Genomic DNA, 115343 nt, shown 5'->3' with positions numbered 1-115343 from the left:
GAGTCCGACCCACTCCATCTGATCCAGATTGACCAGTGACCAGTCCTCGAAGCTGAGATAGATAACGGACAAGACGGGATAGAAGAAAAAGACGGCAAAGAGGAGGAGCGCTGGCCCCATATACAGATACGGGCGGATCATACCCGCCAGGTCACGTTTGGCCACCGGCTCGGCTTGCGCTTTGCCAGTGTTCGCCACCTCCTGCGAGACCGCAAGCTTGCTCATCAGACCACCCCTCCTGCCAACGAATGGTTACGAGCCAGTCCTTCCAGCCGCCCAACACGATTTCCGCTGAGTTTATCAAATACATAGATGTGTGGTAGCGGAATCGTAACCTTCACATTCGCTCCATTTTCCACCAGCTTCTCGGTATCTGCCTTTACGACGATCCGTCCTTTGTCCGTTTCGATGTAATAAAGGGTTTCAAAACCGAGGATCTCCCGTGAGACAACCGCCCCGGACAGTGACCACTCCTCCTCGGAATGCACCGGGGAAACGGCAGCCGGTGTAATCGTTGCCTTTTCCGGACGGAAGCCCCACAGATGATTTGGCTGTTCGGCAGGGAGAACATTCATGGCCGGAGAGCCGATAAATTGAGCGACAAACAGATTCGCCGGCTCTTGATACAGCTCTATGGGCGCTGCCACCTGCATGATCTCACCCTCGTTCATGACGACGATCTGATCGCCCATGGTCATCGCTTCTACCTGATCATGCGTCACGTAGATAAAGGTCGTCCCCAATTGCTTATGTAAGCTGGTCAGCTCTACTCGCATCTGGTTGCGAAGCTTGGCGTCCAGATTGGAGAGCGGTTCGTCCATCAAAAACACCTGTGGCTTCTTCACCATGGCGCGGGCCAGGGCGACCCGTTGCCGTTGTCCGCCGGAGAGCTGCGATGGCTTACGCTTCAGATACGGGGTCAGCCCAACAATCTCGGCGAACTCCTCGACCAGTGCCAAGCAATCCTTTTTGGAGTAGCCACGATTGCGCAGACCATAAGCGATGTTGTCATAGACACTCATCGTCGGGTAAAGGGCGTAATTTTGAAACACCATCGCCACATCCCGTTTGCCCGGAGCCAGATGGTTGACCGACTGGCTGCCGATCCATATCTCGCCCTCGTTCACGTTTTCCAGACCAGCGATCATTCGCAGCGTAGTCGACTTCCCACAGCCAGACGGTCCCACAAGCACGGTAAAAGAGCCGTCGGGAATGAGCAAATCCAGTTCTTTTACCACCTGTTGGTTGTTGTAGGTCTTGCTAACTTGCTTTAACACGACTTGAGCCATCTACTCCCACTACCTCCCCGTTAACTTGACAGTCACAATCTCTTGCACAAAATCTTGAAAATTAGCAAATCGGCAGTCAGGTTCAGCATCCGCCCAAACCTGTGTACCGTACCACTCCAGAATGGCGCACCTTACCCCTGCTGCCCGCGCCGCCAACAAGTCGTACTGGGTATCACCAATCAACAACGCATCCTCGGCAGACAGCTGAAGAGTCTCTAACGCCTTATGTAAAGGCTCCGGCGAAGGCTTGCCGCTCGACACATCATCTACGCAGACAACACAGTCGAAATAGTCGAGAATACCAGCAGATTGCAGTCCCGATAGAGCAAATTCCCTCTGCTTATTGGTGACAATCCCCAGCTTCATTCCCGTATCTCGCAGTGTTGACAACCCCTCCTGGACAAAAGGAAACAGCTGGGATTGCTGATAATTCTGCTCCCGCACGTTTGCATAGTACGTTTGCAAAACCTCTTCATGATTGAACCCGACAGCGGCTTCAGCGAGAAAATCATCGAACGACTCGCCAAAGCGACTGATCAGCTCCGTTTGCGTAAAACGTCCGGGCGCATAGTGCTCCGCCGTTCGAAAAACAGCGTCGATGACCGCATCACGGGTATCTAGCAGGGTTCCGTCCAAATCAAATAACAGACATCTGTACATCAACCAAACTCTCCTTCCACAACTGGTGGCTGCCCACCGACACAGCTATTGCTCCATGTTGCAGTGCTTTCACCATCTGTTCCCGCTTGGTGATCAAGCCTCCTGCGATGATGGGCACCTGAAGTTCTCGGCAGTATTCTTCGATGTATTCCGGGATTAGCGCTGGCATGATTTCAACAGCGTCCGGCTGCGTCTCTTGCACGGACTCAAGCCCGGACTTCACCGCGTCGCTGTCCACTAGAAACAAGCGCTGAATGGTTAACAGCTCGTATTTTTTCGCCAGCTTGATCAGCGTATTGCGTGTGGTCACAATCCCGTCAGGCTTCACATGCTGGGCGAGAAAAGCCAGACCTTCCCGGTCGTAACTGATGCCTCCAATCCGCTCCAGATGCAAGAACACGGGGCGGGAGTGCCCTCTAAAAAAATCAACATAGTTCTTGATGACCCGGATGTTCCCGATCGAAAGAACCACCGCCCCCACTTGTGCCTCCGCAGCCTTTTCTAAATATTTTGGCTCTTTGACGGACGCGATCAGCCTGTGCTCTGTTAGCCCCTTTAAAAAATCTGCCTTATTCAAAGATCAAAACTCCCTTCTAAAAACAAAAAACTCGACCTAAAATCTCCAGGCAATCTCAATACAAGACCTCGAAATTTCGTCGGGTTTCTCCATGACTCCAACCAAACTAGCATTCACTTGTCAATTGAAATGATAACGTGCAAGCATTAAGCAAGTGTTAATCCTATGTAAAAATTGGAATTGTTTTGGTAAAGAAAGGATGACATCTGATCAACTCACCTTAAAAAGGCCCGCCCAGTCATCTACATGACGCAGGGCGAGCCTCTTTATTGTATTAGCTGTGTGTTATTGAATAATCTCCACGTGAAAGCCTTTTTTCTTCAGTTGATCCAGCGTCATGTCTTTGACGACAAAATGTGCTGCCCCAACGACGACAAATGAAGTGGATGAACCTTCTTTTTCCAACAGCTTCGCAAGCTTATCCGCCATATTTTTGTCCCGTTCTCCAAGCAATCGCTTGGCTGTTTCGCTTTGGACAAATTGCTGATTGGCGCTGAACGATTGAGAGAAGGTGCTCACATCGCCTTTGGCCCACAGCTGCTGCCACTGTTTGAATGCGTCAGCTCCTTCATTCTTGACAGTACTCGGGTTCAACACGGAGTCTAGCGCTTGGTTTAATTCTTTTTCTTGTTCTGTGGCAGGAACGCTGTTGAGCAGATCCCCTTGAAACTTAACACCTTCCAGCTCCTGAACCGGTTTCTCATTGAGCATAGCCTTCTGGATAAAGTACAGATCAACGCCCATGTTTGCCGCTTGTGTCAGATCTTCCGACTCTTCCATCAGTGAACTCATGGACAGATTGTTGGATACGACCCAAGGCTTATAGGGATCAAACGCACCCTTCGGAATTCCAAGCTTGTCAGTAACCTTCTGCAATTTCTCGTAGGTTTCTTGGGAGATGTGATTTTTCAGCGTCGTTCCATCGTTGTAAGTCGTTAATTTCGTAAAATACTCAAGTTCGGTTTTATCTTTGGAAAGTAGATTTGCCTCCACCCAAAGACTATCTGATGCGTTAAATGCGTCTTTGATGTTCTTTTTCATCGGATACATCAACGAATTCCCCAAGTGGATTGATCCTAGCAGATAGAGCGTGTTACCACCGTTCGTAACCTTCCAGAAAAACCCTTTCGCTCCTGCTCCAGCTGTATCATAGGTATAGTCGACGAGTCTGCTTGCCAGTACGACAGCTTGTTCGACCGTGCAAGGCTGGTCGAGATCAAGTCCGCTTGCAGTGCCGTTCACGATCTTTTTCTTTTGCAAGAAGTTGATGGGATCATATTTATCGATTTCGAAGGCTTCCGGCAGCTTATACTGAGCCAGCACACCGTACAGCGACTTTAGCACCGCTTCTCTCGTAAGCTCCGTAGTATCCGCAGGCAAGGAGAATGTCCCTGTTTTGCTTAGTCCGATCGCATCCAGCTTTGTCGACGTGGCTTCCAGCAGTGACTTAAGCTTGTCTACGGTAATCTGTTTCTGGAAGTCATCGCCCTTATACCAGCTCATCGGGTAGATTCCGTATTTTTCGCCTTCATGAAGAGTTTGAATTGACCACTGGCTAATTTGAGGCGCTTTTATCGGAGCTTCATTCGCTTGAACCGGTAAGATACTTCCTAGTAAAGTCATGATACCAAGCAACCCTGAGGCTAAGCCGCGTTTCAGCCTTCCCCATTTACTGAACATCATATTTTCTCCTCCAAAAGTAGGGTTATATTTTGTAAAACATTGCTAATTATATCGTATATTACGTATATTTAACAAGTTTTAGAAATATTGAACCCCTTCGTAATCAGAGCTTTGATTCTTCTGATCTATCACTAAAAAACACTAGAATTCATATTAATTTTCCAAGAAAATGAAGTTAAGTTTTCTATTATTCCGATACGGAGCGGATGCTATGTTAAACATTTTTCTCTCATTGATCCTAAACATCATCCTGGGAGTTGTTGGAGTTGTTGGTTTTGTTGCTTTAATTGTAGTATCCCTTAAATATTTTGTATTAGGACCGCCAACCCCCTTATGGTGTTCCCGCAAGTACAGAACTCAAACTATTCCTCTATTTTCTCGTGTATCTGCTTATTTTTATCCTCTGTAACTTTCCGCTATCCAAGAAATTCCTCTACGGAAAATTGATCTATTATATTTTTAGCGGTCTCGTCGTCTATTGTACGTTTCTTGTACTTCGCGATAGATAATACCCTCTATTTCCCCTTCTAAAAGAGATCCATTAAGCCGTTGTTATTTTGGCGTAGAGGATAAAAAACAGGGTCAGTTCCCCTATGATCACGATGCTTGAAGCGACCATGTTCCAATCCATAATAAAAAAGGCGGCTAACATGCCTAAAAATAAACTCAAATGATACATTTTCAAACGATTCTGTTCATGCCTGTATCGGTGAAAGACAAAAGCAGTCGCAAGGAAATAAAGCAACACAGAGCCAAAAACAAAATAGAGGATGAATGAATAATCGACGTCACTCAAGCATAATAGGTTGATCGATGCGGCAATCATACTTAACGACATGAGAATAAACAGGTGGCCGTAAATGATCGTCTGTCCTGCTGTTTGGATCGACTTGTTTACCTTTTTTTCTATCGTATCGAAATACTGCCACCACATCGAAATAATCAGGACGAATGATATAATGGCGTAAGTGATTAAACTCCAATCCCCTTCTTGTGGGTGTAAAACAGTTAGGGTGCTGACAACAGATTCTCCGAACAGGATTAAGGTCAATGAAGCAAATCGTTCGAGTAAATGAGCTGTATTTGTCGGAGCCTTCACCAAATACTTACGACCGAAAATTGGCACAATGATGTCAACGATAATGCCTGCATATAACACAGCGTATCGGATCCACGAATCAAAAAAGAGTGAAAAAGATGAAAGAATGACACCAATCCAAAAATAAGTTCCCAGGTATCGAGCTGCTTTTCTTCTATATCCTTCTTGTGAATGTTGTACAACAAGATATTGGATCGCGGTCAGTACTCTTAGACCGATATAGCCAATAAAAAAAGGGTGATAATAACGATCAAAATCAACCGATAAGCTGGCCGTCATAATCAGGACAAAAAACATTTGCAGAATCGCAAATATTCGTTGATGCAATAAGTCTTGGCCGAACCGATTATGAAACAATGTTTGCCCAACCCAAGCCCACCAAATTGGGATGAAAATTAAGACAAACTTCTCTAGATATTCCAGAGGAACAATTCCCTTCTCCACATGAAGCAAAATACGAGTCGTAGTCGCAACAGCCGCCACAATGAGCAAATCATAAAAAAGCTCCAACCACGTAACTTTCTTTTCCTCCATTTCTGGCCCCTCTCCTATCACCAAAAGATCAGTTGTTGAAAAAAGCAATGTAAATGGGGTTCCATCATAACACATAAAAGCCAGTTTTCACCACGCTGGAGGTGTAAACCGGCCTTTACTCCAAATTAAAATCCTAACAACACTTGACATTAGTAAGTAACTAACGGTATTATACTTACATAAAGTAAGTTAATAACACAAACTAAAGTAAACTACGATGATAAGGAGAAGGTTAACATGATAAACATTTATCCAGCTGAATCACGTTTTACAGCCAATCACGGGTGGTTAAAATCCTCACACAGCTTTTCATTCGCCGAATATTATGATCCGAACAACATGAGCTTTGGCCCGCTTCGGGTACTGAATGATGATTTTGTGGCTCCAGGACAAGGGTTTGGTGCTCATCCTCACCGGGATATGGAGATCGTCTCGATTGTTTTAAAAGGTGAACTGAAGCATCAAGATAATACGGGCGGTTCGGAAATCGTTCGACCTGGAGAAATCCAACGAATGACCGCGGGAACTGGGGTCATTCACTCCGAATATAATCCTTCCTCGACTGAAGAGGTCAACTTTTTACAAATCTGGTTTCTGCCAGAAAAGAGCGGGTTAACGCCATCTTATGAGCAAACAGCCTATGACCAAAAAGCCTTAAAAAATCAATTGCTTCCTGTCGTTTCGAATCGTACTCAGACTGAAAATATAGCGTACATCAGCCAAGATTTGACGCTGTATCTGTCGGAATTAGATGAGAAGAACTCTCTTGCCTTTCACCAGGAGAAGGATCGCAAAATCTTTTTGTTTGTGATTGAAGGTGAACTTACTTTAAATGGGCAAACCAAGTTAAAAAAGCGTGATTCCGCGAGAATTACGGACGTGACTGATTTGAAGATAGAGGCCAATTCCAACTCGAAATTCATGTTGATTGATTTGCCCTAAATTTATTACGCGCGGGTTTCCCTGACGAACTAGCCAGAGTTCTCTTTAGAGAAAGGATGATAACGCTATGTCTATCCGTATTTATTCCATTGATCAACAGGTAGCTGGACAATTTGACGAGGGTAAACTCGTAGAGCAAAAGCCTATCGGATTTCCGGGTGAGGGATCCGCAGTCGATCGAGTAGGAACGCTATTTTATTGGGCGTGGTTTCAGGCAAAAGACGATGCTTATCTTCCCCCGCACCCTCATCGTGGATTCGAAATCATTTCATATCTCTTAAAAGGTGAAGTACACCATCAGGATTCTCTTGGAAATGAGCGCTCCCTTAAGGCCGGGGGTTTACAGGTTATGCAAACAGGCAGCGGGGTTCAACACTCCGAAAAATATGAAAAAGGTACTTCCGGATTCCAGATTTGGTTTGAACCCTTTATGGGAGAGGCTCACTACGCCACACCAACCTATGCGGATTACGCGGCTGATGTCATTCCGGTTGCCGAAAAAGATGGCGTAACGGTTAAAAGCATACTGGGCGGCCATTCTCCCGTTCAACTGGTGGCCGACTCCCTAATGTGGGATGTTCATATCTCTGCCGGACAAAAGTATGAACTTACGATTCCTAACGGATATTCAGTCGCTGGGCTTGTGGTTGAAGGGCAATCGAATTGGCGTTTTGACAATGAAACAAGAAGTGTAGTCGCGCAAGAGTTTGTGGTATGTGATGCAAATGTGCCTAGCTCTTTAGAAATCGAAGCAAGCGCCAATGGAGATACACGTTTGATCCTGATTCAAGTTCCAAGCGCTCTCCCTTATCCTTCTTATAAAGAAGTGAAGATCAGAGCTAAAGTTTCGAAAACTCACCAAGCCGATGAATGACATGGCACGTACAGGCAATCCCCTTGTAAAAAAGATCAACCACCATGTTCTCGTTAGGGGCATGATTCGCTTCATCAGCATTGGCGTATGGAACCATCACGGACGGAACCCCAAGAATTTGGGTCCAGACATAATCAGGCAGGCTGCCCCCTACACCCGGCACAAGAAGCGGTTCCTGCGAATACGCATCTAATACCGCCTGCACCACCACTTTTACGATCTCAAGATCAGCTGGGGTTCTGGATGGTTTCATATCGCCCTGGTGTATGACCTCAATATCGGGAGCATGCTTTTTCACATGGGCGCAAAACTTTTCAAAAATGTCGTCTGGTTCCTGATCCACAACAAGCCGGATATCCATCTTTACACTTGCTTTTGCGGGAATAATCGTCTTAGAGCCCTCTCCTCCATAACCGCTATGAAAGCCGCAAATATTAAAGGTTGGCTCCATCGCCAGCAAACGATAAAAGGTTTCCGCATCCGCTTCCAAATCAGGGTATCCGACCTGCCGGATCATCTCCTCCCGGTCAAAAGGCAGCTTGCGGAACAATTCGATCTCGAACGCAGAAGGCTCACGTATCTGATCATAAAACCCCTCGATCAGTACCCTACCTTGCTCATCACGCATCGTTCGAAGCAGGTCGATTAGTTTCCATGCCGGATTCGGGGCAATGTTGCCCATATTCCCCGAGTGGTTATCCCACTTGGCTCCATGCGCAACCAGCTCGACACCCAGAATTCCCCTGACCCCGAGCTCCACAGAAGGGGTTCCGCTGCTATGCATTGGCCCGTCGGACGTGTAAACGAGATCACACGCGAGTAGTTCCTTGTTGTCGGTAACGAACGAGGAGAGATTCATGCTGCCGCTCTCTTCCTCGCCCTCAAACACCATCTTTACATTGACAGGCAATTCACCATAGCTGTCGAGATAAGTTTTGATCGCCAGCACTTGCGCCATCAGCTGTCCTTTATTGTCGCCTACACCGCGGCAATAGATCCTGCCGTCCCGAATGGTGGGTTCAAATGGAGGAGACAGCCATTCCTCGATTGGATCAGGCGGTTGCACATCATAATGTCCATAAATCAGTACGGTAAAATCGTTCTCCTCCCGCATGATTTCACCATAAACAACGGGATAGCCGGCTGTTTCAATCAGTCGCACATGGATGCCGCACTCCTCCATCATATCCTTCAACAGTTCTGCGCACTCTCGAATCCCGATGTTCATGGTACTGATGCTTTTTTGTTTCAACAAGGTAAACAATTGTTGCAGATACTGCTCTTTTCTCTGTTCGATCAGGTGCTCCACCTTCGTTAAACTCACATCTATCTCCTCTTCCATTGTTTGATCCCTTTCCTCTTTTAGCTATAGAGATGGCATGCGATACCATGGTCGTTTCCAACCTGTTGCATTAGTGGTCGCACTTGTTTACAGATATCCATCACTTGGGGACATCTGGTGGAGAAGGCACACCCCTGCGGCGGATTCGCTGGCGAAGGCACATCTCCTTGCAAAATCATTCGTTCCTTCCTCATTCGCGGATCAGCTACCGGTATGGCACAGAGAAGGGTTTGGGTATATGGATGCAATGGATTGGCATACAGCGCTTCCGTCGAACCCATTTCAGCCATTCTCCCCAGATACATGACACCCACTCGATTGCAGATATGGCGGACAACACCCAGATCATGGGAAATGAACAGGTAGGTTAACTGAAACTTTTCTTGCAAATCCTGCATGAGATTCAAAATCTGCGACTGAATCGAAACATCCAAAGCGGAAACCGGTTCATCCGCAACCACCAACTTCGGATTGAGGACAAGCGCGCGGGCTATGCCAATTCGTTGCCGTTGACCCCCAGAAAACTCGTGGGCATATCTGTTGATGTATGAGTGGTTTAAGCCGCATGCATCCATAATCTGCAGAATCCGCTCATCCCGTTCCTTGGCATCGCCAATTTTGTGCGCTTTAAGCGGTTCGGCCAGAATGTCTTTTACCGTGAGCCTTGGATTTAAGGATGAATAGGGATCTTGAAAAACCATTTGAAAATTCTTGCGTTGATTTCTCATTTCTGTGGCAGATAAAGAAGACATCGGTATTCCTGCAAAATTCACTTCGCCTGACGTCGGTTTGACCAATTGCATAATCGCCCTGCCTGTCGTGGATTTGCCGCATCCCGATTCCCCTACCAATCCAAGCGTTTCCCCCGGCTTGATGTCAAACGTGATATCATCAACGGCTTTCACGATCGTCTTTGATTTTTGGAACATCCCACTCTTACCAGGAAAATACACTTTCATCTCTTTGACTTCCAACAATGTTTCGACCAAGCTGCTCCCCCCCATTTACGCAAATAGCCAACAACGACAACCATGTTTCTCTTCAATCTGGATGAGCTTAGGGTCATCTTCCCAACAGCGATCGAACGCATGTTCACATCTGCCCGCAAATCTACATCCCCGATTAATCGTTCCTGCTGGTGGCACTTGCCCCTTGATTGAATACAAGCGGCTTTTCTTTTCCTCGGCGGAAGGTATCGATTGAAGCAGACCATTTGTGTAGGGATGCTTGGGATTATGGAATAAAGTGTCTACATCAGCCTCTTCCACGATCTCACCCGAATACATCACAATGACCCGATCACACATCTCCGCAACCACACCTAGATCATGCGTGATCAACAGGATGGCGGTCTTTTCCTTTTTCTGAAGGTTCCTCATCAGATCCAAGATTTGCAATTGAATCGTTACATCAAGTGCGGTTGTGGGCTCATCGGCAATCAGCAAATTAGGCTGGCAAGCCATTCCGATTGCAATCATCACCCTTTGCCTCATTCCCCCTGATAGTTCAAAAGGGTAGCTTTGATAGATTTGTTCCGCTCTTGAGATCCCGACTCTCTTAAGCATCTCGATTGAGCTTTTTTTCGCTTCACGCTTGGAGGCATTCGTATGAAGCTGGATAATTTCATCAATTTGTCGACCGATAGTGAATACCGGGTTTAAGGAGGTCATGGGCTCTTGAAAAATCATCGAGATTTCATTCCCGCGCACTTCCCTCATCTGGTCATCTGTCAGTTGAGTCAAATCTTTCCCGTTGTACAAGATTTGCCCTGAGGCAATTCGACCGGGAGGGCTCGGTATCAGCCGCATAATCGATAGCGAGGTAATACTTTTTCCACATCCCGACTCCCCTACAATTCCTAACGTTTCTCCCTCATATATGACAAAGGAAACGCCATTTACCACCGTAACGTCTTCCTGATCCTTTTGAAAATTCACCTTTAGCTGGTTGACTTCTAAAATGGGCTGTCTCATCCTCGTACTCCTAATCCTTAAGTTTGGGGTCCAAGGTGTCCCGCAATCCGTCACCAAGGAGATTAAAGCTTACGACCGTCAAAACAATGGCGATCCCCGGAAAAAAGGTCGGGTAAAAAATGCCCCGGCTGTTATCTTTCGCTGCGCTTAGCATGGCACCCCATTCCGGTGCGGTAATATCTCCGCCCAGACCAAGAAAGCTTAAAGCGGCACCAAGAAGGATCGCAGTACCTATCCGCATGGTCAGGTACACTATCACAACAGGAAACATACCGGGCAAAATATGCCGCACGATAATGACAAAATCCCTGACACCAATTGATTTTGCCGCCTCCACATAGGTCATTTGCTTTAGTGATAACGTACTGCCCCTGACAATGCGAATAAAAATAGGAATTGTAAATACAGCGACTGCGAAAATAATATTAACCATGCCCGCTCCAAGTACCGCAATTACAGCAATCGCAAGAAGAATCCCCGGAAAGGCAAGCAGAATATCTGTAAATCGAGTGATGAGTGAATCAATCCACCTTCCGTAGTAACCGGCGATAAGACCGAGTAAGGTTCCGATTACAGCTCCGAAGCCGACCGATACAAATCCAATGAAGAGTGTTTCTCTCGTTCCGGCCAGAACACGGCTGAAAATATCCCGATTTTGATGATCGGTCCCAAACCAATGTAGCGTAGATGGAGGTTGATGCTTACTGCTGTCTCGCAAGGAAATCTCCGCTTGACTGGGCACTAATTGAATCAATACGGGTTCCTTTATGTCAGTCTCAACTGCAACGGGAAGAACTGAGGTAACCGGACCAAGAGAAACCTTTACTTCCCCAATTCCTTTCGCAAGGGCAGTCATCACGCCCTCTTGATTGACTTGAAGCACTTCGCCATTCAGCGATTGGAATAGCAATTGCGAATCATTTGTTTTCTTCTTTCCCGAAAGAAATCCGTTACCAGCATTTGACTGAGTCGAACTATCGGCTGGAGATGCGGCAATGAACCGGCGTATTTCATCCAAGCCATTCAGCTTCTTACCATTCGACAACAGTGCCTGCACGCCAATTTGAAAGTTATCTCCCTTGTTTATTTTGCTTGAAGGACTACTCAAAAGCAGCTGGGTTAATACCGGAGTAGAATCATCAGCAGAAACTTCCACTTTGATGCGAGTGGAAACATCCCCTTTTGAAATCACGATCGAGGTACTTCCGTGTCCGGTTGGCGTTATGCTGATGTCCTTTCCAGTTTCCTTGACGGAGGTAATGAGACGATTCATGCTTTGTGCGGCTACATCTGAAACAACGCGCTGCGTCCCATCACTCATGATCTCCATGACGCTTACGACACCGGAGGTTTGTTTCGAAAGATCCATTCCCTTTTCAGCATACTGTTCGTTCACAGGCCGATTGGGGTCATACGGAGTGATCCAAGGGCCAATTAGCCCAAGCGTGAAAATCCCGATCAGCATCCAAAAGGCAAATACAGCCGTTCGTTGTTTCTTGAATTTGCCCAGGAATAACTGAAAAGGAGAGCAATCCTTCCTTTCCTTTTGTCGCAGTATCGGGGCTTGCGTCCGACTAGTAGAGGGTTCTTCGTATATCTGGCTTTTCATGCGTTCTGCTCCTCTTGGTTATTCATAGCGAATTTGCGGATTGACCAGGCTGTAACTGACATCAACCAGCAGATTGACAATGAGAAATTGGATCGAAAAGAGTAAAATCAGAGCCTGCATCACAGGGTAATCACGGGAGAGGACGGAATCAATCAGATACGAACCCAGACCCGGCCAAGCAAAAACCTGCTCAACGACAACCGCTCCCCCCAGCAAAAACCCAAACTGAAGCCCTGTCATGGTGATTACGGGTATCAACGCGTTTCTCAGGACATGCGTCCAAATAATGACCGATTCCCGCTGTCCTTTTGCCCGGGCGGTTCGAACAAAATCCTCTTGCAACACCTCAAGCACGCTAGAACGGGTAAATCGGGCAATGATCGCAGCAACCCCGAAGCCCAGAGTGATCGAAGGCAAGATGAGATGCTTCACGCTGCCACTCCCGCTTGTGGGAAACCAACCCAATTGAACGGCAAAAATCTGCATGAGCATGAGCCCAAACCAAAATTCAGGAATGCTGATGATCGTTGTGGTCGAAATGATCCCTACCCGATCCCAAAATGACTTGCGTCTGGCTGCCGAATAGATTCCTACAAGCAATCCAATCACCAACGCCCAAACCATGCTGGCGAAAGTAAGACCCATTGTAAATAAGAAGCGTCTGCCGATTTCTTCAGACACATTCGACTTCGTTTTATAGGAAACACCAAAATCGCCGGCGACGATGTGACTCATGTAGCGTCCATACTGCACGTACAATGGATCGTTGAAACCCATCTTCTCTTTTACTTTTTCATAGGTTGCCTGATCCATCTCCGCCCCGTACATGATGCGAATCGGATCCCCGGGAGTTAAATGGACGAACAAGAAAGAAATGATGGTTACAACAACTAAAATCGGGATCATTCCCAACACTCGCCTCAGAATATATCTAACCAATTTCTACACCTTCTCCTCTAGGACTTCTCTATTTTTTGTAAGCCTGATTGAGGCGGACAGTGTCGAGCGTGACCGATACATCTGATACATTTTTTCGCTTGGCGACCAAGACATCCGGGGTGTATAAGAAAATCCACGGCGCGTCATCCATGATGACCTTTTGCGCTTCGTCATACTTTTGCTGGGACACATTTTTGTCTGTTGCCTTGAGAGCGTCATTCAACAACTGATCCACCTGTTTGTTGATATAGAAGCCGGAATTGTTATAGTTGGGCGGAACTCGGTCGGAAGCAAAGTTCGGTCGCAGCCCCCAATCTGCCTCGGCAGTCCCGGTTCCCCATCGCCCGATAAATAGATCTGTCCCCTGACCGGAATCCAATTTTCCAAACAAGGTACCGCTTTCGTAAGCTTGAACTTCCACCTTGATCCCAATGTTTTGCAACTGCATTTTCACGTTTTCGGCAATCGCGACGAATTCCGTTGTGTTTCGCGTCCACAGCGTTGCCGTAAATCCATTCGGATATCCCGCTTCCGCCAACATTTGTTTCGCCTTGTCCACGTTATATGCATAGCTTGATTGTTTGGTATAGCCTTTGACCAATGGCGATAGCGGTGAATCAGCAACCGTTCCATAACCATCGGCAACCTGACTGATCAATTGTTCCTTGTTCATCGCATAGTTCATGGCTTGACGTACTCGTTTGTCTTTGTATTTATCAAGCTTTGTATTGATTCCTACATAAAGCACATTCAGCGACGGAGCGGAAAACACATCAACGTCCTGACCGGACTCCAACTTTTTCGCATCCAGCGTGGGGAGGCTGGTCACAATGTCGACCTCGCCCGCTTGGAGCATATTCACTCTCGTGCTGGCCTCCGTTACCGGTTTGAACAGGATGGCCGAGAGTTTGGCCTGGTTGTCCTTGTTCCAATACTTATCAAAAGGCACTACCTTCACATACTGCCCATTCTTCCATTCACTGAATTGATAAGGCCCTGTTCCCACCGGGTTACGGTCCAAATTGTACTTGGGATCATCCAACTTCTTTTGCAGCTCCTTCAACGATTTGAAACTGGCTGAAGGATGGGCCATATAAGCAACCATCGCGGAATCCGGTTCTTGGGATGTGATGGTTACGGTATAAGGATCTGTCTCGGTTATTTCCTTGATAAATGCGAAGAAGCTGGCTCGTGCCATTCCATTCTCCTTGTTCCGTACATAATCAAGGTTCTTTTTCACCACATCCGCGTTAAACGGTGTCCCATCGTGAAAAACAACATCCTTGCGTAAATGGAATGTCAAGGAAGTAGCATCCTGGCTAAGCTTGTAATCGGTTGCAAGAACAGGCTCTATCTCCCCGTCATCATTAAGCTTCAGCAAGCCCTCGAACATCGTGGACAGGATGTGAAGCGTATTGCTATCCGTAGAATTCCAAGGATCGAGAGAAGTCGCCTCCGCTTCAAGCGCCACGGTTAACTCTCCCTTTTGTTCGGTTTTGGTTGTCTGTGTCGTTTCTGTGCTTTGCGTTGTGTCCGTTTTAGCTGCCGGCACTTGACCGGGATTGGTGGAACAGCCCGCTATTGTAGCGGCAATCAGCAATAATGTGAACGACGTCGAAACCCACTTTATCCTTTTTCTCAAGCGAAACCTCTCCCCTTTTTACGTATGAATGAATCTGCTCTTCTGTAAAGCACGATCTATGCCAAATAGATCGTCAGCAGTCCACGCTGCTGACGTTGCGTGTTTTGGCTATTTTTCTAGCTTTTATCCATGTTTCTTCGTGCAACCAGGTGACATTTAGTTTACTATTAAGAATATTCGGTTATTTGATTTTGCTAATTCCACCAAATTCACCCAAAACCACCAAAAAGGGAGGACAAATTCGATATGAATGAATTTGTTTTGATAGCTGGTAGTCAAGACACAAGAACAGCGCTGATTAACCAGCTTCAAGATATCATGGATGGTTACGTACGGATCACTAGTTATTCGTCGGAAGAAGAACTCCCTGAAAAAATAAACAATCAACTCGTGATCGTGTCCCATCAGCTCGTGATGGATGAGCCAAAAGTAAAAGAATGCATCGGCACAGACTGCAAAATAATCATCGCGAAACGAATTATCAACTACGAAAATATCGACAAGTTATTATGTTTGCCCGCAGGCACGAACATTCTGTACATCAACGATTCTTGGGAAACCTGTATGGAATCAATTGAATCTCTCAAGAAATTAGGTATTGATCACATCTATTACACAGCGTTCTATCCCGGCATTCAAAATTCTTTAAAAATCGATATCGCCATTACACCCGGTGCTTTGGAATTAATCCCGGAGCACGTTAAAGAAGTGGTAAACATCGGGCCACGTCTGATGGATATTTCCACAATCAATCAAATCCTGGATCACTTCCAGCTGAATGAACCAGGCAATATCATCTCTCAGCGATACTTGCGCAAAATCATCCAATTAGGCAAACGGTTGGCTGATGCCAATCAGAATGCCAATAACCTGAACAAACATCTCAATGAAGTCTTGGACGGCGTAAACGATGGGATTCTCGGCATCAATCAAGACGGATTCATCACCGTGTTTAATGAGGAGTTAGGCCATCTGTTGAACATGACACCCAAACGAGTCATCGGCAGAAAACTTAATGATATCATCGACAATCCCGAGCTGACCCACTTCTTACTTGATCCCTCCCGTGAAGAAGACAGCTGGTTTACCTTTGGTCAGGTCGAGGCCGTTGTTCATCGCTTCCCTCTGAATGGAGACCAATCGATCGTGGCTACATTCAAAAATGCCCGAAAAACGATTGAAATGGAAAAATCACTGCGCATTGAATTAAAAAAGAAAGGATATGTGGCCAAATACACGTTGGGAGACATCATCGGGGACAGCAAAGCCATCACTGACACAAAAGCGATCATGAAAAAGCTTGCAAAAACAGACCTGACGATTCTGATTCAAGGGGAAAGCGGAACGGGCAAAGAGTTGTTCGCCAGTGCCATCCATAACGCTTCCTCGCGTGAAAAGGGGCCATTCCTAGCGGTGAATTTTAGCGCCATTTCGGAAGACTTGATGGAAAGCGAATTATTCGGGTATGAAGACGGAGCCTTTACAGGTGCCAAAAAGGGAGGAAAGGTCGGATTATTTGAGCAAGCGAATGGTGGAACCATTTTTTTGGATGAGATTGGAGACAGCAGTATGAAGCTGCAAGCGAGGTTACTGCGAGTTCTTCAGGAAAAAGAGATCATGCGCATCGGCGGAAGTAAAATCATCCCGATTGATGTCCGGATTATTGCCGCTACCAACAAGAACTTGCTCACAATGATTGAGCAAGGGAAATTCAGAGAAGATTTGTACCACCGTTTGCGGGTGCTTTTTGTTGAACTGCCGGAATTACGGAATCGCATGGATGACATCCCGCTTTTGATCCAGAACTTTATCCGTCAAAGTGGTCGGCCCCACGTCGCCATCTTGCCGGAGGTCGTCCAAAAACTCTGTTCATTCCAGTGGTTCGGAAACGTAAGAGAGTTAAAAAACACGATTGATTATATGCTTGCCGTATGTGAAGATAACACGATTACGCCGGAGGATATTCCAAGCGAAAGCACCTTTCTGCAAAGAAGCGAAACATTTAAAAGCTTACCAAAATTTACTTACGCCGACACCTCTGTTATTCCTGAGGAAGAAGAAGAGTTGTTGCAAATCCTGCAAATCATTCATGCCATATCTGAAAAAGGCGAGACGGCAAACCGTAGAAAAATAACGGAAATGGGCAGCGGCTGTAAACGCCCTCTCACCGAGCAGCAAATCAGAAGTCGATTGGACGTACTGGCAACCCGCGGGTATATTGTAAAAAATCGTGGAAGATTCGGGACAAAATTGACGCAGCTCGGGTTACGAATGCTCCAATGAAAGTGTGGTACCCCCTGTTCACCCGAGTTAGCGTCTATCCCCTACTCTTTTTATAATTTTCTAATGCGTATCGGACTCACCATCAATATGGCGAGCAAAATGGTTACGAAAGTATTGCTATAAAGAAATAACCCCATCCCCGCCATGGTAAGCCCTGCGAAGGTAATGGGTATCCCCATAAAGTACCCGATTGTCGGTTTCGCGTTAAATCTCGCTAATCGCAAGGCTCCCATTGCCGGATACAGAACAAACGCAATCGAGGGTAGGAAAGAATGCGGAGCTAGTATTCGAAAAAGCAAGGCAGGAGCAATTCCGAAACTGACCACATCCGCGAGCGAGTCCAATTCAACTCCCAACTCGCTATTCACTTTTAATTTTCGCGCAATTCTTCCGTCGAATAAGTCGAGAAAAGCGGCTAAAAAGATAAGCAAAGCAGCCATTCGCAAATACCCACTCATCATAAAGGTAATCGAGAATAGACCACATAATAAATTTCCCATTGTAAATAAATTAGGCAACCATTTGACAAGTCTAGAGGACAATCGGAAGTCCACCTTTCCACAACGATAAAGTCCAGGAATTGCATCTTATGTATATTCTCTCTATTATGCACTGGACTATTCTACAATCTGCCACGGCCCTTCTGGTTAATGAATTGAACAACTGGGAAAAGTAAGAAACTACATGATGCCAACATAAATCCTGGAGGTGCAGACGACTTTTATGGAATGGAACTTTTTGTTTCGAGTAGACCACCTGAACGAAAAAGGGGAAGAACGAAACCTGAAGGGGATCATTATAACCGAAGAAAATCAAACACCGACAGTAGAGCAAATTCAAAAGTTCTTATTGAATAGTGGTTATCAGGTTGAATTGCATGATCCTGAAGAATTAATCTTTATGGACCACAATCAGCGTGACCCTATTAAAATTACCATCGTCAAAATGGGAAATGAAATGGAAGAGAAAGTAGAACCGGACAGGGTCATTCGTTCGTTGAGCCAGCAATTTCGAAAGAATTACAACATGTGAAAGTTTTAAAAAAAGCACCCAAAAGGGGTGCATTTTTTTATGTATGGTAGAGGTGGCTTGAGGCCGTTCGAGTCCTCAATCCGCCTTTTCCCCTATTATTTACTTCCTGCAACAATAAACAAATGCCGGCGGTACATTCAACGGGACTAAAGATATGTGCACCTCATTAAAAATGCTCGTTAAATATTTTTTCATCTGAAGCGAATATTGAAATGTAATGAAAACTCCCCCAGGTTTCAAGGACTCTATTACCTGATCGATAATTCGTTCTCGTAGCTCGTTACTAAAGTTTGAAAAAGGTAACCCGGACACAATACAATCCACCTGAGTAAGTCCATGCTCTCTCATAGCCAAAGAAAGAGTCGTTGCGTCTGAATAATAATGGAAGTCCGAAAACTTCTCCTGAAGATGACTTCTCATACCCGGGTCTAATTCAAAAATAAGGGCTTTACTCGTCGGTGATTTCAATTTTTGTATTTGGCTCGTAAAACATCCCAATCCAGCTCCAAGTTCCACAATGGTATCGGAATTATTCCAATCCACATGTTTCATCATTTCGTTCGTAAGATAAATCGAACTGGGGGTAATGCTACCAACTGTTCTTGGAGACTGAACAAATTTATACAAAAACAAAAGCCTTTGGAACAACAACGATCGTGTTAGTTGCATTTACTTTGTAACCCCCTTTTCATACGATATTCGAATTTTATAAGGAGGGTAACAAACTTCGATGAAAATTGGATGAAGGATCGCAAAATGTGTGGTTTTCGTCTACCGTTTTTGGGCAAAAAAAAGACACCCGCGTGTGGTGTCTTTCCCGCTCTTATTTATAGTACGAATCGATGAGCGGAACCATATAGCCCGCATCTTTGTCGACCAGAAGGTTAATCGCAACCGTCTTCACACCGCCAATATCGACGACAATCTCTTTCATTCCTTCTTCCGGAGTAATGGTGCCTACATCTTTCAGCAGCGCATTTTGATCCAGGTCAGAGATTTTAACATCTTTCAAGGTTCCGTCAATTGCGGCGATTTTCAGCACGAGCTTTGAATACTTTTTGTCCGGCGTGAAGAAGAAGGCTGGCCCTCCGCCATCAAGCCGCTAGATTCTGCGACCAGGTTAAGCGACCACATCTCTTTTTCGCAACTGATAGATGACTCCTGCACTAATGACCACCATGTACAACAGATTCATCATGTAAAATACAACACTGGAACCTGCTGTAAGTCCCTCTTGACTCAACACTCCCATTCCAGAGGTTAAGAGCGAATGAGGGAAAAACAAGCTCGCGTGCATCACATACATGCCCAATCCGAAAAACGTGGCACACAAGCCGATTCCAACAGGCGCCGCAAAACTACGGATACGCATGGAGATCGCCAGTTGAAAAACACTGATCGTAATGGCTGCGATCCAGCCGCGAAACAGCCAACCTGGCCATTCTCCCGGAAGTGAAGCCTGCAAACCTACCAGCTTCCCCCCGCAAACATATAGGAAGAAAAAGAAACCTTGCACCATCGCCAGCAGGACGGCTACTACCACCAGTTTGGCTAAGAAAATAGAAGCAACGGATACAGGTGCGGTCATGACCATATTCCAGTTCTTGTTTTGATGCTCCAATCGGCATTGAAACGAACAGATGATGGCAATCAGAATAGGAAAGAAAAACTCCCCATAGAACAGTCCGACCTGCGACCATAAGCTGTACCATTCCTTTTGGAGCGTCCCTTGATTCATGAGGAAATTGGCACAACCAATGAAGACACTCACCAGAGGCAGAATCATCAACACCATCCATAGATGGGAGTGTCGCATTTTTTCCCACTCTGCTAAAATACACTGTTTTAACATCGATATCCCCCTATACTTCCAGTCTGGAAACAAACTTACGTCCAGCCAAAAAAATAGTGATCGCAACGGCCATCAATATTCCTGCCACAGGCAGAGATGCGCTGATCTCCCTTACGAAGAAGTGAATCTTGTCGCTTGTATACTGCTGGGTAATGGGACTTAATCCCGTATAGTAAGACCACACCAAAAATCGCCTTACGGATAAGGGAAACAAATCGCCCACCATGCCGATAAAGCCGCCAAGCATGCCAAGACAGAGCGCAAAAGCCTGATTTTTCACCGCTGTGGATATCCATTGCTGCAAGGCGATGACGACCAAATTGGTTACCGTTGTTCCGACGAGGAATTGAACCAACAGCAAGATGGGGACAGGTTGAAGAAAAGCGTTCATTTTTCCAAAAGCAACAATCGCTACTACTTGGAATATGCAGGCACAAAGCATAAGCACAGACGCGCAACCATACTTGGCTGCATAGAGTTGTCCAGGCTTGACGGAAATGGACAGCAGCAGCTTCCACGTATTTCCCTTGTGCTCCATATCGCAAATGCGGGATACAATAATTGCCGAAAGGATGGGCAAAAACAATCCATTCATCGTGGACAGTAAGGCAATGATCGTCTCCCATCCAGCGTTATCAGGATTGCGGGAAAAGGACATGCTGGCTGCCATAAACGCCCAAGCAAGCTCTACGCAAAGGAACAAAGCGGTCATCAGCCACAAGTGTTTACGGCGCAGTTTATAGAATTCAAGCCGGATCGCTCTCATTACAGACTGTTCCCCTTTCCCGTTATAGCAAGGAAAATGTTCTCCAAGCTCCGCTTATGCTCCTCAATGCGCAGCACATCGATATTAGCTGCAATCAAGCTTCTGTTCATCTGCGCCACCTGTGAATCCGTGAGATTTTCAAATATGAGAGTATCCTCCTCGTGTCTGGCGAAAAATCCTTTTCGAACGAGCACTTCCATTGCCGAGAGGTTGTTCTGCGTCTTGATCACGATTTGGGGTCTGCTTTTGAGCTGCAACTCATCCATGCTTCCTTGAAAAAGCATTTGTCCATGGTTGATAATGCCTACCGAGGTTGCGATCTGCTCGATTTCGGAAAGCAGGTGACTGGACAGCAGGATTGTCATCCCGTAACGCTTCGGCAACGTTTTGATCAGCTCGCGAATCTCTCCGATACCTGCAGGGTCCAGGCCGTTCGTCGGTTCATCCAGAATCAGCAGTTTCGGAAACGCGAGCATGGCCATAGCGATCCCTAATCGCTGCTTCATTCCCAAGGAGTACTGGGCTACTTTTTTATCCTTGTGGTTTTCCAGCCGGACGATTTTCAGTGCCTCCGTTATGTTTTTATTAGGGACATCCCAAAGCTTTTGCACCACACGCATATTCTCCAGCCCTGTTAGATGTCCATAATACGATGGCGATTCAATCAGTGACCCAACCTTGCTTAATACGAATTGGCGGTTTGCTTGAAAGTCCTTCCCAAAGACCTCTACTTGGCCATTCGTGGGCCGGACAAGCCCCAAAATCATTTTCAAGGTAGTCGATTTACCAGCACCGTTAGGACCCAGGAAACCGTAAATCTCCCCTTCGCACACGGATAGATCGACGTCCTTTACACATAAGGCATCTCCGTACCGTTTCGATAGTTTATGGGTAGAAATGATTGGATTCATACATACCTCCGTTGTATTTGACAGGAATCTTTACAACCCAAGTATGGCAAAGCGTTCTTTCATCAACCTGAAAATGACCTTACACCAGCCTTAAATTTGCGAAAAAGACATGTACATCGATGAAAAATCGCTATAGTTAAGATAGGTGATGGGTTATGGAAGAATTAAAAAATAAAAAGCTCCTCATTGTGGATGATGAGCCTGAAATACGGAATATGGTGGATCGATTTCTGCGCAAGGAAGGGTTTATGCGCATTTATCAAGCGTCCAATTGCGGGGAGGCTATAGAGCTTTGCCGTTCGATAATGCCTGACCTTGCTATTCTGGATGTCATGCTGCCGGATGGCGATGGCTTTTCCCTGCTTCAATCATTGCGTCAAATTTCTAACATGCCTGTCCTATTCCTATCTGCGAGAGGGCAAGATGAAGACCGCATCTTGGGGTTGGGGCTTGGGGCGGATGATTACATGGTGAAGCCATTCTTGCCGAGGGAGCTTGTTTTGCGTTTGACGGCTATTTTGCGAAGGGTATATATTCCCCACACGCAGGAAAAACGCCCGGTGTTTCAGTTGGGTACACGCGTCATTGATTTGGAGTCTGGGACCGTCATGAATGGAGACAACGAATCCCCTTTGACAGCAAAGGAGCTTGCCTTACTTTCCAAATTTTACGAAAACCAAAATCGCATTGTAACCAGTGATGCCCTCTGCCAGGCAGCATGGGGCGATGATTATGACGGATATGAAAATACGCTAATGGTACACATCCGCCGTATCCGTGAGAAGATTGAAGCCAATCCCTCTCAACCCGAATATCTTGTAACCGTTCGGGGACTAGGCTACAAGCTCATCGTGAAGGGGGAATAAGGATGGAAGGCACTGTCGGCATCATCAAGCGCTTTGTTAACTCGACCATTCTTATCTCCCTTTCTCTTTTGGTCCTTAATTTTATTGTACTTTCGGTCTGGGTAGGAAACGGGATCAACAACGGTTCCTCTCCCTCCACCGTTGTGCAAAACATTGCTGAGGGATTGCAAGGCACACCAGATTCTTACACTATGGACTCTCGCTCTCAAAGGCTGCTGGAAGAAAATCAGGCGTGGGCGATGCTCATTGACACCAAGGGAAACGTGACATGGAATTTCCATCTACCGACTGAAATCGAGCGAACCTATTCGCTATCAGACGTGGCAAAGTTTTCGCGCAGTTACTTGATGGATTATCCTGTTTTCACCTGGGAGCATCAAGATGGCTTAGTGGTCGTTGGCTATCCAAAAAGCACCTTCGCCAAATATCAGCATGTCCTGCCCGTCGCATGGGTCGAAAACCTGCCCTTGAAGATGTTCTGGCTTTTGGTAGGAAACATTGCCCTGGCCTTAGGTTTGTCACTCTTGATCGGGTCCAAACTGATTCACTCCATTCGTCCGCTGACTCATGGCATACAAGCCCTTGCGGAAGACAAAGCGGTCATGATCGAACCAAAAGGAATATTGGCAAACCTCGCAACAAGCATTAATCACGCGTCAGCACTTTTGCGAAAGAAGAACGATTCCTTGAAAACCAGAGACGAAGCCCGCTTCAACTGGATTGCCGGCATCTCACACGACATACGCACACCGCTTTCCATGGTGCTTGGCTACGCGAGCGATATAGCAGAAAGTGACGAAGTTCCCACAGAGCATAGGCGGCAAGCTGGCGTTATCCGGCAGCAGGCAGAACGTATGCGCTCCTTGGTGAGCGACTTAAATCTCGTCTCCATGCTCGAATACGAGATGCAGCCTCTAGGCAAGAAACCGATACGGCTGGCGGCGGTCGTCAGACAAGCGGCGTCCGACCTGCTGAATAACGGGTTGGATGAGCCATTCGTGATCGATGTAGAAATTTTGGATGAAAGCTCAAAGATCAATGGGGATGAACGACTCCTGCTGCGCGCCATTACCAATCTATTGCAAAACAGCATCGACCATAATCCGGATGGTTGCCACATCCAGGTGCAAACTTCTTTTGATCCAAGTAATCAGGTCTGTCGGATGATCGTATCGGATAACGGGAAAGGGATCCCTCAAAACGAGCTTCCAGATTTGCTTGAACTCCCCTACTCCTCCACAAGAAAGCGTCCCCGCGCTAACGGGCATGGACTAGGATTGCCGATGGCCGCACGAATTGCCAAAGCGCATCATGGATCGTTGGTATTATCAAGTGATGTTGGGAAGGGGTTTTATGTGAAGATGGAGTTGCCTGTTGGAAAACGTGAATGATGGCTCTCTTGTTTGTATGATTATGAGGATTTCATCGACCAAAATACACCACTCAATCGAGTGGTGTTTCTATTATGTATGGTGGAGGCGGGTCGTGGAATTTAAAATCCACAATCCGCCTCGGCAAGTTATATCCACGTTATTAAAACTGTATCAGTTACTCCCTTCTACTCCGGTTTTCACAGACGATTACATTTTCCCAACTGTCTCCTGCGAAAAGCGCTTTTTTATCGCTTTATCATGAGTGCTCTCTCCTGTAAATGCAACGAAAAGACTGACCACAAGCAGAATAAAGTCAAATTCACGCCCGGTCGCATTCGCCTCAATAAAACCAACTGACAACTTTACCTTGAAAAGCACCACAAGTAGAATGCAAGAAAAAATTGCGGAGATATAACGCGTACCGATCCCAAGCATCAGCAGCAGCCCTCCTACTAACTCCACCCCTGTTTGAAGAGGAGCTAATACGCCGGATAACGGAAAACCCTGTTGTGCCATCCAGTCGGCCAGGTTCCCCATCCCCCATGAATATTTGAACATTCCATGTGCAACAAAAATGAACCCTAATGAAATTCGTAAAACAGCATGAGCAATATCTGTTACTCTTCCTTTCACGATCATCTTCTCCCGTCATATTATTTTGTTGCTCAGTCAACATTTGATCAAGCAACAAAATAATACCATGTGATTTGTTGCTTAGTCAACAATTTTGTTCTATAGTAAAACCATGGTGCTTATTTCAAGGAGATGAACCGTTCATGGACAAATTAGCCCCTCAACAATTAGAGGCTTGGCGTACTTTTTTAAAAGCTCATGCCCAAATGATTACTTTGATTGAACAGGACTTGGCTTCTGAAAAAAGAGTCCCCCTTTCAACTTACGATGTATTAATTGCTTTATATGAAGCGCCTGGAAAGCGCCTACGGATTAACGAAATTGGCAAATCCGTTGTTTTGAGCAGGAGCGGCCTAACCCGCTTAGTTGACCGACTTGAAAGAGAGAACCTCATTATTCGAGAAAGGAGTGACACAGACCGGCGAGGTGCCTTCGCCGTCCTGACAAGAGAAGGACAAAAAGAGTTCTTAAAGGCTTGGCCCGTTTATGCAAAAGGGATTCAGGAACATTTCGTTTCGAAAGTAACCACTGAAGAACTTGAAGTATTACGTACCATCTTGCAAAAAATGAGCTTCGACGATGGCGTGCCAGTTGAGGTGAATTAGGAGTATTTTAGAAAATCCAGACTACAAAAGGACCAAAAAACAGCTGTTACAGAGAACACCCTGCGGCAGCTGTTTGTTCAATAATCTTCAAAGTGGAATTTGTGGATCTGATTGGAGGAGACGGTATGTATGGTTGGTGGATTATTCGGTTTCTCCCATTTATCTGAGAAAGAAATGGATAAAGCGGTTGGTATTATGGAAAAAGCATTGAATGAATTTCTAAATTTGAAGTAGATTCTAGCATTCATCTCTTTCGTCTTTGGACTTGCACAATCAAATCCTTTTCTTGCATCCACTGTTGATTCCCCTGCGGATTGAGTTGCCGTTTCCTGCCTCTTCCCCCCTTCAATCTAATCCCAAGCGAATTTTGCTCACCCCAAGGAATAAATCTCTATGAAGTATAGAAAACGAAAATATATCCCAATAAAAGAAATATTTCCTCATTCAGTAAATTCCAAGTCATAGATTTTCAACTATTTGCCATTATTAGGACAATAAATAGGATTGATTATAATGAAATTACCTATTCACCCTGTAAAATTTCAACATAGCATATAAGGGAAAAATTAAAACTTTCTTACGCAAGGTGGTTTTCTTGTGACTGAAAACAGCATTGAAAATCAAATTAAAGGGATGAAAGCAATCGGGAGGGGGGCGTTTCGAATCGTCTATGACCTTGGTGATGGCTACGTTTTGAAAGTTGCTAGATCAAAAAGAGGGATTAAAGTCAACGCGAGAGAAGTAACAATCTATCATTCATCTCCATCTCCAGTAAGAAAACATCTTGCCGAAATTATCGAATACGAGAATGAATATCGTTGGCTGAAAATGAAAAAATATACCCAAAAATTCCCGAAAGATAGAGAATTCAAGCAAAAACTTTACGAACTGGGAGTGGCATTTAAGGAAAATGGAATTATTCCTCTTGATATCTCAAAATTTAAGAGTAACCCAATTTCTCGTAACTTACGCATAGATGAAAATGGGGAGATCGTTGTTATTGATTATGGGAATTTTAAAGTTCGCCAAAAAAATAGTTGATCATACCGTCTGATGTCTCCATCCGAACGTATCCGTATCTGTACCGTTTTCATCAGGCTTGTAGGGCAGCCTGTCGAGTTTATCGGCAGGGATCCTCTGGTTTTTGGAAACGGGTGTGCCCTCCGGCTCAACGTTCCAAATGCTGGAGGATCGCCGCTCCCCTGACTCCCCCATGTACGGTACTAGCCTCCTGTCTGACGCCACTGTAAACTTCGCTTCAATCCTACTTCTTCCCCTCCTCACATGTATGGAGCATGACATTCTCTTTTTTAAATTGTTTTAGAAAATAGAAAAGGAAAACCACTCCCAAACACAGCCCTAGAATACCTTCTGCGTTGATAAACAGTAAATTCCCTTGTACAATTCCTTGCTCATTTTTGTAAATATCGCCAAGTACCGTAGTATTCACTAGATTCCACACTGAGTGAAACAGCAAAACAGGCAGTAAGTTCCCTGATAAGTAATAACAGTAGGAAAAAGCAAAACTGAGCGTAAAAACCACACAAGCTTGGATCGTACATAGTAATAACGGATTACCAATTCCCGTCGTTTTGGCCAAGAAATACACGGCAGGTACATGATACAGAGCCCAAACGATTCCCACTATCATGGTTGCCTTCGTTTTTCCGTATTGCTCTGTGAGTCTAGGCAACAGGAAGCCCCGCCATCCGTACTCTTCTCCCCAAACTGCAAACAAACTTACAAACAGCGTAACGATAATCGTTATGATACTTTTCAAATCCAGCCCTTTTTGTACATGAATCGTTGCTACATTCGTTATATAGGAAATAAAAGCGCAGAGGAAAATAAAGAAAATCGGATACAAAATACCAAATAAAAGTGACTTCATATTCAACCTTTTTTTGAATCGAGCGGGTTTGCTATTGGTGATTTTCATAAAAATGATCGCAATGATTGCCGGGATAAACATAAGAAAGGTAAATGACCGTATTCCAACAGATGGATTGATAAACAGGAGCATGGTTACAAGCCAAGTGGTTAGGAGTACTGTACCTATATAATATCGCGCTTCGTGTTTTTGAAATTCTAGCTTGCTCATCATTTGAGTTCTCTCCGATCCTATCTTTTCATCCAGTTACCACACTATTCTAAAACCTAGAGCTTGACACTTAAAAGAAACGATCGTAATCTTTTCGATATTACTTTCGTCATCATTTCGGATATGACTTTCGTAAACTGTTCCTGTTGCAGCCTAGCATCGTTTACAATAATCTTGTCGTAACACAATAGTTTTTGGATGTGATCAGTGTGAAAAACAGAAATGCGCTCATTATGGTTGTAGCCCTGCGGCTTGCTATTGTCCTGCTTGTGGAAGTCGACATTCTCTCAGGTCACACCCTCTCAAATACGACAAAGCTCCTTTTTGCTGCCGGAATTCTGCTAATCCAAGCAAATGATTACTGGAGACATCGCTATCATCTGCTTAGTAGAAATCGAGGACTTTACTATCTCTCCATGTCTACGAGTATAGTAGGCATTAGTCTATACATGTATCAATTCAACAGTTCTGCAGCGAGTGTTTATTATATTTTTCCTCTAATAGAGCTGTTTTTGACCAGCGGTGTCTTTCCCATGAGCATGTTGGCTTTGCATGTTCTAGTATACGTATGGACATTAACTACTCTCCAGGTCGGATTGGAAGAGGGTCTTTTCACCTACCTTGCCATTCTGCTGGTAGTTTATTTGTTCCGGCAGAACAACTTAGAGAAAGAAAAAGTGCAACAATTAAACTCTCAATTAAAGGAAGCGAATGTTCAACTCCTGACTTATTCGGAGGATTTGAAAGAGATGGCTATCGTTAAGGAACGGACTAGAATTGCTCAGGAGCTTCATGATTCGATTGGGCACGGGCTCGTGTCACTTCGTATGCATCTTGAATTTGCCGAAAATACTCTCTATTCCAGTCCCCTAAAGTCTAAGGAAGCACTGAACAAAGCACAGGGAATCATGCAAAACTCCATGCTCGACCTGCGCAAAGCCGTTGCCATTCTGCATGAGGATATCTGGAATAGCAACATAAGCTTGGAAAAATTACTAAATGAACTTGCACAAAGCATCCAGTTATCTGGGAGAATACAATGTTCACTTATTTTTGATGATCACGTAGAGCAGGCCATTACAAGTATTAAAAAAGGCATTTTCAAAACCGTGCGGGAAGCTATAACCAATGGCGTAAAACATGGCAGTCCCCAAACCTTTCAAATAGAAGTGACAAGATGTGAAAGCATTATACGAGTCGTCGTGAATGACGATGGCACAGGGTGCAGTCACATTCAAAAATCACATGGCCTACGCGGAATAGAAAAACGTATCGAGGAAATAAAAGGCACTGTTCGCTTTCGTTCAGAAAAAAATCGGGGCTTTACGGTACTCGCCGAAATCCCCTACGTCACAAGTGCGGAGAGCTTATAAATGACTGATATCATCATTGTCGATGACCAGACGATTGTACGTGAAGGCTTAAAAATGATCATGAGCCTCTACGAGGATATAAACATCATAGGTGAGGCGGCAAATGGAGAGGAACTTCTCTCTTTGTTACAGATTGCACTTCCTGATGTCATTCTCATGGATATCAGAATGCCTGTGATGGACGGCATTGAAGCTACAAAAGCTGTAAAAGAGAAGTACCCAGATGTGAAAGTGATCATCCTCACGACTTTTGATGAAGATGAGTTTATTTTTGGCTGTCTGAAAAATGGCGCGGATGGCTATATACTCAAAGATTCCAACTCAAAAGAAATTATTAAATCAATCCGAGCCGCATGTGAGGGGAATTTGCTGCTTCCTACGCAAATCACATCAATCATCATTAATGCCCTACCCGAAATAAAAGATGCATCTACTAGTAAACTCTCTGAAAAGAGAGACCTCTCTTCACTTCTGACCCCTAGGGAAATAGAGGTAACCGATCAAATAAAGCTAGGCAAAAGTAATAAAGCAATTAGCGAAGCTCTCTATCTGACAGAAGGCACCATAAAAAATTATGTATCTCGTATACTAGACAAGCTCAATCTGAATAGCCGTACGGAATTGCTTTTATACTTAACAAATGAGAAATGATTCTTTTGCTTTGTAAAACATCCATCGCCCTCGATACATAACAAAAAAAGCACAAAAATGATAACCAAACACAATGAGTAAACCCGCACCATGTAAGGTTTGGTGTGGGTTTTTTTACCTTCACGTAGCAAAACGACTGAACCGATAGGCAAAAAGTGCTTTGGGTTTTTCATCTTTTTTTCCTCATTGCATATTTCCCCAACCTTCTTGTCTGTAGCGGTTTTCTTTATCTTCATATTTTAAGTATTCAGTGTTTATCGCGGATGTATTGTTTGATCATCCTATCACAAAGAAGGCTCAGCTCTCACCTTATTGTTAAAATCAATTATTTCTTCTTAATTGTTGCTCCAGGAACTTCTACATCACCTGGTCCATCAACAGGTTTATATATATCTAAAGGGCTGTCAGGTTTATATTTATATAAAGACTGATATCCTGAGCCATTAATATTACCGTAAACCTCATATGCAGGGACTATTGAATTATAATTAAAACCTCTCCCATCTCCCCCATAGCCCCCTCTACCTAGCCTGATTGATCTTCTTTTCTTTGAGACCAGACTGACGTCTCCGACATTAAAGTAAAATATATAAATCCGCTAACGGCCACACCTGCACATACAAATGATAATGCCGAAAAACTGGATTCTTTTAAAACCTCACTCCCCAGTCCTGCTCCACAGGTCATTCCAAGATACAAAAAACTACTGTTCCATGCCAGGAAAGTCCCTCGATGATTTGGATACATGCTTACTAGCAATGATTGTTGAGCAGGAAAAAATGCATAGGCACTCAAGGCAAATACCGCCAGGAAGATGTACATAAATAACGTTTGATGTATGAACACCCCAATGAAAAGTAAGAGAACAGCCATTACCGCTAAGCTTGCTTTCACAACCCGATGTGCGCCTAGACCATCAGTGATCTTCCCGCCAAACAAGCTCCCTGCTAAAGCCCCCACTCCATATACCATAACAAGAGTAGCAACCTGATAGTCGGTGTATTCATTCACCTGATGGAACCCAACCCCAATATATGTATAAAAACCATAGACCGACATACTCCACAACGCTGTCACTAGAACCGATTTAATCAAGATCGTTCTTTTTACAGATGACGGCGAATTTACTTTGGAAGAGATAATGGGAGGCCAAACAATCTGATTTGCCAAAATCAACATCACACTAGCCGCCGCTAAAATCCAAAAGACCGATTGCCAACCAAATGCATTTCCGAGAAGCGCTCCCACAGGAGCTCCAGTCCAAATGGCCGTTAGCAGTCCAGAATTCACAATTGCAAGTGAAGATGCACGTTTATCTTCGGGTGACGTGTCACCAATTATCGCGTAAATACTTGGAGTTACAGCCGCAACAGATATACCAGCGATTATCCGACTGCACAAAAGCAATACATACGAAGTTGACATAGAGGTACAAACATTAGCAAGCGAAAATAATAGTAATCCGAATATGAGTAATTTTTTTCTCCCCACCTTATCAGACAGCGAACCAAATGCAGGAGAAAAAAATACATACATCACGGAGAAAAGCGAAACCATCCAACCTCCCTCTTCAGGACTTATACGAAAGGCTCCAGTAATTGTTGGTAACAAAGGAGACACAACAAATAAATCAACACCGATAACAAACAATGTAACCCAGCTAATGAGCAACTTGAATGCTAATCTCCTAGAAAACATATTTCTTCCCCTCCTTATATCCATACAATACAGATATGTCTTATCTGAATTTAAATACAAAAATTTTTAACGTTGACGTAGAGCCTCTTGAAACCACGCCTTTGTCTCTTCTTGTCGTTCTTTTGGAATTCTCTCTTGCAGGGTTTCTGTTAGCTCCCGAAGAGTCTTCGCCTTCAAATATTGACGCATCAAATCTTCAGCTTCATCCATAATTTTACGTATTGTACAGGGAGAGTGGCAGAAGTCTGGAACTTCTCCATCCTTGTTCAGAACTGACTTTTGCCTAATTTCTTTACATTGAAAAAGAGGTGCTACTCCCTCTATCGCCTGAATTACATCCCAAAACGAAATATCTTCTGGTCTTTTGGATAGCTCATACCCGCCTTTTGTTCCCAGAACCGATCGTACGATGCCAGCCTTTTTTAATTTCGTAAATATTTTGGACAAATAAGTTTCAGACACACCTTGATACGTGGCCAGCTCTTTCACACCGATACAAACATCTGGTTGACTATTTGTAACTAGGTAGGTCAGGCAGTGAAGTGCGTATTCAACACCGATGCTGTATTGCAATAGGATCACCTCAAATTCAGATATGTATTGTCCTAATTATAGTTATTCTCCGAAAGTGAGTCAATTGTGTGCTTACCTGCTATCTTCTTGGATAAAATGAGAAGGATGAATAACGTTTTTTTAAAAGAGAAAAACCTGACTTCCTAAGGAAATCAGGTCATATTTTTTCTATCAGTAACCTTTTGGACGTTATAAACTGGCCATAATGCTTATTTGAGACTGTCCACGGCATCCTGGATTTCTCGAGCGCTGAGATCCCCGCCTTTTGCCGCTCTAGCTACTGTCACGGCATTTTTCACTGAGTTAAAGTTGCTACCCGATACCCCTTTAATCCCAGCAACAACAAAATTGCGCCAATCAACTCCTGTCCAATAATATGAATTTGTTGCTCCTAAGTTAATAAGATTAATCTGCTGAGGGATCTCATCTACCTCCATATTAAAATAGTCTCCTATTCCCTCACCTCGCATGCCGTATTTGTATTCCATGGCATTCTCCACAAAGGGCACAAAGTCCACTGAGAAGTTATATCCAGACCTTGCAAACGTATTCCCATCAACTAGAGTCCAGTTCGCTCTTCTTGCGGCATCGACAATCGCTTGTATGGCTGCAAGTCTCTTGACGCTGTTTTGTAAAATGTCTGCGTTGCCAAGACCACCCTTCGAGTCGAATATTTGCTGAGCCACTTTATTCTGGCGCATGGAGTCCAATGAAGGATAATCACCCTGATCGATTGACAATGCATTTTCATCAAGCAGCCCCTGGATAACCCCAGCATCCCCTGCCATTCGGTAAACTGCTATCTTGGCTTCGTTCTGGGCAGCCGGGTTCAACGCACCCTGAATTGCCGATACACTCAGAAATTCCGCCTGATGGTCTACAAGTACGGCGGCTACTGTCAGCTTTCCTTGGTCGTCCAGCTCGTTGTAGGCCGTAAGATCCAAACCAATCAGGTTTGCATCAAGCAGATTTTTCATCTCATCCGCACTTGTCGCCATTCTGTAGGAAGCCAGCATCGCTTCGCTGGGAACAGCGTTATTTAGAGCCTCCAGAATGTCGTCAGCTGTTTTAAACGTCGCCTTTTGCCCAAACAACACCTGAGCTACTGCTGTTTTTCCCGTATTGTCAAGCTGATTATACGATGTCAGATCCAACCCTAACTCATTGGCCGCCAACAAACTTTTGATTTCATCGGCATCTTCCGCCAATCTGTAAGCTGCAACTTTCGCTTCGATGGCGACGGCTGCATCGAGTGCACTCTGGATTGCTGATTTGTTCGCAAATGCTGCTTTCCCTCCGTACAATTCAGCGGAAACGTTCGTCTTTCCTGTAGCATCCAAATTCCTATAGGCCACTACATCCAGCCCTAACACATTTTGCTCGGCATCCAGCAAAGCCTTGATGATTGCTGCATTAGCTGCATTTTTATAGGCATCTACTTTTACTTGCTCAATCGCATTAGCCACTAATGAATCCAATGCAGTTTTAATCTTATCCTTGCTAGTGAAGTCGGCTCGCATGTTAAACAGACCGATAGCCACTGATGTCTTGTACCCTGAGTCCAACTGATTGTAGGCCGTTAGGTCCAAAGCTAAATCATTTGCCGTCAACAAGTTTTCTATTTCGTGAGAATCTGGCGCTACCCTGTAGGCACTTATTTTGATTTCATCGTTCACCGCAGCATCCAGTACAGCCTGAATTGCTGCTTTACTTGTGAACGATGCCTTTTGGCTGTTCAGTGTCCCCAAAACGGTTGTCTTGCCTGTGACATCCAAGGCATTATAGCCAAGTACATCCAACCCGAGCTGATTGACTGCTAACAAACCTTCAATAGCTGCTGCATCCGCTGCGCTTCGATAGGCCGCTAGTTTGGCTTCACTGGCAACAGCCGCATCCAGTGCAGCCTGAATTGCTGCTTTGCTTGTGAACCCTGCCTTTTGGCTGTTCAATGTCCCCGAAACGGTTGTCTTGCCTGTGACATCCAAGGCATTATAGCCAAGTACATCCAACCCGAGCTGATTGACTGCTAACAAACCTTCAATAGCTGCTGCATCCGCTGCGCTTCGATAGGCGGCTAGCTTGGCTTCACTGGCAACAGCCGCATCGAGTGCCGTCTGTATGTCTGTTTTTGTTGCAAAAGCAGCCTTTTGCCCCTCCAGCACTCCCGCTACTACTGTCTTGCCAATCGTATCCAACTGGTTGTATGCTGTCAGAGCCAATCCTAATGAATTGGAGCCTAACAAGCCTTTGAATTGATCTGCATCTTGCGCCAATCTGTAAGCCGCCACTTTCGCTTCGCCGGATACAGCTGCGTCGAGTGCACTCTGGATTGCTGATTTGTTCGCAAATGCAGCCTTCCCTCCGTACAATTCAGCGGAAACGTTTGTCTTACCTGTAGCATCCAAATTCCTATAGGCCACTACATCCAGCCCTAACACATTTTGTGCGGCATCCAACAAAGCCTTGATGTCTGCTTCGTTAGCTGCATTTTTATAGGCATCTACTTTTGCCTGCTCGATGACATGTGTCACTGCTGTATCCAATGCATTCTGTATATCTACCTTGCTGGTGAAACCCGTACGCTCGCCAAACAGTTCTGAAGAGACTGCAATCTTGCCCGAAGTATCCAAGTTACCATAGCTTACAGTTGTCAATCCCAGATCATTGGACGCTAGCAAGTCTTCAATTTCTGACGGAGACAAGGCCATTCTGAACGACGCAACCTTGTTTTCAACCGCCACTGCGGCATCGAGTACAGTCTGAATTGCGTTCTTGCTTGTAAATGTTGACTTTTGGCTATTTAGTTTCGCTGCTACAGCTGTCTTACCCGTTGCATCCAGGTTATGATAGCTGGATACGTTCAACCCCAGCTGATTGGCTGCTAGCAAGCCTTCAATAACTGTTGCATTCGCAGCCGTTCGATATAGAGCGACTTGTAAACGTTCTGTAAATACAGCTTCCTCTTCGACTTTATATGCTATTCCATTCTTCAGTCCCGTAATCTCAGTCCCCGCTAACGCTTCCGCAGGAGAGTTTTCCGCTCCTAAGCTTCCGTTTTGTTGCACACCGTAGGTTTTCCCGCCAAATGTCACGACATATTTTACTCCCGCTTGTAAATTAGTGATTTTTCCATTTCCGACTTTCCCTAGGGAATCCACAGCGAGGATGACCAATGTTGGCCCCGTTGGCCCCGGAGGGACTACGACAACCGAATCAGCAAAGCGAATCCCGAACGCTTCTGAAGTAATGTTTTCTGTTGCGCCTTTAATCGCTGATCTTACTATCGTTACGCTGAGATTGCTCCTGCTGTCTGCCGCAGTATGATTCACCGCTGCTCCCGTAAAAGCAATAGTGAGCTGCGTACTGCTGCTTTGTGTCACATTTACTCCCAAACCGACCGGGAGATTATTGACTACAATGTCGGAAGCAGAAGGATGCTCCACAAATTCTCCGTTGCTGATTGAGATCGTTTGCACCATCGAAATACTTCCATCATTGGCAGCCGATTCGCTCAGCATGGAAGTCCCGAGAGTAAGACTGGGAGGAGTGGCAGTCGACTTTACTGAGACGCGAATAGTCGCCCACTTGCCATCGACAGTAGCGGTAATCGTTGTTGTACCGACACCAACAGCCTGTACTTTCCCGTTACGATCGACAGTAGCAACCTCTGTATTGTCCGATTTCCACGACACTTTTTTGCCGGCAACAATCTGATCCTCGCTGTCAGTGGCTATTGCAATGAGCTGCAAATCTGCATGATCTGAATTCAAGGTTAAATCGGTATCAAATGTATGTTGAATCTTCACCTTTTCTACCTTGGCATTTTTTGCAGCAATGAAAAAGGCATCAGCATCCATGGTTGCATCGGCATAGCTTACACCAATAACAACCTTCTGCTTTTTGCTGGCTGCGGCTAACGGTTTAAAGGTAAAACTGGCTGAGCTCGTTGATTCGTTCCAGGTAAACCCGCTCATGACCAACTTTTGTGCTTCTTTCTTATCTACCCACTTCTTAAAGGAGAAGTCACTCAGTTTGGGGGCTTTTTCTGGAGCCTTGGTAAAGGTCACGGTGACTAGCCCATTGGAGGCTGTGATATCCTTAATGGTGGCCGCTCCTTCGGTTACCTTCACTTTTGCTTTTGCGGTCTTTCTCTCGATGGTCGCTGTAATCGTCGCTGTACCCACGCCAACAGCCTTGACCATGCCGTTTTTATCAACTGTCGCTACGCTCTTGTTATCTGATGACCAGGTTGCCTTTTTCCCAGCTAAGATATTCCCGTCTTTATCTTCAGCGATGGCCGTAAGCTGCAAGGATTCGTCCGAATCTGGGGTCAAAACAAAGTCCTTAGAGCCGTTGTAAATCTTTACTTCCGCTATTTTTGCGTTTCGTTCCGCGATGGTAAACACATCAGCAGCTGTCTTCACGTCATTAAAGAGAACGCTAATGGCTACGTTTTGCTTGGCTTTCGTTGCAGCAATGGGTTTGAATGTGACGTGCACGGTGTTCTGTGCCTCATCCCACGTAAAGCTTGTCGCCGATACCGCTTTTTCCCTCTTATCATCTATTTTTAGCAAGAATGTAAAGTTGTCTGCGGTGAGACTGTCTTTCGGATTTCCAGTAAGCTTTACTGTGATGATCCCGTTTGTTGCAGTGACGGACTCTATTTCTACCTGCTCAGTCTTATCGGCGCTTGCCGTCGCAGCAAAGCTTGTCCTGTTTGTAAGTGTACTCATATTCGGCGATGCCAGCGTCTCTGTTGCCATGGTTAAAAAAACACTGGTCGATAATAAAACAGTTAACACTTTTGGGGTCTTACGATGAGCAAAAACCATTGCTTTAATTCACATCCTTACCGATTTTCCGAATCCTTGTCTGGCGCATTCCTCTTCATCTCATGATTGTAAAAGATTAGGGAAGTGAAAAAACCTAACTAAGGTTAGGTTTTTTTAGAAAAATTTAGCCGGCATGGTTTAACATAGCCAAACTAAAAGAAGCATAAGTCTGCCAACTAGGCAAATTTATGCTTCAATTCATATCCGATAACTATATTTTAGTGTATTATACAAAATGATCCAGTTAGTACACTGTTGATTCCCCTAAGAATTGAGTTGCCAACTTATCAGCGGTATGGAAAGTAATATACTCTGTGAAAGTCATTACATTTTTAGTCATAAAAAAAGGCGGGGTTATCCGCCTTTTTAACTGTATGACAAACCACTGTTACTCCCAAGGTGCCGGAACCCGCGGCCTGACGGCGGTCCGGCCGAGAACCTGATCCACATCACCGTCTCTGATCAGTTTTCCCTCTAGCATCACCACCACCCGACTAGCCAAAACAGGAATCTCCGTATAATCGTGGGTAACGAACAGAGCCGTCATCCCCGTTTCCTTCAAAATCTGATTCAGGTCCTCCAAAAGCATGCTCCTGGTGGGATAATCTAGGGCGGAGAAGGGCTCGTCCAGAAAGAGAATCCGCGGTTCGAGAGCCAGTGCCCGGGCCAGGTTGACTCGTTGCGCCTCCCCTCCAGAGAGCTGCAAGGCGGAACGCTGCTCAAGATCAGCAATTCCCAACCTCTTCAGCCACTCTCTCCCCAGCGCTTCCGCCTGAGTCCTGGCCATGCCTCTGATCCTGAGTCCAGTGATAACATTCCCCAGTACTGTGGTATCCATCAGCAAGGGTTCCTGAAACACCACAGCCATCTGACGTCGCAGGGAGAGCAGGTTGTTTTTGCCGGCTGGGGTTCCATAATGGAAGATTTGCCCGCAGCTGGGACGTTGTAGAAGGGCCAATGTCAGAATCAGCGATGTTTTTCCCGTCCCGTTGGGTCCCACCAGGGCGGCTACCTCCCCCTCCTTCAGGGTGAAATGGTCAATGGAGAAGACCTCTTTCTTCCCCCTTCGCAATTGTAGATTGCTAGCTTCGATGGCAGGGATCATTGTGGCTGCCTCCTTCGTTGTTGAAGTAAGGTAAGCACTGCGGTGATCGCTAGAGAGAGGAGCAGTAGGATGACACTGAGAGCGGTGGCCAGCTCTAAACTTCCCTTAGAGACCTCCAGAGAGATGGCAGTGGTTAGCACCCTGGTCTCCCCCTTGATGTTGCCCCCTACCATCATGGAGGCCCCCACTTCGGAAATGACACCCCCGAAGCCGGCAATCACCGCTGCCAGCAACCCTAACCATGCCTCGCGCAGCAACAACCAGAGGTATTGGAGGCGGTTCGCTCCCAACGCCAAGATCTGCAGATGCATCTTCGGATTGATAGACTGGATGGCAGCGATACTGAAGCCTGCCACTAGCGGTGTGGCGATGAGCGCCTGAGCGATCACCATGGCGGTGGGGGTGTAAAGGAGATCCAGATTGCCTAATGGGCCGTAACGGGCGAGACAGAGCCAGGTAATCAGTCCAACCGCCACAGGGGGAAGCCCCATCCCAAGGTTGATCAGGGTAATTACGCCTTTGCGCCCGGGAAAGCGCTTCAAGGCTACCAGAGTACCAAGTGGAACACCTAGCAGCACACTGATCAGGGTAGATGTCCCCGCCACCTGCAGGGTGCGCAAGGTGATCTCCAATACTTCAGAGTCACCGTGCAGCAACAGCTTGACCGCTTCCATCAGTCCCTCTAGAATGGTTCCCATTTGTTCCCGCTCCTGACATGATTGATCATAAAATAACTTTTTCGAATGGTTACTTTTGGATTTCTTCTACGGTCTTGCCGGCATCAGCGAAGAACAGAGGCTCACCGTACTTATCTTTGCCAAAATCGGCGATCAGCTTCTGAGTATCAGGGGCCACTATGAAATCGACAAAGGCTTTGGCTCCATCGTAGTTAACCTTGGAGAACTTGGCCGGGTTTACCGCCATTACATGATAGATATTAAGAAGTGACTTCTCTCCCTGTACCAGACCATCGAGCTTGATGTTTTTCTGCTGAGCCAGATAGGTACCGCGGTCGGTTAAGGTATAAGCTCCTTTTTCAGAGGCCATTTGCAGGGTTTGTCCCATTCCTTGGCCAGACTCCAGATACCAACTTCCCGACGGCTTGATGCCAGCTTGTTTCCAGATATCAAGCTCCTTCTTGTTGGTCCCGGAATCGTCTCCGCGGGAGATGAAGGTTGCCTTAGCATCGGCGATTTTAGTAAAGGCATCTTTGGCTTTCTTTGCACCCTTGATGCCTGCTGGGTCATTGGTCGGTCCGACGATCAAGAAATCGTTGTGCATCACCAGATTGTAATCCACCACTACTTGCTTGTCCACAAGAGGTTTTTCCGATTTCATGGCGTGAACGAGAACCACATCTGCTTCACCCTTTTCAGCCATGGCCAGGGCGTTACCAGTCCCCACCGCTACTACCTTTACCTTATAGCCAGTTTTTTGCTCGAAAATCGGCACCAGGTAGTCAAGCAGCCCGGTGTCCTGGGTGCTGGTAGTTGTGGCCATAATCAAGTTGGGATTCTTGACTGCTTCCTTCTGGACCGTTTCCTTCTGAGCACAGCCCAATAGTCCACCAAGGGAAAGAATCAAGACCAACAGCGTGATAAAAGCAATCTTTTTATTAGGTTTCATATTCTAATTCTCCTGACTGATTTGATTTTAGACGGGGAGCCCTACCCGCCGATAAAGCGCATCTCCACTTTGTTTCGCCGCTTCGTCTCCGTCGCTCGTAGCTCTGAATAGCGGTCTGCTCTATTTGGCCATATATGCGAGATATAGTCTGTAATCTCTTCATCACTGGCCCCTAAACGGAGCAGCTTTCTCAAATCGTGACCATCCTCGCTAAACAAACACGTGTAGATTTTACCATTCGCAGACAAGCGCGCCCGTGTGCAGCTTGAACAAAACGTTTCGGAAACCGAAGTAATAAAGCCAATCTCTGTTCCGCAATCTCGATGGCGATAACGTTGCGCAACATCTCCATAAGCGCGCGGCACTTCTTCTAAAGAATAATGCTCAGCTAATATGGACAAGATCTCGGCTTTGGTCATTACCCGATCGAGATTCCAGTCGTTGCAATTTCCAACATCCATGAACTCGATATAACGTAACTGAATGCTTTCTTTTTTGCAAAACTCCGCCATCGGGACAATTTGATCCGCATTCATGCCTTTTTTCACAACCATATTGATCTTGACGCCCAGACCGGCTTCTTGTGCGCTATAAATCCCCTCAATAATTTCTTGTGGCGAAACGCCGCGTCCATTTATTTCTCCAAAATCAGACTTCAGACTATCCAGACTAATATTGATTCGCTTTAGTCCAGCATCTTTTAAACTTCTTGCAAATTTGGGCAAAAGTAGACCATTTGTGGTCAATGCGATATCTTCCAAATGCTGTATTTCAGCCAACCTGGCGATTAATACAGGCAAGTCTTGTCTGAGTAACGGCTCGCCTCCGGTTAAGCGAATTTTCCTAACGCCTAAAGCCACGAAGATTTGCGCCGCTCTAGTCATTTCTTCAAAATTCAACAGTTCCGACTTCGGCAGAAACGGATAATCGCTTCCAAATTTTTCGGCAGGCATGCAGTATTGACAACGAAAGTTGCACCGGTCGGTCACGGAAATACGCAAATCTTTTAGAGGGCGATGAAGTTCATCAATCATCCTGTTATTTTGTTGCAATACCCAAACACCCCTTGGTTCTTTTCCGTTGCAAACATACATATTTACTTTTGAAGTGCGCTTGCATAATCATCCGGCGTATTGATGTTTGTCCAAAACGGCGGAGAATTGCTCAGCGAGTGCTCGTTGCCGCTAAAATCAATGGTTATTGTATGCAGCCCAGATAGCAATCGCTGGATGCGGTATTGCTTCATCTGCAGCATTTCCTCTACCGTAGCATGGATGTGCTTGGCATAAATGCCGTGAAGCGGATGGAGCATCTCCCCGTCAGCCGGAATGACCACATCCGCCTGCTGCTTTTGCCAAATCGCAAACATATATTGAGCCGCTTGCTCACTTATAAATGGCATGTCGCAACCGACGAGCCATGCTGCCTCATTACGACAATGAGGTAATGCGGCATGGATGCCTCCCAGCGGACCGCACTCCAAATACAGGTCAGGCACGATCTGAATATCACAGTCCGAAGCAAAGGGCGTCCGAGATTGGATAACGGGGCGGATTGCCTCCGGATCATTGGCGACAATGACGATATCGGAGCAAATGCGCTGCATGACAGCCAATTGCCGCTCAAGCAACGGTTTGCCATCAAGCTGCAACAAAGCTTTGTTGCGCCCTCCCATTCGCGTTCCTTTACCTCCTGCCAAAATAACTCCGCTTAGCATATGGCAATCCCCCTCCACTTTACTTCTTCAGGTTGTTTATCGCCTGCGTAATGCCTTGTGCCAATTGCGGCACTTGGGCATCCGTAATCGCGCGCAAATCAAACAGCAACGCGCCATGGCGCGCGCGGCAAACAATGCTTGGCGTACCGAGCCGCAGCGCTTCCTGTAAATTGTTACTGTGCTTGGCTTCGAGCATGACTGCATAAGTAGGCAATAGGACATCCGGCAGCGTTCCCCCACCGATTGGCGCTTCTTCGCGAATCACCGTTCCTTGAATGCCATAGGACTTTAACTCATTCGCGAGCGCAGCCGCACGCTCATAAACAGCTTCCGGGCTGTCTAATATATGCCGCAATGTCGGGATTTGCTTGGCACTTTCAACGCCTTTGGCAAATTGCAAGAGCGTTGCTTCAAGTGCCGCCAGCGTCATTTTATCAACGCGCAGCACTCGGGCCAGCGGATGCTTCTTGAGCTTGTTGATTAGCGACTTCCGGCCGACGATGATGCCCGCCTGGGGCCCGCCCAGCAGCTTATCGCCGCTAAACGACACAATATCCGCGCCCTGCGCGACTACCTCCTGCACCAGCGGTTCTTCGCCAATGCCGTGCTGGCGCAAGTCGTACAGCATGCCGCTGCCTAGGTCCTCATAATAGATGATTTGCTCATGCCGCCTTGCGAGAGCAATCAGCTCGTCTGATTCGACCGTATGCGCAAAACCGACAACCTTGAAATTACTCGTATGCACTTTCATTATCATGCGTGTCTCGTCGCAGATGACACGTTCATAGTCGTAGAGATGCGTTCGATTGGTTGTCCCCACTTCCCGCAAACGCGCGCCGCTTTCATCCATAATAGAAGAAACACGGAAGGAACCGCCAATTTCCACCAACTGGCCACGGGATACAATGACATCTTTGCCCTGTGCAAATGCGTGCAAAATCATATACACGGCGGCTGCATTGTTATTGACCACCATTGCCGCTTCTGCCCCTGTCATTTGCAGCAGCACACGCTCTACGATATCATGGCGCGAGCCGCGTTCGCCTTCGTCGAGCTTGTATTCCAAATTGCTGTATCCGCGCGCTGTCTCCACAACATGCGCAATCGCTGCTTCACTTAAACACGCTCTGCCAAGATTCGTATGCAGCACCGTACCTGTTGCATTGAGCACATGCCGTAGCTGATAGCTATATTGCTTGGCGAGCGTCTCCTTTGCCTTGGCGAATATCGAGCCAATTAACGATTCCTCTGTCAACGGGAGGACCTCAGCACTTGGTGCCGCCTCAGCAAGCAGCGAGCTGCGGATTTGCTGAACCGCAGCGGACACGACATCGGTCAACAGTTCAGCGGAACATTCGTATTCCTGTTGCAACAGTCGAAACTGTTCGTGCCTCTGCAATTGATGAATTGGCGGTAGCAATCTTACACTCATACTCATCGGGAATCCTCCAAAAAAATCGGTTCCGGATGACGAACGATAGCGTAGCCTCCAACATTCTCGACATCGCGTATAAACGCTTCCGATTGTATTTCAGCAAAAAGCGCCTGTCCTTCCTCGCTTTCAAAAAATGACCGGGTCATTACCAAATCATAATTTTCATCGGCAATTGGAATAAAATCCAAATTCATCGCTTGCGCAACAGGATAAATGGCGAGGCCGGTGCTATTAGGCTGGCTGGCTACCTCAGCCGCCACGCTCAAATGCGTATATAATTCGCGTCCGTAACCACGCACCGAATGCGGTGAGAGATTGGATTTTGCAAGCAGCGAGTCAAATAAAATGCGCGTACCCGCGCCTTTTTGCCGGTTAACATACTGGATGTCTTGCGTCACAATATCTTCTATCGTTGCAATTTGCAGGGGATTGCCTTTGGCAACCAGCAAACCTTGTGTCCGCTTCAAAAATGGAATGAGGACAAGATCAGCCCCTTGCCCGTATTTCCGCAAATACGGCAGGTTGTATTCACCCGTATCTGGATCCAGCAGATGAATGCCAGTAAAATGTGTTTCTCCTTTGCGTAACGCCATAATTCCCGCCAAACTGCCTACGTGCGCCGCAATGATTTCGCCGGCACAACCGCTGCGCTTCATATGGTTTGACAACAGATCAATCGTCAAGTCATGGCTTCCCGTAAATAAAATACTCGCCTTAATCTTCTCAACTGGCTTGTACAGTTCCACTTCGACAAAACCGCCCTGCTCATATCCAAGTGTTTCCATCGGGATGATCAGCATTCCGTCAGCGCGCACTAAAGACATCGTAGCGCTTGCAGCGCGCGGCAATGGATTGGCCACAAATTCGCCATTTACATAGCCAATGTTCATACGTACAAATTCTTCCGTTCCCATTGGCGAAACGACGCGGCGTCCCAGTTTGACACGCAACTTCGGACGCTGTTTCTCGGCTACGCCCAAATAGTGACAAATCAACGGATAAATATACCACTCTGCCGTTAAATAGGCTGATACAGGATATCCTGGCAAGCCGACCACCATCGTATCTTGGATTTTTCCAAGGATGACAGGCTTACCCGGCTTCGTGGCCACGCCGTGCGTAAACACCGTGCCGAGTTCACGCAGCAAATGTATCGTATAATCTTCACTGCCTGCTGAAGAGCCTGCGTTGACAATCACGATGTCCGCTTGCTCTACTGCCTGAAGCAGTACCGCCTTGAGTTCCTCATAGTTGTCGGGTACAACAGGATAAGCCGTTGCTGTGCCGCCCCATTCCTGCACCATGTTGCAAATAACGGTGCTGTTCGATTCAATGATTTTGCCTTTTGGCTGAGATGCTGCTTGGTTGGCGGCAATCAATTCATTACCAGTTGGAATCACGATAACCGTTGGCTTTTGTATGACGGAAACCTTAAGGATACCGCTTTCCAGCAAAACGCCCAAATCGAAGGGGCGCAGCGTATGACCACTCGCAAATAACATTTCGCCTTGCGTAATATTTTCGCCAATAGCGCGAATATGCTGCCACGGCGTTGCCGGCTCGATTATTTCCACACGCTGCTCATCTAGCACGTTTACATCTTCAATCATAATGACAGCGTCATACGGGTCATCAATCGGGGCGCCAGTATTGACAAACCGAAAGTCACGATCTATGACCAGCGTAAGCGGCCTGGATTCATGTGCCGCAAACGTATGTTCAGCGCGTACCGCGATGCCATCCATTGCCGAAGCATGAAAAAATGGCGCTGACAGGCAAGCGTACACCGGCTCGGCTGTCACTCGGCCCAGCCCTTCATGAACGTCGACGAGCTCAGTCCGCCTTATAGCACGCCCATTTTGTATAAACTCCATCTTCGCTGTATGACGTGTCTTATTATCCAAATAGACGGTTCGCTCAAATTTCAAACGTATCCTCTCCTGACTTTAACCGAAGTTATTTTAATCGAGGCTATGAAATAGCTGAACGGAAACGATTTCGCCTTGTTTCAGTCCTTCTTTACCTGCGGCTACGGTTATCATGCCGTCGCTATGCAGAAATGTCGAAATCAGCCCCGATTTCCCTAGCACCGGCTCCGCATACCAAACCCCATCAGCGTCCGGGTTCAACTTTACCCGTACATAATCGGTGCGCCCCGTACTCGAAGGCACATTTTTTGTCAGGTGTGCCGTCAAATGCGGCTTTCGTTCCATATCCGCTTCGTTGTACCCTGCCAATTTCGACAAAATGGCGCTGCCAAAGATGCGATAAATCGTAAGCGCTGACGCTGGATGTCCCGGTAGACCTAGCACTGGTTTATTACCGGCCATCGAAATAATGGTTGGTTTGCCCGGCTTGACCGATATTCCGTGAACAAACACTCCCGGTTCTCCAAGCGACTGAATCGCCGAAACGGAAAAGTCTTGCATTCCGACTGAGCTGCCGCCGGATATGACCAGCATATCTACCTGCTGCAGCAATTCAGCCAGACGCGTCTTTAGCGTGTCCGGGTCATCTTGAACAGTACCACCATAAATAAAGGAGAAGCCCCACTGCTGTGTCAAAGCTCCTATCGTAAATCCGTTCATGTCGCGCACTTCACCAACTGCTAATTGTTTCGTAGCAATTGGCATAATTTCATCGCCTGTAGACAAGTAGCCTACAACAGGCTTGCGGCGAACAGGTACATATTCTACTCCAAGCGCAGCCAAAACTCCTATCTCCGGAGCATAGAGCCTAGTTCCGGCTGTTAAAACTACCGAGTGCTCCGCTACATCCTCCCCGCGAAAAATAACATTTTCGTGCGGCGCAACTTGCTTGTATACATTCAGCAATCCGCTAATATTTTCGCAATACTCGATCATCACCATACTGTTTGCGCCTTCCGGAATCATTCCGCCTGTCGGCACATAGATCGCTTCGCCGGGCTTAAGCTGCTGTGTGACGGCTTCGCCCATCTTCACTTCGCCGACAATTTGCAAAAAAACAGGCAACGTCTCAGTTGCCCCGAATGTATCATGAGCCCACACCGCGTACCCGTCCACAGTAGAGCGGCAAAAATTAGGGATATGTTCTCTTGCCACAATATCTTCTGCCAACACGTCATGCAAAGCATGGGACAAATGTTTTTGTTCCACTTGATCAATAGGAACCACTACTTGTTTGATCAGTGAAAGTACCTCGTCCGCCGATTTCACGTTAAAAAACTCCAACGTGGTTTGCCTCCTCAAAACCCTTATTGCTCGCTGCTGTCATTTCCGCCAAACCCGTTGTCTTGCGCAATAATATCAAGATGAATCGTCTGCAAGTCCAATAGATCCGGAATCAACTCGTCAAGCTTTTCGCTTGTTGTGATGATTTTCATATATCCGTTGCATTTTTCGCACGCCAATACCTCATGTTGCTCATCATTTTCCACCTTTAAGACGCGCAAATGCGTATGGTCATCATTGTCGCAATGCGAACACTTGAGACGCTTCTCCTGAAATTGCGAGTAACATCGGGTGCAAGTGACTACTTTCTTATCATTGAAAATCGCCAGGCGAAACGGCTCGCCGCATACTTTGCATGAATGAGGCGCAGCAACATCTGTCAAGCTATCACCAATATGGGCGCTGAAAGCTTGCAAAAACGGTCGAATCCCGTGTTCTGCAATAACATGGACCATTTGCTCACTGGTTCCATACTCTTGCGCTAATTCATGAAAATACGACAAATTGACTGTAAGCGCATTTGCAACAAACGTATCGCTTCCGCCTTCTATTTCCACAAGTTTCTTTATTTTAGAAAAGTCAAGTTCCGCATTCACTTTGTTTTCCTGCAAAAAATCCGTAAGCTCCAACATAAACGTTTGATATTGCTGCGCTGGAATGGACAGTACATTATGCGCAAGCAAAGGTACGTTCGCGTCAATTACTTTTGAAACTAGAGCAGACGCATCAACTTGTTTGCGCCATTTTTGCTGTAAAGCGCAAATGTTCTTCTGAATGTTCTCGTATGCTTGAGATACTACACCGTTCACCATGTTGCGTCCTTCCCTCCTAAGTTTTTCGGAATCAAAAGCAGTTGGGGTTATCTTGGTTTCCAATAAAGGGCACCCAAGACAACCCCCTGCTCGTCTTGATTACGTTTCTCACCAATTATGCCAGTATGTTAGGCGACCACTTTTGGTCGTGCTGCTGGTTCGCGGCACTCTACCTTTGAGCTTTTAACTCATCGTACCAGTTCTCATGGTGGTCTTTTGCGTACTCAATCGGCACTTTACCTGTCGTCATACCCTCCATGGCAATTTTGGAGCCAGGATGGCCGAGACTAAGGAAAATATGGCCGATGATAACCGCACCGCCAATGCCAAAACCGAAATCGTGGAAAAAATACGCCCACTGCACCATTTCACGCGGAAAGGAATCATGAAACCACATAACCGTTCCAGATAGGGTAATAATCGCTAAAGTGAAAATCGTAAGCAGCGAATTTAACTTTTCTCCAGCGTTAAAAAAGTCTTGTTTAGGCATTCCCTTAGAATGACCGCCGAAAAACTCTTTTGGGAAGTGGAGGAAAAACATTAAGTCATGCTTTTTCCATGTAAATGCTTGCTTAATCCAGTGAAAGAAACTTTTTCGATCGGTCACTAGCATATACAAGATCGGCAGCATCAACACTACTGCAAATATGCGATGCACTAACCGTGTATTAGCGGGACCGCCCATTAGCGCAATTACCCAATCAAACCATTCCGAGTACAAGCTTGCGCCAGTTAGCGCTAGAATGAAGTAAGCTGCGGCATTGAGCCAGTGTGCAACAATGACTTGCGTGGAGAAGCGCCGCACCATCTTGCGTTTATTCGGCATGGTCATCATCTCCTTTATTCTTGTAGACTTCTTCGTACTTGCGGTAGGCTTCTTTGTTTGTCGCCTTATTACTAACGTAAGCCGCAAGAACGGCCATGGCTACCCCACCAAACATCAACTTGCCTAACGGTTGCATGTAGTCCTTCCATAAAACGGTAGACGTCGCAACTTTGGGCGTTTCCGGCAAACCGTAAACAGACGGCTTGTCAGCCAGCAAATAAACGGTATTCACGCCGCCAACACCCTCTGGATTGTAAATATTGGCGTTTGGGTAACGATCTTTCACAGCGCTTAGTCGCTTAGAGGCTTGGGACAGCAGTTCATCACGATCGCCAAACTCAAGACAATTCGTGTGGCAAGCTGTAACGCAAGCCGGCTTCAGCCCTTGCTCCAGTCGGTCTGTGCACAGCGTACACTTCTGTGAACGATATTGTTCCCTTCCGTTTTTATCGATGTATGACGTAATTTGAATGACGCCAAACGGACAGTTTTGCACGCAATAATTACAGCCAACGCATTTGTCATGGTCAATGACAACAGAACCAAACTTCGAATGACTGATGGCTTCTTTCGGGCACGCCTTCTCGCAGCCAGCCTCTTTGCAGTGCATACATGAAGCGTGGCGGAACAGCCACTCGAAACCGCCATTTTTAGTTTCTTGTTCCGTGAACGTGATGACGTTCCACGTATTAGCCGTCAGTGATTCGTGAGATTGGTAGCTTCCAGAAAATCGCTCCGGTTCAGCAGGCAAGTCATTCCAGTTTTTGCATGCCACCATACAGGCACGACAGCCATCGCATTTTGTCGTATCGACCAGTTTTACATATTCAGCCATCCGTTACGCCCTCCTTATGTCACATAAAAATGCTTTGAATTCGGGAATAACGGAGGTGGGATCACCGACATATGGCGTTAAACGGTTTGCGCTCGCGCCCGTAGCAATACCCTTAAAGCCGAAGTTCCACGGCATACCAATATGATGGACTTGCTTGCCGTTCACATTGTATGGTCTAAAACGCTTGGTAACAAGCGCATATACTTCAATAGAGCCGCGTGCGGACGAAATAATAATTTTGTCCTTATTGTTGATGCCTTTCTCTTTGGCAAGCTCCTCGCTAATTTCGGCAAACATATGCGGCACAAGCTCAGATAGCCAAGGCTGATTGCGCGTCATCGAGCCGGACTGCCAATGTTCCGACATACGGTACGTTGTAGCGACAATCGGGAATTTGCTGGCATCGCCCCTTGGACTCATCTCTGGAACAGGAACTTTGACAACCGGGTTGAAGTGTGTTTTGGATAATGCATTCGTCACTGGACTTTCAAATGGCTCGTAGTGTTCTGGCAACGGTCCGTCTTTCATATTGGCAAACAAATTACCTACGCCATCTACGGTCATAATAAACGGACTTGTACCGCCTTCGCCATTTGGCGCCGTTTTTTTGCCAAAGTCAGGTACGTCATTGCCTACCCAGGTGCCGGATGTCGCATCCCACCAGATGCCTTTTTTATTGTCTGACCACGGTTTGCCGTTATAGTCAGCTCCTGCGCGATTGTATAACACACGGCGGTTGAGCGGCCATGCATACGACCAGTTCAGGAAGTTGCTCATGCCGGTATCTTTATTGTCACGGGATTTGGCGCGATTTTTGCCTTCCGCCGGATAAAATCCGCTGTAAATCCAGTTTCCGGAAGCTGTTGTGCCGTCATCCTTCAAATTGGCGAACGTTGTAAGCAATTTTCCGGTTGAAAGATCTCTTCCGTTAATTTCCATACATACTTTATCGATATCCGGATGGTCATGATCGCCAAAATCCCAGGTTAACGCCTGAATAAGTTTTGCTTGCGGTGTTTGCTCATTCTCATACGCTTTTTTAATCCGTTTGGCCAACATATGGATGATCTCTAAATCGGCCTTAGATTGACCTTTTGGCTCAATAGCTTTCCAGCGGTATTGCATCCAGCGACCGCTGTTGGATACAGAACCTTCTTTTTCATACGAACCGCACGCAGGCAGGAAAAATACTTCCGTCTGAATGTCCGCCGGATTAGAGCCCGCCTCTTTTTGCCAAAATGCGGCTGTTTCCGTTTCCCAAAGGTCGATTGCTACCATCCAATCCAAATTTTTAAGCGCTGCCTGTTCTTGATTGCTGTTTGGCCCGCCGACAATCGGATTTGTCCCGAATAGCATCATGCCTTTGATTTCTTTTTTCATAACTGCTTCAAAAATGCGCATGTAAGAATAGTCTTTTTTTACAGCTTTAGGGAAATTATGATAACCAAATTCGTTATCGCTCGTGGCATTATTGCCATACATCGCTTTGAACAAGCTGACAAAGAACTTAGGCTTATTTTTAAAGTAACCGCCTTTTGGTGTAACGTCCGCCAGAAAGCTTTTCAGATCCGCGTGTTCTGGCTTTGCATATGGAACGTCCAAATAACCGGTCATGTTGTGGTATAACAGACCAAAGTCAGTCGAACCTTGTACGTTTGATTCACCGCGGAGCGCGTTGACACCGCCGCCCGCAATGCCGATATTGCCCAGCAATAACTGGAGTACCGCGAAAATGCGGACATTTTGCGAACCTACCGTATGCTGTGTTCCGCCCATTGCATACAAAATGGAACCGGATTTGCCGACTTCACTCGTAGCGCAATAGGTTTTGCAAATTTGCTCATAAACTTCTTTGGATGTGCCTGTAATGCCCGTAACTTTATCAATGGTATAACGCGAATAGTGTTGCTTCATCAATTGGTAAACGGTACGCGGGTTTTGCAGCGTCTCGTCCCTTAAGATTTTGCCATCGGCATCCCTTTTGAAGCCCCATTTCGTCACATCATACTTTTGACTTGCAGCATCAAATCCGCTAAACAAGCCCTCGTCAAATTTGTAATCGTCATTGACGATGAATGAAGCATTCGTATATTTAGCGACATATTCTTTATGGATCAAATTGTTTTGCAAAGCGTAGTTAATCATACCGCCAATAAAGGCGATGTCCGTACCTGAACGAAGCTGTCCGTAGATGTTCGCTTTTGAGGAAGTTCTTGTAAAGCGGGGGTCGACGGAAATCAACTTGGCTCCCTTTTCCATTGCTTTCATAATCCATCTAAAGCTGATCGGATGATTTTCAGCAGGATTGGCTCCAATGACCATTAAAGCATCCGAATATTGCAAGTCGTTCCAGTGATTTGTCATCGCACCGCGACCGAATGTAGGCGCCAGACCGGCAACCGTAGAGGAGTGTCATATTCGTGCCTGGTGTTCGAGATAGTTAAGACCCATGCCGCGCATCAGCTTGAAGAGCAAATAGGTTTCTTCATTGTCAAGCGCTGCGCCGCCCAAGCAAGCAATGGCTTCGGTATGGTTGACGGTAATTCCTTTGCTAACGGTTTCAAATGATTCATCGCGTGTTTTCTTTATTTTCTCGACGATGCGCGACATCATCCAATCCCAGTCTTTTTCTACCCACTTGTCGCTGCCAGGAGCTCGATAAAGCGGTTTCGTCACGCGCTTCTCGGTAGTATACACCTGACGCACTGTTGTCCCTTTGCTGCAAAGCGTTCCTTCATTGATAGGATGATCCGGGTCCCCTTGTGTATACACGACATCATTGCCGTCAGAATATACAAGTATGCCGCATCCTACCGAACAATAAGGACAAATCGTTGGAGACGGTTTCAAATTGGCAACTTTAAACTTTCTTGCTTCCGCATAAGCTTGCTTCTGGTCAAAACCAAGATCGGCTACGGCCAAAGTCGCAATTGCGGCACCAGCAACTTTAAGAAAGTCACGTCTGGTCATGCTCATGCTTTTTCTCCTCCTCTTGAAGTATTAGTCGTTTGTTGTTCTCAAAATATCGTCTTGCACTCTTTGCATTGCGGTATAAACGATCGCTCTTTTCCCACGTAAATACCCCACTACTTCGATTTGAAGCACATTTGCTAACTGAATCGCTTGTTTTGTCGCAGCTGTACGCGAACCAACAATGCCTACGCCAAATTTGGCGCATTTGGACAACATTTCATACGAAATACGTCCGGTCGTCAGCAGAATCAAATCCTCAGCCGACAATTGATTTCTGAGCGCATAACCAATTATCTTGTCGACCGCGTTATGGCGCCCGATATCTTCGCGCACGATCATTTCGCCATCTGGAAACACGATGCACGCGCCATGCATACCGCCCGTTTCCAGGTATATTGGTGAATTCTGCGCAAATTGACCTTGCTTCTTAAGCAAGTAGGACAATTTAGCCTGACGGATTGTTTGGATCTTGCGAAATTGCTTCACATCAGTCATCGAAAAAAAGGTAACGCCACGCCCGCAACCGGCCGTATAGTGCGCTTTTTTATTAAAAAATTTTTCAACATCAAATGATGTGAGCAAATGGACATCAATTCGTGAGCGGTCTTTGGCAACAACAATTTGCTTGACATCCGCTGTAGAGTCGATCATCCCTTCCGAATATAAATAGCCGTATGCCCAGTCTTCCAAATCACGATTCGTTAACTGAAACACAGCGACTTCATGTCCGTTTAATCGCAGTACAATCGGATACTCTTCTGGACAACCTCTTTGATTCATAGCACGCACCCCAACCGTAATTATAAGCATTATTTACTAGTGCTAGTATGACGTTTCTCACACGCTATTCATGTGAAATAATTCACAATCATACGAAAAGCTAGCATATCTTTCGATCGACTATCATTTCCACCTTCGACCGTTATCCGTTCTTTCCGTTACTTGCAGTTTGTCGAGTAGCTCTACGAATGGCACAAGATGCTTGCGGGTAATGCCAAACAAGTCTTTGACGACACCCAATTCAAATTGCTGTCCGGTCTGCTTCTGCAACAAAGCGATGGCCTGACGTACCGACGACTGCGCAATGAGATGGATCGGATCGAACACATAGGCCAAACCATTATCTAGCAAATATTGACGATATGCTTGAGCTACCGCCTCCGGCAAACCGAATTCGTCCACATACTCTTGCCATGGCTTTACTTTGATGCCACCCTGCTCCATCGCTGAAAACAACCGCTGCATGCGCACTTCCCACTGTTTGGGCATATGAGGGTGAAATGCTGTGCAGGCAATATACTGCTCTTGTCGGATCGCGTAAACATCGTTATGGGTAAGCGCATATTCGAGGAGTTGCCGCGGATACGCTTGTGAAAATCTCTCCATATATTCCGCTTTGCCAAGCCCGATCAGCATCGGATGATGTTCATGATGCTCGCGCAAGTTGCGTTCCGTCCGCGCGATAACTTCCGCCACGACCTCTTGTGAAGTGAATTTTTGTTTATCTACGGACAATAGATGTCCCGATTGCAGAGTCGCTGCAAATTGTTCTTCGGAAAGCGACGTGCAGAATTGAATATCGTTCTTTGTCATCAGCTTTTGTTCCTCAAGCAGCCGGAGGATCCGTTCCAGCGGCGTACCCGACTGTTTATTTTGCAATAGTTCCATTGTTTTCGGCCCAAAGCGATGTTTTTGCGCGAAAACATCGATAACCCATCCACCGCCGATCGTTTCCACCGGGCTTGACCGACGAATTATAAACCTGTCGCCGCGCCGTGCCACGACAGGTTCCGTCAATCGCAATTGGCACAAAATATTTTCTTCTTCCTGTTCTACTTTCTGGCGGTCAAAAAATACAAGATGCCCCATTACCTCCGACGTCCCTAAGTGGCATTTGACAGGCATCCGTTGTTTGATCGGATAACCGACATTCAAGCAATGCAAAGATACGTCCATTACTTGCGTGACCTTGTAATCAGCGGTGGATACAAGCGCTTGGCCGCGCCGCAACTGGTCTTTATCGACATTACTCAGGTTAATGGCTAGCCGCTGACCGGCGCCGGAAGCAACGACTTGTTTGCCGTGTACCTGCAATTGCCGAGCCTTGGTCGGAATTCCCTCCGGCAATATAAGGAGATCGTCGCCCTGGCGGATTTCGCCTTCGTATACAGTGCCGCGAACTACCGTTCCATGGCCTTTTACCGTGAACACCTGATCAATAGGCATACGGAAAGCGCCATATTCATTGCGCGGCACAGTTTGATCCAATTGCTGCTCAATGGCTTGCTTTAACTCGACAATGCCTGTTTTTTGCAAATTGTTGACGTATACGGTAGGTGCATTGTAAAACACCGTTCCCTCTAATTCGCTGTGAATATCCTCGTAAGCGAGTTCCAGCATCTCGGTATCCACGCGATCGATTTTGCTGATAACAACGATGCCTTTTTTAATGCCGAGCAGCTTGACGATTTCCAGATGTTCTTTCGTTTGCGGCATTACGCCTTCATCAGCGGCAACAACTAATAGAATTAGATCAATTCCGGCAACACCTGCGATCATTTGCCGGATAAAACGCTTGTGACCAGGCACGTCAATGACGGACACCTGCATATCCGGACGGGATAGCGTTAGTGGCGCGAAGCCGAGTTCAATGGAGATTTGGCGCTCCTTTTCTTCTTTCAGTCGATCGGTGTCGACGCCTGTCAGCGCTTTAGTAAGCGATGTTTTTCCATGGTCGATGTGCCCGGCGATGCCAATCGTATAATGCTTCATCTATTTCCTCCAATCTTTCACACAGTGAAAGTAACTCGTAGGCATAAGCTAAACTATATCATTTTATCATTTGAATTTTAAACCATCATCAGGTATGATAGTTTTGGTCGAAATTTGATAGTTTTGGTCGAAGAATATAATGTGGGGTTGGTTGGGGTACTGGTGTCCCCCGCGGTCTTCAAAACCGTCCGAGAGGCGCGTGACGTCTTTGGTGGGTTCGATTCCCATACAATCCCGCCACAACTTTGCTGTAATTTCAAAAAATGAAAAAACCGCTAACTGATAACAAAAGCCCAGACCTCATGAGGTCGGGCTTTTTATTGTGGAAAAAATCAATACTAATAGACCAGTTATTCTCACTTTCTCTTCGATGTATAAATATTTCAAGTTTTGAACCTGACAATAAATTTATTGAATATCCCTTTTCTTCTACCCAGAAACCGTCATTTTTTTCAACATAACTGTAGTTCTTTATCTCCTTTTTATTTGTTAATTTATTCAGTTCATTCTCATAGAAATGAGTAAACTCATGATCATTTATATACGTTGAATAACGAGACGAACATGCATCTTCCTTCCCATGAAATACAGTTCTTTTGGGAAGTGGAATTGATATATTTTTCAAGTCTTCCACGTAACCACATTCATAGACCTTGCTGGGAAAAAGGAGGCTCTTCGTAAAGTCATTAAATTTTGAGTTCCAAAAATAAACCTGAATAAATAATAGAATTGGGAGACTTAAAATGATAAAACTTTTTAATGATGAACTGCCTTTTTTCACCCTAATAGTGACACTTAATATAATCATGCTAACTGTAATAAATACAGAATAAAACATGTATAGTATATTCCCTGTCATAGAGCTGTACATCCTTACACCCATAATTTTAAAACAACACACCCCCTAATTTTTACATTATATTACATAATTAAATCCATCTCTATATCTGAGTTAGTTTCTGATTACTGATCATTAAATCAAAAAAAACACCATTATTCGGTGTTTTTTTGGTGAATTATTACATTTTCTCTGTACGCTCATCAACGACCTATCTTAATTACTGATTCTCCCCAGCACAAAAACAGGCCGTTTTGTCATTTTCAACTCTTCCAAACAGTGTTCCTCTACGGTAACAATCGCACATGTGCTTGGACCTGCCGCTTTCACCAATGGTAAATGCGTATCTTCCCACAATAAGGTCGCTTGATTTCGTTTCAGCAATTCCTCTGTTTCATATCGGATTCCTTTGGAACCAACCGGAACGATTTCATGGACACCCAGAGTAGCCCTAATCTGTCTCATCGTTGGCAAATCGCATATTTCACTATCGTCCAGTTTGACTTCATCTCCGACTTTTGGATAACCGATGCAACAGAGAATATCTCCTACCATGCTTTTATCTGCGATCTCGGTTGCCACTCCTATTACTGTAACTCCTGCACCCGTTTGGAGGGTCGGAAAATTGTCTTCCGTGCTTCCATTTAATACTTCATTCTCGTCTAACTCAATCTGTCTAAGTTCATCAATGATTCCTGCAATGATGCTTCGCCCGGTTGGTTCCATTTCAACAGATAGCGTATTCATGACGCCGAAAGGCTTTGCACCAACAGACAACAGCTCCATCAAAGGTACTCGCACGAGAAATCTGCCGAGCACGTAAGGATCAACTTTAATGATGTCGTTTGGCTTGTTCCCTATGGCTCCGCTTGAATCACAAGCGATAACCAATTCTTTATCCATATAGTCCATTACAGTCAAATCACGAAACCGTCTGATTTTATACATTGATTTTCCCCTTAATCGCTTTGACAATTAAACCAGCCAAAATAAAGTTAACCAATGAGCCAACTGTCAGTGGCACTACCATTAACAGAAAGAAGGCCTTTCCAAAGGCTTCAAACGGGATAAACATAGCTGGAACAATAACGCCGTTTAAAAAAGTACCCAGTATAAGACCAAGAACGAGATTCACTCTCCGACTGATAAACCCTGTAACATAACTAACCCCTGCCATTTGCAATGCGATAAACAAATGGATGGGAATAGTTAGAGGGAACCCTGCATTCAGGGACGTCAGCATATGACCAAAAAAGCCAACAATAGCTCCAGCCAGCGGAGATACCAATATCGCTGCAACAAATGCAGGAAATGAATCCAATGCTACAGTTCCAATAGGGGATGGTATTTTCAACAAACTTCCAACAAACGATAATGCAATAAAGATTGCAAGAATTGAGATCATCTTGATGTTTGAAGAGGATTGATTCATTGTCGTCTCCATTCGATAGTTTAATTTACCAATGAATCAATTATAGTCCTTTTCCGGGGTGAGAACGGGATTTTTTTTAGTGTAATTCCCAGCCTCATTCCCAACATCATCCTATATTTTTCCCGATGTATTTCCTGACCGTTACTCATGAAACGTGAACACTGATGCGATAAGATAATTGACATAGCTTACCGATACAAAGATTTTCCAAAAAGGAGAATGATGAGATGATTAACTTTAGGAAACAATTGATGGGCTTATCCCTTTTGGTGGCAAGTTGTCTTGCGTTCACCGGAATTGTGGATGCCTTTGGCGAAACGCAGGCTGGCATGCAAATGAAGAAGTTCAGCCAGCTAGATACAGTGGCTGCCGTTGTTTCAGCCCCTACTTCTGCTACGAAACCGAAGCCGACACCTGCACCTGCTCCGAAGCCCCTCCCCTCTGCCGGGAAAGTAGAGCCCTACGTTGTGAAAGGCTTTTTACGTACCGCGCAGGGCAAGCCAATTCCAGGAGTTACGATCAATGCGGATAACCAATTGTTCTATGACAGCAACTTAGGAGCGGTGACTGATAAAAATGGATTTTATCGGATCCAATTGCCTCACCTTCCGACGACCTGGATTATGTCTACAAGTTTCTCTCTCCCCTATAACGGCAAGGAGCAAAAGCTTTATTTAAGGTCTGACGTCGATCAACCATTCGCTTCAAGTTCAGGGGCTATTCGTAACTTCACCTTGAAGGGTGTCGTGGGACATATCGAAATCAATCCCGATTTTTGGTCGTTTGACGATAGCTTGCCTCAATTTGAAATGAACGACTTAGAAGTTACACTCACACCTGTCGGCCCATTGTTTGACGGAAGCACGGGTAAAACGATCACAACACGTGCAATGGCACTCCAAACAGGCGGTCACGGAGTAGATAAAATACCGCTCGGCCGGTACAAAATATCCGCTATCTGGAAGCCAGAAGGTCACGCTCCCATGCCTATGCTGATTAAAGTTACAGGTAATGGTAAATTTGCTCAGTCGGTCGAATTTGATTTCTATACTCCATTAGGTGCACCTTCCATCTTTGTAAGCCAGTTTGAAACCAAGCTCGACAGTCAAAACGGACAATAAGTTACAGAGAATGGGCGGGGCAGTCTTGAAAGTCCCTAAAACTAAAGAAGCCGGGGAAACCGTTTCGTTTTTCCCCAGCTTCTTTTTTTCTTATTGGTGCGAGGAAAATATGCCAGGAGGATGCCCGTCACTTTAAACAAGTCATGTGAAACCGTTGCTTTAGATTTTAGATTGCTATTGATTTTACCCTACACAACAAAGAAGCCTCCTGCGAATTTCCTGCAAGAGGTCGGTTGTCTAAAAGACGTTTACACGGCCCACAAATGATCACCTCTGAAGTGGGAATTTTCCTTATAAGAGTTTATGCTCTCGTAGTAGTCAAAGGATACGGCTATCCTGTTTGCAATTGCTTAAGGATAGCCGTTTTGCCTGATTATCAGGGTACTCTGACGGAAATGGTGATCGTTTTACCTTTGTACTTCGCTTTGATCGTAGCTTTGCCTGCGGAAACGGCTGTGATCAGACCGTTCTTTACGATTGCGATGTTTTCGTTCGTTGTTGACCACTCAGCTTCTTCAGTGACGCTTTGTTCACTGCCATCCATCAAAGTGGCGGTAAGCTCAATCTGTTGTTCTTTCCCATTGTCCAGAATGACCTTTTTTTGACTAGCGGTCAGCTTCTTTATTGTCTTTAGATCAAACACTTTCACTTCAACCGTAACGCTTTTGCCACCATAGGTCGCCGTAATCACGGCTGTTCCGGTTCCGACTGCATTAACCTTTCCGTTCTCGCTCACAGTGGCAACCTTTTCGTTATCCGATGACCAGAAAACAGAATTGGTCACGTCTTTCTTTTTCCCATTGGATAAAACTGCCGTTACGCTCAGTTGCATGCTTGCTTTCAATTCTATCTGGACGCTTGGTTTTGGCGTCGTAAGCTCTCGCACGTCAAGCTTGGACACGGTTACCGGAATTTGAACCGTTTTGTCCAGGTAACGGATGGTGATCGTTGCTGTTCCTTCCTTATTCCCAGCGGTGATACGGCCTTCCTTTACAGTGGCGATTTTGGTTGCACTGCTGCTGTATTTGGTTTTTTTGTCTGTGGTGATCTCTTTTGTTTCACCGCTCGTATAGACAGCCATTATATGCAATTGCAACGACTGTTTCGGTTTGAGCACGACATTCTTTTCCGATACTTTTATGCCGGTGACCTCGTCGGCCTTCGACAAGACTGTTACCTGGCAGAGGTCGGTCTTCGTCTGATCTGCGGTGGTGACGGTAATAGTCGCCGTTCCCTCAGTCAGTGGCGTAACGACTCCGTTTTGGTCAACCTGTGCCACTGTCGGATTGCTGCTGCGCCACGTTACTTGCTTGTTGGTTGCATAGTCAGGCATTATAGTAGCGGTTAACGTCTCCGTTGCTCCCCCTGCCGTCAAGGTAACCTCTGATTTGCTCATGGTGACGCTTGTTACCGGATAGTACGACGGCGGAATGTAGGCACCTCGTTTTACGGAGATTGTGTAGAAACTTTTGGTGGCCCCGTCAGCCGCCGTCAGCTCAATCCTAATGGTATTGGTCCCCACGTCGAGATCGACAGTAGACGCGATACCACTGGTGAAAGGGTTGCCGTTGATCGTCATCGCCGACTTTGAATCAGCCAAATCAGCCGTTACATTAATAGAAGTTACACCGTTACCCAAATTGACAGCGTAATTGCTTATGTCTGGTGAGAAAGTAGGAGTGAGTATTCCTTGGCTCACTCGCAAGCTGCTTAATTTCGCAGGCGCTGCTGCGTTCACCACTTGTGTCACTGAAAAGCTTATCGGCGTCATGTTGTCCGCAGTCACGATGACCATCGTCGTATACGTTCCTGCAGACAAGCCTGCTTTCGGCGTCACAGTGAACGTCGTGGATGGGATCGTGTCGTTCAACTTCGTACTTCCTAGTGTCGAAATCGTAAAGTAATTCTTATTCGTTCCGTCAAGTGATACTGCCAGGTTGTTCAGGTCTCCTGTACCCGATCGCGTCAAAGTGACCGCTTTCGTTTGTTGCTCGCCCGCGGAATAACCTGCGGTAAGCTCCTTCAACGTCAGATCGGGCAGGGCTTGGATCATGTAGGTCGGAGCAGGCTGCATCGTAACCGTCACGATAGCGGCCAACTTACTTCCACCGATACTTGCGCTGATCGTCGCAGTACCGGCCGTCGTCGGTGCCGTCAACGTCGCTGTGTAGGTGCCGTCGTTGTTGTCTCTCAAGAGGCCTACAGTCCCCAACGTCGACGTTATCTCGACAGCCTCGCCTCCGCTCCGTAGTGCGTTGCCATTGGCGTCCTTCAGCTTCACGCTCACCGTCGTCTGGCTGGTTCCATCCGCTACAAGGGAGGCGTTACCTGCTTCAACTGTACTGGTCGCTATCGATGCCGCTCCAGGCACGAACTGGACGCTCGTCGTCGACGCTATTGGACTACCGTCGACCGTTGCACTGATCGTTGCGGTGCCTATCGTCGTCGGTGCCGTCAAAGTCGCTGTGTAGGTGCCATTTTGCATGTCCGTTACGGCGCTAATCGTACCCAACGTCGACGTTATCACGACAGTCTCGCCTCCGCTCCGCAGTGCGTTGCCTTGCGCATCCTTCAGCTTCACGCTCACCGTCGTCTGGCTGGCTCCATCCGCTACAAGGGAGGCGCTACCTACTTCAATTGTACTGGTCGCTACCGATGCCGCTCCCGGCACAAACTGGACAGTCGACGTCGACGTTATCACATTGCCGTCGACCGTTGCACTGATCGTTGCGGTGCCTACCGTCGTCGGTGCCGTCAAAGTCGCTGTGTAGGTGCCGTCGTTGTTGTCTCTCACGAGGCCTACAGTCCCCAACGTCGACGTTATCTCGACAGTCTCGCCTCCGTTCCGTAGTGCGTTGCCTTGCGCATCCTTCAGCTTCACGCTCACCGTCGTCTGGCTGGCTCCATCCGCCGCAAGGGAGGCGTTGCCTGCTTCAACTGTACTGGTCGCTATCGATGCCGCTCCCGGCACAAACTGGACGCTCGCCGTCGACGCTATCGCACTTCCGCCGATACTTGCGCTGATCGTTGCGGTGCCTACCGTCGTCGGTGCCGTCAAAGTCGCTGTGTAGGTGCCATTTTGCATGTCCGTTACGGTGCTAATCGTCCCCAACGTCGACGTTATCGCGACCGTCTCGCCTCCGCTCCGTAGTGCGTTGCCATTGGCGTCCTTCAGCTTCACGCTCACCGTCGTCTGGCTGGCTCCATCCGCCGCAAGGGAGGCGCTGCCTACCTCAACTGTACTGGTCGCTGCCGACGGAGCTCCCGGCACGAACTGGACGCTCGCCGTCGACGCTATCGGACTGCCGTCGACCACCGCACTGATCGTCGCAGTGCCTGGCGTCGTCTGCGACGTAAGTGTTGCAGTATAGATCCCATTTCGCTCGTCCGTTACAGCACCAACCGTGCCTAATGTTGACGTGATGGCGACCGCAGCTCCTCCGATTGTCAAAGCGTTGCCTTGCGCATCCTTCAGCTTCACGCTCACCGTCGTCTGGCTGGCTCCATCGGCTGCGAGGGAGGCGCTACCTACCTCAACTGTACTGGTCGCTACCGATGCCGCTCCAGGCACGAACTGGACGCTTGCCGTTGACGCTATTGGACTGCCGTCGACCGTTGCACTGATCGTTGCGGTGCCTACCGTCGTCGGCGCCGTCAACGTTGCTGTGTAGGTGCCGTCATTGTTGTCTGTCACGAGGCCTACAGTCCCCAACGTCGACGTGATGGCGACCGCCTTCCCTCCGGTCGTCAAAGCGTTGCCCTGTGCGTCCTTTAGCTTCACACTGACAGTCGTCTGACTTGCTCCATCGGCTGCGAGACTGGACTGCGCAGGAGAAATCCCACTTTCCTCCAAGGATAGCGAATAATCCGCAACCATATACGTTCTAAAGGAAAAATCATACCCTGGAGCGGCCGATCTTCCCCGTTTATAGGGATCGTTCGCGCTGCCATACCACCCAAAACCGGCACTCGCTCCGCCATTTTCGGTAGAGGCAACCATTCGATACATCGTATTTTTCTTCAAATAAGGCGATGCCCCAGAAAAATCGATCGCTACCCAGCCTGGGCTGTACGACGCCACTTCAGCTGCAGCCAGCGGCGTCCCAAGATCGCCTTCCTTATAGATACTCAACCGTATGGCTCCTGTTGAAGCGTAATAATCGAATATGTTGAGCTCAACCTTATTGAGATTACCGGAAATTGCCGGGGTAAATGTCTGATATCTCGGATAATCTCGGTTAACCAAAACATTTCCGACTGCAACTGCCTGCTCTTGGTCCAAAACAGGTGATTCCGCTGCGGATGCAAATCCGGTAGGCAGCAACCCGACAACCACTGAAAAAAAAAGAATGATTGCAATCCATCGTTGATTTCGCTTCATCTATATCCTCCATTCCCTTTAAACACAGTTAATCACGTGATCGTCGCGCCCTGGTTGAACAACTGCATCTTTAAGTGATTTAAGAATTGTATCAATTCGAATTTAAAAAAGAACCTAACTAAAGTTAAGTTTATGTGCGAAATATTGTAGAGATAGCATTTCTTATGGTTCGAGACGCAGTTGATCGAAAAGGACGGGCTTGCTCTCCAGTTAGACCTCCAGCTTGGAGCGAATTGAATGATAGCAGAATAATGTCCCATCCTCTTCCCAGCCCGACGTAAACGAAGCCGCGTTGACAAGTGTCGCTTCCCTTCCCTTCGAATTATCATTTTGATGATAAAGAGAAACACTGTACGGCAGGAGGAGTTGTCCGCCTTGTAAGGGGGGTAGCATCGAAGAACTTGATCTCTACAACAAAAAACAGTCATCACAGAGGATATCCTGCGACAACTGTTCGCTACGTTCAAGGATTATGTAACATCGAGAAACTTGCCAGAAATCAAGGAATTTATCAGTCACTACGTTGATAAGGTCATCGTCTGCAAGGAACACGTAGATGTTATATTTAAATTCAAATATGTATGGTGGAGGCGGTGCTCCACTGTTGATTCCCCTACGAATAGTGTTGCCGGCTTATAGAAGGTATGGGAAGTGCAATGTTAGGGGTGAAACCCCTCCAACAGCCAAGTCGGAATCTCCATCGGCCTGATTTCGCTTATGTATTGAAAAACAGTTGCTTGGAGTCATAAAACAAAAATGACCAAACGGCACTGCTATAGTCATATGTATTTTTGTTACAATGAAGGTTGAAAGTGGGTGTAATTCAATATGCTGCAACTTCAAAATTTGCATTGGGTTGACCGAGTTATGTTACTCATACGCTCTTTTTGGTTTGTCTTAAGCTTGCTTACGATCTACTTCATGGAAGGCGTATATCCGATTTCTACCTATTGGATAATGACTGTATGGATCTCATCCGCCTATGTTATCCCCCTACTCTCCTCTCGACCTGGCAGTATTCATAGGTTCCGTTTCCAAGCGACAGAACTACTTTTTTCTGGCAGTTTTTTTCTGTATTTAGTTAACATTGCAGGAAGCGCGTTTACTTTTATGTATATCCCGATTTTGACAATTGCCTATATGTCCAACAAAAAATCGCATTATGTGATCGTTCCTGCTCTGTTAGGTCTGACCCTGGCTGCCTTTTGGATAGGTGGAATAGAACTAACATGGCTCTCGCTCTCGGACAAATTACTTAAGTTTGCGGTGTTTTATGGTTTGGGTCTTTGTCTCACACGAATCGTACATTCCATGCAAATTATTCAGGAAAAGAACAAAATACTTGAGCAATATGCAAAACAGATTGAAAAAATGGCAATTATAGAAGAACGAAATCGTTTATCGAGAGAGTTACATGATACTATCGGCCACACGTTTATTACGACGATTGTTGGAATGGATGCCGTACTTGCTTTGATCGACAAAAGACCAGAGGAAGCGAAGCAAAGCATGCGGGAATTGCTTTGTATTACCCGAAACGGTTTGGATGAGATACGTAATCACATTCACCAAATAGCTGCCAAACTAGAAGAAGGTGGATTGCATAACAGTATTTCGACCATTGCGAATGAATTTTCCATACATACAGGAACACTGGTGCAGATTAATCTGCAAGGTTCGGAAAGCGAACTGTCAGAAGTGATGAAGCATACATTGATTCGTTGCTTGCAAGAATCGTTAACGAATGCAAAAAAACATGGCGAATCGACAGAAATTCATGTGCAACTCAGCTTTACTGATGATGCGGTTGAGATGACTATTATCGATAATGGACATGGAAAAGAGCAAATCATCCCTGGTTTTGGGATAACATCCATGAAGGAACGATTGGCGGCTTTACAGGGGACGGTTACGATTCATTCCCCTCTGTCAAAATCACATGGAACAAAAGTGACTTGCACTATACCAATAAGGGGACGATGATATGGAGCTAATTCGTATCTGCATTGTGGAAGACCAGGATTTGATTCGGAAAAGTCTTCAAATTGTACTTGATTTAGAAGAAGACTTTCAGATCGTCTCGACTGCGGTAAATGGTAGAGTAGCGATAGAGAAATGTCAGGAGCACCCACCTGATATTGTGCTGATGGACATCCATATGCCGGAAATGGATGGTGTGGAAGCCACAAAAATCCTCAAAAAACGGTTTCCGCTCGTAAAAGTGATAATCCTTACCACTTTTGAAGATATTCATTTCGTTGTCAATGCCATGCAGGCTGGAGCAGAAGGTTATCTTCTGAAGGCAATCGATCCACAAGATCTAAGTACCGCTATTCGCTTGGTGCATAAAGGGAAAACGATGATCCCGCAAGAGTTAGCAAAGGAAATTTTTCTATCACATGTGTCCCTCCTGCATAACAATGAAACATCAATGCAATCGTTCGTACCTGCAGGCAAGAAGAACCTCTACGATTTGATTGAACGAGAGCTGCAAGTGTTGCAACTCATCTCTGAAGGATTGCAAAATTGGGCAATTGCTGAAAAGCTGTATATCTCAGAAGGAACCGTTAAAAATTATGTTTCCAGTATTTACTCCAAGCTGCATGTGCGCAATCGCGCTGCAGCAACCAAAAAAGCCATTGATGAGGGTTTGCTCTAGGAAGTGAGAGCAAGCCCCTCTTTTTTTGTCCAAAGGGCACCTTTTTTTATGACTTTTTTCTATCCTAACGACACTCATTTCCATTGCCTGATCTTGCTACGATAACCATGGCAGTTATGAAAACTCGATTTCCCGCAATCTTTGAAAGGGGTGTCATTATGATAAAAATCAAACAGCTTCTACTCTTGTTATTCGTAGGCATCGCAGTATCAGGCTGTAGCTCCGATACCGCTCTGGTACAAATCAATCAAGAGTATGTCTCGAAAGAAGTGGTGAACCAGATTGAAATTGTAAATACAGGCTCTACAGGCGTTACCCTTATTCCCGATACAACTACCCATGTGACTGTCTCCTTTTCCACAAAAATCAATAAGCAATATGTTGATGATTTCCAAATGCATGTCAGCGAAAGTAACAAAACCCTTACTATTCAAGGGCCAAAACCAATTTTCTCCTTAACAGGGGTCACGATAGATCAACCAATGATCCAACTCAAAGTCCCGCAAACCCTCTATGAAAAAATTGTCGTAGAAACTGCCAGTGGTAACGTGACCTCTTCCAATGTTCAAGCCAAGGTATTACAAATCAGTACCAAATCAGGTCAAGTTACCCTTTCAAATGAACAGTTGTTTAACGATATCAACGTAGAAACCTCAAGCGGTAATGTGTCAATTGGCTACACCGAAAAACCAGTATCACTTGCTATCGATTATCGCTCGAATTCAGGTAAGGCAACCCTCTTCATACCCGATATGCTTTTCTCAACGAACACTGACCACCAGATGATTGGAACACTAGGAAGCGGAAAACCTAAGATTTCGGTATTAACCAATAGTGGGAATTTTGGCGTTAAACAACTTTCCAAGTAAAGGAGATCACTATTCATGGCACAGCTGATAGTAGAAAACGTCGGAAAGCAATATCTCGGACAATCGTGGGCTCTACGCGAAATTACTATACAGATAGAGGAAGGCATCACGGGCTTATTAGGTCCAAATGGAGCAGGTAAATCCTCGTTGATGCGTATACTTGCGACTTTGACACGGCCATCCGAAGGGAAGGTATCGTGGAACAGTCAAGACATTACTCAATTTCCCAATACGATCCGTTCACAGCTTGGTTATTTGCCGCAAGATTTTGGTGTCTACCCAAATTTAAACGCAATTGAATTTCTACAATATATAGCTGCCCTCAAAGGAATGGATCGAAAGGCCGCCAAAAAACGTATTGAAGAGCTACTGCAATTGCTCAATTTAACAGAAGTCTGCAAACGCCCCCTTGGTGGATATTCTGGCGGGATGAAACAGCGGGTTGGCATTGCACAATCCTTGTTAAACGATCCCAAATGCCTCATCCTTGATGAACCCACAGTTGGATTAGATCCGGAAGAACGCGTTCACTTTCGGAATTTGCTCTCTAGCATTTCCAAAGGACGGATTGTCATTTTATCGACGCATATCGTTTCAGATATCGAGGCGGTGGCAGACCGCATCGCGATTATGGCAAAGGGAAAATTGCTTACTCATACTACCCCGGATGCACTCCTTCAAGCGGCAGAAGGACATGTCTGGGAATGTTCGGTTAAGGAAGAACAGTTTCATCTCTTCCAAAATATGTTTCAAATTAGCCACTCTGTCAGAAAAAATGATGGGCTATTAGTCAGGATCGTTTCTGAAGTACCACCAGATCATACCGCTTGGCGGGTGATTCCTACACTGGAGGATGCCTATCTATTTCGAACGGCCGCCCTCAAGAAAGGAGTCACTGCATGAACAACATCACGACTATCTTTGCAATTGCTCTCGCTGATTTTTTCGAACGTATTCGAAGAACAAACTTTTATATTCTCATTGCCTTTACACTCCTATTAGGCTATTTCTTTGTCCCCCCAAAAGAAGCCAGCTACCTCACCTTGGATTTAGGCGGCACGAGAGGTATCTATAATTCTGCATGGATCGGTAGCATGACTGCTGTTTTATCCAACATTGCCATTTCTCTCATCGGTTTTTATGCAGTAAAAAATTCGGTGGAACGAGATGAACTAACGAAAACCGGTCAGCTAATCGCTTCCTCACCCATTAGCAACTTTCAATACACACTTGGCAAAACCACAAGTAACTTCATGCTGCTCCTTTTTCTAACCTTTTTTCTGATGATTGCCGCTGCTGTGATGCAGCAGATACGTGGAGAGGATCATTCGTTACAGCTATGGCCATTGCTTTCCCCTTTTCTGTTTCTTACTGTTCCACTACTAGCATCGGTCAGTGCACTCGCCATATTATTTGAAATGGTTGGTTTTTTAAAGGGCGTTACTGGTAATGTTGTTTACTTCTTTCTCTGGATTGGATCTATGCTCATTAGCCACTTCACCACACCCTCACTCCCCATAGACCCTCTCGCTTTAACGATTCCGTTATCTAGCATGAACGTTTCAGGGACTGGTACAGGGAGCATTGGTATTATCGAAGTTACCGGTCTGCCGAAGACATTTCTTTGGAATGGTATCGACTGGTCTGTCGGCATGATCGCAGCGCGTGTTGCTTGGTTATTGCCAGCCATCTTGCTCGTATTGTGCGGATCGCTTCTTTTTCAGCGATTTGACCAAAATCGTGTACGCCATACAGCCAAAAGGAAGAAACAGAAGCTCCCATCTCTCTCGGAACGTGAGGCTGTAAAAAATGAGCAACCTTCTCCTATACGTACGACCGTTACTCTTACACCTTTATTGTCATATGGAAACGGATTTCGTTTCGTCCAATTGCTATGCTATGAACTAAAAATTTTGTACAAAGGCATGCCACTTTATTGGTATGCGATCCAACTGGCGCTCATATTCTGCTGTCTCATCCTGTCTAGTGATATCGCACTTAGGTGGTTTGTCCCTTTATCTATGATCTGGTCAATGCCTATTTGGGCGAAAATGGGGAGCCAAGCAAAAATACATAAGGTAACGGAGATAATCCACTCTTCTTCACGGTTTCCCGTTTCTCATACGGTCCTTGTATGGGGATGCGGTATCATTGTTAGCCTATTTGCTACAAGCGGTATGCTGCTCTCCTCTGCTTTCTCTCTAAACTGGTATACGCTATTTTCCTTATTAGCAAGCGCTTGTTTTATCTCAGGGCTAGCCATCATTCTTGGCACCTATATTGGTAACAGCAGACCGTTCGAAATCATATTTTTGCTGGTCTGGTATTTGGGTCCGATTAACCAGCTTTCGTATTTTGATTTTATCGGTTCCACACCAAAAGCAAACGAACTTGGCATTCCATTCTGGTTTGCACTCTTTGCCGATATGTTGCTTCTCCTTCATCTGTTAAAACTGAAAGGTACACAAAAGAGACGATCCCTTTTCCAATAAAGGATCGTCTTTTATACGATGGATCTTTGAATTATTTTTTGCTCGTGAACGTGAACGTTTGAGAAAAAATATGCTCATTCAACACTTCTGCAAACTTCTCTTCCTCCTCATAATTCGGAGCATGCCCGGACTTCTCAAACCAAATCAATTCCTTCTGTGGGGCCTTGAGCTTTTGATAAAGTTGTTCGGTTAGCTCGTAAGGAGTATTATGATCATATCTTCCGGTCATAAAATAGACTGGCACTTCTACCTGATCGATCATTTCAAGCAAATTGTATTTCGGCAACTCTGGCGAAATTGCGGTAAAGAGCGTGATTGCACCCGTTTCAAAATTTTCCTTCTCGTCTTCCGTGTATTCAGTCGCTTTTTGCACATCTGGAATCATGACGTCTTGGATGTAGGTGGGACTGTAAAACACTCCTCCCAATTGGACGATCCACTTTCTGTACATTAAGAAGTCGGTGAAGGATTTATATGGTGGTGCCCCTATTGCCTGCAGCTCACGAACAGCTTGTTGATTCCCTACTTCCTTCGCTTTTTTTAAGGTATAGTCGTATCCGATTTTGTCTCCTTTGGTTACATCGACAAATTGCCCGATTCCAATGTACGCATAAAAGGATTGCGGATTCTTTTTCACTTCCAACATTCCAAGAAGACTTCCCCACGAATGGCCTGCCAAATAAATTTTTTCTCTTCCGAACCTTTTTTTCAACATTTCCACCATTTCATGAGTATCCGATACATATTGTTCGACATGTAATGTTTCTTTCTTTAGACTAGGTGAAAATGATTTTCCAGAACCTCTTTGATCCCAGTTCACTACGACATATCGCTTTTCTAAAAGCTTAAAACGTGGATTACTGTTCATTTCTGCATTTCCCGGCCCTCCATGCAGATAGAGCAAAATCGGATTGTTTTTATCCTCACCTCTGATTGTGATCCACTGTTCAGTGCCACCTATCATGACCTTTTCCAAGGTAGCAATACTATTTGCTCCCTGAATTGGTTGTGTGTATACCTTATTCTTGTACGTATTATTCTCTAAGGCTGTCACGCTCGTAATCATGGAAAAACAGAAAGTAAAAGTGGCAAGCACCAGGCATTGTAGCATACGTTTTTTCATTTTTGTATTATCTCCTCATTCTTTATTGGGGCCATCCCGTTTTCATAATTCCTTCTGGTCGTTTTCTATGCTTATTTTATTGAGGAAAAGTCATATGTTTTTTTATTTTTTGACAATGATCTTAGAATCAAACCCGAGCCTATTAACAAAGTAATGATAAGAAACAAGGTACCGTCAGTGATAAATTCAGGTCCCTCTTTTAAAATAGGGTTAAATAATGTATTACCCCCAATCGCTTTTTCTCCACTCACCCCAAATCCCAAAATACATGTTTGCGCCCAATTCCATATGGTGTGAACGCCACAGTTAACCCATAAATTTCCCTCTTTTAGAAAAAGAAGTGAAAAAAAGATTCCATAACAAACGATGGCAATAAACGTATATAGGCTAAACTGAGGTGTTAACAAATGGAGAAGACCAAATACAAGAGAAGAAACAACAACCCCCACCCATACTCTAGTTCGTACCGAAATCACTTGAAATAGCCAGCCTCTAAAGAGAATTTCTTCTCCAGCACCTTGTATCAAAAAAGCTATCATCCAAATAAACATCGAACTCAAAACGGTACCATCTACTTTTTGTAAATCAAGCTTCAAGTACCCTAATGCTAACATTGCTCCCGTAATAACAATAAAAAGGATCAATCCATACAGTAAGCCCTTGGTATATTTCTGAAAAGCAGCCTTTTTCGTAAAACCAATTGTATGGATTGGACGTTTTTCAACATATCGAATCCATAAAAATAAAATTCCAACACCAGCTGTAAAGTAAACAAATTCGGCAGAGCTAAAATAGACATTTTGTAAAAATACATTTTCAGAGTTTTTCAGAGAGTGTAGTAAGACGAGGATGCCTTCTCCAATCGCCTGGCCTCCTACAATAAAAACAATAAGCAAAATAATTGCAAAAATCGGGTTAACTTTTTTCCTTCCCACTTTTGTTTGTTGAATGATGAATGATTCTTCCATCTTCAAAACAAATCCCTCCACTGATGTAATGAAAAACGAACGTATTCAAGCTTTCTTAAATTTTCTTCTATAAAAGTCATATTGGTTAGTGGCAAAAAGTCATAAGTTCATCCTTATTCAGGGTGAAGGTGGAACAGGTAAAAAAAAAAAATAGACACCAATTTTTGATGTCTATTTTTGTAAACAATTCAGTTTATACATCTATCATAACCGCTAATTAAATTCTGATTTTTACTTGGTGGAGGTCTCAGGCATTAGCCTAAAATGAAGAGCGCTAGTCACGCCACATGGGAATGAAGTTGTAGCACCTAGTCTTTTTTTACGGTAAGTGGAATCTTTACACTTTTCCCCAGGTATGTACCGCTAATAATTGATTGCCCTACAGCTTTCGTTACAACTAAACCGTTTGTAACATCCGCAATCTCTTGATTTTCAATACTCCATTCAACCTTTTCCGTAACATATTCACTGCTTCCATCCTCATAAACTGCTTTTACTTTTACTTGTTTATTCTGATTTATTTTCATGGTTAATTTCTTACTGGATGGGACAAGATTTTTCAATTTCTTTTCTGTTGAAACGACGGAGACCCTAACTTCAATTGATTGTCCCCTATATTTTGCCGTCAAGATAGCTTCTCCATTAGCTATTGCTCTGACTTTACCTCTATAAACTTCTGCAACACCACTGTTACTCGACCACCAATTCGCCAGCTCCGTCACATCTTCTTCTGTTTGATCAGAGTAAACTGAAATCACTTTTAGTTTCTGCGTTTCACCTTGCTTTAGTTTAAGATCCCCCGTTGAAATCTTTAACTGAGTAGTATCTACTACTTTTACAGGAATATCTATGCTTAATCCTTTGTAAGTTGCAGTAGCAACGGTATTTCCTGATTTTTCCGCGTACACCTCTCCTTCAGAGATCCAGCAAATACCCCTATCATGAACTGACCATTTTGCAAGTTTTGTGACATCCTCTTTTCTACCATCCTCATAAATAGCAAAAATCTTGATATTAGTACTTTCTCCTGCTTTTATCTTTAAGTCACTCAATGAAGCTTCTAATTTAGATTCTGTGAAACTCTTTTTCAACTCTGTAACCGATTTATACTTATAGATCGTTTTATCATTGTTGTTATACAGTAGAATTCCACCATTATCATCAACGATCACATCTGTTACCTCGAAGGGAAACTCAAATATTTCTTTGTAAGATTCTTTATCATACAAATTTTTAGAAGAAAAGATATAGTCATTATAAGCATAAATAATCGGCTCATTGTATGTTCCTTTACTATAACTTAAACGATTTTTATCAAATCTTCGCTTTCCAAAAAACAGATCGTTTCCATCTATCACTACTTTTTCACCGTATGTGCCTCCAATCTCTTCTAACTGTATGTCTTTTATCGTATCTATCACGTGAAGCTCATGGTCAGCTAAATATAGTAAATTATTTGTTCGATCAACCGCAAAGAAGGGTGGGTAAAACCTAACATTCATAGCTCTTTCACTTGTTTTTTTCTTAAATGAGTATCTATACAGATATCCCCACTGATCTCCGCCTATAGAATACATTTTATCGTCATACACTGCGATTCGATAAGGAGACTGCATTAATTCGATTACATCAACCTTATTATTTTTGTTTAATTCTATAACAGCTACCTTAGTCGATCCATACAATGCTACATAGAGCTTTTCTTTATAGTACTCAATATCCGTAGGTTCAGAACCAATAAATAACTCTTTTTTTACAGTGAAATCACCGCTATCGACAAAGAGTAATTTATTCGTATCTCTCTGTATGGCGTAAATCATTTGTCGCTTGTTATCATAGGCCCAATCGGTAATTTTGTCACCAAATGTAATTTTGTTTTTTTGAATTTTAAAATCAGTTTTCGGCAATGTCTTCTTCAGAGGAAGTCTTTTTAACAGTTGTTCCTTAGAATTATAAATAATAAGATTATCTGATTTATCCATTAAAACTTTTATTCTAGTATCTCTAGAGTTAAGGTCGTTTTTATTAACAGGAAGTTCCATAATTGGAATGAACAAATCGCGATCATAAACAGTCGTGTTTGATATAACGTATTTTCCCTTTACGTAGATAATAGTCTCCGCACGGCTATTGCCATTGTCAGCTCTTGTCTTGTACGTTCCATCTATAGTAGCCAAATTACTACCGTCTAGCTTGCGACCGGCGTAATATACACTAGTCCCATCAAATAGAATTTTACGTTCGGGATAACTAAATCCATATCCTTCTTTGTATGTTGAACGATGCAAAATCCCATAATTCTTCGTACTTAGTGCAATGCAATTTCCACCCGAAGTTCCAGATTCACCAATGTAAAGTACATGCTTTACCGGATCAGCAACAATATCTGGATCGGTAAAGCTAAAAAATTGTGCGCTATTAATATCTATTTTTTCATCACTTGAAGAATCGAGATTAAACATATACAATTCTTGCCAACCCTTATCTCCAGATACATAAAACAATTTATTTCCTTCAATGGCAAGTTGAGACGGTTTATTACTTGTAATCAACTTATTTTCAATTACTTTGTTGTTTACATCAACAACAGCGATTGATGTACTTCCCGATAAGGCGATATACAATTTCGTATTTTGTAAAACAAGATTAGTTGGATAAGACCCAATATCTATCTCTTTTTCCACTTGCAAATTATTTAGTGAGATAAATAATAATTGATTGCTTTCTTTAGAGATAGCGTAAATATAGCCTCTCTCATCATCAAGTACCCACTCTGTAATGCTTTGGGCTACTTTTTCACTTTGAAGCACTTTTTTTGCTGCTTCCGCTTTCTGTAGAACTGGTGAAGAAAACCATGTTGCACAAAGCACTAGAAAACAGGTAAATAAGATTAAACTTTTCTTCATAAGGGTTCCTCTCTTTATTAAATAGGAGTATTAAAAATTATAGAAATATTATAACGCTATCTGTAATTTATATCCATTTATAGGTGATATAAATAAGACAGGCTTGAGATTTGACTGCATAAAGGATAGCATCGGAATTATGTATTGGACGAGGTGAGTAATGGGAAAACTGGATTTTTTCTTCACGCATATTCTTTTTTCCCTATGTCCCAGACAATTACACTGACTAATAATTTTCCTTTGTTCATCACAAATAAAAAACACCACTCACAATTTGATATGATCCCCTCATAGTAGACAGAAAAAAGTAAGCACTTTACTCTGTCTATTATGGGGGGATTTCTTATGGGAAAGATCAAGAGAACTTTTGACGCTGCATTCAAGAAAAAAGCAGTAGATTTATACTTGATAGATGGAATGGGTTATAAAACCGTAGCTAAAGAATTAGGGATCGATCCCTCTGTAGTGCGTCGGTGGGTGGGACATTTCGAAGCCGAAGGGTTGGCTGGTCTTGAAGAAAACGAGGAAAAGCAAAAGGTCCTGGTATAGGTAGACCACGAACGAAACCAGAGGATCCTGAGGTTAAAATCAAACGATTGGAAGCAGAAAATGCATTGTTAAAAAAGCTCTTACAGATGTGAAAGGTGGAATGGATTCGGTACCGCAAGGTAGAAAGTTTGCTGTCATCGAGGAATTAGCCAGGAAGGGATACAGCATTCTACTTTTATGCCAACTAGCCCAAGTCTCCAGAAGTGGATATTACAAATGGGTAAAAAGGCAAAAGATCACCTCTTCCAAGCAACTTGAGGACGAGCAGATAATGGAGAGGATTGCAGAGTGCTTTAAAAAAGTCCGGGGAATCTATGGATATCGACGGGTCAAAGTATGGCTTGAGAAGAAATACGGACTGAAAATAAACCACAAACGTGTTCAACGATTGATGAACGTGATGGGGATTCAAGCGATCATCCGCAAGAAAAAGCCTTATTACGGTAAAAAAGAAGCGTATGTAATTTCAAGCAATCTCCTGAACAGGAACTTTCATGCTTTCAGACCAAGCGAAAAATGGATCACAGACATTACCTATTTGATTTTTAATGGACAAAGACTATACCTATCCGCCATTAAAGACCTATATAACAAAATTATCGCTTATCAGATCAGCCGAAGAAATGATTTGAAGCTCGTTATTGATACACTCAAGAAGGCAAAAAAGAAACGGAATGTTCGAGGAATCCTGCTCCATAGTGATCAAGGATTCCAGTATACATCCCGTCAATATAACAACCTGCTTAAAAAATATAAGATGATAGCCAGTATGTCCCGAAAGGGAAACTGTTGGGATAACGCATGTATGGAGAACTTTTTTAGCCATTTTAAAACAGAATGTTTTAACCGCTGTACGTTCCGTACAGTTGAGGAAGTAAAACATGAAGTCCAACGCTACATCCATTTCTATAACCATGAACGTTTTCAACAAAAATTAAGCAACTTAAGTCCTTTTGAATATCGGACTCAAGCTGCTTAAAATGGCTTTTTATTTCCTGTCTACTTGACAGGGGTCAGTTCAATTTGAGCGGTGTTGTTTGTTATGTATGGTGGAGGCGGGGGGATTCGAACCCCCGTCCGAAAACAGCGACACATAAGCATCTCCGAGCGCAGTCACTCATTTAAGTTTCGGTGATGGATTCGCGGAGTGACGCGCTGACCCAGCACCTAGCCTGATTGATCTTCTTCCTTCGACCCCAGGCGGAGGTCTCCGGCGTATCCCACTAAAGTTGAGCGCTATTCACGCCACATGGGCGATGGAGTGGTAGCGCCTCACTGGTTATTAAGCAGCGAGAGAAAGTTGTTTGTTGCCAGTTAATGGCTTTCCGCGTTGATGACGAGGTCCGCAGCCCCCCGGCTCGCTTCTTATGCTCAACCATCCCCGTCGAATCCAGAACGCCCCCATGATAGAAGTCTAACCTTTGGTAAGGTTAGAAAATTAGAGGTTAGAAGGTTAGCATGAAAAGGTTTGAAACATTCCACCAAAAAATATGAGAGATAAGAAAATCTAGGTGGACAAGAACGGGTCTTCTCCACCTAAATTCAGCAATTAAATCATCTGCTGATGACCTAAATTCATTAAAAAGTTGTTAACAGATAGATGACCATACGAGGTAAGGCATCTGTCGTGGTAGTACACTTAATATAGCATATCGTATAGACGGTATCAATGTTAGTTTATAGCCAAACGGGGTAAAAAGAACCAGTTACGCTTTTTGACGATCACGTAACGCACGTTCGACTTCGCGTACTGCATCTTTCTTCTTCAACGTCTCCCGCTTGTCGTAGTTCTTCTTCCCTTTCGCCAGACCCAGTTCAACCTTGGCCCAGCCGCCCTTCAGGTAAATGCTGAGCGGTACAAGGGAGTAGCCCTTTTCACGCGTAAGCCCAATGAGTTTCAGGATCTCATTACGTCGCATAAGCAGCTTGCGCGTACGTTCAGGCTCATGATTGAAGCGGTTGCCCTGATCGTATGGACTGATGTGCACCTTGTGCAACATGAGTTCACCATGCTCAATTCGGGCGAAGCTGTCTTTTAACTGTACCCGTCCAGCGCGCAGGGATTTGATCTCCGTACCGGTTAGAGCGATTCCTGTTTCATACACTTCTTCAATGAAGTAGTCGTGTCTGGCTTTTTTGTTTTGAGCTACGGTTTTGGTTCCCGCTTTTATAGTAGACATGAAGATCACCTCGCAGACCTGAATGGTATCAGTTAGTTTATCAAAAAAAGAGCATACTCGCAAGTTGGTTATTTTCTCTTACGCTTGGCGGATTTGGCCACTTTGTTTTTGCGCTGTTTTTTGGCAGCGACCAGATCCTCCCAGAACTGCTTCGGCTTCTCCCGCTTCGCCTCATTTTCACTGTTCCCCGCATCATCTCGCGAGGATGCCAGGTCGAACCCTGGTTTAGCGGTTATCGGATTCTTGTCTTTGATTTTTTTACGGCGAGCTGCAGCTGGGCTCATCTCTTTATTTTTGCCGCGTTCATTACGACCGCCGCGTTGACCACGGAAGTTGCCTCCGCCTCGGCCTTCGATTACTTTGGGCTTGCGGTCAAAGCGAGGCGCACTCTTCTTCATGCCGACAATCTCAAAGTCAATGGTGCGTTCATCTACATTTACATTGGCTACCCGCACCTGCACCACATCACCGATTCTAAACTGCTTGCGGGTTCGTTCCCCTACCAGCGCGTACATCTTTTCGTGGTAATGGTAGTAGTCATCGGTTAAGTAGCTGACGTGAACAAGCCCTTCGATGGTATTCGGCAGCTCAATAAACATCCCGAAAGACGTCACACTGGAGATGACACCCTCGAACTCTTCCCCGATGTGCTCCTTCATGAACTCCGCTTTTTTCAGATCGTCCGTCTCGCGCTCGGCATCTACCGCCAATCGTTCACGTTGGGAGGTATGCTCAGCGATAATCGGCATCTGCTCTGCCCAATAGGCTTCCTTCTCACCGCTCATTTCGCCAAACTGAATCCATTCCCGAATCATGCGATGCACGATAAGGTCAGGGTATCGTCGGATTGGTGAAGTAAAGTGTGTGTAAAACTCCGTTGCCAACCCGAAGTGTCCGAGGCTCTCCGCCGAATATTTGGCTTGCTTCATCGAGCGAAGCAGGACGGTACTGATGATAATTTCTTCCGGTGTGCCTTTGGCTTCTTCGAGGAGTTGCTGCAAGGCCCGTGGATGAACAGAATTTCCTTTTCCACGTACGCTGTATCCAAAATTGGTCACAAACTCCATAAACGCTTGCAGCTTTTCTTCCTTGGGATCTTCGTGAATCCGATAAATAAAGGGTCGCTTCATCCAGTGGAAATGCTCCGCAACCGTTTCGTTGGCGGCCAGCATGAACTCTTCAATCATCTGTTCGGCAATGGAACGGGTACGGAAGCCGATATCTGTTGGTACGCCTTCTTCGTTGACGTAGATTTTGGCTTCGCGGAAATCGAAATCAATCGCACCACGGCGCATCCGCTTGCTGCGAAGTTTCAGACAAAGTTCTTCCATCTGTTGAAACATCGGAACGAGATCTTGATATTTCTCGATTAGAGCTTCGTCCTTATCTTCGAGAATGCTTCTGACATCCGCATACGTCATCCGCTCATTCGTGCGAATCACACTTAAAAAGATATCGTACTTAACGACATTCGCCTCTCGGTCAATCTCCATATCACAGCTGACCGTCAAGCGATCGACTTTGGGATTCAAGCTGCAGATTCCGTTGGAAAGACGGTGTGGAATCATCGGGATTACCCGATCCACGAGGTAGACACTGGTTCCCCGTTTATAGGCTTCATTGTCTAAGGCCGATTTTTCCTTGACGTAATAGCTGACGTCGGCGATATGTACACCTAATCGATAGTTACCGTTGTCCAGCTTCTCCAATGAGACAGCGTCATCAAGATCCTTGGCGTCCGCTCCGTCGATGGTCACCATCATGCGGTCACGCAAATCGCGACGTCCGCGGATTTCCTCTTCACTGATTTCATCTGGAGCATCTTCAGCCTCTGCCAATACATCTGCCGGAAAAGCTTCTGGCAATCCAAATTTGCGGATAATCGAAAGAATGTCTACACCCGGGTCGTTCTTGTGACCAAGGATTTCAACGACTTCTCCCTCTGGATTGGCGCGTCCCTCTGGATAACGAACGATTTTTACGACGACCTTATGTCCGTCAACCGCTCCATTGTAAGCTGCTTTGGGAATGAAAATATCCTTGGCAATCCGTCTGTCATCGGTCACGACAAAGGCATAATGCGTCTCGTCCTGGAATGTCCCAACTACCTCGGTAATTCCACGCTCGACAATTCGAATGATCCGCCCCTCAAGACGAGCTCCATTCGATTCCTTCTCCACTCGGACCAGCACGATATCCCCATGCATAGCACCATGCATATCATTGGCATGGACGTAGATGTCTGGCTGTCCTTCTGTTTCCGGAATGACAAAGCCAAACCCTTTGGGATGATTCTGCAATCGTCCACGAATCAGATTCATCTTCTCAGGAACGCCATAACGATTTGTTCGTGTACGAATAATGGCTCCTTGATCTTCTAATATATTTAATGTTTTTACCAGTTCCTTGAAATCATCGGAGTTTTGTAACTGAAAGGCCTCTTCCAGTTCTTGCACCGTCATCGGATGGTAAGCTTGCTCTCGCATAAACGAAAGAATTTGTTCTTCTTTCATAGGCAGGCTCCTTTTTTCTTATTTATACTATAAGTATTTGCAATTAACTGTTGAAACAACCCCTGTAATCTCATCGTACGCCTGATTTCAGCACAATGGTACCCTTTTCCTATGATAAATTCCCGAAAAGCACAAAAAAGACAGCAAGTACTAAACTTGCTGCCCTTCTAGCTATCCATATTAGCCACCGAATCGTTTCAGGAAGTAACCTAATAAAATGGCAGATACCATGAAAAGTACAGCCAAAACAGTAGTCAATCTACCCAAAACCGCGTCAAAACCGCGAGCTTTCTGTTTTCCAACTAATTGTTCCGCTCCACCGGAAATCGTTCCAGAGAGACCAGCGCTTTTACCGGACTGAAGCAATACGGCAAGAATTAGTCCAATGCTAGAGATAGCAAGCAACACTTTAATAAGCGTAATACCCATGCTTCTATTCACCTCAAAAGTTTGATCATTTTCGCATATTGGCATGTACAGGTACATATCGAAAAAAGTTTAGAGATTCTCAAAAATAAACATCTATCTAAATGTATCACAGTTGCCTGTATTCATCAAGTTCATCAAAATATGGATTTTTTTTGTCGGATGAAGGCTTGCCTTGCAACCACCCATAATTTACCGTAAAATTGCTTTTGAGTCGTCTATTTTTCATTAGGAGGTCTTTATTGCATGGCTGGATCCAATTTCAAAAAGGATATGAATCAGAATGACGTAATCGATTCTGGAAAGGCCTTTTTCACTTCCTTCGGTATTCTTTTTCTCGTATTTCTTATCGCACTTGTAGTTTCTGTCATGTACCCTCCACAACACGGCGAACAAGCAAAAAACGGCGGAGCAGCTACCGCACCATCTAAAGAAGTGAACGCAGAACAGATCGTGAAACAAACTTGTACGGCTTGCCACGGTCAAAACCTCGAAGGTGCTATGGGACCGAACTTGACCAAAATCGGAAGCAAGTACAAGCCAGAAGAAATTGAGAACATTTTGAAGAATGGTAAAGGCGGCATGCCACCTGGACTGCTGAAAGACGATGCTCAAGTCAAGGCAGTAGCCAAATGGCTATCCGAGAAGAAGTAAGTTGAACATCTAAAAAAACCCTGATCCTCAAGGGTTTTTTTATTTTTCATGGATCTGTTCACACATTAAAAGATAAAGCATGCCGTCAATCAGACAGCATGCTTTTTGTTTTTGCTCTTGCCAGGCGCTTCCCTTACTTTTTCAAGTTGTAGAAAGCTTTCTGGCCACCGAAGCGGGAAGTTTCGCCCAACTCGTCTTCAATGCGGAGAAGTTGGTTGTATTTCGCTACGCGGTCTGTACGGGAAGGAGCACCCGTTTTGATTTGGCCAGCGTTGGTCGCTACTGCGATATCCGCAATAGTGGAATCCTCGGTTTCACCAGAACGGTGAGAGATCACTGCTGTATAACCAGCGCGTTTTGCCATCTCGATTGCATCAAATGTTTCAGTAAGCGAACCGATTTGGTTTACTTTTACAAGGATGGAGTTGGCTGTGCTGCTCTCGATACCGCGAGCAAGACGCTCTGTGTTGGTTACGAACAAGTCGTCGCCCACCAATTGAACTTTGTGACCGATGCGTTCAGTAAGTGCTTTCCAGCCATCCCAGTCGTCTTCGGACAAACCGTCTTCAATAGAGATGATTGGGTATTTGCTGATCAAATCTTCGTAGAAAGCGATCATTTCTTCTGTTGTTTTCACAACGCCTTCGCCTTCGAAGTGGTATTTGCCGTCTTTGTACATTTCAGTAGAAGCTACGTCAAGCGCCAAGAATACATCTTTACCTGGCTCATAACCAGTTGCTTTGATCGCTTCGAGAATAGTTGTGATCGCTTCTTCGTTGGATTTCAAGTTTGGCGCGAAACCACCCTCGTCACCTACTGCTGTGTTCAAGCCTTTGGAAGCAAGCACTTTTTTCAAGGAGTGGAAAATCTCAGCACCGATGCGAAGCGCTTCAGAGAAGGATTCAGCGCCTACAGGCATTACCATGAATTCTTGAATGTCTACAGTGTTGTCCGCGTGTTTACCACCGTTCAAGATGTTCATCATTGGAACTGGAAGTGTTTTGGCATTGAATCCACCAAGGTAGTTGTAGAGTGGAACACCCAAAGAATCCGCAGCTGCGCGAGCTACAGCCATGGAAACGCCAAGGATTGCGTTAGCGCCCAATTTACCTTTGTTCGGTGTACCATCCAATTCGATCATGGTCATATCGATACCAACTTGATCAAAAACATCCATGCCGATGATCTCAGGCGCGATAATGTCGTTTACGTTCTTAACCGCATTGAGAACGCCTTTACCGAGGTAACGGGATTTGTCTTCGTCACGAAGCTCAACTGCTTCATATGCTCCTGTAGAAGCTCCGGATGGAACCGCTGCGCGACCCATAGCGCCATCTTCCAAATAAACTTCAACTTCTACTGTTGGGTTACCGCGAGAATCAAGAATTTCACGAGCATAAACGTCTGTAATCATTGCCATTGTATATCCAGCTCCTTTAATAGGGTTAATTACTTTACCTGCTATTATTTCTTGATGAGTGTTTGGCCAGTCATCTCTTGAGGTTGTTGAATACCCAGAAGTTCTAGCATAGTTGGTGAGAGGTCAGCCAGCACTCCGCCTTCACGAAGCGTAAGCCCTTCCTTCGTCACGATCAGAGGAACAGGGTTGGTGCTGTGGGAAGTAATCGGGCGACCTTCCGGATCAAGCATCACATCTGCATTGCCGTGGTCAGCTGTAACAAGCGCTACGCCACCTTTGGCAGTAATCGCTTCTACTACCTTGCCCATACATTCATCCACGGTCTCAACCGCTTTGATCGTTGGTTCCATTTTACCAGAATGACCCACCATATCACAGTTCGCAAAGTTAAGGATGATCACATCGAAGTTTTCGGCTTCGATCTCCTTCAAAACCGCTTCGGTCACTTCGTAAGCACTCATCTCAGGTTTAAGGTCATAGGTTGCAACCTTTGGAGAAGGAATGAGAATGCGCTTCTCACCAGAGAATTCCTGCTCACGTCCACCGCTGAAGAAGAACGTCACGTGTGGATATTTCTCCGTTTCGGCAATACGCAATTGCGTTAGGTTGTTGCGAGAAAGCACTTCACCCAATGTATTGTCCAAGTTGGTTGGTTTATAAGCAACATATCCATCCACAGTCTCAGAGAATTTGGTCAGGCAGACAAAGAAGAGATTCTTCGGTCTTCCTTCACCGCGATCAAACCCGCGGAAATCATCGTTAGTAAACGCCTGAGATGTTTGGATTGCACGGTCAGGGCGGAAGTTGAAGAAGATAATCGCGTCTTCACTCTCTACTTTTCCTACCGGTTGTCCTTGTTCATCCACAATAACGGTCGGCATGACGAACTCGTCCATGATGGATTTCTCATAGGATTCTTTGACCGCTTTAATCGGATCGGTGTATTTTGGAGCATCACCGTATACCATCGCACGATATGCTTTTTCTACGCGCTCCCAGCGTTTATCGCGATCCATTGCATAATAACGGCCTTGGACTGTCGCAATTTTACCGACACCAATTTCCTTCATTTTCGCTTCAAGTTCTTCGATGTACTTCACTGCGCTGTCTGGAGCTACGTCACGGCCATCAAGGAAGCCATGAACATAAACCTCATGGAAGTTCTCACGCTTCGCCATTTCCAGAATCGCGAACAGGTGGGTAATGTGGCTATGTACACCCCCATCTGATAAAAGTCCAAACAGGTGCATTTTCTTGCCTTTTTCTTTGCAGTGGTTAAAGGCTTTGAGCATTGTTTCATTCTTGAAGAACTCGCCATCTTGAATGGCTTTGGTGATACGGGTCAGCTCCTGGTAAACGATACGTCCCGCACCAATATTCAAGTGCCCTACTTCAGAGTTCCCCATTTGTCCTTCAGGAAGTCCTACTGACATACCACTTGCTCCTAGCGTCGTATGCGGGTAAGCGTTCCACAGTCTGTCATAATTCGGTTTCTTGGCTTGAGCCACAGCATTGCCGTATGACTCGTCACGCAAACCGAAGCCGTCAAGTATCATTAACGCTACAGGTTTAGGTCTATTTGCCATTTGACTTACCTCCTAGCTGCGCTTGCTCCAGCGATTAGGCTGGTGTATCCATCAACAGTAAGACTTGCTCCACCAACAAGAGCCCCATCGATATCTGATTGAGTCAAGTAGCTTTCCACATTCTCAGGCTTCACACTTCCACCGTATTGAATGCGAACAGCATCAGCGGACGCTTGGTCATAAAGTCCGGCAATCACTTGACGGATGTAAGCAATTGTCTTGTTCGCTTCTTCAGCGGAAGAAGATTTACCGGTTCCAATCGCCCAGATCGGTTCATAGGCGATTACCACATGAGAGAGTTCAGCCTTGTCCACTCCGTCCAGCGCAAGTTTGGTTTGACGTTCTACCACTTGCTCTGTTTGGCCTGCCTCGTATTCTTGCAAGGATTCCCCTACGCAAACAATCGGTTTGAGGCCGTGAGCCAATGCCGCTTTGGTTTTCTTGTTCACTGTTTCATCGGTCTCGTTAAAATATTGACGACGCTCGGAATGACCCAGAATTACGTAGGCAATCCCTAATTCTTTCAACATCAACGGACTGATTTCGCCGGTAAACGCGCCTTGTTCCTCGAAGTGCATGTTTTGTGCGCCTAAAGCGTAGGATGAACCTTTAAGGCTTTCTGCTAACGCAGGCAAAGCCGTAAATGGCGCGCAAATGACTTGTTCCACTCCGGAAATCGGCTGTTTGGCAAGCAGTTGTTTAGCAAACTCGGTTGCCTCCGCAATCGTCTTGAACATCTTCCAGTTTCCTGCCAGTATTGGTGTTCTCATCCAAACTTCCTCCCTGACACACATCATCAATTTATTTGTCTTGTAAAACCGTTACCCCCGGAAGCTCTTTGCCTTCCATGAATTCCAGGGAGGCACCGCCGCCAGTGGAGATATGAGACATTTTATCCGCAACATGAGCTTTTTCAACCGCTGCAACAGAATCCCCGCCACCGATGATCGTCACTCCGGAAGAAGTCGCCATTGCTTCGGCAACACCGATGGTTCCTTTTGCGAACGCGTCCATTTCGAATACACCCATTGGGCCGTTCCAGATGATCGTTTTGGAGCCTTCCACCGCTTTGCGGAAAATCTCCAAGCTCTTCGGACCGATATCGAGTGCCATCCAGCCATCCGGAATCGTATCGATGCTAACAACCTGTGTCGCCGCATCCGCCGCAAATTTATCCGCCACGACTACGTCTACAGGCATCAGCATGTTGACTCCGCGTTCTTTCGCTTGTTTCATCAAGCTTTGTGCAAGCTCCACTTTGTCTTCTTCGCACAAGGAAGAACCAACGCCATAGCCTTGGGCTTTAATGAAAGTATTGGCCATACCTCCGCCAATAATCAATGTATCTACTTTCGTTAACAAATTTTCAATAACAGCGATTTTGTCTTTTACCTTCGCTCCACCAATGATTGCGGTGAATGGACGCTCAGGCTTGCTTAATGCGCCACCGAGGAATTGAATTTCTTTTTCCATCAAGAAACCAGCTACAGCAGGGATATATTGGGCAATTCCAGCTGTTGAGGAGTGTGCACGGTGAGCCGCACCAAACGCGTCATTTACGAACACATCAGCAAGATTGGCAAAGCTTTTCGCCAACTCTGGATCGTTCTTCTCTTCGCCTGCATGGAAGCGAACGTTTTCTAACAAAATCACGTCGCCATTGTTCATGGCAGCAACAGCTTGTTCCACTTCAGGACCAATGGAATCCGTGAGCTTTTTCACTGGTTTGCCTAAAAGTTTGGAGAGGTGTTCTCCAGCTGCAGTCAAACGCATTTCTTCAACCACTTGGCCTTTTGGACGTCCAAAATGGCTCGCGAGAATCACTTTCGCTCCTTGCTCCACCAAATATTGAATGGTTGGCAATGCTGCACGGATACGCGTATCATCCGTAATTTTGCCATCTTGCATAGGAACGTTGAAATCTACGCGGCAAAACACTCGTTTTCCGGCTAAATCAACTTCGCGGATAGACTTTTTGTTCACGACGAAATCCTCCTCAGGTTTGGGTAAACGAATGGTTAAAGCCAAAAGGGAGAGTATTCATCCTCTCCCTTTTATTTTCATACCGTACTAATTGTAAGGTTTAGAGGCCACGCTGTGCAATATATGTGCAAAGATCTACTACACGGTTGGAGTAACCCCACTCGTTATCATACCAAGCAACAACTTTCAGCATGTTGCCGTCGATTACCATTGTGGACAACGCATCGATTGTAGAAGAAGCTGGGTCACCGTTGTAGTCAACAGATACCAATGGCTCATCAGAGTAAGCCAGGATACCTTTCAATTCGCCTTCAGCCGCTTGTTTAAACGCAGCGTTAACTTCTTCAACTGTTACGTCTTTGTTCAGTTCTACTACCAAGTCAACAACAGATACGTTTGGTGTAGGCACACGCATTGCCATACCATTCAGTTTGCCTTTCAATTCAGGAAGAACAAGGGAAACTGCTTTTGCAGCGCCAGTAGAAGTTGGGATGATGCTTTCCGCAGCCGCGCGAGCACGACGCAAGTCTTTGTGTGGCAAGTCAAGAATTTGTTGGTCGTTGGTGTAAGAGTGAACAGTTGTCATCAAGCCACGAACGATGCCGTATTTTTCAAGCAATATTTTTGCGAATGGAGCCAAGCAGTTGGTTGTGCAAGAAGCGTTGGATACAACAGTGTGTTTCGCTGGATCGTATTGTTCATGGTTAACACCCATAACCACTGTGATATCTTCGTTAGTAGCTGGAGCGGAGATGATAACTTTTTTCGCGCCGCCTTCCAAGTGTTTCGCAGCGTCTTCGCGTTTTGTGAAACGGCCAGTAGATTCTACTACGATCTCAACACCGTATTCTCCCCATTTCAAAGCGCCTGGATCACGCTCAGCCAAAACCGCGATTTCTCTTCCGCCTACGATCAAGTTGTTGCCGGATACTTCAACAGTTTCGTTCAATTTGCCGTGTACGCTATCATATTTCAACAAGTGAGCCAAAGTTTTTGCATCAGTCAGGTCGTTAATCGCTACAATTTGTACATTAGGATTTTTAAGCGCTGCGCGGAATACGTTACGTCCAATTCGTCCAAATCCATTAATACCTACTTTAACCATGAGTAAAGACCTCCTTCTATTTGTAAAGCAAAATTATTTATTTAAGATTCTCTGTTTGCGTGGGCTTGCTACATCACTGGTATTATTCCCAAATGGTACATAAGCAAACAGGATCGTAATAACTGATTTGCGCCGAACTTCCAATCCTTATTCGGTCTTCGTTAGCAACGCTCGTGCCGCTCCCTCGTCCGTGATAAGGACATTTTGGCAATTTTGTTTTGCGAAGGAAAGAATGGCTTGCGCTTTGCTGCTTCCACCTGCGATAGAGATGACGACCTCGGCTTGTTTGACTTCTTCCAGATGCAGACCAATCGTTGGCATTCGCTTAACGATCTCGCCTTGGGAATCAAAGTAATAGCCAAAGGCTTCTGAAACCGCACCCGCTTCTTGAAGTTCTGCCAGTTCTTTGTCATCATACAGGCGCCGTTTGGCCATAGTAAAAGCATCACCGATTCCGTGAAGCACTACCCTTGCAGATTTTACAAGCGACAGCACTTCCGCAATCTGAGGTTCAGTCACGAGTGATTGAAACGCGTCAGCGCTTAAACGGTCAGGAACATGCAGCAGTCGATAGGTACCGCCTGTTTTGGATGCCATCATGGAGACAAGGGTGTTCGCTTGGAACTCAACTCGTTCTCCCAGACCGCCTCGCGCAGGCACGAATTGTGCGCTCCGAAAAACAGGGGATGGCATGAGATGAGAAGCAACACTTGCGATGGTCGAACCACCGGTAACGGCGATTACATCTCCTTCTTGTACAGTTTGCTTCAACACCCTGGCTCCGATTTGACCAAGCTCTTGCTTCACCCACTCCGAGGCATCGGCGTTGCCGGGTACAATGAAAACCTGCTCGATTCCCAATCGTTGCTGGAGCATCTGCGCCAATTCTGTAAGGCCGAATAATTCATCAACCATTTCTTGCATTCGTTCGAGGATGCGCATTCCCTCAGACGTACAACTCATCCCGATGGACGATACATCCAGCAGACCCATTTCTTTTAGCAGATCCACTTCAGCTCGCAAAATTCGCTCGGTCGTCATCATCATCTGGGCTAAGGCCCTCCGTCCGATAGGTTGAAGATGGTAGATCGATTGAAGCAAAGTATATCGTTTACGCAGAGTTTCCAGTAAATCAGGTACTAGCTTTTGTTGAATTTCAATTAATTGACGCATAACTCACCTCCTTGAATAGGAGTGGGACTGCTTAAGTCCCTGTTGTGCATTTTTTGTCCCGCATCTTGCAAAAAAAAGCAATCGCCTTACACCTGTATAGTACCGCATCCCGGGTTACATGACAAGCTGGAGTTTTGCTTTTTATGTGAACAAATTCGAACGCTTATTTAGTTCTTCCCTAAATTCATTTTCTGATACAACGGAAGAAATTGACGGGAACACCTCATCACCGTCAATCTCCACCACCGGTATGGTTAACATATACTTCATATGAAGCTCGTCGTCCTCCGTAATATCTACTGAGGTCATGATCAGCGGAATCTTTTTGGCTACTCGCTGAATCATTTTCTCGACGTCCTCACATAAATGACAGCCTGGGCGTCCATATACTTTTATTTGAAATGGGAGCCTATTCATCCACATCCATCCTGTCTCTTTCTCTTCTTGCACGAACGCTGTCTAGAAGCGTTTGCGTTTGGCCGAGGAAGCAATCAACATTTCTTCTCGATACTTGGCGACTGTCCGCCTAGAAATCTCGATTCCTTCTTGAGAAAGCAGCTCCGAAAGCTTCTGATCCGACAATGGCTGCTTGCGGTCTTCCGTGTCGATCAATGATTTAATCCGCTTCTTGACGCTTTCTGAGGATGCCGAATCCCCCGACGCTGTAGTGAGCGCTGAGGTAAAGAAGTACTTTAATTCAAACACTCCACGGGGAGTCTGGACGTATTTATTACTAGTGGCGCGACTCACTGTAGATTCGTGCAAACTAACACGTTCCGCAATATCCTTCTGGGTCATCGGCTTTAAATAATGAATGCCTTTATCAAAGAAGTCCCGTTGCGTCTCCAGAATCGCCTGCGTAACCTTCATTAATGTCATTCGTCTCTGCTCTAGGCTTTTGGCCAACCAGAGGGCTGAATTTAGTTTGTCTTGGATGAACTCTTTCGCATCTTCTCGAGTCTTGCCCTCTTTTAACATTCGCTCATAAAATCGACTGATGGATAAGCGTGGAGCCGACGCATCGTTGACTAATACGACGTATTCACTACCAACTTTTTCTACGGTTACATCAGGGATGATAAACCGAGTATCTCCTGATCCGAAGGCTGCTCCCGGTCGGGGATTCAACGAGCGGACAATATCCGCAATTTCTTGAACCTCTTGGACGCTGATCTGCAATTTATCCGCGATACGGGTAAACCGATTATTCGCCAGGTCTTGTAAATGCTCACGAACTACTCGCACAGAATGCTCATCATGAAAGCCTTCATAGTCCATCTGCAGCAAGAGACATTCTTCCAGGCTGCGTGCTCCAACCCCAACCGGATCAAATCGTTGGATAATGGCAAGTACCTGTTCCAATTCTTCTATTGGAGCGTTCAATCGCTCACTCGCTTCTTCCAGCGTAATCTCCAGGTACCCCTTCTCATCCAGATTGCCAATCAGGAATCGCGCCAATTGTCGATAGCTGCTTGATAATCCTTTGAGGTAGCCTAGCTGCGACTCCAAGTGCTCATACAAGGTTTTTCCTGAAGAATGCGCATGGTCAAGCGGATTGTAAGTGCTTTCATTTTTACTTACGCTATAATCACCAGTCGCTCGATTGGAGATCACTTCTTTCCAATCGATCTCTACCGCTTCCTTCTGACGCTTCTCGAGATTTGTCTCATGCGTGGCGCTAATTTCCTGCAGTTCAATTACCGGATTCTCATTGGCTTGCTCTTGCAGGTAATTGAGAAGGTCTGTAGCGGAATATTGCAAGATCGCAATAGCTTGCCTAAGCTCTGGCGTCATCACCAGTTTAAGAGTTTGCTCTTGATACAATCCAAATCCCATATTCATAACTGGCTCCGCCTCCTTATATTGTTGAAACTTACTTCATGTTTAAATTTGTCGGTTCTTTACATACTATTCGATTAATCATGCAATTTTCCTGCCAACCAAAAATTTTAACCTATTTTGGAAAACTCTATTGATTGCCAAGCAATTTTCCAAATAGAAAAGCCCCTCATCAATGTGACGAGGTGGCTCTCGCTAGAATTATTATACTATTTACTTGATTGCAGGAATACCGGAAATATATCCTACAACCCCAGCTTTCGAATCGATCTTGGCGGCTAATTGCGCTTTTAAATCAGCAGGAATTGTCTTCATTTCTTCCAGATCGCCCGGATGCTGCGCATTGCTCATCACGTACATGAAACCATTCATGTTGTCCACTGCCTGCAATCCAGTAGACTCCGCTCCAGCTGGAAGAGACAGAATCCGTGAAAGTTTCTTCGTATCCACATTATAAGCCCACATGAAGTTGTTCACGTGCATGCCGCTGTCCTCACCGATAAAGAGGGTACGCGTCTTTTCCGAGAAGGAGAGGTTGTCTGGGTTGGCGATTTTGTCGACAACCGCTGTATTTCCCACCGCATCTGGAGCGCTCATGTCTTCCCCGACAATCAAACCATTCATAGAGGATGCTACGTAGTCGCTGTCAATCTTTTTGCCCTTCGAATCTTTTTGCTTATTTGTAAGCGAGACTTCAAATGTTACACCAGCGTTGATTTTTGGAAGTTTGATATCATCTGTTGGTGCCTTATCGTCAGCTTGCATAGCTCCGCTCAAATAGGACATGGCGATATACAGCTTCTTATCCTTCGCATTTAAGGTTACACCCTCCATCTTGTTGAATTCGGAGGTGGCGCCCATAATGGCTCCATAACGACGGGATTCCAGGAAGGCCGCAGCTTTTTCCATACCTGGCTTCACCTTGAGCCATTCATCCTTGCCAGATGGATACGTTTTAATTTTGGTGAATCCAGGTGTATCCTTGTCTGCTGTTTCAAACAGATCACTAAATTTCAGCTTATCAGCATATTCTTTCACTTCTGCATCTGTCGCATGTCCAAGCTTGATCCAGTTAAGGTTGGCTGCTCCGCCGTCCTTGTCACTGGTTTGAATCCACTTGGCCGCGTATAAAGTTCCAGCTGAAAGGTCTTTCGCCTTATCCGCAATGTACATAAACATCATGGTGCTGCTGCCGTCATCCCCCATGTAAGTGGTCCGCTCATCCGGCATCACTTTAACAAGCTCACGAGAAATCCGTCCCATGCTGTAGTGCTTGGCCACTTTGGTGGAGCCATCCGGCTTGACTGTCACTTCAGGAAGGAATCCATAATGATAAGGATTTCCTGGCTTATTGGTACCGAAGTAACTTTTGGTGAATGGACCAACGTAGGTTTTCGTTGGGTCCGCTTCATATGCGCGAGCATCTGGCTCATATTCCTCACTGCCTAAGTGAGTATTCCATGGGGATTGAGATCCATTACACGGAATCCATAAGCCATCGACACCCGAGAAATCGATTTTCTTTACTTTCACTGGGGAAAGCTCACCCGTTTTTTTGTTTTGATCCACTGTTGTCAAACTCATGGATGCCGGGACAATTCCGTAGGCACTGCCGCCGGAAGCGTCCTTGGTGATATATTCGTAGTGAGTCACGAGATACAAAGGATTGCCTCCCTTGCCTGTTGCAGGGGCTCCTTTTACTTGTAGTAAGTCATTACTGTCAGGATCGTCTGAGATAAATGGCGTAGTTTTGCCTGGGACGCTGGTGTCCATGATCGGCTTGCCATTAACATCAATCGCTAATCCAGGATTCATTCCGCCAATTTCATCTGTTGATTTGTACAAGGTATTGTAAGAGAGCGGGATTGATTTTTTCATTCCGTTACTGTATGTAACCTCTACCTGAGCCTTTGAATAGGCTTGTGTCCGTTCTTCAACTGTAGACGGTGCTTCCATTCCAATAAACTGAACAGACTTGATTGAACCTCGCGCCGACTCTGGCACTTGTTGTGTTGAATCAGCTTGGACAGTAACAGGAGCCACCACCGGTAATAAAAGAGATAAACTAAGAATAGGACCAACTAGCTTCTTCACGTGAGTTTCCCCCCATTAATCTAGTAAACAACAGAACTATCAAACAATTCAGATTCTACCGTTCAATTGTTAACATTATTTAGGGATATTGTTAAGCCAGTGTTGGTTTATCATGAATCTCTCTTTACAAATACTAGAAGCCTGCCGCAGTTAAACATGCGCAGGCTTTTCCAATCGAGTCACTATCGATGTAATCTTCAATCAACACTCTTCAATTAACCGTGCCAGCAGGACCGTCCGCCGAGAAATTTCCCGTAGGTTGACGTATTCATCTGGAGAATGGGCGTAATCCCCGACAATTCCCAGACCGTCAAGCGTAGGAACACCGCAAGCTGCGGTAAAGTTGCCGTCGCTGACACCACCTGTCCCGGATTCCTCCAAGTGAAGACCCAACTCCTCTTCACCAATCCGTCTAGCTAGAGCAAACAACTCGGCGGTTCCGCTGCTTCGCTCCATCGGTGGACGACGGATGCCTCCCGTCACGGTGAGACGCGTTCCCTTCCTCACCGGCTTCAATTGGAGTATCAGTTCTTCGATACGCTTGGCTTCAGCTGCGGTCATTACACGGACATCCACATCGGCTTCCGCGTAATCAGCGACTACATTGGCGCCAATTCCCCCTTTTATCATCCCTACATTGACAGTAGTACCCGACTCATAATTAGTCAGGCTGTGCAAATATTGAACATGATGGGCCAGCTCTTCAATGGCCGACACCCCGTTTTGATGATCCACTCCGGCATGGGCAGATATTCCCTGAACTTGCACCTTGAACCAGCCGCTTCCCTTTCTCCACGTTTTGAGTGCTCCGTTAGGTGCCATCGGCGGCTCGAGAACAAATGCAACATCTGAAGCACGCGCTTCGCGTTCAATCAACTCCCGCGAGGTGGGACTGCCAATCTCTTCGTCGCTGTTGATGAACAGCACAACCTGTTTATCCGCCGGGAAGCGTCCCAATTCCTGCAGCCCCCGTATGGCAAACATCGCTTGCAACAGCGCTGCTTTCATATCATAACTTCCTGGGCCAAACGCCTTGTCATCCTTTATGGTAAAAGGACGGATATCTGTTTCACCGATCGGCCAGACTGTGTCGTAGTGACCAAGGAGCAGTACCCGTTTCTTCCCATTTCCAACGATACAGCGCAATTGGTCGCCATAAACCGTATTAAAAATGCGTTCTACCTTGCCTCCCATCGTTAAACGCTCGAACTGCCGGGTGTACCAATCAGCCATGACGGCTGCCTGCTCTCTGCTACCGGATGGCGAGTCGATATTGACGCTCTCCTCAAGCAACCGGAGAAACTCTGGCTTCTGCTCTTCAATATAAGATAGTATCGACATGAATCCGTACAACTCCATTAGTGTGATTGTGAGTTAAGCCCAAACATGCGGTCCAGTCCGTACATCTTTTCTAGGAGCAGGATGAACAGAAGGCTCAACAGGATGACGACCGACGAAATGGACGCTACCAAAGGGTCCAAAGTCTCCTGCATATAACTGAAAATCGCCAATGGCAAGGTTGTCGTATCCGGTGCGACTAGGAAAAGAGAAATGGTCACGTTGTCAAACGAAGTCAGAAACGAAAAAATCATTCCCGAGATGATCGCCGGACGCAATAGCGGCAAGGTTACATCCCAGAATACACGCAGCGGACTTGCGCCTAGCATATAGCCTGCTTTCTCCAAGGTAAAGTCAAAACTGGTTAGCCCAGTGAGCACTAGCCTTACAACGTATGGAATGGAGATAAGAACATGGGCAAGCAGAAGGCCCGTAAACGTTCCAGCCAATCCAACGCGAGTGAAAAACAATAGCGCCGCAATCCCGATAATGAGTGAAGGAACCGTAAGAGGAGATAACAAAAGACTGTTGATGAAGCGACTTCCACGAAACTTATATTTCGAAATGGCAAACGCCGCAAGCGTTCCGATCACCGTTGCCAGCACAGCGGAGATGACTGCCAGCTGAAGGCTGAACCAAAAAGACTCCACGAACTCCGGTCGATCGAGAATCATTGAATACCACTGCCAGGAAAAGCCCTCTGGCGGAAACGCAAGATAGCCCGCTTCAGTAAATGAGCTGGGAATAATCACGAGAAACGGTGCGTTTACGAGGAGCAGCACCAGAAAAGTAACGATAGCTGTTCCATTCCATTTTTTCATGATGTAAACACCTCCCGATATCGCTTCGTCTCAACCAGTCTCGTAAACAGCGTTACAAGAAGAATCGTGCTGCCCAGCAAAAGGAACGCCAACGCCGCGCCCAACGGCCAATTAAGTGTAGACATGATTTGTTCATAAGCGATGACCGGCATACTTTTGACAGAGGTTCCCCCCATCAGTGCTGGTGTGACAAAAGCACTCATTGACAGGCTAAATACCAACGTCGTACCAGCGATTACCCCTGGTAGACTGAGTGGCAAAGTTACAGTGCAAAAGGCACGTAGCCTAGAAGCACCCAGAATCGAAGCGGCCTTGCCCAAAGACGGATCAACCGCATACAAGCTGGTGGCAATCGACAGTACCATATAGGCAATAAAGGCATCTGTAAGACCGATTACGACACCAAGCTCGTTGTACAACAGTTTCAATGGCGAGCTGATCACACCCAGCTTCAAAAGCAGCTCGTTAATCCAGCCCTTTTCTCCCAGAATGACCACCCAGCCGAAGTTACGAATCACAACACTAATCAGGTGGGGCGCAAGGATGAGCATTGTGACGATCCCGCGCATACGTCCTGTCACCTGTGCCATGTACATAGCGACCGGATAACCAAGCACCAGTGTGCACAATACCGTCCAAAGGCTAACCTTGATCGTACGCCACAAAATATCCAGATAAAACTTGTCCTGTACAAACAACAGATAGTTTTGCAGGCTGAAATGTTGTTGGTCATTTTGAATGCTAAGCAGGAACATCATAAGCATCGGAATCAAAAACACGCCGATCAGTACTGCCAAACCAGGGGCAAGCAACAAAAGAATAGCGAGACGCTTGTTCATATGCTACCCCCTCTCCAACGGCATGACCAACACGTCCGCAACGTCCCACTCACACACGACATGCTGTCCTGCGGTAAGTCCCGCAAGCTTATCCAGCATCTTTACATGAAGCGGTTGTCCATTGGCAACGTTAACCTCGCATTCCGTAAAAGCACCAAGGAAGGTTGTCATGGACAATGTTCCTGTCGTGATATTGTAATCTGCATTATTACCTGCAAGGGTCTGAAGCTTGATTTTTTCTGGTCGGACAAACACCGTAACCGCCTGATTCGTAGCAAACGATTGTTGCTCCGTTAGAGCACGCATTACAAGCCCGGAATCCGTTTTGATCGTAAGCAGGTTTCCATCCTGTGATACGACGTGTCCGGTCATCCGATTGGTTTTTCCGATGAATGTATGGACAAACTCTGAGGCCGGGCGGTTGTATATATCCAATGGTGAACCAATCTGCTCAACAAACCCGTGATTCAGTACGACAATCCGATCGGATAACGAGAGTGCTTCTTCCTGATCGTGGGTGACGAAGATGGTGGTGACACCGATCTCCTGATGAAGACGCTTTAATTCGTCGCGCAGTTCCTCCCGTAGCTTTGCGTCCAGGTTGCTAAGAGGCTCGTCCAACAGCAGTAAGGAGGGCTCAATCACCAGTGCCCGAGCAATCGCAATCCGTTGACGCTGGCCTCCAGAAAGCTGTTTCGGATAACGGTCTGCCACATGCGGCAATTTTACGAGTTCCAGAACTCGCTTGACCCGCTCATGCATTTCCGTTTTCCCTACCTTGCGCAACTTCAGACCGTAGGCTATATTTTCTGCCACCGTCATGTGAGGAAAGAGTGAATAAGTCTGGAATACCATCCCAAGCTCCCGTTTATAGGGCGGCACGCCGTTCATCCGTTGTCCTTTAATGAAGAGATCCCCTTCATCCGGTTCTAAAAACCCGGCAATCATGTTCAGCGTAGTCGTTTTCCCGCAACCAGAAGGACCCAGAAAGGAGATAAACTCTCCTTGCTCGATTTGCAGGTTGAAATCATTTACGACGATGTTGTTTTGAAATCGCTTCTGGATGTTTACGAGTTCAACATCGATTTTCTTTGTCAACGTTTGCACCTACTTTCCTACGTTTGGAGCGATTTCCTTGTTGTAGCGATCCAGCCATTCAGCCGTTTTGCTGCCTACTACTTCATAATCGAAGATCACGACCTTTTTGCGGTCAAAATCAAGTTTCTTCTTCAGGTCGCTCGGAAGATCAACTTCCTTGGCCGGGTTGTAGAACAACTTGGTCGCATACAAGGTTTGCACTTCATCGCTTAGCAGGAAGTTGATGAATTCCTTGGCTGCGACAGGATGCTTGGCACCTTTCACAAGCGTCGCGACATTCGGTACGAGGTTGCCTCCCTCTTGAGGGAAAACAAACTCCAGTGGCAATCCCGCTTCCTTTTGAGTCAGACTGCGGGCCATTGTCCAGGTGGTATAGGCCGCACTCTTGTTTTGCAGATTTTGCTGAAGCTGTGCCGCACTCTTGGCAAAGGTCGGCATGTAACCGGCAATTGTTTTCATTTTTTCAAAACCAGGGTCAATGTTCTTCTCGGAACCGCTATTGGCATAAGCCAGCATGATCAATGTGGAACGCCCAAAGTTGCTTGCCACGTCAGTCATCGTAATGTTTCCTTTTACTTCTGGCTTCGCAAGATCATTCCATGAAGTCGGCACTGGCAAATTCTTCTCCTTCACCAGTTCGGTATTGTAGGAAATCCCCATCGGCGTAAAGTTTACCGCTACCCCGCTGTTATCCTTAACCGCCAGTTCTTTCAACACACTACTCATATTCGCTACATCTTTCTCGGTGAGCGGCTCCCAAAGACCTTCCACGCGGCCCTTTTCTTGCTCGCCCCCCTCTATAACCGTCAAGTCGATTTGCGGCGCAGCTTTCTGCGCTTTTACCTTCGCCACAATTTCGGTAGATACACCGGATACATAACTCAACTTTACATTGGGATACTTCTCATTAAATTTTTTGAAAATCTGATCCTTCATTAATTTTTCAACTGTCGCCCCGTTACCGGCGATCACAAGTGAATCCTCCAACTGCGATTGACTTCCTGCGGCAGTTTCTGCTGACTTACCAGCCGGTTGTGATGCAGGTGAGTTACCGCATCCTGCAAGCAACATCCCTGCAAGCGAAAGAACAGACAATACTGATAGCGCTTTCTTTTTCATCGTAAATAGATCCCCCAATCTAATTGTTGTTCACGAATAGAGAACGTAGTTTCTAATAAGAGAACGATAGGCATATCCTACCATGTTATGACAGAAAATTCAACTAAGTCAAAATTATTTTCTGATAAACTGGATCAACCCATTACCGATTTCTACTTTTGTGGTAGACTAATGATTATTTTCCCTGAATTCATTTTATCTAAAGGGGTTTCAGCAAATGGACAATGTTCTTTCATCCGTCCGCAACAGCGCCAGACTGTTAAAGGTGTTCCTCGACGACTCGCGAAAGGAACTGGGCGTTACGGAATTAAGCAAAAAACTCCAACTTTCCAAAGGGGCAGTACATAAGATACTAACCACCTTGGAACAAGAGGGCTTCATCCGGAAAAACGAGCACACCAAGCAATACACACTTGGCTACACCCTCTTGGAGCTGGGAAACAAAGTGATCCAGAATCACGATATCGTCGAATTTGGCCAAACATACATGTCAGATTTGGCCGCGCGTACCAGCGAGCTTGTTGCCCTTTGCATTTTGGACAAGAAAGATGCGATTTACGTCGCCAAAATCGAGTCACAACATCCCATCCGGTTTAACGTAGAAATCTTCCGTAGGTTTCCGCCTTACGCGACCTCTGCTTCGCGGGTGATACTAGCCCATCAGACGGAGAACTATCAAGACGAGGTAATGAGAGGCACACTTAAAACCTATACACCTTATTCCTACACCGCACCCGAGGAGGTAAAGTCCCACCTCGCCCAGATCCGCCGTCAGGGTTATGAAATCAGTGCGAACCGTCGCAATGTCGGTGTCACTGGAATTGCCGCTCCAATCTTTGATGCCAGCGGGCAGGTCGTCGCCTCGATCAGTGTAATCGGCCCCTCCGATCGAATCCAGCCGCAACAAGAGACTATCCTCCAACAGATCTTAGCTACCGTGCAAAACATGTCCGCGGATTTAGGCTATCGACCTTAGCAGGTGTTGTTTACATTCAGATAACTCAAAAACGCCTGCGGGTCATTCGTTGCAGGCTCTTTCTCTTACCTACTTCTGTGTAGGTAGTTTATTATGTTTGAATTACCATTTTACTTTTTAAGCAAATTGATTTATAATAAATTTTGCTGTCTATGATCATGCGCCCGTAGCTCAGTGGATAGAGCAGCGGTCTCCGGAACCGCGTGCGGAGGTTCGATTCCTCTCGGGCGTACCATTTACACATCGAATAGAACCTAATTTTGTCGTTATACCTCCGTTGAATGAAACGGAGGTTTTTTATTTGCCTTTTCTCGGTAATTATTTAGACCTACGAGCGATTTAATTGCAACCGTATGTTAGTAAATTCCACCTATTACCTGCGCTCGATAGCGAATAAAAGGGAGTTTTGTCATAATATAAGATGGAATTTATTGAATATGATAGAATTGGAGTCGTTACGAGATGAAATGGGAGTTGAAATCTTTTATCGGGGGAATTATCGTCGGGTCGGTTCTTTTCTCAGGATTTGCTTACGCAACATCAAGCACCCCGAATGTCGAGGTTACGAAGCCTTACACGTATTATTTTGACGCTGTTCCGAAATCCCCGAATACGGACAAGCAAGCGATTCTTTATAAGAACTCGGTCTATGTTCCGATCCGGTTCGTGGCGGAAAATTTGGGCAAATCCGTGCTGTATGACTCCAAAACCGCGTCCATCTACATCGGAAAAATACCGACTGTGAAGATGTATTCCAAGTTGGAGGCTGTTGATCTGGTTAAAAAGAAATATTTGAATAAGATTTCGGCCGATTACAAAATCGAATTCGACCACGAGGATGAAAAAGGCAATTATGTGATTCATATTTACAAAGAGGTCGTCAACAATTTCCAAACCGGAGACAGTTACACCAGCACGTACGGCTACTATATTGTCAATCCAAGTTCGGGTGCAGTTACAACATTATTTTAAGCCCTATATGCACAATTGCCTTCGAAGTAAAATAAACCATATAGAAAGCGATTTAAAAAAGGACACAGTACAAACACTTTCTTTCTCGCTAAAATAATGATACAGTACAAGTGTTAAGAGAGTTGACGAAACACAAATAAAGGAACGTTTGAAAGGAGTCATATGGATGACAAACAAACCAACTCCCCTTCCTATTTTTTGTGAAGAGTGCAAAGCCAAAGAAATTGAACCTTGCCCACACTGTGGACGATAATAAAAGCTGAAAGAGAAGGCGTAATGCCTTCTCTTTTTTTATTTTTCCACAGTTTATCCTCAGAAGTTGTGGAATCTGTGTATAAGTTTGTGGATAATTAAATCAATGATTGAGGCGTTTTTATTTTTTTTCGCTATTTTCCACCAACTCCATCCAGCGAACACATGTTTTTGTTAACAACTTGTTGATAATTCTGTGGATAACTCTCCCCTTTTTCACCAATTTGTCTGAAATTAACTGTAAGGGGTTTCCGTATTCAGTAAATGAAGGGAGGTATAACGATGGATGAATCACAAAGGGATGAATTGTTCCGTTTAAACCATACCGCATCCCAATACATACAGCAGTTTCTCCATGGTGATTCCACAGCTTTTCAACAGCTTGTTCAGATGTTTGGGAAGCGGGTTCTGCGAATCATTCAAAAAATGATCTATTCCTATCATGACGTCCAAGACTTAAATAACGAAGTCTGGTTAAAAGTTGCTCAAAATCTCCACAAATATGATCAAACCTACCCGTTTCATTCATGGTTATACCGTCTTGTTTCCAATACATGTATCGACTTTTTACGAAAAAAGAGGGAGATCACGATGGAAGATGATCAACTTCACCATCAAATCAATAAAGCAGTTCTTAATAATAACCCCGAGGAAGAATTCATCCAAAAAGAATTTGTTTCTCAGCTTCACGAGCTTCTCCATCATTTAGATGAGACGGATCGGTTGATTGTTACACTTCGCTTCACGGATCAATTAAGCTACGATGAGATCGGCGAATTGGTTGGGATGAGTAAAAACACAGTCGGAACGCGTTTGTTTCGTGCCCGCAAGCAATTGAAGCAGCTGTTTGAACACCAAGTACAAAGGAGGGTAATCGATGCTGCATATTGATGAGTTGACAATGATGATGTATATCGATCACGAATTGAGTTCTGAAGAGAATTTGAAGGTGGCCAGTCATCTCGTCGATTGCCCGGGTTGTCAGTTATTACTCGCTCACTGGCAAGCTGAACAATCGTTTTTTCAGCATTCGTTTGCCACACAATTTCATGTACAGGAGATTGAATTATCCGCATCCACGTTGCATCAAATCAATGAAATTGCCCAGTTGCACAAGCAGAGCAACAGACGATTTACTTATCGGTTCACCCTCTTATTCAGTTTTGTTACGGGTGCGTTGGTCTATTTGGCCTTCTTTTTCCAAGGCTGGATGTTCCGTTGGATCGAGTCGATTTGGGATATGTGGCAGCACTCGGTTATCTGGGTCTCTACCTTTTGGATCAAGGAAAAGGCTGGTTCCCTTCTGGACTTACCGGATATCTATACGGTATCCACATTATTTATCTTCCTGTTAAGCTGCCTGCTTTTCCTGAATATATACAAGGACCCCTATCAACACTGGAACGAATCTAAAGGAGTGTTGAAAAAATGAAACGCTGGGGGATCCTTCTAATCACTGTACTTTGTTTGTTCGGGTTCACTGGCTCTGCTGTCTATGCGTTCGGCTCAGTGGATCAAGGATCATTCGTCCTCTCTTCTGACGCGACTTATCCTGGCGACTTATTTGTAAACGCGCAAAAGGCTGTAATAGATGGTAAAGTGGATGGAGATTTGTATGTCTTCGCAGAGAGCGTCCAAATCAATGGTGAGGTCAAAGGGGATGTGATCGCTTTTGCGGCGAACACCCTCGTTCACGGTAAAATCGACGGGAATTTACGAGCGATTACCCAACATGCGATTATTGACGGTACGATTACTCGCAACATCTCTTCTTTTAACCAAAATCTTTTGGTCTCCCCTGGGGCACATGTATTGGGGAGCGTCATGACCTTTGCCGAATCGTTAGATATCAAAGGAAAGGTCAATCGGGAAGCGAACGGGTTTGTTAACGTCATGCGTGTCGGTGGTGAGCTTGGCCAGGGCACTTCTTTCATGAGGGTTAATAACTTGACGATTGATTCGACCGCCAAAATTAACGGAGATCTGGTTTACTCCGCTCCTGCACGAGCGGTCATTCATCCTGGAGCCGCAGTCAACGGACAAGAACGATTCACACTGGATCAACCCAAAGAGAAAAGTTCCTTTACGTTTTTACCCGTACTATTTCTCTTGATGTCGTTACTCAGCACCATCATGATCTGGCTGCTCCTCCGTTTCCTGTTTCCCAAAGCCCTTCATCAGATCCATCGGCAGTTTGACGGAGAATGGACGCCTTTGTTTGGTTTAGGCGCATTGTTTATCTTTGGAGTTCCCATCATTTCGATTATTTTACTGTTAAGCATCATCGGGATTCCGATCTCGTTGACCCTTTTCTTTTCACTTTTTATACTGTTTTACGTGTCCAAGATTTTTATTGGAACATGGCTGGGTTCACGAATAGCCAAACGTTTTCAGTGGCCACTTCACCCGTTAATGGCCGAGTTTCTTGGCGTTCTGGTTGTATATGGAGTCCTGCAAATTCCTTTTCTGGGGTGGCTCTTGAATTTGATCATCACCATGTTGTTTCTGGGAGCCTCTGCAACTGCTATCCGTCATTCTAATAACTGCTGAATCAAGTAAAGGATTTCTACGTCGAAACTCTGTTGGCAGGGTTTAGTTGCCCACATTTGGGATACATTAGATAAAGAATGGTTCTGAAACGTTTGACCTTTGTTGACCTTTTATTGTAGAATGATCTTGAAATGAGAGGAGGAATGAGGAATGAATATGAACCTGATACCTACCGTAATTGAACAAACCAACCGCGGGGAGCGCGCTTATGATATCTACTCTCGCCTGCTGAAGGATCGGATTATTTTCCTTGGTACCCCTATTAATGACGTGGTGGCCAATAGCGTGGTTGCTCAGCTACTCTTTTTGACAGCTGAAGATCCGGAAAAGGATATTAGCCTCTACATAAACAGCCCGGGTGGTTCGATCACCGCCGGAATGGCTATTTATGATACGATGCAGTTCATTAAGCCGGATGTCTCCACCATCTGCATCGGTCTTGCCGCTTCTATGGGCTCCTTCCTTCTTTGCGCAGGGGCAAAAGGAAAGCGTTACGCACTTCCGAATAGTGAAATCATGATTCACCAACCACTAGGCGGGGCTCAAGGTCAAGCCAGTGACATTGAAATTGCCGCTAAGCGTATCGTCAAAATGCGTGAGCACCTCAACAGCATTTATGCCGAGAGAACAGGTCAGCCGATTGAACGTATCGCTCAAGATACTGATCGCGATAACTTCATGTCCGCCAAAGATGCCAAAGAATATGGCTTAATCGATGACGTGATTACCTCTACGCCAACGAAATAATGGAAATTCCAAAGAGCAGAAGCGAACCGAGCTTCTGTTCTTTTTTATGACAAGAATCCTTGTCTTCTTCGTGTTTTTTCATGATGGCGAGATATTCCTTATTAAACTCATCGTGAATGGACAATTCTAAGTCTTGTAAGACCACTACCCAGAAGAAGAGAGGTATATCGCCAATGAACAAATTAGCTGCTTTAGTTTTATCAATTTGTATTGTTGGTTCGTCCACAGCTGCATTTGCCGAAACGACTGGTGGAGGCAAGCATGACAAAATGCACACCAAAGCCCATCATAAAGTCCACACCAAAGCTAAAACCAAACCAGTCCACATCAAAGCTACCAACAAAGCAACCAATGTCAAAATGCCTAAAACAGGCATGGGCGGAACCGACGAGTAAAGAACGAGGGGTATTTTACCCCTCTCCTCTTTTTCTTACTCCCTTAATCCGGAGGTAATCCAAGATGAATCCATTTGGCTTCTATTCCCTAATACTTTTCATTACAATCATGGCAGGATGCGCATATCCTCAAACCCCTCAATCTTCCAACAATTCAGCCGCTGCTAATCTGGAAACAACTACTGAGCAAACTGCGCGATCAATCCAAGCTAGTCATTTTATCTCGAATTACATTAAACATTATCCCGGTAATTCCAAGCATCAACTAACCACAAAAACAGCGGCTTCTCCACACAAGGGCATCTCCCCTGACCTTTTGGAAATCCCATCCATACACCTTCGTTCCAAGATCGAAAAGGTTGGCCTCCATAAGGGGCAAATGGAAGTCCCACATGCGTTTGACAAGGTTGGGTTATTGGATCCCTGGACCAATCCTGGTGAAAACGGAAATGCTGTAATTGCTGGACATCTTGACCATTATACTGGACCCGCTATTTTCTACCATCTGAAAAGGGTGAATCCCGGAGATCACATCTATCTAACGGATTCAAAAGGAAACAAACTTACCTTTACTGTATCAAGAGTAGCTGTGTTCAAAACAAAGGATGCTCCAATCGAAGAGATATTTGGAGATTCTTCTGTTCCGCAACTTAATTTAATTACCTGTGCCGGCAAATTCAATAAGAAAACCCAAGAGCACGCGATGCGGTTAGTGGTATTCTCCCATTTGACGAACCAAAGCCCGGCGATGGTAAGACAAGACATATCGAAATAAACCCTTCATACAATAAATCTATAGGACAAAGTGTGTAAGGGAGCAATCATGTTATGTCCATATTACTGAAGCAGCTGCTCATGCGCTTCTCCATCATTTCTTTGATTAAAATAATTGGAGCGTTTGGTCGCCTGCCCTTATTCAGACTCCTTGGTGCGGAAGGTATTGGGCTTTATCAAATGACCTACTCCTTTTACGGTCTTATCTTAACCTTTATTGTAGGTGGTTTCCCGACAGCCCTCTCCTTGGCTGTTGCCAAAAACGAGCGGATTGGTATCCGCCTGCTAAAGCTTTCTGCGGTTATCATGATTGGTTTAGGTGTAATATTTTACTGCTTTAGCTTTTTCTTCCCCTCTGTCATTTCCAAGGTATTTGGTGAAGATAAACTTATTCCGGCCATCCGATTTTTAGCCCCAGCGTTTTTAATTGTTCCAATCCTCGGTTTGATCAGAGGATTCCTACAGGGAAAAGAATACTATGGGATCATCGCCGTTTCTGAATTGGTCGAACAGGTCATACGCGTATTTGCGATGATCGTTCTCTCCTTTCTATTAATTGATTCAGGGCTGTCTTATGCTGTGGCAGGAGCAACCTTTGCGGCTGTAGCTGGCGGATTCGCCTCCCTATTATTTTTAGTTGTAATGCTTCAACGGTACTCACGAGAATTGCGGATACACCAATATTCAATTAGCCGAACTTCGCAGCCATTTGGACACGTGGATACTCCCATGTTTTTAAAAATGTCGATTGCCATTTTAGGAGTTCGTCTGTTTGGACCCATCACCGATTTTATAGACTCGATCCTGATCCCTAATCGTTTAATGGCTTCAGGACTTACCAGCCACGAGTCTTTATCGATCTATGGTATCTTTGCCGGAATGGCCTCTACGATTGTATATATACCGACGATGATTACGGCAGCTATCTCCCATATTCTCACGGTCAAAATCACCGCAGACTGGGAAGCCTTAAGAATTGATCATTTTCAGCGGAGGGTTTCCAAGGCGTTGAAGCTGGGAGTCTTTTGGGGAATTACTTCATCTCTATTTCTATTTCGTTATTCTGAAGAAATTTCCTTGGCGATTATGGGGGACAATTCTATTGGAACTGCCGTTCGATACCTGTCGATTATTCCTTGGGTAACCGGGTTGCGAGAATTATCAACCTCTATTCTATGGTCAATAAATGAAAAGAAGGTTCCCTTGTACGGATTGATTATAGGTGCGATTCTCTCATTTCTGATCAGTTATTTCATCATTGCAATTCCCGAGTACCGTTTAATAGGAGTGGCTCTTGGACTTCTAAATCTGGAAATAGTCGCATCCGCTTGGAATCTAACCGTTTTATATACGAAAACCAAAGAACCCTTTCAACTATTTCACATGGTGTTAGACACCATTTTTCTTCTTTTATTTATCCTTCTTAGTATCGTTGTCATTCAATTGATCATGCCATATTTCTCTCTAGCTTACTCCTATCAGTTAATCGTTACCTCTATCTTCTATTTTGGTTTGACTTCGCTGTACATCTTGTTCAGAACTGGCCTTTTAATTAGAATGGAATTTTTTTAACATCAGAATTTTTTCACCAAACAGGTAATTCCTCGAACCTATTTGTTTTCTCATAAACGTCAACAAGCCCAGATTGATTTTCTGGGCTTGTTTGTGTTCCATTTACTGCTCAACCAACTGTTTAATCGCGACTCTTTTGGTGTCTTTGGGATCCCCTTCTGTGTGCACTCGAGCCGTTTGAGTTTCTTCCTCTACTCCGTCAATCCAGACTGGAGTACCTTGAAAAGTAACTTGAATCTTTTCTTCCGAGTTAATAATTTGTAACGCTCGATTAGCATTCATTGTATGTACCCTCCTATTCTTGTTCTTGCTCCATCTTGAATGATCCAGACATGGTATCAGTAGTGGTTTCTTCGATTAAACCGTTTTGGTTGCTAACAGTACCTCCACCAAGCCCTTCGTTTACCATTCGATCAATGTCCATGAAGGCATCGTCTCGTGACTCATTCAAGGAATCATTCTGGCCCTGTCTGATCTTCATCATGCTATTCCTCCTGTAACCACGCTTGGCAATAGTTTGTCCAAAACCCCCTAACATAATCCAATAAGAAAAGACTTCGTCCCTTTTCGCTCTGTGGAAGCTTGCATAGAAGAAATAAAGTCCGCTCTTTCACTGCGAAAGGGAGTCACCAAACGCTTCGCGCCCCTAAAGGGGTTGGGTGGCGACTCTTTTCCCTTTCTCCGTTCTTTCGCTAGGTTTCACTTCCAAGGAGGCTGCAAGCGGACGAAGTCCTTTCTTGGCGGGCTTACGCGAAAGGAAAAAAGAATAAATTTCTTTCTACCTTAAGAAAATTTATTCTTTCCAAATCCAATAAAAAAGGACCTGTCATCACAGGTCCTTTTCTTACTTATAGAAGAATCACTAAGCCAAACGGAATACAATCCCGTGTCCGCCCTTAGGATACTCCCACTTAATATTTTGATAAGGGCATCCAATTCGGCAGCTACCGCATTCATGGCAGCCTTCATACCCTACCGCCATACGACCAACGTCTTCCCATTTATACACTTCTGCTGGGCAGAAGACCGTGCATAACTTCTCCGGGCATTTGGTAGCACACACATCATAATCTAGAACATGAAGGTGTGATTCATTGTTTGCTCGAAAACGAACCGTGTACTGTTTCGCTTCGAGAGAATTTGTTTTTTCCACTTGGCTCATTATTTCATCACCTTCCATGCTCGGTAGAAGTCGCTCACCAGTTTCATGGTGCCATGTTTTTCACGGATGGATTTAATGATTTTCTGCTGCTTTTCTTTTTTCGATGTACCGTCAACCGTAAAGAAAGAGCTTGCAGCCTCGTTCATCATTGGGATGTACTCCTTGAAATATTGAGGGAAGGTTTCAAACGTGTGGGTTGCGTCTTTGTACTTCTTCAGATCTTGGCCAACGAAGCTTTCCATGAGACGAGTGCGATAACGATCGAGCATATTCTCGCTGTAATCATTCGCCTGTTTAGCCAAAATGATCGTTTCAGCCGCTAGTTTACCAGATGTCATCGCCAGGTTGGAACCTTCGCGGTGAATTCCGTTAACCAGTTGAGCGGCATCCCCGACAACAACTACGCCGTTGCCCGCAAGCTTCGGAATCGCATGAAAGCCACCTTCTGGAATCAAGTGCGCCGCATACTCCTGAGCTTCGCTGCCTTTGATCAACGGTTTGATCATTGGGTGATTTTTCACATACTCCAATAAATCATATGGACGGAGCTTCAATTTAATTAAGCCAGACAGCGTCGTACCTACCCCTATATTAATGGAGTCTTTATTGGTATAGATGAACGAAGTACCAACGGCACCTTTGGTAGCGTCACCGAATAACTCAATCGTGCAGCCTTGGTTAGGCTCCAAATTGAAGCGTTCTTCGATTTTCTCAGCCGGAAGTTTCAGTACCTCCATAACAGCAAGCGCTACATGGTCTGGTTTAAGCTCCTTGTGGAAACCCAATTGTTTGGCCAATAAGGAGTTTACCCCATCCGCCAAGACAACCACATCTGCATAGACATCTCCATCCGGGCGATCTGTCCGTACGCCGATAACTCGGCCATCTTGTACAATACACTCGGTTACGACTGTTTCATTAATCAACAATGCACCAGCTTCAACCGCTTTGTTCGCAAACCACTGGTCGAACTTCGCGCGCAATACTGTGAAGCAGTTATATGGCTCTTGTGCCCACTCCATGCCTTTATAGCCAAAAGACACCACGGACTCTTCGCCCAACATCCAAAAGCGCTGTTCGATGACAGGTCTCTCAATTGGAGCTTCTTTCCAGAATTCAGGCACGAATTCTTCGGTTTGTTTACGGTATAGGACCCCACCCATTACGTTCTTGGCGCCTGGATATTCTCCGCGCTCAATCAACAATACGTTGAGACCTGCTTTGGCAGCTGTCAATGCACAGGCGGAACCAGCTGGACCAGCACCGACTACGATTACGTCAAATTTTTCAGCCACGTACACTCTCTCCTTCCAACTCAGCTGTAGCAGCTACTTCTTGAGCTTGTTTTTGAGACTTCCATTTGCTGAATTCTTCAGTGAGCAGAGGTACAATTTCGAACGCATCTCCCACGATTCCATAAGTAGCCACTTGGAAAATGGCAGCGTTCGGATCTTTGTTAATGGCAATAATCAGCTCGGAGTTCTGCATGCCCACCACGTGTTGGACAGCACCAGAAATACCGATTGCAAAGTAAATTTTCGGAGTAACGGTTACACCTGTTTGACCGATCTGGTAATGATGGTCAATCCAACCTGCTTCCACCGCATCACGGGTTGCTCCTACGCTGCCGCCCAATACGTCGGCAAGCTGATAGCAGAGATCGAAGCCTTTTGCATCCTGCAAGCCTTTACCGCCTGCTACGATGATGTGAGCATCTTCGAGGTTCACTTTATTGCCAGCATCCATTACTACTTTGAGAACTTTCGTGCGGAGGCTTTCTTCCTCTACACCAAACGGCTCTTCAATCACTCGGCCCGTTCTGCTGGAGTCTGGTTCGAGGGCTTTCATCACTTTTGGTCGTACGGAAGCCATTTGTGGACGATGGTTTTTACATAGAATGGTCGCCATAATGTTACCGCCGAATGCCGGACGGCTCGCCTCCAGTAACCGACCTTCAACATTGACATCCAGAATAGTTGTATCTGCTGTCAATCCCGTCATCAGATCGGTTGCTACAGCACTTGCGAGGTCTTTCCCTGTCGAAGTAGCTCCGTAAAGGAAGATTTCTGGTTTGTACTTGTTGCAAAGATCGCCTACACCGCGCATATACGTCTCGGTACGGTAATCTTTGAGAACAGGGGCATCCATCATGTATACGATGTCCGCTCCGTGAGCAATACAGGTCTTCGGCAGTTCCTTGATGTTGGAACCAAGCAAGACACCGCAAAGATTCGCGTTAATTTTATCAGCCAGCGCGCGGCCAGCACCCAATAATTCTAACGAAACACCTGCGATTTGCCCTTCATGCTGCTCGATAAACACCCAAATATCTCTATGTTCATCCAAATTATGCGCCATCTTATGCTCCTCCTTTCGCAGTGAACAATTCCTTGCGTTCGCCTAGCAACTCAAGAACTTTGGCCACCTGCTCTTTAGAGGTACCTTCGATTTTTTTGCCGCCTTCAAGTTTAGGAGGAGCAAACATTTTTCCTACAATCGTTGGAGAACCTTTCAGACCTAGCTGGGAACGATCCACATTTTCAAGGTCGTCAACAGACCATACGACTGGGTTGAATCTTGCCGCACGAATCATGTTGGGAAGAGGAGAGTAAGAGACTTCGTTGATTTCTTTTTCGACAGTAAGTAAACAAGGTAGTGTGGATTGGATTACTTCATGACCGTTTTCACGTTTGCGATGAACAATAATTCGTTTATTACTCAGGTCAATTGCTTCGATATGTTTGACGTTCGTTAGTGGAGGAATATCCAATCTTCTTGCGATACCAGGTCCTACTTGCCCTGTGTCTCCGTCAATAGCCATTTTTCCGCAAAGAACGAGATCAACCGGCTTTAACTTGGTGATTTTCTCAAGCGCTTTATAGAGAGCGTAACTGGTAGCCAGTGTATCTGCTCCGGCAAAAGCCCTGTCAGAAATCAAGTAAGCCTCGTCTGCCCCAATCTCTACACATTTGCGGATGGCACTAACAGCTTGAGGCGGTCCCATCGACAATACCGTAACAGTTCCACCATGTTGCTGCTTCAATCGTACAGCTTCTTCTACCGCATGAGCATCATACGGATTCAGAATGGCAGGAGCACTGCTTCGGTCTAATGTGTTTGTTTTCGGGTTAACCTTGATGATCTTCGTGTCTGGTACCTGCTTGACACAAACTACGATGTGCATGGAAGCACTCCTTTCGGAAGAGAAGATCAATTCTAAATAATGTAAGTGAAATGTTTCACATACTTAAATGAGGATATCAGATAAATTTATAAATCCTCTACCATAATTATATTCGAATATCAAAGAAAGTACGACAGTTTTTTAAAAATTTTTTATATTCCATCTTTAATAACGTGATTACCTTATTCACTATGGTAAATTTGTTAAATCGCTGTGACGCGTTTTCTCTCTTGAATAATTGAAAAAAGATAGTCTTCGCAACCGACTATCTTTCCAATGAATCTTTATTCTTCCCTGCTTACAAGGCTAGTCAAACTGGTTACTGCCTGGGACGCGTCAGGGCCTTCAGCAGAAATGGTGATTTCCGTACCAGAGCTAATAGCCAAGCTCATAATCCCCATAATGCTTTTGGCATTGACCTTTTTGGAATCCTTCTCTACGAAGATTTCCGAAGCAAAACGATTAGCTTCCTGCACGAAAAATGCAGCCGGTCTCGCTTGTAGACCTGTTTTTAAATTGACCCGAACTTCCTGTCTTACCATCGGTGAACCTCCTTACATTCAACTGATTATCAGTAGTATACCATGTTATGGTACAGAAATATTTTGTTTTTCTCTCAATTTGTCAGCGATTTCATTAATTTTTCGAAGTCTGTGATTAATTCCTGACTTGCTGACAACACCGCTGGGAATCATTTCTCCCAATTCCTTCAGATTAATGTCAGGATGCACCAAACGGAGCTCGGCTACCTCACGAAGTCTTGGTGGAAGATTCTCCAAGCCAATCTCACGCGCGATTAATTGGATGTTTTCCATCTGTCTTGTCGCGGCGTTGACCGTCTTGTTAATATTCGCAATCTCACAATTGTGCAGTCGATTGACCGAATTGCGCATATCTTTGACGATCCGTACATCCTCGAAATACAACAGGGCCTGGTGTGCGCCGATAAGGCTTAAAAAATCGGTAATTTTCTCGCCTTCCTTGATATACATCACATAGCCTTTTTTGCGTTCGATGCATTTGGCGTTCAGACGATAACGATTAGCCAGCTTGGTCAGTGCTTCACAGAAATCTTGATAGGACGTAAAAATCTCCAAATGGTAGCTAGATGCCTCCGGATGGTTAACCGATCCGCCGGCGAGGAACGCTCCGCGCAAATAAGCGCCGCGGCAACAAGATTTGGCCACAATGTCAGTGGAAATCCCCGGATAAAATGACAACGAGGTCTTATCCATAATGCGCAAATCTTCGAGGATTTCCATTGCGTGATACGGAACCCGCACGATGTAGACATTGTTCTTCTTGAGTCGCATTTTTTTACGGACTAGCAATTCCGCATGGGCCTGAAACAACTTCTTGATTAACGTATAGATGCGTCTGGCAATCGCCGCATTCTCGGTTGAAACATCAAGAACAAATCGTCCCGTTCCAAATTGTATACTTCCATTCATCCTGATTAGTGCAGCAAGTTCCGCACGGCTACAACAATCCGGAGCTTCAAGCATTGTTAATTCCTTCTTGGTATGTGCGGCGAATGACATGTTTTCACTTCTTTCGTTGTTTAGATAGAGCGACTATGCGTTCGCTGACGGCTGCTGCATTATGACGTAAATACCCATCTCCGTATGCGATTAAATTCTCTGCAATTATTGGAACACCGAATTCTTTTAGCTCCGCCATATCACAGCGGACAGGAGATGCTCCCTTTTCGGCGTATTTCTCTAATACATAAGGCGGAACAACTGCATTATTGACGACAATCATATCCAAAAATGGTATTCCCACATGGTCGATCATGACTCTGACGTGATCGGAAGCGGAGAAACCATCCGTCTCACCGGGCTGAGTCATCACGTTGCATATATAAATCTTCGGAGCTGATGAGGCTTGCAGCTCCTGAAACAAGCCTTTTACTAACAAATTCGGCAAGATACTGGTGTATAGACTTCCAGGACCAATCAAAATGACATCCGCATCGGCAATTGCGCGGGAAGCCTCCGCAAGCGGAACCACATCTTCCGGCTCCAGAAAGACACGTTTGATTTTCTTTCCCGCCTTCGGGATCTGCGACTCACCAGATATGATGGAGCCATCCTCCATTTCGGCTTTTAACTGAATAGATTGATTGGCTGCGGGCAATACGTCTCCGCGCACTGCGAGAACACGACTCAGTCCTTTGACCGCAGTTACAAAATCTCCGGTGATTTCATTCATTGCAGCAATTAATAGATTTCCCAGATTATGCCCTGCTAATCCAGTTCCATTGGCAAAACGATATTGCATTACCTTTTCCATCAATGGTTCTGTATCTGCTAATGCCGTCAGCACATTGCGTATATCTCCTGGCGGAAGCATATCCATCTCTTCCCGCAGCCGTCCCGAACTCCCACCGTCATCGGCTACAGTAACAATCGCCGTTATATGAACCGGCTCTTGTTTTAGTCCACGCAAAAGAACAGACAACCCCGTTCCACCGCCAATTATAACAATTCGCAGTTGTTCTTGTGTCTGTTTTCCCCTTTTCCTTGCTGTCATAGTTCACCTCAATTTCCCCACATGGGAATATGATCATGCGTCCTCTCCCGACAATGTCCGATTCTGTTTCATGTATATTTATTTATTTTTCTCTATGTCACGATGAGAAACACGAACAGAATATTCCCTGCTATAATAATTCCCGATATATTCGGTAATAGCGACCGATCGATGTTTCCCTCCTGTGCAGCCAATGCCGATCACCAGTTGACTTTTTCCTTCCCGTTGATAATGAGGAATCGTAAAGGATAGGAAGTCAAGAAGCTTCGTTAAGAACTCTTGTGTCTCGCTCCATTTCATGACGTAATTGGAGACATCCGCATCACAGCCTGTTTTGGGCCTCAAATCATCAACATAATGCGGATTAGGCAAAAAACGCACATCAAATACCAGGTCTGCATCAATCGGGATCCCGTATTTAAAGCCAAACGAAAGCACGTTTATCGTTAGCTGCGAGCTTTGTTGAGAGTATTGATTAATGATTATCTCCCGCAATTGAGCAGGCTTCAACTGAGATGTATCAATGATTTGACTTGCGCGTCCTTTGATTTCCTGAAGGATTTTTCGTTCCAGATGAATTCCTTCCAATGGCGATCCATTCGGAGAGAGCGGATGTCTGCGCCTTGTTTCTTTATAGCGTGTCACGAGTGTCTGGTCGTTGGCATCAAGATAAAGGATCTGGAAGGTAATACCCTCCATCTCGCTTAATTTATCAATTTCCCCAAAAAGGTTTTCGAAAAATTCACGACCTCGCAAATCAATGACAAGGGCGACTCGTTCAATTCCACCGCCCGATTGCTTAATTAATTCGGCAAACTTTGGAATCAGGATCGGGGGTAGGTTATCTACGCAAAAAAAGCCTAGATCTTCAAGGCTTTGTACAGCCACCGTTTTGCCAGCGCCGGACATCCCCGTAATGATCAAAAGATTAACTGCGCGTTCCTTACTTTGTTCGTTCACGTTCTCGCCTCCTCTGATTCTTCAATAAGAATACCACATTCACACATCTATTCGAAGTCTTGATTGCCTGTTGTTTATTGACAAAGAAAACAGGACCTTCTTCAAAAAAAAGAGCGAGGCTATCGTCAGCCTCGCTTTAAAGTAACGTATAGAAAAGGGGGTTAATTCATGTCTTTATAGTAACCCTCTAATATTTCAGGAATGTTACAAACGGATTAAGAGATTGTGACGTTTTGCTCTTTTAGTTTTTCGTTCAAGGATTCAACGTAGTGTTGGGCCGCTTGAGCAGCAATGGAACCATCCCCCGTAGCCGTTACTACCTGACGGAGAGTTTTTTCCCGTACGTCTCCCGCCGCGAAAATTCCAGCTACCTTGGTATGCATTTGGTCATCGGTTAAGATATAACCAGCTTCGTTGGTAATGCCGAGGTTTTGAACAGCAGCAGAAAGTGGATCCATTCCTACATAGATGAAAGCACCATTGGCAGGAAATTCACGTTGCTCGCCTGTTTGAACGTCCTCAAGCAAAACGCTTTGAACAACACCTTCACCACGGATTTCTTTTACTACGGAATTCCAGATCACATCAATTTTTTCGTTTTCAAACGCACGTTTTTGCAAGATTTTTTGGGCGCGAAGCTCATCACGTCGATGGATGATCGTTACTTTGGTCGCAAATCGAGTGAGGAATACGGCCTCTTCTACCGCCGAGTCACCACCGCCGACAACCACTAGTTCTTTATTGCGGAAGAAAGCCCCGTCACATACTGCACAGTAGGATACACCGCGTCCGGATAATTCTTTTTCACCTTGTGCGCCAAGCAGACGGTGCTCTGCCCCTGTTGCCACAATGACGGATTTGGCCAAATACTCTTTGCCGCCTGCCACTACTGTTTTATAGGGTTCACCATCGCGGATTTCTTCAATGTCTCCATAGGCATACTCGGCGCCAAATTTTTTCGCGTGCTCAAACATTTTATTGGAGAGGTCAGGACCAAGAATGCTTTCAAAACCTGGGTAGTTCTCAATATCTTCTGTGTTGGCCATTTGACCGCCAGGAATCCCACGCTCGATCATTAGCGTAGACATATTCGCGCGAGATGTATATACAGCCGCTGTCATTCCAGCAGGTCCAGCACCAGCAATAATCACGTCATATACTTTAGCTTGTTCACTCATTCTAACTACCTCCGAGGAAAAATCTTTGAAAGAAGATTTAGGTTCTACTTTAGATTTATTATAAAGTTAGAATTTATATAAATCAATACTCTTTAATTCTTTTATGCATTTCGAGATCGTGGTTGAGGATACATTATACTTCTGGGCAAGCTCTTCTTGTGTCTGCTTGGCTTGTTTCTTTTTGGCGAATAGGTACTCCAGTGCTGCGATCCAGGCAACAATCTTACGGATAGAGGTTTTCTCGGGCCTCGCTTCAGAGACTTGATTGCAATACGCTTTCCAAATGCGATCTGCCCATTTCCCGAACTCCCTGTCCCCTCTTTCCACCTGATCCTGGATCAGTTCAATGACCATTTGTTCCGATTCCGTCAGCGTTCTTTCGATGGATACAGGTGTCTCTCCATCTATAGGATATTGTTCCTCTAATTCACTCAGGGTTAACAAAGCTAATTTTTGTAATTCAGGGTTCGTGGTCGTTTGGCTAAAATGATAAAGGGTTGTCTTGGCCTCTTCATCTCCAATCATAGCCAATGTCTGGATCACCATCTGCTTGGCGTCTTCCTTGCCATGCTGGAGAGCCCAAAGCAATGATGCCCGGATCATCGGGTCATCCCGCATCTCATCAAAATTTGTCCAGTTATCCTGCTTGGATTTAATCATCGGCTGATATTGGTAGGGAATAGACTCTTTCACTCCCTCTGTTGTCTTGTTACGCAGCATGTTCAGATAGTGGTCGGCAACCCCGGACAGAGGATCCAATTGCTTCGCCTTCATCCACCACTTCATGGCTTGCTGGTCATGATCCGATAAGTAAGCGGAGATCGCCGCATAGTGGTATGTCGCTGCATCCACGAAATAGGGAAACCTCATCAATCGCAAATAAAAACGATACGCATCCTCATGCTGACCTAGAATCCCCATTGTCGTTGCCAGTTTATAGGCATGCTCTGGATGGAAAGGAACAACCTTTGTTAGTTGAGAAATAATCGGAAGCAAATCAGATACATTGTTCTGGTGGGAGAACAATACCGCTAGGTTACAGAGCGCATGCAGGTTCCCCGGGTCCCGATCAATCGTTTCCAAAATAATCTTAAGCGCCTTATCAAAATCACCTGAATAATAGTAAGCCAACGCCAGATTGTTCCAGGCTGGCATAAACTTCGGGTCTAATTCGTTTATTTCCGATAAAAGCAGAATCGCTTCAAGAAAACGTCCTTCTTCCAAGCATTTTCTCGCTTGCTCATGTTTCGCAGCAATCGCATCTTCTGAGAAGTCGAGAAAATGACGGGGAGGCATGTCTAATTCAAAATAGATATAATCCAGCAATTCCTCAGCTTCTTCTACAAATGTCCGATTCTTGGTGTTTTGTAAGTACTTGAGCGTCATTTCTTCAGCCGTCTCAAAATCCTCTATGTTCGCGTAATTATTCGCCAAATAAAAATAGACATCTTCCATTTTCGGATCGATGTTGTCAAGAACATCATGCAACAGCTCATTTGATTCTTCAAACTTGCCCATCTCTGCAAGGATACTGGCCATATGACATTGATAGGTTGCATTGTTTGGATCCAGTTCGATCGCACGACGAAAACATCTTATCGCTTTGTCGTACTCAAAACGCCTTGACAGGCGCAGCCCTCTTTCTATAAAAAAGGACGCATCACGCTGGAAGGTGATAATCGTGTTATTCTTTGCGTCTTTACTACTAATTTTCATATGACCTCCGTACTTCTTGAAGCTATACCCTACTGTATCGTACCAAATCCAATTCTGAGCCTCAAGTATAAACACTGATGCTCACTTATCAAAACAATCATTTTGGGGAAAAAGCAACAAACACCACTTGCCTACGAAGCAGAGTGGTGTTTTATCTCATTGAGTTATGATTTTATTAAGTGAACCCGGTACGGGTGAGAGACCTTGAAATACAAATGGAGCGGACGACGGGTCTCGAACCCGCGACCTTCGCCTTGGCAAGGCGACGCTCTACCAATTGAGCTACGTCCGCAAAATGTAAGTCTTATTCAATTCACCAAGAAAAACAATGGTGAGCCATGAAGGACTCGAACCTTCGACCCTCTGATTAAAAGTCAGATGCTCTACCAACTGAGCTAATGGCTCGTACATGATGGTGGCTCGGGACGGAATCGAACCGCCGACACGAGGATTTTCAGTCCTCTGCTCTACCGACTGAGCTACCGAGCCATATGTACTAAGGTTTGTTTGTCAGGCCATTTTATCGGTAAGGCAAGTAAAATGGCGGAGCTGACGGGACTCGAACCCGCGACCTCCGGTGTGACAGACCGGCGTGAACTCCAACTTCACCACAGCTCCATAGAAGGTTTGTACCTTCAAAACTGGATACACTCGATATGCTAAGAGATTAAAACGTGGATAAGTCCTCGACCGATTAGTATTCGTCAGCTCCATGCGTTACCGCACTTCCACACCGAACCTATCAACCTCATCGTCTATGAGGGGTCTTACTAGCTTGCGCTATGGGAAGTCTCATCTTGAAGGGGGCTTCACGCTTAG

Annotated in this window: 101 protein-coding genes, 6 tRNA genes, 1 rRNA gene, 1 other RNA gene and 2 pseudogenes (1 of these 111 running past the window's edge); 30 read left to right on the top strand and 81 right to left on the bottom strand. The window is 45.3% G+C overall.

Annotated features, from left to right (window positions below):
• The 6 genes from ACQCN2_RS11995 to ACQCN2_RS11970 all read right to left on the bottom strand — a co-directional run.
• On the bottom strand, positions 1 to 225 hold the beginning of the coding sequence (locus ACQCN2_RS11995; protein ID WP_426929151.1) for a carbohydrate ABC transporter permease. Its footprint begins 720 nt before the window's first position; only the first 225 of its 945 coding nucleotides appear in the window; the start codon lies at positions 223 to 225; the stop codon falls past the left edge of the window.
• Complete coding sequence (locus tag ACQCN2_RS11990; RefSeq protein ID WP_426929150.1) at positions 225 to 1289, bottom strand: ABC transporter ATP-binding protein; 1065 nt, start codon at positions 1287 to 1289, stop codon at positions 225 to 227. Before ACQCN2_RS11990 ends, ACQCN2_RS11995 begins: the two co-directional genes overlap by 1 nt.
• A gap of 9 nt (positions 1290 to 1298) precedes the next feature.
• Positions 1299 to 1949: an HAD family hydrolase gene (locus ACQCN2_RS11985; protein ID WP_426929149.1), complete on the bottom strand. Its 651-nt coding sequence runs from the start codon at positions 1947 to 1949 to the stop codon at positions 1299 to 1301.
• Positions 1927 to 2526 (bottom strand): glycerol-3-phosphate responsive antiterminator, encoded by a 600-nt coding sequence (locus tag ACQCN2_RS11980; RefSeq protein ID WP_426929148.1) that lies wholly within the window; start codon positions 2524 to 2526, stop codon positions 1927 to 1929. Before ACQCN2_RS11980 ends, ACQCN2_RS11985 begins: the two co-directional genes overlap by 23 nt.
• A gap of 285 nt (positions 2527 to 2811) precedes the next feature.
• Positions 2812 to 4209, bottom strand: coding sequence for a TraB/GumN family protein (locus ACQCN2_RS11975; RefSeq protein ID WP_426929147.1), 1398 nt, complete (start codon positions 4207 to 4209; stop codon positions 2812 to 2814).
• A 541-nt stretch (positions 4210 to 4750) separates the two neighbouring features.
• Positions 4751 to 5842: a low temperature requirement protein A gene (locus ACQCN2_RS11970; RefSeq protein ID WP_426929146.1), complete on the bottom strand. Its 1092-nt coding sequence runs from the start codon at positions 5840 to 5842 to the stop codon at positions 4751 to 4753.
• Positions 5843 to 6079: 237 nt separating this feature from the next.
• Here ACQCN2_RS11970 and ACQCN2_RS11965 point away from each other — a divergent pair, with 237 nt between their 5' ends.
• Complete coding sequence (locus tag ACQCN2_RS11965) at positions 6080 to 6784, top strand: pirin family protein (RefSeq protein WP_426929145.1); 705 nt, start codon at positions 6080 to 6082, stop codon at positions 6782 to 6784.
• Positions 6785 to 6851: 67 nt separating this feature from the next.
• A complete protein-coding gene (locus ACQCN2_RS11960; RefSeq protein ID WP_426929144.1) occupies positions 6852 to 7658 on the top strand; it encodes a pirin family protein in 807 nt (268 codons plus the stop codon).
• Here ACQCN2_RS11960 and ACQCN2_RS11955 read toward each other — a convergent pair.
• From ACQCN2_RS11955 to ACQCN2_RS11930, 6 genes are read right to left on the bottom strand one after another with little or no spacing between them, the layout of a single operon-like run.
• A complete protein-coding gene (locus ACQCN2_RS11955; protein ID WP_426929143.1) occupies positions 7624 to 8982 on the bottom strand; it encodes a M20/M25/M40 family metallo-hydrolase in 1359 nt (452 codons plus the stop codon). The two genes, ACQCN2_RS11960 and ACQCN2_RS11955, sit on opposite strands and share 35 nt — an antisense overlap.
• A gap of 38 nt (positions 8983 to 9020) precedes the next feature.
• Positions 9021 to 9989 carry an ABC transporter ATP-binding protein gene (locus ACQCN2_RS11950; RefSeq protein ID WP_426929142.1) on the bottom strand — a complete coding sequence of 323 codons (969 nt, stop codon included), beginning with the start codon at positions 9987 to 9989 and terminating at the stop codon, positions 9021 to 9023.
• 15 nt (positions 9990 to 10004) lie between these two features.
• Positions 10005 to 10973 (bottom strand): ABC transporter ATP-binding protein, encoded by a 969-nt coding sequence (locus ACQCN2_RS11945; protein ID WP_426929141.1) that lies wholly within the window; start codon positions 10971 to 10973, stop codon positions 10005 to 10007.
• A 10-nt stretch (positions 10974 to 10983) separates the two neighbouring features.
• Complete coding sequence (locus ACQCN2_RS11940; protein WP_426929140.1) at positions 10984 to 12582, bottom strand: ABC transporter permease; 1599 nt, start codon at positions 12580 to 12582, stop codon at positions 10984 to 10986.
• A gap of 18 nt (positions 12583 to 12600) precedes the next feature.
• Entirely contained in the window at positions 12601 to 13521 is a 921-nt protein-coding gene (nikB, locus tag ACQCN2_RS11935) for a nickel ABC transporter permease (protein ID WP_426929139.1), read from the bottom strand.
• Positions 13522 to 13549: 28 nt separating this feature from the next.
• Positions 13550 to 15163, bottom strand: a complete 1614-nt coding sequence (locus ACQCN2_RS11930) for a glutathione ABC transporter substrate-binding protein (RefSeq protein ID WP_426929138.1) — start codon at positions 15161 to 15163, stop codon at positions 13550 to 13552.
• Positions 15164 to 15409: 246 nt separating this feature from the next.
• On the opposite strand from ACQCN2_RS11930, the gene ACQCN2_RS11925 reads away from it, so the two are divergent.
• Positions 15410 to 17446, top strand: coding sequence for a sigma-54 interaction domain-containing protein (locus tag ACQCN2_RS11925; RefSeq protein WP_426929137.1), 2037 nt, complete (start codon positions 15410 to 15412; stop codon positions 17444 to 17446).
• 50 nt (positions 17447 to 17496) lie between these two features.
• Here the strand turns inward: ACQCN2_RS11925 and pssA are convergent, their stop codons facing one another.
• Entirely contained in the window at positions 17497 to 17988 is a 492-nt protein-coding gene (pssA, locus tag ACQCN2_RS11920; RefSeq protein WP_426929136.1) for a CDP-diacylglycerol--serine O-phosphatidyltransferase, read from the bottom strand.
• Between the two features lie 181 nt (positions 17989 to 18169).
• On the opposite strand from pssA, the gene ACQCN2_RS11915 reads away from it, so the two are divergent.
• Entirely contained in the window at positions 18170 to 18478 is a 309-nt protein-coding gene (locus tag ACQCN2_RS11915) for a hypothetical protein (protein ID WP_426929135.1), read from the top strand.
• A 99-nt stretch (positions 18479 to 18577) separates the two neighbouring features.
• Here the strand turns inward: ACQCN2_RS11915 and ACQCN2_RS11910 are convergent, their stop codons facing one another.
• The 5 genes from ACQCN2_RS11910 to ACQCN2_RS11890 all read right to left on the bottom strand — a co-directional run bounded on the left by ACQCN2_RS11910 (position 18578) and on the right by ACQCN2_RS11890 (position 22007).
• The gene (locus ACQCN2_RS11910) at positions 18578 to 19030 is read right to left on the bottom strand and encodes a class I SAM-dependent methyltransferase (RefSeq protein ID WP_484479031.1); all 453 of its coding nucleotides are present in this window, start codon (positions 19028 to 19030) and stop codon (positions 18578 to 18580) included.
• A gap of 271 nt (positions 19031 to 19301) precedes the next feature.
• Positions 19302 to 19520: a hypothetical protein gene (locus ACQCN2_RS11905; protein WP_426929134.1), complete on the bottom strand. Its 219-nt coding sequence runs from the start codon at positions 19518 to 19520 to the stop codon at positions 19302 to 19304.
• A gap of 78 nt (positions 19521 to 19598) precedes the next feature.
• Positions 19599 to 20330 (bottom strand): ABC transporter permease, encoded by a 732-nt coding sequence (locus ACQCN2_RS11900; protein ID WP_426929133.1) that lies wholly within the window; start codon positions 20328 to 20330, stop codon positions 19599 to 19601.
• A 10-nt stretch (positions 20331 to 20340) separates the two neighbouring features.
• Positions 20341 to 21096: an ABC transporter permease gene (locus ACQCN2_RS11895; RefSeq protein ID WP_426929132.1), complete on the bottom strand. Its 756-nt coding sequence runs from the start codon at positions 21094 to 21096 to the stop codon at positions 20341 to 20343.
• A complete protein-coding gene (locus ACQCN2_RS11890) occupies positions 21096 to 22007 on the bottom strand; it encodes an ABC transporter ATP-binding protein (protein ID WP_426929131.1) in 912 nt (303 codons plus the stop codon). Before ACQCN2_RS11890 ends, ACQCN2_RS11895 begins: the two co-directional genes overlap by 1 nt.
• Positions 22008 to 22162: 155 nt before the next feature.
• Between ACQCN2_RS11890 and ACQCN2_RS11885 the strand changes: the two genes are divergently transcribed.
• Positions 22163 to 22873, top strand: a complete 711-nt coding sequence (locus ACQCN2_RS11885; protein ID WP_426929130.1) for a response regulator transcription factor — start codon at positions 22163 to 22165, stop codon at positions 22871 to 22873.
• A gap of 2 nt (positions 22874 to 22875) precedes the next feature.
• Positions 22876 to 24264 (top strand): sensor histidine kinase, encoded by a 1389-nt coding sequence (locus tag ACQCN2_RS11880; protein ID WP_426929129.1) that lies wholly within the window; start codon positions 22876 to 22878, stop codon positions 24262 to 24264.
• Positions 24265 to 24453: 189 nt separating this feature from the next.
• On the opposite strand, the gene ACQCN2_RS11875 is transcribed toward ACQCN2_RS11880, so the two are convergent.
• Positions 24454 to 24879, bottom strand: coding sequence for a DoxX family protein (locus ACQCN2_RS11875; RefSeq protein WP_426929128.1), 426 nt, complete (start codon positions 24877 to 24879; stop codon positions 24454 to 24456).
• 143 nt (positions 24880 to 25022) lie between these two features.
• On the opposite strand from ACQCN2_RS11875, the gene ACQCN2_RS11870 reads away from it, so the two are divergent.
• Both ACQCN2_RS11870 and ACQCN2_RS11865 read left to right on the top strand, forming a co-directional pair.
• Positions 25023 to 25484 (top strand): MarR family winged helix-turn-helix transcriptional regulator, encoded by a 462-nt coding sequence (locus tag ACQCN2_RS11870; RefSeq protein WP_426929127.1) that lies wholly within the window; start codon positions 25023 to 25025, stop codon positions 25482 to 25484.
• 597 nt (positions 25485 to 26081) lie between these two features.
• Positions 26082 to 26525 carry a hypothetical protein gene (locus ACQCN2_RS11865; protein ID WP_426929126.1) on the top strand — a complete coding sequence of 148 codons (444 nt, stop codon included), beginning with the start codon at positions 26082 to 26084 and terminating at the stop codon, positions 26523 to 26525.
• Here the strand turns inward: ACQCN2_RS11865 and ACQCN2_RS11860 are convergent, their stop codons facing one another.
• Entirely contained in the window at positions 26526 to 26699 is a 174-nt protein-coding gene (locus tag ACQCN2_RS11860; RefSeq protein WP_426929125.1) for a hypothetical protein, read from the bottom strand.
• Between the two features lie 49 nt (positions 26700 to 26748).
• Positions 26749 to 27588, bottom strand: coding sequence for a CPBP family intramembrane glutamic endopeptidase (locus ACQCN2_RS11855; RefSeq protein ID WP_426929124.1), 840 nt, complete (start codon positions 27586 to 27588; stop codon positions 26749 to 26751).
• Between the two features lie 206 nt (positions 27589 to 27794).
• On the opposite strand from ACQCN2_RS11855, the gene ACQCN2_RS11850 reads away from it, so the two are divergent.
• Both ACQCN2_RS11850 and ACQCN2_RS11845 read left to right on the top strand, forming a co-directional pair.
• Positions 27795 to 28958, top strand: coding sequence for a sensor histidine kinase (locus ACQCN2_RS11850; protein ID WP_426929123.1), 1164 nt, complete (start codon positions 27795 to 27797; stop codon positions 28956 to 28958).
• Complete coding sequence (locus ACQCN2_RS11845) at positions 28959 to 29609, top strand: response regulator transcription factor (protein WP_426929122.1); 651 nt, start codon at positions 28959 to 28961, stop codon at positions 29607 to 29609.
• A gap of 525 nt (positions 29610 to 30134) precedes the next feature.
• On the opposite strand, the gene ACQCN2_RS11840 is transcribed toward ACQCN2_RS11845, so the two are convergent.
• The 18 genes and pseudogenes from ACQCN2_RS11840 to selB all read right to left on the bottom strand — a co-directional run bounded on the left by ACQCN2_RS11840 (position 30135) and on the right by selB (position 54025).
• The gene (locus ACQCN2_RS11840) at positions 30135 to 31307 is read right to left on the bottom strand and encodes an MFS transporter (RefSeq protein ID WP_426929121.1); all 1173 of its coding nucleotides are present in this window, start codon (positions 31305 to 31307) and stop codon (positions 30135 to 30137) included.
• A 66-nt stretch (positions 31308 to 31373) separates the two neighbouring features.
• A complete protein-coding gene (locus ACQCN2_RS11835; RefSeq protein WP_426929120.1) occupies positions 31374 to 31880 on the bottom strand; it encodes an RrF2 family transcriptional regulator in 507 nt (168 codons plus the stop codon).
• A gap of 209 nt (positions 31881 to 32089) precedes the next feature.
• Positions 32090 to 36712, bottom strand: coding sequence for an Ig-like domain-containing protein (locus ACQCN2_RS11830; RefSeq protein ID WP_426929119.1), 4623 nt, complete (start codon positions 36710 to 36712; stop codon positions 32090 to 32092).
• Positions 36713 to 37100: 388 nt separating this feature from the next.
• On the bottom strand, positions 37101 to 37817 hold the full coding sequence (locus tag ACQCN2_RS11825; RefSeq protein ID WP_426929118.1) for an ABC transporter ATP-binding protein: 717 nt from the start codon (positions 37815 to 37817) through the stop codon (positions 37101 to 37103).
• Complete coding sequence (locus ACQCN2_RS11820) at positions 37814 to 38515, bottom strand: ABC transporter permease (protein WP_426929117.1); 702 nt, start codon at positions 38513 to 38515, stop codon at positions 37814 to 37816. The genes ACQCN2_RS11825 and ACQCN2_RS11820 overlap by 4 nt, the downstream gene beginning before the upstream one ends.
• A 49-nt stretch (positions 38516 to 38564) precedes the next feature.
• Positions 38565 to 39443: an ABC transporter substrate-binding protein gene (locus tag ACQCN2_RS11815; protein ID WP_426929116.1), complete on the bottom strand. Its 879-nt coding sequence runs from the start codon at positions 39441 to 39443 to the stop codon at positions 38565 to 38567.
• 41 nt (positions 39444 to 39484) lie between these two features.
• Positions 39485 to 40477, bottom strand: coding sequence for a GTP 3',8-cyclase MoaA (gene moaA, locus ACQCN2_RS11810; RefSeq protein ID WP_426929403.1), 993 nt, complete (start codon positions 40475 to 40477; stop codon positions 39485 to 39487).
• Positions 40478 to 40539: 62 nt separating this feature from the next.
• A complete protein-coding gene (gene mobA / locus ACQCN2_RS11805; protein WP_426929115.1) occupies positions 40540 to 41160 on the bottom strand; it encodes a molybdenum cofactor guanylyltransferase in 621 nt (206 codons plus the stop codon).
• Between the two features lie 19 nt (positions 41161 to 41179).
• Entirely contained in the window at positions 41180 to 42598 is a 1419-nt protein-coding gene (selA, locus tag ACQCN2_RS11800) for an L-seryl-tRNA(Sec) selenium transferase (protein WP_426929114.1), read from the bottom strand.
• Complete coding sequence (locus ACQCN2_RS11795) at positions 42595 to 44523, bottom strand: molybdopterin biosynthesis protein (protein WP_426929113.1); 1929 nt, start codon at positions 44521 to 44523, stop codon at positions 42595 to 42597. The genes selA and ACQCN2_RS11795 overlap by 4 nt, the downstream gene beginning before the upstream one ends.
• A gap of 33 nt (positions 44524 to 44556) precedes the next feature.
• Positions 44557 to 45807: a molybdopterin molybdotransferase MoeA gene (locus ACQCN2_RS11790; RefSeq protein WP_426929112.1), complete on the bottom strand. Its 1251-nt coding sequence runs from the start codon at positions 45805 to 45807 to the stop codon at positions 44557 to 44559.
• A gap of 23 nt (positions 45808 to 45830) precedes the next feature.
• Positions 45831 to 46619: a formate dehydrogenase accessory protein FdhE gene (locus ACQCN2_RS11785; RefSeq protein ID WP_426929111.1), complete on the bottom strand. Its 789-nt coding sequence runs from the start codon at positions 46617 to 46619 to the stop codon at positions 45831 to 45833.
• Between the two features lie 169 nt (positions 46620 to 46788).
• Positions 46789 to 47445, bottom strand: a complete 657-nt coding sequence (locus ACQCN2_RS11780) for a formate dehydrogenase subunit gamma (RefSeq protein WP_426929110.1) — start codon at positions 47443 to 47445, stop codon at positions 46789 to 46791.
• The gene (locus tag ACQCN2_RS11775) at positions 47435 to 48280 is read right to left on the bottom strand and encodes a 4Fe-4S dicluster domain-containing protein (protein ID WP_426929109.1); all 846 of its coding nucleotides are present in this window, start codon (positions 48278 to 48280) and stop codon (positions 47435 to 47437) included. Before ACQCN2_RS11775 ends, ACQCN2_RS11780 begins: the two co-directional genes overlap by 11 nt.
• Positions 48281 to 48283: 3 nt before the next feature.
• A pseudogene (fdnG, locus tag ACQCN2_RS11770) lies at positions 48284 to 50680 on the bottom strand (formate dehydrogenase-N subunit alpha); the annotation flags it as partial.
• 12 nt (positions 50681 to 50692) lie between these two features.
• Positions 50693 to 51256: a twin-arginine translocation signal domain-containing protein gene (locus tag ACQCN2_RS23370; protein WP_484479030.1), complete on the bottom strand. Its 564-nt coding sequence runs from the start codon at positions 51254 to 51256 to the stop codon at positions 50693 to 50695.
• A gap of 24 nt (positions 51257 to 51280) precedes the next feature.
• On the bottom strand, positions 51281 to 52033 hold the full coding sequence (gene fdhD / locus ACQCN2_RS11765; RefSeq protein WP_426929107.1) for a formate dehydrogenase accessory sulfurtransferase FdhD: 753 nt from the start codon (positions 52031 to 52033) through the stop codon (positions 51281 to 51283).
• A 123-nt stretch (positions 52034 to 52156) separates the two neighbouring features.
• Positions 52157 to 54025, bottom strand: coding sequence for a selenocysteine-specific translation elongation factor (gene selB / locus ACQCN2_RS11760; RefSeq protein WP_426929106.1), 1869 nt, complete (start codon positions 54023 to 54025; stop codon positions 52157 to 52159).
• 143 nt (positions 54026 to 54168) lie between these two features.
• Here selB and ACQCN2_RS11755 point away from each other — a divergent pair.
• Positions 54169 to 54265 (top strand) — tRNA-Sec (locus ACQCN2_RS11755).
• 16 nt (positions 54266 to 54281) lie between these two features.
• Here the strand turns inward: ACQCN2_RS11755 and ACQCN2_RS11750 are convergent.
• The 3 genes from ACQCN2_RS11750 to ACQCN2_RS11740 all read right to left on the bottom strand — a co-directional run bounded on the left by ACQCN2_RS11750 (position 54282) and on the right by ACQCN2_RS11740 (position 56295).
• The gene (locus ACQCN2_RS11750; RefSeq protein WP_426929105.1) at positions 54282 to 54884 is read right to left on the bottom strand and encodes a hypothetical protein; all 603 of its coding nucleotides are present in this window, start codon (positions 54882 to 54884) and stop codon (positions 54282 to 54284) included.
• Positions 54885 to 55079: 195 nt separating this feature from the next.
• Complete coding sequence (locus ACQCN2_RS11745; protein ID WP_426929104.1) at positions 55080 to 55811, bottom strand: AIR synthase related protein; 732 nt, start codon at positions 55809 to 55811, stop codon at positions 55080 to 55082.
• Entirely contained in the window at positions 55804 to 56295 is a 492-nt protein-coding gene (locus ACQCN2_RS11740; RefSeq protein WP_426929103.1) for an ECF transporter S component, read from the bottom strand. The genes ACQCN2_RS11745 and ACQCN2_RS11740 overlap by 8 nt, the downstream gene beginning before the upstream one ends.
• A gap of 227 nt (positions 56296 to 56522) precedes the next feature.
• Here ACQCN2_RS11740 and ACQCN2_RS11735 point away from each other — a divergent pair, with 227 nt between their 5' ends.
• Positions 56523 to 57416: a carboxypeptidase-like regulatory domain-containing protein gene (locus ACQCN2_RS11735; protein WP_426929102.1), complete on the top strand. Its 894-nt coding sequence runs from the start codon at positions 56523 to 56525 to the stop codon at positions 57414 to 57416.
• A 376-nt stretch (positions 57417 to 57792) separates the two neighbouring features.
• Here the strand turns inward: ACQCN2_RS11735 and ACQCN2_RS11730 are convergent, their stop codons facing one another.
• Entirely contained in the window at positions 57793 to 61797 is a 4005-nt protein-coding gene (locus ACQCN2_RS11730; protein WP_426929101.1) for an invasin domain 3-containing protein, read from the bottom strand.
• An 828-nt stretch (positions 61798 to 62625) separates the two neighbouring features.
• Here ACQCN2_RS11730 and ACQCN2_RS11725 point away from each other — a divergent pair.
• The 5 genes from ACQCN2_RS11725 to ACQCN2_RS11705 all read left to right on the top strand — a co-directional run bounded on the left by ACQCN2_RS11725 (position 62626) and on the right by ACQCN2_RS11705 (position 67817).
• Complete coding sequence (locus ACQCN2_RS11725; RefSeq protein ID WP_426929100.1) at positions 62626 to 63780, top strand: sensor histidine kinase; 1155 nt, start codon at positions 62626 to 62628, stop codon at positions 63778 to 63780.
• A gap of 1 nt (position 63781) precedes the next feature.
• Positions 63782 to 64456, top strand: a complete 675-nt coding sequence (locus ACQCN2_RS11720; protein ID WP_426929099.1) for a response regulator transcription factor — start codon at positions 63782 to 63784, stop codon at positions 64454 to 64456.
• A 158-nt stretch (positions 64457 to 64614) separates the two neighbouring features.
• Positions 64615 to 65325, top strand: a complete 711-nt coding sequence (locus ACQCN2_RS11715; RefSeq protein ID WP_426929098.1) for a DUF4097 family beta strand repeat-containing protein — start codon at positions 64615 to 64617, stop codon at positions 65323 to 65325.
• Between the two features lie 15 nt (positions 65326 to 65340).
• Positions 65341 to 66228 carry an ABC transporter ATP-binding protein gene (locus ACQCN2_RS11710; RefSeq protein WP_426929097.1) on the top strand — a complete coding sequence of 296 codons (888 nt, stop codon included), beginning with the start codon at positions 65341 to 65343 and terminating at the stop codon, positions 66226 to 66228.
• On the top strand, positions 66225 to 67817 hold the full coding sequence (locus ACQCN2_RS11705; protein WP_426929096.1) for a hypothetical protein: 1593 nt from the start codon (positions 66225 to 66227) through the stop codon (positions 67815 to 67817). The genes ACQCN2_RS11710 and ACQCN2_RS11705 overlap by 4 nt, the downstream gene beginning before the upstream one ends.
• Before the next feature lie 31 nt (positions 67818 to 67848).
• On the opposite strand, the gene ACQCN2_RS11700 is transcribed toward ACQCN2_RS11705, so the two are convergent.
• The 3 genes from ACQCN2_RS11700 to ACQCN2_RS11690 all read right to left on the bottom strand — a co-directional run bounded on the left by ACQCN2_RS11700 (position 67849) and on the right by ACQCN2_RS11690 (position 72814).
• On the bottom strand, positions 67849 to 68940 hold the full coding sequence (locus ACQCN2_RS11700; RefSeq protein WP_426929095.1) for an alpha/beta fold hydrolase: 1092 nt from the start codon (positions 68938 to 68940) through the stop codon (positions 67849 to 67851).
• 71 nt (positions 68941 to 69011) lie between these two features.
• Entirely contained in the window at positions 69012 to 69908 is an 897-nt protein-coding gene (locus tag ACQCN2_RS11695; RefSeq protein ID WP_426929402.1) for a CPBP family intramembrane glutamic endopeptidase, read from the bottom strand.
• Between the two features lie 308 nt (positions 69909 to 70216).
• On the bottom strand, positions 70217 to 72814 hold the full coding sequence (locus tag ACQCN2_RS11690; protein WP_426929094.1) for a hypothetical protein: 2598 nt from the start codon (positions 72812 to 72814) through the stop codon (positions 70217 to 70219).
• Between the two features lie 345 nt (positions 72815 to 73159).
• Here ACQCN2_RS11690 and ACQCN2_RS11685 point away from each other — a divergent pair.
• Positions 73160 to 73455, top strand: a pseudogene (locus ACQCN2_RS11685) (transposase).
• A gap of 8 nt (positions 73456 to 73463) precedes the next feature.
• The gene (locus ACQCN2_RS11680; RefSeq protein ID WP_426929093.1) at positions 73464 to 74342 is read left to right on the top strand and encodes an IS3 family transposase; all 879 of its coding nucleotides are present in this window, start codon (positions 73464 to 73466) and stop codon (positions 74340 to 74342) included.
• 68 nt (positions 74343 to 74410) lie between these two features.
• On the opposite strand, the gene ssrA is transcribed toward ACQCN2_RS11680, so the two are convergent.
• The 4 genes from ssrA to secG form a co-directional block, all read right to left on the bottom strand.
• Positions 74411 to 74766: a transfer-messenger RNA gene (ssrA, locus tag ACQCN2_RS11675) on the bottom strand.
• A 303-nt stretch (positions 74767 to 75069) separates the two neighbouring features.
• Positions 75070 to 75543, bottom strand: coding sequence for an SsrA-binding protein SmpB (gene smpB, locus ACQCN2_RS11670; protein ID WP_426929092.1), 474 nt, complete (start codon positions 75541 to 75543; stop codon positions 75070 to 75072).
• 68 nt (positions 75544 to 75611) lie between these two features.
• Positions 75612 to 78056 (bottom strand): ribonuclease R, encoded by a 2445-nt coding sequence (gene rnr / locus ACQCN2_RS11665; RefSeq protein ID WP_426929091.1) that lies wholly within the window; start codon positions 78054 to 78056, stop codon positions 75612 to 75614.
• Positions 78057 to 78236: 180 nt separating this feature from the next.
• Positions 78237 to 78485: a preprotein translocase subunit SecG gene (gene secG / locus ACQCN2_RS11660; RefSeq protein ID WP_426929090.1), complete on the bottom strand. Its 249-nt coding sequence runs from the start codon at positions 78483 to 78485 to the stop codon at positions 78237 to 78239.
• Between the two features lie 243 nt (positions 78486 to 78728).
• On the opposite strand from secG, the gene ACQCN2_RS11655 reads away from it, so the two are divergent.
• On the top strand, positions 78729 to 79136 hold the full coding sequence (locus tag ACQCN2_RS11655; protein WP_426929089.1) for a YqzM family protein: 408 nt from the start codon (positions 78729 to 78731) through the stop codon (positions 79134 to 79136).
• A gap of 133 nt (positions 79137 to 79269) precedes the next feature.
• Here the strand turns inward: ACQCN2_RS11655 and eno are convergent, their stop codons facing one another.
• The 14 genes from eno to ACQCN2_RS11585 form a co-directional block, all read right to left on the bottom strand.
• A complete protein-coding gene (eno, locus tag ACQCN2_RS11650; RefSeq protein ID WP_426929088.1) occupies positions 79270 to 80556 on the bottom strand; it encodes a phosphopyruvate hydratase in 1287 nt (428 codons plus the stop codon).
• A 44-nt stretch (positions 80557 to 80600) separates the two neighbouring features.
• Entirely contained in the window at positions 80601 to 82142 is a 1542-nt protein-coding gene (gene gpmI, locus ACQCN2_RS11645; RefSeq protein WP_426929087.1) for a 2,3-bisphosphoglycerate-independent phosphoglycerate mutase, read from the bottom strand.
• Between the two features lie 5 nt (positions 82143 to 82147).
• Entirely contained in the window at positions 82148 to 82912 is a 765-nt protein-coding gene (gene tpiA / locus ACQCN2_RS11640) for a triose-phosphate isomerase (protein WP_426929086.1), read from the bottom strand.
• Positions 82913 to 82943: 31 nt separating this feature from the next.
• Positions 82944 to 84125 (bottom strand): phosphoglycerate kinase, encoded by a 1182-nt coding sequence (locus ACQCN2_RS11635; protein WP_426929085.1) that lies wholly within the window; start codon positions 84123 to 84125, stop codon positions 82944 to 82946.
• A gap of 100 nt (positions 84126 to 84225) precedes the next feature.
• A complete protein-coding gene (gene gap, locus ACQCN2_RS11630) occupies positions 84226 to 85230 on the bottom strand; it encodes a type I glyceraldehyde-3-phosphate dehydrogenase (protein WP_426929084.1) in 1005 nt (334 codons plus the stop codon).
• A 147-nt stretch (positions 85231 to 85377) separates the two neighbouring features.
• The gene (locus tag ACQCN2_RS11625) at positions 85378 to 86403 is read right to left on the bottom strand and encodes a sugar-binding transcriptional regulator (RefSeq protein ID WP_426929083.1); all 1026 of its coding nucleotides are present in this window, start codon (positions 86401 to 86403) and stop codon (positions 85378 to 85380) included.
• A gap of 141 nt (positions 86404 to 86544) precedes the next feature.
• Entirely contained in the window at positions 86545 to 86820 is a 276-nt protein-coding gene (locus ACQCN2_RS11620; RefSeq protein WP_426929082.1) for a glutaredoxin family protein, read from the bottom strand.
• 42 nt (positions 86821 to 86862) lie between these two features.
• Entirely contained in the window at positions 86863 to 88245 is a 1383-nt protein-coding gene (gene rpoN / locus ACQCN2_RS11615; RefSeq protein ID WP_426929081.1) for an RNA polymerase factor sigma-54, read from the bottom strand.
• 210 nt (positions 88246 to 88455) lie between these two features.
• Positions 88456 to 90336, bottom strand: a complete 1881-nt coding sequence (locus ACQCN2_RS11610; RefSeq protein WP_426929080.1) for a PhoX family protein — start codon at positions 90334 to 90336, stop codon at positions 88456 to 88458.
• A gap of 201 nt (positions 90337 to 90537) precedes the next feature.
• On the bottom strand, positions 90538 to 91677 hold the full coding sequence (locus ACQCN2_RS11605; protein ID WP_426929079.1) for a M20 family metallopeptidase: 1140 nt from the start codon (positions 91675 to 91677) through the stop codon (positions 90538 to 90540).
• Positions 91678 to 91694: 17 nt separating this feature from the next.
• A complete protein-coding gene (locus tag ACQCN2_RS11600; RefSeq protein WP_426929078.1) occupies positions 91695 to 92495 on the bottom strand; it encodes an ABC transporter permease in 801 nt (266 codons plus the stop codon).
• A complete protein-coding gene (locus ACQCN2_RS11595) occupies positions 92492 to 93334 on the bottom strand; it encodes an ABC transporter permease (protein ID WP_426929077.1) in 843 nt (280 codons plus the stop codon). The genes ACQCN2_RS11600 and ACQCN2_RS11595 overlap by 4 nt, the downstream gene beginning before the upstream one ends.
• A gap of 3 nt (positions 93335 to 93337) precedes the next feature.
• Complete coding sequence (locus ACQCN2_RS11590; RefSeq protein ID WP_426929076.1) at positions 93338 to 94432, bottom strand: ABC transporter ATP-binding protein; 1095 nt, start codon at positions 94430 to 94432, stop codon at positions 93338 to 93340.
• A gap of 9 nt (positions 94433 to 94441) precedes the next feature.
• The gene (locus tag ACQCN2_RS11585; protein WP_426929075.1) at positions 94442 to 95551 is read right to left on the bottom strand and encodes an ABC transporter substrate-binding protein; all 1110 of its coding nucleotides are present in this window, start codon (positions 95549 to 95551) and stop codon (positions 94442 to 94444) included.
• Positions 95552 to 95768: 217 nt separating this feature from the next.
• On the opposite strand from ACQCN2_RS11585, the gene ACQCN2_RS11580 reads away from it, so the two are divergent.
• The 10 genes from ACQCN2_RS11580 (at position 95769) to ACQCN2_RS11535 (ending at position 103789) form a co-directional block, all read left to right on the top strand.
• Positions 95769 to 96527: an IclR family transcriptional regulator gene (locus ACQCN2_RS11580; RefSeq protein ID WP_426929074.1), complete on the top strand. Its 759-nt coding sequence runs from the start codon at positions 95769 to 95771 to the stop codon at positions 96525 to 96527.
• A gap of 160 nt (positions 96528 to 96687) precedes the next feature.
• Positions 96688 to 96762 (top strand) — tRNA-Arg (locus ACQCN2_RS11575).
• A 227-nt stretch (positions 96763 to 96989) separates the two neighbouring features.
• Positions 96990 to 97499 (top strand): stalk domain-containing protein, encoded by a 510-nt coding sequence (locus tag ACQCN2_RS11570; RefSeq protein WP_426929073.1) that lies wholly within the window; start codon positions 96990 to 96992, stop codon positions 97497 to 97499.
• A gap of 534 nt (positions 97500 to 98033) precedes the next feature.
• Positions 98034 to 98642, top strand: a complete 609-nt coding sequence (locus tag ACQCN2_RS11565) for an RNA polymerase sigma factor (protein ID WP_426929072.1) — start codon at positions 98034 to 98036, stop codon at positions 98640 to 98642.
• A complete protein-coding gene (locus ACQCN2_RS11560; RefSeq protein WP_426929071.1) occupies positions 98629 to 99183 on the top strand; it encodes an anti-sigma factor family protein in 555 nt (184 codons plus the stop codon). Before ACQCN2_RS11565 ends, ACQCN2_RS11560 begins: the two co-directional genes overlap by 14 nt.
• Positions 99180 to 100301 (top strand): DUF8173 domain-containing protein, encoded by a 1122-nt coding sequence (locus ACQCN2_RS11555; RefSeq protein WP_426929070.1) that lies wholly within the window; start codon positions 99180 to 99182, stop codon positions 100299 to 100301. Before ACQCN2_RS11560 ends, ACQCN2_RS11555 begins: the two co-directional genes overlap by 4 nt.
• A 156-nt stretch (positions 100302 to 100457) precedes the next feature.
• Positions 100458 to 101048, top strand: coding sequence for an ATP-dependent Clp endopeptidase proteolytic subunit ClpP (gene clpP, locus ACQCN2_RS11550; RefSeq protein WP_426929401.1), 591 nt, complete (start codon positions 100458 to 100460; stop codon positions 101046 to 101048).
• A 173-nt stretch (positions 101049 to 101221) separates the two neighbouring features.
• Positions 101222 to 101443, top strand: a complete 222-nt coding sequence (locus ACQCN2_RS11545; protein WP_426929069.1) for a hypothetical protein — start codon at positions 101222 to 101224, stop codon at positions 101441 to 101443.
• Positions 101444 to 101507: 64 nt separating this feature from the next.
• Positions 101508 to 102218, top strand: coding sequence for a class F sortase (locus ACQCN2_RS11540; RefSeq protein ID WP_426929068.1), 711 nt, complete (start codon positions 101508 to 101510; stop codon positions 102216 to 102218).
• A 53-nt stretch (positions 102219 to 102271) separates the two neighbouring features.
• Positions 102272 to 103789 carry an oligosaccharide flippase family protein gene (locus ACQCN2_RS11535; protein ID WP_426929067.1) on the top strand — a complete coding sequence of 506 codons (1518 nt, stop codon included), beginning with the start codon at positions 102272 to 102274 and terminating at the stop codon, positions 103787 to 103789.
• A 102-nt stretch (positions 103790 to 103891) separates the two neighbouring features.
• On the opposite strand, the gene ACQCN2_RS11530 is transcribed toward ACQCN2_RS11535, so the two are convergent.
• The 17 genes from ACQCN2_RS11530 to ACQCN2_RS11450 form a co-directional block, all read right to left on the bottom strand.
• Entirely contained in the window at positions 103892 to 104071 is a 180-nt protein-coding gene (locus ACQCN2_RS11530; protein ID WP_426929066.1) for an H-type small acid-soluble spore protein, read from the bottom strand.
• A 13-nt stretch (positions 104072 to 104084) separates the two neighbouring features.
• Positions 104085 to 104270, bottom strand: a complete 186-nt coding sequence (locus tag ACQCN2_RS11525; protein WP_426929400.1) for a hypothetical protein — start codon at positions 104268 to 104270, stop codon at positions 104085 to 104087.
• 381 nt (positions 104271 to 104651) lie between these two features.
• A complete protein-coding gene (locus tag ACQCN2_RS11520) occupies positions 104652 to 104969 on the bottom strand; it encodes a ferredoxin family protein (RefSeq protein ID WP_426929065.1) in 318 nt (105 codons plus the stop codon).
• Entirely contained in the window at positions 104951 to 106246 is a 1296-nt protein-coding gene (locus ACQCN2_RS11515; RefSeq protein ID WP_426929064.1) for an FAD-dependent oxidoreductase, read from the bottom strand. The genes ACQCN2_RS11520 and ACQCN2_RS11515 overlap by 19 nt, the downstream gene beginning before the upstream one ends.
• Positions 106239 to 107309, bottom strand: a complete 1071-nt coding sequence (locus tag ACQCN2_RS11510) for an electron transfer flavoprotein subunit alpha/FixB family protein (protein ID WP_426929063.1) — start codon at positions 107307 to 107309, stop codon at positions 106239 to 106241. Before ACQCN2_RS11510 ends, ACQCN2_RS11515 begins: the two co-directional genes overlap by 8 nt.
• A gap of 1 nt (position 107310) precedes the next feature.
• Entirely contained in the window at positions 107311 to 108135 is an 825-nt protein-coding gene (locus ACQCN2_RS11505; RefSeq protein ID WP_426929062.1) for an electron transfer flavoprotein subunit beta/FixA family protein, read from the bottom strand.
• A gap of 284 nt (positions 108136 to 108419) precedes the next feature.
• Positions 108420 to 108677, bottom strand: a complete 258-nt coding sequence (locus ACQCN2_RS11500; RefSeq protein WP_426929061.1) for an HPr family phosphocarrier protein — start codon at positions 108675 to 108677, stop codon at positions 108420 to 108422.
• A 45-nt stretch (positions 108678 to 108722) separates the two neighbouring features.
• A complete protein-coding gene (gene whiA, locus ACQCN2_RS11495) occupies positions 108723 to 109676 on the bottom strand; it encodes a DNA-binding protein WhiA (protein ID WP_426929060.1) in 954 nt (317 codons plus the stop codon).
• Between the two features lie 4 nt (positions 109677 to 109680).
• Positions 109681 to 110670: a gluconeogenesis factor YvcK family protein gene (locus ACQCN2_RS11490; RefSeq protein ID WP_426929059.1), complete on the bottom strand. Its 990-nt coding sequence runs from the start codon at positions 110668 to 110670 to the stop codon at positions 109681 to 109683.
• Positions 110671 to 110748: 78 nt separating this feature from the next.
• The gene (gene rapZ / locus ACQCN2_RS11485) at positions 110749 to 111630 is read right to left on the bottom strand and encodes an RNase adapter RapZ (protein WP_426929058.1); all 882 of its coding nucleotides are present in this window, start codon (positions 111628 to 111630) and stop codon (positions 110749 to 110751) included.
• A 215-nt stretch (positions 111631 to 111845) separates the two neighbouring features.
• Positions 111846 to 112808 carry a thioredoxin-disulfide reductase gene (gene trxB / locus ACQCN2_RS11480; protein ID WP_426929057.1) on the bottom strand — a complete coding sequence of 321 codons (963 nt, stop codon included), beginning with the start codon at positions 112806 to 112808 and terminating at the stop codon, positions 111846 to 111848.
• 66 nt (positions 112809 to 112874) lie between these two features.
• Positions 112875 to 114524, bottom strand: a complete 1650-nt coding sequence (locus ACQCN2_RS11475; protein WP_426929056.1) for a tetratricopeptide repeat protein — start codon at positions 114522 to 114524, stop codon at positions 112875 to 112877.
• 216 nt (positions 114525 to 114740) lie between these two features.
• Positions 114741 to 114816: transfer RNA gene (locus ACQCN2_RS11470), tRNA-Gly, on the bottom strand.
• 37 nt (positions 114817 to 114853) lie between these two features.
• Positions 114854 to 114929, bottom strand: a tRNA-Lys gene (locus tag ACQCN2_RS11465).
• Between the two features lie 8 nt (positions 114930 to 114937).
• Positions 114938 to 115013, bottom strand: a tRNA-Phe gene (locus ACQCN2_RS11460).
• Positions 115014 to 115065: 52 nt separating this feature from the next.
• Positions 115066 to 115142: transfer RNA gene (locus tag ACQCN2_RS11455), tRNA-Asp, on the bottom strand.
• 56 nt (positions 115143 to 115198) lie between these two features.
• Positions 115199 to 115343, bottom strand: a 23S ribosomal RNA gene (locus ACQCN2_RS11450); the annotation flags it as partial.

The sequence above is a fragment of the Brevibacillus ginsengisoli genome, assembly GCF_050113715.1.
Lineage (GTDB): Bacteria > Bacillota > Bacilli > Brevibacillales > Brevibacillaceae > Brevibacillus_H > Brevibacillus_H ginsengisoli.
The sequence above is the reverse complement of the archived record's forward strand: the minus strand, read 5'-3'. Positions and strand labels throughout refer to the sequence as shown.

What these genes read in the sequence shown, in the direction of transcription:
- ACQCN2_RS11870 (WP_426929127.1), top strand. Translation starts at nt 25,023, where the DNA reads ATGGACAAATTAGCCCCTCAACAATTAGAGGCTTGGCGTACTTTTTTA.
- ACQCN2_RS11740 (WP_426929103.1), bottom strand. Translation starts at nt 56,295, where the DNA reads ATGAATCAATCCTCTTCAAACATCAAGATGATCTCAATTCTTGCAATC.
- ACQCN2_RS11940 (WP_426929140.1), bottom strand. Translation starts at nt 12,582, where the DNA reads ATGAAAAGCCAGATATACGAAGAACCCTCTACTAGTCGGACGCAAGCC.
- ACQCN2_RS11545 (WP_426929069.1), top strand. Translation starts at nt 101,222, where the DNA reads ATGAACAAATTAGCTGCTTTAGTTTTATCAATTTGTATTGTTGGTTCG.
- ACQCN2_RS11585 (WP_426929075.1), bottom strand. Translation starts at nt 95,551, where the DNA reads ATGAAAAAGAAAGCGCTATCAGTATTGTCTGTTCTTTCGCTTGCAGGG.
- ACQCN2_RS11720 (WP_426929099.1), top strand. Translation starts at nt 63,782, where the DNA reads ATGGAGCTAATTCGTATCTGCATTGTGGAAGACCAGGATTTGATTCGG.
- ACQCN2_RS11530 (WP_426929066.1), bottom strand. Translation starts at nt 104,071, where the DNA reads ATGAATGCTAATCGAGCGTTACAAATTATTAACTCGGAAGAAAAGATT.
- ACQCN2_RS11750 (WP_426929105.1), bottom strand. Translation starts at nt 54,884, where the DNA reads ATGACAGGGAATATACTATACATGTTTTATTCTGTATTTATTACAGTT.
- ACQCN2_RS11830 (WP_426929119.1), bottom strand. Translation starts at nt 36,712, where the DNA reads ATGGTTTTTGCTCATCGTAAGACCCCAAAAGTGTTAACTGTTTTATTA.
- ACQCN2_RS11910 (WP_484479031.1), bottom strand. Translation starts at nt 19,030, where the DNA reads ATGAAACATGTGGATTGGAATAATTCCGATACCATTGTGGAACTTGGA.
- ACQCN2_RS11510 (WP_426929063.1), bottom strand. Translation starts at nt 107,309, where the DNA reads ATGGCGCATAATTTGGATGAACATAGAGATATTTGGGTGTTTATCGAG.
- ACQCN2_RS11970 (WP_426929146.1), bottom strand. Translation starts at nt 5,842, where the DNA reads ATGGAGGAAAAGAAAGTTACGTGGTTGGAGCTTTTTTATGATTTGCTC.
- selB (WP_426929106.1), bottom strand. Translation starts at nt 54,025, where the DNA reads ATGAAGCATTATACGATTGGCATCGCCGGGCACATCGACCATGGAAAA.
- tpiA (WP_426929086.1), bottom strand. Translation starts at nt 82,912, where the DNA reads ATGAGAACACCAATACTGGCAGGAAACTGGAAGATGTTCAAGACGATT.
- ACQCN2_RS11985 (WP_426929149.1), bottom strand. Translation starts at nt 1,949, where the DNA reads ATGTACAGATGTCTGTTATTTGATTTGGACGGAACCCTGCTAGATACC.
- ACQCN2_RS11885 (WP_426929130.1), top strand. Translation starts at nt 22,163, where the DNA reads ATGGAAGAATTAAAAAATAAAAAGCTCCTCATTGTGGATGATGAGCCT.
- ACQCN2_RS11725 (WP_426929100.1), top strand. Translation starts at nt 62,626, where the DNA reads ATGCTGCAACTTCAAAATTTGCATTGGGTTGACCGAGTTATGTTACTC.
- ACQCN2_RS11710 (WP_426929097.1), top strand. Translation starts at nt 65,341, where the DNA reads ATGGCACAGCTGATAGTAGAAAACGTCGGAAAGCAATATCTCGGACAA.
- trxB (WP_426929057.1), bottom strand. Translation starts at nt 112,808, where the DNA reads ATGAGTGAACAAGCTAAAGTATATGACGTGATTATTGCTGGTGCTGGA.
- whiA (WP_426929060.1), bottom strand. Translation starts at nt 109,676, where the DNA reads ATGTCATTCGCCGCACATACCAAGAAGGAATTAACAATGCTTGAAGCT.
- ACQCN2_RS11520 (WP_426929065.1), bottom strand. Translation starts at nt 104,969, where the DNA reads ATGGAAGGTGATGAAATAATGAGCCAAGTGGAAAAAACAAATTCTCTC.
- ACQCN2_RS11475 (WP_426929056.1), bottom strand. Translation starts at nt 114,524, where the DNA reads ATGAAAATTAGTAGTAAAGACGCAAAGAATAACACGATTATCACCTTC.
- selA (WP_426929114.1), bottom strand. Translation starts at nt 42,598, where the DNA reads ATGAGTATGAGTGTAAGATTGCTACCGCCAATTCATCAATTGCAGAGG.
- ACQCN2_RS11655 (WP_426929089.1), top strand. Translation starts at nt 78,729, where the DNA reads ATGGCTGGATCCAATTTCAAAAAGGATATGAATCAGAATGACGTAATC.
- clpP (WP_426929401.1), top strand. Translation starts at nt 100,458, where the DNA reads ATGAACCTGATACCTACCGTAATTGAACAAACCAACCGCGGGGAGCGC.
- ACQCN2_RS11880 (WP_426929129.1), top strand. Translation starts at nt 22,876, where the DNA reads ATGGAAGGCACTGTCGGCATCATCAAGCGCTTTGTTAACTCGACCATT.
- ACQCN2_RS11605 (WP_426929079.1), bottom strand. Translation starts at nt 91,677, where the DNA reads ATGTCGATACTATCTTATATTGAAGAGCAGAAGCCAGAGTTTCTCCGG.
- ACQCN2_RS11600 (WP_426929078.1), bottom strand. Translation starts at nt 92,495, where the DNA reads ATGAAAAAATGGAATGGAACAGCTATCGTTACTTTTCTGGTGCTGCTC.
- rnr (WP_426929091.1), bottom strand. Translation starts at nt 78,056, where the DNA reads ATGAAAGAAGAACAAATTCTTTCGTTTATGCGAGAGCAAGCTTACCAT.
- ACQCN2_RS11925 (WP_426929137.1), top strand. Translation starts at nt 15,410, where the DNA reads ATGAATGAATTTGTTTTGATAGCTGGTAGTCAAGACACAAGAACAGCG.
- secG (WP_426929090.1), bottom strand. Translation starts at nt 78,485, where the DNA reads ATGGGTATTACGCTTATTAAAGTGTTGCTTGCTATCTCTAGCATTGGA.
- ACQCN2_RS11820 (WP_426929117.1), bottom strand. Translation starts at nt 38,515, where the DNA reads ATGGGAACCATTCTAGAGGGACTGATGGAAGCGGTCAAGCTGTTGCTG.
- ACQCN2_RS11700 (WP_426929095.1), bottom strand. Translation starts at nt 68,940, where the DNA reads ATGAAAAAACGTATGCTACAATGCCTGGTGCTTGCCACTTTTACTTTC.
- ACQCN2_RS11855 (WP_426929124.1), bottom strand. Translation starts at nt 27,588, where the DNA reads ATGATGAGCAAGCTAGAATTTCAAAAACACGAAGCGCGATATTATATA.
- ACQCN2_RS11560 (WP_426929071.1), top strand. Translation starts at nt 98,629, where the DNA reads ATGCTGCATATTGATGAGTTGACAATGATGATGTATATCGATCACGAA.
- ACQCN2_RS11690 (WP_426929094.1), bottom strand. Translation starts at nt 72,814, where the DNA reads ATGAAGAAAAGTTTAATCTTATTTACCTGTTTTCTAGTGCTTTGTGCA.
- ACQCN2_RS11555 (WP_426929070.1), top strand. Translation starts at nt 99,180, where the DNA reads ATGAAACGCTGGGGGATCCTTCTAATCACTGTACTTTGTTTGTTCGGG.
- ACQCN2_RS11570 (WP_426929073.1), top strand. Translation starts at nt 96,990, where the DNA reads ATGAAATGGGAGTTGAAATCTTTTATCGGGGGAATTATCGTCGGGTCG.
- fdhD (WP_426929107.1), bottom strand. Translation starts at nt 52,033, where the DNA reads ATGAATCAAAGAGGTTGTCCAGAAGAGTATCCGATTGTACTGCGATTA.
- ACQCN2_RS11620 (WP_426929082.1), bottom strand. Translation starts at nt 86,820, where the DNA reads ATGAATAGGCTCCCATTTCAAATAAAAGTATATGGACGCCCAGGCTGT.
- ACQCN2_RS11840 (WP_426929121.1), bottom strand. Translation starts at nt 31,307, where the DNA reads ATGTTTTCTAGGAGATTAGCATTCAAGTTGCTCATTAGCTGGGTTACA.
- eno (WP_426929088.1), bottom strand. Translation starts at nt 80,556, where the DNA reads ATGGCAATGATTACAGACGTTTATGCTCGTGAAATTCTTGATTCTCGC.
- ACQCN2_RS11695 (WP_426929402.1), bottom strand. Translation starts at nt 69,908, where the DNA reads ATGGAAGAATCATTCATCATTCAACAAACAAAAGTGGGAAGGAAAAAA.
- ACQCN2_RS11900 (WP_426929133.1), bottom strand. Translation starts at nt 20,330, where the DNA reads ATGTTAAAACAGTGTATTTTAGCAGAGTGGGAAAAAATGCGACACTCC.
- moaA (WP_426929403.1), bottom strand. Translation starts at nt 40,477, where the DNA reads ATGATTGATGAACTTCATCGCCCTCTAAAAGATTTGCGTATTTCCGTG.
- ACQCN2_RS11500 (WP_426929061.1), bottom strand. Translation starts at nt 108,677, where the DNA reads ATGGTAAGACAGGAAGTTCGGGTCAATTTAAAAACAGGTCTACAAGCG.
- ACQCN2_RS11625 (WP_426929083.1), bottom strand. Translation starts at nt 86,403, where the DNA reads ATGCGTCAATTAATTGAAATTCAACAAAAGCTAGTACCTGATTTACTG.
- ACQCN2_RS11680 (WP_426929093.1), top strand. Translation starts at nt 73,464, where the DNA reads ATGGATTCGGTACCGCAAGGTAGAAAGTTTGCTGTCATCGAGGAATTA.
- ACQCN2_RS11965 (WP_426929145.1), top strand. Translation starts at nt 6,080, where the DNA reads ATGATAAACATTTATCCAGCTGAATCACGTTTTACAGCCAATCACGGG.
- ACQCN2_RS11815 (WP_426929116.1), bottom strand. Translation starts at nt 39,443, where the DNA reads ATGAAACCTAATAAAAAGATTGCTTTTATCACGCTGTTGGTCTTGATT.
- ACQCN2_RS11785 (WP_426929111.1), bottom strand. Translation starts at nt 46,619, where the DNA reads ATGGTGAACGGTGTAGTATCTCAAGCATACGAGAACATTCAGAAGAAC.
- ACQCN2_RS11945 (WP_426929141.1), bottom strand. Translation starts at nt 10,973, where the DNA reads ATGAGACAGCCCATTTTAGAAGTCAACCAGCTAAAGGTGAATTTTCAA.
- ACQCN2_RS11490 (WP_426929059.1), bottom strand. Translation starts at nt 110,670, where the DNA reads ATGACAGCAAGGAAAAGGGGAAAACAGACACAAGAACAACTGCGAATT.
- ACQCN2_RS11505 (WP_426929062.1), bottom strand. Translation starts at nt 108,135, where the DNA reads ATGCACATCGTAGTTTGTGTCAAGCAGGTACCAGACACGAAGATCATC.
- ACQCN2_RS11960 (WP_426929144.1), top strand. Translation starts at nt 6,852, where the DNA reads ATGTCTATCCGTATTTATTCCATTGATCAACAGGTAGCTGGACAATTT.
- ACQCN2_RS11540 (WP_426929068.1), top strand. Translation starts at nt 101,508, where the DNA reads ATGAATCCATTTGGCTTCTATTCCCTAATACTTTTCATTACAATCATG.
- gpmI (WP_426929087.1), bottom strand. Translation starts at nt 82,142, where the DNA reads ATGGCAAATAGACCTAAACCTGTAGCGTTAATGATACTTGACGGCTTC.
- ACQCN2_RS11975 (WP_426929147.1), bottom strand. Translation starts at nt 4,209, where the DNA reads ATGATGTTCAGTAAATGGGGAAGGCTGAAACGCGGCTTAGCCTCAGGG.
- gap (WP_426929084.1), bottom strand. Translation starts at nt 85,230, where the DNA reads ATGGTTAAAGTAGGTATTAATGGATTTGGACGAATTGGACGTAACGTA.
- ACQCN2_RS11565 (WP_426929072.1), top strand. Translation starts at nt 98,034, where the DNA reads ATGGATGAATCACAAAGGGATGAATTGTTCCGTTTAAACCATACCGCA.
- ACQCN2_RS11890 (WP_426929131.1), bottom strand. Translation starts at nt 22,007, where the DNA reads ATGAATCCAATCATTTCTACCCATAAACTATCGAAACGGTACGGAGAT.
- ACQCN2_RS11780 (WP_426929110.1), bottom strand. Translation starts at nt 47,445, where the DNA reads ATGCCGAATAAACGCAAGATGGTGCGGCGCTTCTCCACGCAAGTCATT.
- ACQCN2_RS23370 (WP_484479030.1), bottom strand. Translation starts at nt 51,256, where the DNA reads ATGAGCATGACCAGACGTGACTTTCTTAAAGTTGCTGGTGCCGCAATT.
- mobA (WP_426929115.1), bottom strand. Translation starts at nt 41,160, where the DNA reads ATGCTAAGCGGAGTTATTTTGGCAGGAGGTAAAGGAACGCGAATGGGA.
- ACQCN2_RS11525 (WP_426929400.1), bottom strand. Translation starts at nt 104,270, where the DNA reads ATGAAGATCAGACAGGGCCAGAATGATTCCTTGAATGAGTCACGAGAC.
- ACQCN2_RS11845 (WP_426929122.1), top strand. Translation starts at nt 28,959, where the DNA reads ATGACTGATATCATCATTGTCGATGACCAGACGATTGTACGTGAAGGC.
- ACQCN2_RS11595 (WP_426929077.1), bottom strand. Translation starts at nt 93,334, where the DNA reads ATGAACAAGCGTCTCGCTATTCTTTTGTTGCTTGCCCCTGGTTTGGCA.
- ACQCN2_RS11730 (WP_426929101.1), bottom strand. Translation starts at nt 61,797, where the DNA reads ATGAAGCGAAATCAACGATGGATTGCAATCATTCTTTTTTTTTCAGTG.
- ACQCN2_RS11895 (WP_426929132.1), bottom strand. Translation starts at nt 21,096, where the DNA reads ATGAGAGCGATCCGGCTTGAATTCTATAAACTGCGCCGTAAACACTTG.
- ACQCN2_RS11745 (WP_426929104.1), bottom strand. Translation starts at nt 55,811, where the DNA reads ATGTATAAAATCAGACGGTTTCGTGATTTGACTGTAATGGACTATATG.
- ACQCN2_RS11705 (WP_426929096.1), top strand. Translation starts at nt 66,225, where the DNA reads ATGAACAACATCACGACTATCTTTGCAATTGCTCTCGCTGATTTTTTC.
- smpB (WP_426929092.1), bottom strand. Translation starts at nt 75,543, where the DNA reads ATGTCTACTATAAAAGCGGGAACCAAAACCGTAGCTCAAAACAAAAAA.
- rpoN (WP_426929081.1), bottom strand. Translation starts at nt 88,245, where the DNA reads ATGAATATGGGATTTGGATTGTATCAAGAGCAAACTCTTAAACTGGTG.
- ACQCN2_RS11580 (WP_426929074.1), top strand. Translation starts at nt 95,769, where the DNA reads ATGGACAATGTTCTTTCATCCGTCCGCAACAGCGCCAGACTGTTAAAG.
- ACQCN2_RS11735 (WP_426929102.1), top strand. Translation starts at nt 56,523, where the DNA reads ATGATTAACTTTAGGAAACAATTGATGGGCTTATCCCTTTTGGTGGCA.
- ACQCN2_RS11915 (WP_426929135.1), top strand. Translation starts at nt 18,170, where the DNA reads ATGGAATGGAACTTTTTGTTTCGAGTAGACCACCTGAACGAAAAAGGG.
- ACQCN2_RS11535 (WP_426929067.1), top strand. Translation starts at nt 102,272, where the DNA reads ATGTCCATATTACTGAAGCAGCTGCTCATGCGCTTCTCCATCATTTCT.
- ACQCN2_RS11715 (WP_426929098.1), top strand. Translation starts at nt 64,615, where the DNA reads ATGATAAAAATCAAACAGCTTCTACTCTTGTTATTCGTAGGCATCGCA.
- ACQCN2_RS11775 (WP_426929109.1), bottom strand. Translation starts at nt 48,280, where the DNA reads ATGGCTGAATATGTAAAACTGGTCGATACGACAAAATGCGATGGCTGT.
- ACQCN2_RS11860 (WP_426929125.1), bottom strand. Translation starts at nt 26,699, where the DNA reads ATGGGGGAGTCAGGGGAGCGGCGATCCTCCAGCATTTGGAACGTTGAG.
- ACQCN2_RS11825 (WP_426929118.1), bottom strand. Translation starts at nt 37,817, where the DNA reads ATGATCCCTGCCATCGAAGCTAGCAATCTACAATTGCGAAGGGGGAAG.
- ACQCN2_RS11990 (WP_426929150.1), bottom strand. Translation starts at nt 1,289, where the DNA reads ATGGCTCAAGTCGTGTTAAAGCAAGTTAGCAAGACCTACAACAACCAA.